The sequence below is a fragment of the Treponema sp. TIM-1 genome (genome assembly GCF_046533115.1).
Classification (GTDB): Bacteria; Spirochaetota; Spirochaetia; order Treponematales; family Breznakiellaceae; genus JAIRMO01.
In genome coordinates, this window is sequence record NZ_JAJQRC010000001.1 from 1 (window position 1) to 115343 (window position 115343).

Genomic DNA, 115343 nt, shown 5'->3' on the forward strand with positions numbered 1-115343 from the left:
CAAGAATAAAATGCAGGGCATTTTATTCTAATTGCTTACGCAATAAAGAAACAATATGACCATTCGGTCATGTTGTTTCTGCGCGGGTCCTAAGGGAGGCTGCTTCAAAACCAACCGGACGTGGAAGCAGCCTCCGGGGGCAAGATGGTTCCCTGGTCTTTACCGTAATTGACGGATATTCTCAAAGCGTCTATAGTTAAAACAATGGGAATTTTAAACAGCCAAAAAATAACCGAGTATTACGAACGGTATAAATCTATTGAAGTAACTTTTACTAAAGAAATTATCCAGGTTACAGGGCTGATTCCTCAGCAGGTATATCTTAAATGTATCGGTGATTTTTGGCCCTGTGTGGTGTTTTCGTCTTCTTTTCAGGGCGCCAAGGTAGTGGCGAATATCAAATCCGGCCTGATCGAAAAGCTCAGGCAGGCTAATAATTCGGCGAGCCTCCGCTTGTGTTTTAAAGATGCCGATTCCAATTCTCCGGTGACCTTTTTTGTATCCACCCGTTCGGTGGGATACGCTCCCTATGGCGGTTCCAAGGATGTGGCGGTATTTACCCTGCAATTTACCCAGCGTCCCCCCGATGACCTCATTGAAATCATGGGGCGGCTGCTGGATGCCAATGTCAATTCGACAAAACGCCGGGAGGAGCGGATTCCCATTACCTCCGATTCTATCCGTAAATTACGGCTCCTTTCTAAAGAGACCACCACCTTTATTCAGGGCGTACCCCGGCGTTGTATATTACGGGACCTTTCCTTCTCCGGGGCAAAACTCATCTTGATGGGGGTGGCTAAATTCCTGGTGGACAAGGAAGCGGCCCTGCGGATCGACTTTGATGACCCCCAGGAAAGCTATCTTCTCCGGGGAAAATTTATCCGGTCGGAACTCGTGGAGGGGAGGAAGGATCTGCTCGCCCCGGTTATGCTTTTTGATGAAGCCGCGATCCCCATGGGGTATAAGATACGGCTCAATGATTTCCTCAGTCAAATCCGGGCGGATAACCGGGGGGGAGATTCCCTGGGTTCCGAAACCCGACGAAATAAGGGCGCCCCGGAGACCAATACCCCGGCGCCTAGCCCTGAAGGTGTAACGAGTCAAGGTTCCCCCGAAAAGCAAACCGATCCGCCCACGGATACGGCGAAAGATAAGGTCCCTGAAAAAGTCGCTTTGGAGTAACATGAACAGACCCGCCGGTTCTAACCGTATCGTCTTTTTGTCGGTCCCCGAATCTCTCCGCGGACAGGTCGAGTCCCCGGGGGCTTTTTCCATTGATCCTTCCATACCCATTCCGGTGGAATTGGCCCCGGGGGAAACGGATCTGGACTTGGAACAGCTTTCCTGGGAGATGATCCTCGCGGGCATGATCCGGGTTATCGGGGAAGATCCCGATGATGAGGATGCCGATTATTACCGTGGTTTTGTCCTTACGGTTAAACCCGATATTTTACGGGAACTGTCCGAGGCGGCGATCCTCAAGGCCGGTAACGGTGATTACGATATGGCCCTGGAGATTCTGGATGCTTTAACCGGGCTTTTTCCCCATGCCCCGGAGGTACTCCTCAACCGGGCCCTGGTTCTGGAAAACCGGGCCGACTTCCTTGCCCGTTCCGGCAGGGAAAATGAGGCGGAAACGGAAAACACTGCGGCTCACCGGGCGTATCAGGAGCTTCTCGGCCTTAATCCGCCCTATCCCAACGGCCTTTTTAACGCGGGCTTTTTCTTTATGAAACTCAGGGATTTCTCCACGGCCCGGGACTGTTTTTCCGCCTATATTCCCCTGGCGGATAATCCGGAAAAAAAAGAAAAGGCCCAAGCCCTGGTCCGGGAAATTGAGAGCCGGGGGCTGGATGACGGGGAGTTCCGAGCAGCCTACGATCTTATCCGCCGGGGGGAAGAGGAAAAGGGCCTCCTCCGGATTCGGAGTTTCCTGGAGCGCCGTTACGATGTCTGGAACGGCTGGTTCCTTTTGGGCTGGGCCTTACGGCGGCTGGGCCGCTGGGCGGACGGAGCCGTGTCCTTTGGAAAGGCCCTGGAATTGGGGGGGGATAACAGCGATACCCGGAACGAACTGGCCATCTGCCTCATGGAACTGGGGGATTACCGGTCTGCCCGGAGGGAGCTGGAAACGGCTTTGCGGACGGATCCTGAAAATGTCAAGATCATCTCCAACCTGGGGGTGCTGGCCCTTAAAGCGGGGAATGACGACGAAGCCGCGGGCTTTTTCCGCACGGTCCTGGAACTGGCCCCTGACGACCCCCTGGCCAGGGAATACCTGGCCCGACGGGAAAGGTAGGGCCTTCAGCCCCTCGCCCGATTCTAGACCGTTCCCAAAGAAAAATCCCCGATGATCTTAAACCGTTTGCCATCCCGAACCACCTCAAGTTTCCGATCGGGAAAATATCGGGGGAGTCTTTTCCGGATCTGGCGGGCGGCTTCTTCCATAAAAGCCTCAAATAAGGCGGGTTGAACCGGTTCAAGGGTGGCGACCCGGATCGACACCAGGTACCCCCGGCCCTGTTTTGAGCCGATTCCCGGGGTAAAATCCGGGGCCAATTCAAAAAGCCCGTCTGTCTCCGGGTTTCCGGTTTCTCCCCGTCTGGGCCGGTTGGGATGCAGGGAAAAACGCGTTCCCCACTTTTCTTCCAGGGCCTCGTCGGCGTCATGGAACAGGGCTTCCAGGGTATCGGTAAAGGCGGTGAGTTTGGGATGGGTATACACGGCGTTCTTAATCGGGCAGGGCCAGGGCCAATACTTCCTCAAACCGTTCCACCGGGTGGAATTCGATGCCCTTTTTGACATGGTCGGGGATCTCGTCCAGGTCCCGCAGGTTCTGCTTGGGGATGATGATATGCCGGGCCTTATTACGCTGGGCGGCGATGGTTTTTTCCTTAAGCCCTCCTATGGGAAGTACCTGCCCGGTAAGGGAGAGTTCGCCGGTCATAACCATCCGGTCGGTAATGACCTTATTCCGCATCAGGGAAAGGAGGGCCGTCGCCATGGTAATCCCCGCCGAGGGGCCGTCCTTGGGGGTGGCCCCTTCGGGGATGTGGAGGTGGATGTGGTTCTTCTCGAACCAAACCGTATCGATGCCGTACCGTTCAGCCCCCAGTTTCCGCGCCAAGGTCATGGCAATAGTGGCGGATTCCTTCATGGTGTCTCCCATTTTACCCGTAAGGGTGAGCCCTTCCTTGCCGGCCACCGATATTGCCTCGATCACCAGGGTATCCCCCCCCATACTGGTCCAGGCCAGGCCCACGGACATCCCCGGCCGGTCGGCCTTTTTTAATATTTCTTCAGGGAAAAGGGGTTTGCCCAGATGTTTTTCGATGATTTTTTTATCGATGATAAATTTAGCCGGAACCTTCTGGGGATTGTCGGCGTCGGTCTTATCCGGCGCCGGTGAATTTTCCTTTAAATTCCCTTGAACTTGCGCCTTTCCGCTTTCCGCCGACAACTCTTCACTCTCCACGATCTGTTTTGCCAGTTTTCGGTGGATCTTGTCCAGATTTTTTTCAAAATTCCGGACCCCCGCCTCCCGGGCATATCCATTGGCGATATGGAGCAGGGATTGCTGGGAATATTTCACCTGATTTTTTTTCAGGCCGTTTTTTTCCAGGCTTTTAGGTATCAGGTAACGTTTGGCAATCTCAATTTTTTCCTTGTCGATATAGCCCGGAAGCTGGATAATCTCCATCCTATCCAGAAGGGGAGGGGGGATGGTATCCAGGGTATTGGCGGTAACGATAAAGAAAATATGGGATATATCAAAGGGAAGGTCCAGGTAGTGATCCCGGAAACTGTTGTTCTGTTCCGGATCCAGAACTTCCAGGAGGGCGCTGGCAGGGTCTCCCTGAAAACTCACCCCCATTTTGTCGATCTCGTCGATCATAAAAACCGGCGCCTTGGTTTTTACGATTTTAAGACCCTGGATGATCTTTCCGGGCATGGCGCCGATATAGGTACGCCGGTGCCCTTTTATTTCCGCCTCATCCCGCATACCTCCCACGGAGAACCGGAAAAACTGTTTCCCCAGGGCCCGGGCTATGGACTTGCCCACCGAGGTTTTGCCCACTCCGGGGGGGCCCACGAGGCATACGATGGAACCCCTCGTATCCTTCCGTAATTTCCGAACCGCCAGATATTCCACAATACGGTTTTTTACATCCTTAAGGCCGTAGTGATCGTTCTCCAGAATGTCCCGGGCGCCGGCAAGGTCAAAATTTTCCGGTTCCGGGTCGTTCCAGGGGAGGTTTACAATCACATCCAGGTAGTTCCGGGTCACGGTAAATTCCGCCGAATTCGGATCCATCAGGTTGAATTTTTCCAGTTCCTGTTCTACCGCCTCTTTAACCTCCCCTTCAAACTTAAAGGCGTCGAATTTTTCCTTAAAACGCTGGTATTCGGAACTTTTCGCGTCGGTGGTCATCCCCAATTCGGTTTTGATTGCCTTCAGTTCCTCTTTAAGAAAATAATCCCGCTGGGATTTTTCTATCTTTTCGTTGATTTCCTTTTGGATTTTTTTCTGAATCCGCAGTAATTCCTGTTCTTTTTTGATAAAAACCAGGACCTGCTCCATCCGCTTGCGTACATTGAGGACTTCCAGGATCTTTTGTTGTTCGGTTTTATCGATATTAAGGATACTGGCGATAAAATCGGCGATTTTGCCGGGATGATCGATATTGATCATATTAAGGCGCATTTCCTCGGAAAACAGGGGGTTATTTTCGGAGATCTGCTTCATTTCACTGATCAAGGCCCGGGTCAGGGCCTTAACCTCGCTGGTATTATCCTCCTCATCCTCCAAATAGGCAACCGCGGCCACAATGGGGTTCGAAGGGTTAAGGGCCTTTTTGATCCTGAACCGTTTGAGGGTAGAGATAAAAATGTTTACTCCCCCGTCGGGAAGGTTGATTTTTTTGACAATTTTTGCCGCCGTCCCCACCTTATAGAGGTCACCGATGGCCGGTGTTTCACTCTCATTCATCAACATCACCAGGCCGATAAGTCCGTCCCCAGCCACGGCGTCATCAATGACCTTCACATCCGGGGGATTCCCAATCATGATGGGGGTAAAGATCCCCGGAAATATAGGCCGGCCCATAAGCGCTACCAGGGGCAATTTTGGGGGAAGCATCTGATCTATCGGGACTACACTTTGTTCTGACATCTTTAAAGTATGGTTAATATCTTATAAAAAAGCAAAAATTGCTTTTTATTTGCGGCCGGTTCAAAACCCGGTTGGTTTTGAACCAGCTACTCTCATTACAAAATACTATTTTTTTTCAGCAAGGTCTATAGAATTTATAAAGAATATATTATGCTTCAAAACATCCCCCAGGGATGAGGTGCAACATGAAACATAAATCCGTATCCCAGATGGATCTGGTTCGGGAGGCTTTTCATTACCAGAGCCGCTTTGACGGTTCCACCATGGTGTTTAAGATCGATTTTCCGGTTACCGAAGACCCCCTTTTCCCCTATTTGATGAAGGATCTGGCTCTCCTGGCAAAAACGGGATTTCGGGTGGTGATAGTTCCCGGCGCCAAGGAATGGATCGATTCGGTGCTTGGGGAATACGGTATAAAGTCCCGTTATGCCGGGTCCACCCGGATTACCTCGGCGGAGGCCATCCCCTTTACGGCCATGGCGGCCTTCCATACGGCCGCCCGGTTTATGACCGGTCTTTCCGCCGGTGCGGTGGACGCGGTGATTGGGAACCTGGTCCGCGCCCGGGGCCTGGGGGTGGTGGAGGGGGTCGATATGGAGCATACCGGAAAGGTAGATAAGATCCTCACCGATTCCATCCGCCGGATCCTCGATCTGGGGATGGTCCCCATCCTGCCCTGTATCGGTTATAGCCCTTCGGGCAAGCCCTACAATGTACCCAGCGATGAAATAGCCCTGGAGGCTTCCGTCGCCCTGGGGGCGGTAAAACTCTTTGTCGTCTCCGTACACCAGGGGCTCAGGGGGGGGAGCTATAAGATACCGGAGAATATTGAGTTGGATAACCGGGGACGGATCATCCGCTTAACCCCCCAGGAGGCGGAGGCGGTCTTGGAATTAAATCCCCCCGGCCGGGAGCCGGACAAGCCCTTAACGGAACTTCGTCTGGCCCTGAGCGCCTCCCGGTCCGGAGTGGAACGGGTACACCTCATCGACGGCCGGGAAGAGGGCGCGGTTCTGCGGGAACTTTTTTCCAACCTGGGGGCGGGGACCATGGTATATGCCGATGAATATGAAGCCATCCGAAGCCTTAAAACCGAAGATATCCCGGATATCCTCAGGCTCATGGAGCCCTTGATGCAGCAGGGGATTTTGGTAAGGCGGGACGCCGAAGCCATACAGGAAAAAAAGGCCGATTATGTGGTCTTTGAAATAGACGGTTCCATCCATGCCTGCGCCGCCCTCCACGATCGGGGGGAAGGCCAGGGAGAAATCGCCGCCGTCGCCACGGATCCGGCCTATACCGACCGGGGCCTGGGCGGGCGTATGGTCCGCTTCCTCATCGATCGGGCCATAAAACAGGGATTTCATCGGGTTTTTGTCCTTACCATCCATACCCACGACTGGTTTGAGTCCCTGGGTTTTAAGGAGTGTTCCGTAGAGAGCCTTCCCCCATCCCGGCGTAAAAACTACGATCAGTGCCGGAACAGCAAGATTTTTGCCTTGGACCTCCGGTAGGTATGGCCCGGACCTTTACCTATTCCGCCCTGGTCCTCCGGGTCAGGGCCGCCGCTGGGGAGTCCAACCGGGAGGCCTGGTTCCTCACCGCCGAGGAGGGGATCCTCCGGGCCACCCTCTACGGGGGGCCGAAAAGCCGTCTCCGGGCCCATGTGGCCCCCTTTCACCGGGGAACCCTCTGGATTTACCATGATCCGGTCCGGGATACCCGGAAAGTAACCGACTTTGATGTTCTCTCCTGGAGGCCGGGCATACGGGAAACCTATAACCGGTCCATGGCCGCCTTTTCCCTGGCGGAGACTATTTTGGCTTCCCACGGGGGGGGCGGAGACTGGCCCGAAGCGCTGTCCCTGATCGACGAAACCCTGGATGCCCTGGAAACCGCCGATGAAGGGACCGGTTCCCGATTGGTTATTCACTTTTTATGGAACTGGGCGAAACTGCTGGGTATCGGTCCCCCCCTGGACCGTTGTGCTTCCTGCTCTTGTGAAGCCGGGGCGGATGAAGTATTATGGTATTCTCCCGGAAGCGGCGGCTTGCTCTGTGCTTCCTGTGGTGAAAACCAAGGGGGCCTTCTCAGCCTTAATCCCGGGGGCAGGCGTTGGCTCAGGACCGTCGAATCCCTCAAGCCCGCCCTTCTTTCCCGGTATATCCCGGATGGAGAATCCTTCCGGCAGGTCCGGGCCATGGTTTTAGGGATAGTGGCCGCCGCCCTGGGACGACGGCCTGATAGTTGGGACTATATTTAGGGAATTTCCTAAATTAAAAAATTTTGGGAATGCCTCAAAGGATAATGGATTAAGATGAATTGGGAAAAAAGGGACATTCCTCCGGAATTGGTGAAAGACCTCGCCGCAAAATACGGCTGTGATCAGCTTACCGCCTCGATCCTGGCCAGGCGGGACATTATTCGGGGGGAGGAAATCCGGTATTTTCTTGAGGATGATCTCCGGTATCTGCGAAACCCCTTCGAACTCCCGGGCATGGAAGACGCGGTGGACCGGATCCTCGCCGCCAAGGAAGAGGGGGAGAAGGTCCTGGTCTTCGGCGATCGGGATGTGGACGGCATCACCAGTACCACCCTCCTGTGGGGGTTTCTTTCCCGCCTGGGGATGGATGTAAGCTGGCGCCTGCCCCAGGGGGATGAACCCTATGGCCTTTCTATGACGGCCGTGGAAGAATTCGCCGCCGCCTACGGTACCCTGATTATCACCGTGGACTGCGGCGTTTCCAATGCCGCCGAAGTGGCGCGGGCCCGGGAACTGGGGGTAGACGTGGTCATCACCGACCACCATAACCTCCGGGACGAGCTGCCCGATGCCCTGGCCATAGTTAATCCAAAACTGGCCGTTTCCCCGCCCTATCCTTTCCGGGACCTGGCCGGCTGTGGGGTCACCTATAAACTGGTTTGGGCCCTGCGGTTTGCCTTAAAAAGTGAGACCTACGGTCAATCCCTCTGTCTTCTCAATATCCGGCCTTCAAACGATGCCTATAGTATCGAGATTGCCAAGCTGCGGAACCTGGTGGTCATAGACCGGCTGGTGGAAACGGTGATACCCGGCATGGTGGGTATTACCGATACCCGGCTTCCCCGGTTTCTTGAGGGGCAGCAGATCCTTACCTGGGATCTGCCTCTTCAGAAAAAGGCCCTGTTTAAAATTTTCGGCTCGGGGGTTGAGATACACATGCTTGAAATTGCCCCCGAGATCGGTAAAGAGATCCCCCAAACCCTGGGAAAGAGCCTCCTCAGGATCAAAGAACTTTCCCGGCTTGCCCGGTACTCCGACAAGCCCCAGGGAGAACTGGATGTATTCATCAATCTTTTTATCTCTTTTATTCAAAAACGGGAAAACCTCTTTACCGATGAAGACGGGGTGGATCTCCAGCTCGCAAGCCTGGGGACCGTGGCGGATATTATGCCCCTCAGGGATGAAAACCGTATCATCGTCCGCCAGGGCATTGAGGCCCTGCAGAGGACCCCCCGGCCGGCTTTGCAGTCCCTGTTCCTTAAGATAGGACTGGCCGGACGACGGATGAGCGCCGGGGAACTTTCCTGGAAGCTCTGTCCCGTCATTAACGCCGCGGGACGTATGGGCGATCCCGGCAAGGCGGTGAGCCTCTTAACCCAGGAGGAGGCCGGGGAGCGGGACCGTCTGGCCGATGATCTTATCGCCCTGAACGAGGAACGGAAAACCCTGGGAAACGATACCTGGACCAAGGAGGTGGAACCCCTGGCCGAGGAGAGTTTTAAGGATTTCGGGGGGACCCTGGTAATAGCCGCGGGGGAAAATATTCCCCGGGGGGTTACGGGGATCATGGCCACCCGCTTGGTTTCCCGGTTTAAGGTACCCGCGGTGGTGGTGGCCCTGGGGGAAGAAATCGCCGCCGGATCTTGCCGTTCCGTCCAGGGTTACGACCTCAGGCCCCTTTTGGAACAATGCGCGGACCTTTTTATCGATTGGGGCGGTCATGATTACGCGGCGGGGTTCAGTATCAAAAAATCGAATTGGGAACCCCTGCGGGAACGGCTTAAGATCGTAGCCCGGACCATAGAACTTGGGGAAGGGGAGGATGAAGAAACCCTTACCATCGATGCGGAACTGCCCCATGCCTACCTTGCCCCGGATATTCTTATCCCCTTACTGGACCGTTTTGAACCCTACGGAGAGGGGAATAAGCCCCTGAGTTTTTTGGCCCGGGGGCTTAGGATAAGTGATATCCTCCTCATGGGGAAACCCGAGCTAAAACATGTAAAACTCACCCTGGATGCGGGGAAATATAAATGGCCCGGGGTATATTGGCAGGCGGCTGAAAAAGTAAAAAAGGAATTTGACCAGGGCGATCAGGTAGATCTGGTTTTTGAGATTACCCGAAACTGGTTTAACCATACCGAAACCCCCCAGCTGGTGATCATTGATTTAAAACGCTCCGAGGAGAGCGGCCGGAGGGCAACCTGAGGGCTTTGATTTTTTTATCAGTGGAGGAAGCGGCGTATCACCATAAACGGTTTGGCCGGCGGATATTCCCCCTGGTTTTTGTCCTGATTTTATGCCTAAGCGCCGGCACGCTCCTCCATGCCCAAACCCGGCTTATCGCTCTGCCGGAAAATCCCCTGCCCGGGGAGCCGGTTACCCTGGGACTCGCCACCCGCCGGTCAGGCAGTTTCCGGGCGGTGTTGCTGAATTCCCGGGGACAGCGCTTGACCGGGGCGGTTTTTTTTGACCTGGCTTTGCAAGATAAAAATGGACAACCGGTTAAAGCGGCGCTCCTGGCGGTTCCCTCCACGGCCGCCGCCGGTTCCGCCCTGATCCGGGTGGAAGGGGATGGGGAAAGGATCGCCGAAATTCCCGTTACCATCGGCAGCAGGAAATTTGTCTTTGAAGAAATTGTCCTGGACCAGGAAAATACCGACCTACGGATCCTTTCGGACCCGAAGAAAACCGCGGAATCCGAAACCCTATGGGGGATCATCTCCCGAACCGGGACCGAGCTATTCGCCCCGGGGCCTTTTGTGCCCCCGGTAGCTTCCACCCGGAGGACCAGTTTTTTTGGGGATCGCCGGGTTTTCCGGTATGTGGACGGTTCCACCGAAACGTCGATCCATGCCGGGGTCGATTATGGGATTCCCCGGGGTACCCCGGTTACCGCCTGCGCCCCGGGCCGGGTTGTTTTGGCCCGTCCCCGGATAGTTACGGGGAATTCGGTGGTTATCGAACATCTCCCCGGGGTTTATTCCCTGTATTATCATCTGGATAAAATCAGCGTAGCCGAAGGGTCCATGGTAGACGCCCGGACCCCCCTGGGTGAATCGGGGTCTACCGGCCTTTCCACCGGACCCCACCTGCATTGGGAGATCCGGATAGCCGGGGAAAACGCCGATCCCGATGCCCTGATGGCCCGATCCGTCCTTGACAAAGCGCTTATTTTAGGTAAACTCAATCAATAGACTTGGTTTCAAAACTCCATCGGGGTTTAAACCCGGTTTTGGAGGTTTTATTTTGACCGTTGCAGGAAGGGAGGTGAGGTAATTGGCGCATATCATCGTAGATGATAATGAGATGCTGGAAAAGGCTATCAAACGGTTTAAACGTATGGTAGAAAAGGAGGGTATCATTCGGGAATTTAAAAAACGGGAATATTATGAAAAACCTTCCACTATCCTCAACCGGAAAAAGAAGGCTATTCAACGGAAGTTGCTTAAAAAATCCAGAAAAGGCAGAGCCGATTATTAATCAACAACCTCGCCGCAAGCGGACGAGGTATGTTGTTCTCGTAAGGTATTTGACTCAGGGTCCATACCCTGGTTCCGCCCCAAGGGGCCGGGGTATGGACCCTTCGCAACGAATCAAGGCAGTTTCAAAACCCACCGGAGTTTTGAAACTGGCCCCGGTAGTAAAAAGCCCCCGATTTTTTCACAGAATTAACCCGAGTTTTGGGATCGACCTGGGCATGAGGTATTCTTGTGCCGATTCCGCCAGGGTTTTATAGATCCGCCTCCGTTTTTCATCGTCGTATTCCAAAAGGGTAAAACGGAAGCCGGGTAAATCGCTGGCAAAACCGGAAAGGGGGACCACGCAGATCCCGGTGGATGCCAAAAGCCAATACACAAACCCCTTGTCGGGGGCCACCCCGGTGATTTTTTCTTTGATAAATTCCCCCAGGCTGGGGTCTGAAACCGGAAGATAACGGGTCTGCTCTTGTTTTTCGTCCCCCATGGTAAGGGGATCAAACACCGCGGTGGCGTAGAGGGCGCCCCGGGGTTTTACCAGACTGATACCGGATATGCCGGTAAAAGCGGCGGCGGCTTCTTCCGCCCGCCCTTCAAACACGGCGGCCCGCCGGGTTAAGTGGTCGGCGTAGCGGGGATCCCCCATTATGGCGGGAATACAGAGCTGGGGAAGGCTGGTGGAACAAACCTCCAGGCGTTTGGCGTCCAGGAGGCTGCGGATATACAGGTCGAAGCGGTGATCCACTTTACGGTTATACACCTCCACCCAGCCGCAGCGGGCCCCCGGCCAGGGCACCTCCTTGGAGAGGGACCGCAGGGCAAGGCCGGGTACGTCGGCGATTATTTGGGAGAGGGCCGCGGTTTTAGCCCCTCCATATATGACGTTGGCATAGGTTTCGTCACAGATAATAAATAGGCCGTAGGTCCGGGCGATCCGGACAAACTCCCCCAGTACCTCCGTGGGGTATACCGCGCCGGTGGGATTATCCGGATTGATAAGGAGGATCCCCGCAATGGAGTCGTTGTACTTTACCTTGAACTCCACATCCTCCAAGTCGGGCATCCAGTTCTTTTGGGGGTCCAGCCGGTAGGTAAGGTGTTCATACCCCGAATGGGCCGCTTCCGCGGAGGAAAGGGTAGAGTAGGCCGGGGAAGGTCCCAAAACCCGGGCTTCCCGGCGGAGGAATCCGAAAACTTTGGCCACCGCATCCCCCAGGCCGTTAAAAAAAAGGATGTCCTCGGGGCTTATGGTTACCGGATTGGGATATTCCTCCCGGTCCTTTCCGGGGAGGGAAATTTTTTTCCGCCGGTTAACCCGGTCCGCAAGGAATTCCCGGGCTTCCCGGGCGCCCTCGGTTTCCGAATAGGCATAGGAATTGTCTTCCCCGGCCTTTTCCCTGACGATATCCTTGATCCACCCGGCGACGGGCTCTCCCTTTTTTACCGGGTCCCCGATGTTTTCCCAGATTATCGGAATATGCCACTTTTCCAGTTCCCGGGCAAAGGCCACGATTTCCCGAATTTCATATTTCAGCTTTCCGGCTCCCGGGTGTACGATGTTTCTTCTCATGATGGTTTTCTTTATGATAGAAACCAGGGTTAATGTCAACTACAGATTGACCGGGGGCAGTTTATTAAGTATATTCTGGACTCATGGATAATAAACAAACCGAAACTTCAAAGGACCTTACTTTTACTTGTCCCCATTGTCAGACGGTTATCGGCAGGGAAGATTTTGAGGGGCACTATAAAGTCTGCGGGGTCTGCAATTACCATTCCCGGCTTACCTGGCAGGACCGGCTTAAGCTGACCGTGGATGAGGGCAGTTTTATTGAATTTGACCAAAACATGGATTCAAAAAACCCCATCGATTTTCCCGGTTATGTGGAGAAGATTGCCCAATTACAAAAAGAATGTGAAACCCGGGAGGCGGTGGTAACCGGTAAAGCCTCCATAGCGGGCCTGCCGGCGCTTATCGGCATCATGGACAGCCGTTTTATGATGGCAAGCATGGGCAGCGTGGTGGGAGAAAAAATAACCCGCCTCTTTGAATACGCTACCGGAAACCGGCTCCCGGTGGTTCTATTTACCGCCTCCGGAGGCGCCCGGATGCAGGAGGGGATCTTTTCCCTGATGCAGATGGCCAAGACCAGCGGGGCCGTGGCCCGGCACCACCAGGCGGGGGGGCTCTATATTACGGTACTGACCGATCCCACCACCGGCGGGGTCACCGCTTCCTTTGCCTCCCTGGGGGACATCATTATCGCCGAACCGGGGGTGCTGGTGGGTTTCGCGGGGAAACGGGTAATTCAGGATACCATCGGTCAGGTGTTACCGGAGAATTTTCAGTCCGCCGAATTCATCCATGAACACGGCTTTGCGGATATGATAGTCCCCCGCTCTGAACTGCGGGATGTTTTGTCCCGCTTGATCCGGCTGCATCGTTACCCCCGGGAGGCCTCCTGATGCCGGCATTAACCGTCACGGAGCGGCTGGAATTGCTCCGGAATATTGTACGCCGCCCTTCCATTAAAGATTATATGCCCCTTATTTTTAAGGATTTTATCGAATTCCACGGGGACCGGTACTTTGGAGACGATCCCGCTATAATGGGGGGAATTGCCCTGCTGGGGGATACCCCGGTAACGATCATCGCCCAGGTGAAAGGCCGGGATATTGAGGAACTTAAAAAAACCAATTTTTCCATGCCCCATCCCGAAGGGTACCGCAAGGCCCTGCGGCTGGCCCGGCAGGCGGAAAAATTCCGGCGGCCGGTGATCTGTTTTGTGGATACCCCCGGGGCCTTTTGCGGGGTGGATGCGGAAGAACGGGGTCAGGGAGAGGCCATTGCCCGGAACCTTATGGAGTTTATGACCCTGAAAACAGCGGTCATTACGATAGTTCTGGGGGAAGGGGGCAGCGGCGGGGCCCTGGCCCTGGGGGTATGCGACGAGCTGGCCATGCTGGAAAACGCCCTCTATTCGGTCATATCCCCCCGGGGGTTTGCGTCGATCCTCTGGAAAGATGGAAGCCGGGAAAAGGAAGCTGCGGTCCTCTTGAAGATAAGCGCCGAGGACCTTTTGGGGTTTGGAATCTGCGATAAGATAATCGCCGAACCCGAAGGGGGCGCCCACCACGATATACCTCGGACGGCTGCCAATATTTCCGCCTATATCCATGAGGCGGTGCGGCGGCTTTCCGCGCTGGAGAGCCGGAGTCTACCGGACCGGCGTTACGCCAAGTTCCGTAAAATAGGGAGTTTTACGGAATAGGCATCCGTCTTTGTCCGGGTCTTTAAAGGATTATCTCGACAAAGGTTTGATTTTTGTTTATCATAAATTTATGTTGGAATTTAAAGATTATATTGCTGATTGGCCGGATATGCCCTATCCGAATTTTATCGCCTGGTTAGAGGGTATTGAAACAAAGTGGACAGATCATACCGCCATTTATTATCGTTCGGGGAAGCAACGGGAATTTACCACCTGGACCTTTACCCGTCTTGCCCAAGAGGCCCGCAGAATAGGCCGGGGACTCCTGGCGGCGGGGCTTAAAAAAGGGGATCGGGTTGCCCTGTGGGCGGAAAACCGCCCGGAATGGATAGCGGTCTGGCTGGGAACCGCCATCACCGGTTGCATTATCGTCCCTATAGATTTTTTGGTTTCCGAAAATGAGTGTCTCAATATTTTAAAAATTACCAAGGCCAAGGCCTTTTTCCATTCCCTGCGAAAACAGGAATTTGCCGAATCCTGTTCTTCCAAGGGTATATCCTTTGCCGCCGCGGTATGCCTGAGCGAAGGGGGCAAGACCCCCTACGGATCCTTTGGGGCCGATGCCGTTTCCCAGGCCCTGCCCGGGGTGGAAGCCATCGGCGAACACGACCCGGTGTCCATTGTGTTTACCTCCGGTACCACCGGTTTTGCCAAGGGAGTTACCCTGCACCACCAGGGGATCATCGCCAATGCCAACGCGGCGGTCCGATCCCTGCGGGCCTATGACTGGGATGTGTTTATCAACGTATTACCCCTGCACCACACCTATCCCACCACCTGTTCCTTTGTCTCCCCCTTCTCGGTGGGGGCCGCCACCGTCATTGTGGAGAAACTGGTGGGTAAGGTGGTGATCGATGATATAGAGGACGTGGGGGGGACCTTCCTCATCGCCGTACCCCTCCTCTACGACAAGGTAAAAATCGCTATTGAGCAGGGTTTTATGAAACTCCCCGGTATCGTCCGCGCATTTTTAAACTGCCTGCGGGGGATAACCCTCTTCCTCTCCAAACGGGGTATGCCTGGTTTTGGCCGGGTGGTGCTCCGGGGCATCCGGAAAAAGACCCGTCTTGATTCGGTACGGATGATGGTGGGCGGGGGCGGTCCCCTCAACCCCAAAACCGCGGACTTCTTTGAATCCCTGGGATTCTGCGTGGTCCACGGCTATGGGATGAGTGAGAACAGCCCCCTGATCAGCGTGAATACCCCCTGGCATAAAAACAACGTTTCTGTGGGGCTGCCGGTAAAATATACGGACGTAAAGATCATCGATGTCTCCGGGGAGGGGATCGGGGAGATTGCGGTCAAGTCCCCCTCCCTGATGTTGGGGTACTATGAGAACCCCGAAGCCACCCGGGAGGTATTTACCGACGACGGGTATCTTAAGACCGGAGACTTAGGCTACCGGGACGAGAAGGGGTTCATCTTCATCAACGGCCGTAAAAAGAACCTCATCGTCAGTTCCGGCGGTAAAAACATATACCCCGAAGAGATCGAGGCCCATTTTGAGGGCTCCCGGGTTATCGGCGAGATCCTCATTCTGGGCCGCAAGGAAGCTGAGTTTGGGGGGGAGCAGATCTTCGCCGTGGTGGTTCCCCATACCGAGGCCCTGGCCGAGGATTACCCCGGCAAAGAACTGGACGACGCCTTTATTCACGGCCTGGTAAAAAAGGAAATTGAGCAGGTAAACCGAACCCTGGTGGGGTACAAAAAAATATCCGACTTTGTGATACGCCGGGAAGAATTTGAAAAAAACGCCCAGAAAAAGATCAAGCGGTATTTGTACAAGGGTTATGAAAAGGCCCCGGGGAATAGTTAGGATCGAGGAGTTAGGGAGTTAGAAGATTTGGGGTGAGGTGATTTTTCTTTGCGATCTCCAGGGCTGGGAGCCGGGTGAATTTCTCGTAACTTTATATCTAACAAGGAATTATACAAACCATTTTCTAGTTAAAAGCGGATATGGATTTCAGGGTTAAATTTCAGAAGGCCAGTTACACAAAAAAAATATGCCAGGCTCAGGTTCTAATCCGCTTCCTCTTTCTCGCGCCGATCCTCCAGTAGGTCTGCTTTTTTCATCAGTATTTTCCCGTCAATTTCGCCTTTTTGTATGACAAGTTTCCCTGTGTCCTCTATAACGATAATACAAGGCACTGCTTCCCGGGATGTACCGGTTTCACTATCTTTTGTATTGTCATCTTTCAGCGCATCGAAGTTCTCAACTATAGCCCCGCCGTTTATGGTTCCCAGACCGCTTATGGCAAAGGCGTTCCCCAGTTTGCCGGCACTGTTCTTGACCACGAGCCCTCCCTCCATAGTGAAACTGCCGTCCTCCATAACATGGACGGCGCCGCCCATACCGGCGGTATAGTTTTTCATCAGCAATCCGCCTTTCACTATAAAAACACCCTCCTTGCCGGCGACAAAAACGCCCCCTCCTCCAAGACGCGCAACGTTATTGGTGATCATAGCGTTTGACTGACAGGTAAAAGAGCCCTGGCTGTATACTCCGCCGCCCCAATTCATCACGCCGTTTTTCGTGATGAGTCCCTTTTCAAAGGTAAAGACGCCCCCGGCATCTACGAATACACCGCCTCCGGAACCGGCGTAATCCTCCCTTTCAACGGCAATGGCGCGGTTGTATTCTATTTTGCCGTCCTCCATGATAAAATGGGCATTTGAACAGACGAACACACTGCCTCCCTTCCCATAGGGGATGGATACGCCCCCAATCCGTATGAGCTTCTCACCGCCTGCTATATTATCTCCAATTAAACCGTCCCGCAGGACAAATTGGGCGCCTATCCCTACAAAAACCCCCGCGCCTGAAACAATGGCTTCATTATCGGAAATAGTGCCGCCAAGCATCGTAAATTTTCCGCCGTCATCCGGGAACACTCCGCCGCCGTTCATTTTGGTTTTGTTCCGCGCAATTAAGCCGCTCTCCATAATAAATTCGCTCTCTCCGCTCAAGTACACACCGCCGCCCATACCAAAACCGGCATCGTTATCCGATATTTCGGCGCCCCGCATAATCAAGGTTCCCCTGTCAACGGTAATACCCGCTCCGCCGCTGTCCTGAGTAACGCCTCCGCGGATAACGATATTTTTCCCGAGGTATACCTTATTACCGTCCGCGATATATATAACACGCTTGTCAAGCCCCTGGGCGTCGAGTGTCCCGGGATTTTCGCTGCCGCCGCCTTGCAGGTAAATTACGGGTAAATCCCCTCCCGTTATATCGATCATCGCGTTACGGGCAGCAACCTCGGTAACGGATCCTGTTATGATAAGGTACGCCGCCCCGTATAATTTTCCCCGGATCCTGTCCAGTGCCGCGGCTACGCTCCACAAGGGCTTCTCATTCGTTCCCTCATTCGAGTCGTCGCCGTCTTCGGAAATATAAAGAGTAATTTCTGTTTCATTCATCCCTTTACGGTAACATTGAAGGCGGAACAGCCGCAATACCCACAAGCCCGGGAAAGAATTTGAAAAACTGCCGAATATACAGGCTAATCATTTATCCCCTTCAACCGTTCCATCCTCCCCCGATAGAAGGCGGAACTGCCCTGACGGGCGTCTATTTCCCGCTGCATAATCTCCCGAACCCCCCGGGCGAATTCCCGAACCGAGTCCATGGATATCGCCCCGGTTTTGTTCCGCCGGATAAACCGGGAGGGGTATACCGGATCCAGGACTATCATTTTTTCCTTGGGGAGGGACCGGCCCCAAAAGGAAAAAGGTTTAAAGGCCCCTTCGGAAAAAACCGTAACCAGGGGGATCACCGGAATATCAAGTTCCGCGGCGATATAAAACGCCCCGGGTTTAAATTCATAGATTTTCTGATTGTAAAGGTAACATTCCCCTTCCGGATAAAAGTGGATAAACCGGCGGTGCCGAAAGGCGGTTTTGGCGGACGCCAAAACACGGTCCAATCCGCTCTTACCCGGGGGAAGGGGCATCCCTCCCAGGAGCCGGACAAAGGTCCCCAGGTAGGGGGTCACTACGGTTCCCTCCAGAAGGGTCTGCCAGGTACGACGGGGAAATACGGCGCCGCTCACCATAACCGGATCCAAAAAAGTGGTATGGTTCGATACCAGGATAGCCCGGGAGATACCCTTGAGTTTTCCGGTATTTTCATATCCGGTCGTATAGAGCAGGATATTTATCGTCTGAGCCAGGATCCAGACGGGATAAAAAACCATAGCCGTGGCAAGCCGAAAGGGGAGGGAAACGTCCAGGAGGGGACGGCCGCGTTTATAAGGCATGATTCAACGCACCACCCGGTCTTTCCAGAGAAAGCCCTTACCGCTTACGGTTCTGAACCAGGAAAAAATTCCCACATAAAGGTAATTCAAAAAAATAATCGGCCAGAGGAAAGCGTAATACCAGGGTATATCGCGGTCCAGGTATTGGATAACAAAGGCCAGGGTAAAGAGGCTATTGGCTAGTAAAACATGGATGAAAAAAGGACTTCGTATAAACAAAAGGATAAACAAAAGGGGAAAGGGCAGGAAAATAAAAACAACCACCAAAAGGGCGACTATAAAAAGGAGGACCGAATTTTTTCCGAAAAAAACAAAGATGTTTTTTCCTATCCCCTCCAGAGCCGCATGATACCCCGTATACATCCGGCAACGGATCTGCTCCTTTAGATCCAGGAATATGGTCTGGTATCCTTGACGTTTGAAAAGCCGGGCCAGGTACATGTCCTCCACCGGTTTATTCCGGATGGTGGTGTATCCCCCGACCTTTTCAAAGGCATCCCGGTTTACCGCGATGAACTGACCGATGGCGGCGGAAAAAAAGGTCCACCGGGTATAACGGTTTAAAAAAATGGGCACCACGATGGTGGTGAGAAAATACATCAAGGGTACGGTGATGGCCTCCCCAAAGGTGAGGAGTTTTTGTTTGGTATACCCGGAAATAAAATCCACCTTGGAATTTTGTAGATTGGATACGGTCCAGGAAATACAGGTGGGATTATGGACAGTATCGGCATCGGTAAAGACAAAAATATCCCCCTTCGCTTCCCCGGAGAGTTGCTGCATGGCATAGGGTTTTCCAAACCAATCGTCCGGCAGGGGTTTACCGGAAAAAACCCGGACCCGCTTATCCTCCCGGGCGATCTTCTGGATAATACTGAAGGTTTTATCGGTAGAATTATCGTCGATTACGAGGATCTCATAGTTCAAATAATCCTGATTCCGTAAGGAATTAAGACATCTTTCGATGTTTTGTTCCTCGTTTCGGGCGGGGATCAGCACGGAAACCAGCGGCCCTTCTTTAACGGTGGGGGGGACCGCGTGAAGCCGCATATCGATCATATTGATCGTTCCCAAAAGGCAAAAATAAATGCCCACACCGATAAGGATGGGGAAATACACACTCGGAATAAACGCAATCATCATTTCCATAAAAAGGTATCGTTCCTAAAAATTGATGCCGCCCGCAAGATTAACCTGCATCTTGGAACCGGCTCAATCAGGTAGGCAAAACTTAAGTTTTGCTCAACAGTTCTTGTACATATTGATTGGTAGGATAAACAGCCAGGGACCTTTGAAACCAGGTCTTGGCCTCTTGGTTTTTTTTCTGCTTTAAATAGGCATAACCTATGGCTGAATATACATTAAAACGATCGTCCTTCTGCAATCGTGTTTCAAAATTATTCAAAATATCTTCCATCATTTGTATTCCCCGTTTTAAATTATTAAACGGTGAGGGAGCGTACACCCACCGGGAAGCTATCAAAAATTGGGCCGCGGTGTTTCCCGGATCCAAGGCCAGGGCCTCTTTGGCATAACGCTCCACATTAGGGCCGTTCTGCATAACATAACCCACCGATTTGATGGTACAGGATTGGGAAAGGTTTTCCGCCAGCATCACCCACCCTTCGGGGGAGGCTGCCATATCCAGAGACCGCTGGGCCAGGGCTATCCCTTCCTCAAACCGGGCCAGGGCCTCATCTTTCCGGGTGTCGTAAAGATAAACCCGTCCCATCATATATTCACACCGGGACAACATAAGGTAAAGCTGCTGCCCGGAGAGACTTTCTTCGGCCCGGCGTTTTACCTCCCGGTAAAGGGGGGCCACTGCATCGGCTTTGAGATTTTGCTCATAGATGGCCTCCCGTAGGGGCAAAAACCAGTCGGGAAGGGACTCGGCATATACCATAAGACTAAAAAAACAAAAAACAGTGCCTAAAATATACTTTTTGTTTTTCATATTATTGTTATCATAACATAAATCGGCGGAATTTATCCAGATCCTTTACCAAATATCAGGTAAATTTGCTTTTTAATAGGGCAAAATATTTTTCCGCTTCTTTGGGATCTTCCACGGGTTTTTCCTCCTCCCGATAGGCGATAAGATGGGGGGGGATTTCCGCCAAAAACGGGGAGGGGACACAGTCGACGGTGTTTTGTAATCTCCGCCGCTTAAGGCAGCTTGAGATAAAGAGCTTATCCCTGGCCCGGGTGATGGCCACATAAAAAAGCCGCCGTTCTTCTTCGATGTTTCCCCCCCCCTCTTCCAGGCTCCGTTCGTGGGGAATGATGCCCTCTTCGGCGCCGGCGATAAAAACCACGGGGAATTCCAGGCCCTTAGCGGCGTGGATGGTCATCAGGTTCACCTTTCCCTTTCCGCCCGCCTCCCCATCCTCATCATTGCGGGTGATAAGACTTATCCGGTTGAGGTATGGGTAAAGGGTAGGGTCCGGGTTGTCTTCATCGGCTTCCCAGGTTTCTATGGAACTGATGAGGCTTTCAATATTGAGGAATTTCCACCGGGCCATTTTGTCATTTTTACGGTACTCCGTGATCAGGTAGGACCAGTAATCAATGGTTTCTATCAGGCGCCGTACTTTTTGGGAAAGCCTCCAGCCTTTTTGGGATGCCCCCCCCAGGATTTCGGCTTTAAAAGACTCGATCAGGGTCATAAAACCGTCTATTTCCGCCCGGCCCTTATCGATGCCCCCTCCGTAAGCGGATGGGCCATGTCCCCTTCGCAGCGGATCCAGGGCATCGGTTCCCGGCTCCTGAAAGAGGGGGGCCGGGACATGGCGGAGGCGGCCCATGGCATCCCACAGGGAAGATTGGTTTTTCCGGGCCAGATCGGTGACGGCGGTGATCAGGGCCTTACCCATACCCCGCCGGGGGGTATTGATTATCCTGAGAAGGTTTACGTCGTCATCGGGGTTGGCGATTACCCGGAGGTAACTCAGCACATCCTTGATCTCCTTCCGTTGAAAAAAACTCGTTCCCCCCGAAACCCGGTAGGGGATGTTTTCCGACAGAAAGGCCTCCTCAATACTCCGGGTCAGGGAATTGGTCCTGATGAGGACCCCGAAATCATCATAGGTGAATTTTTCCCGAAAGAGGAGTTCCCGTATCCGGGACGCGATAAATTCCCCTTCTTCGCTTTCATTTTGAGGATGGAAAAGCTCAATAGGTTTGCCTCCCCCATTTCCGGACCACAGGTTTTTTCCCTTGCGGTGGGTATTATGGGAGATTACCCCGTTAGCCGCCTCCAGGATGGTGGAGGTGGAACGGTAGTTTTGCTCCAGTTTGATCTCCTCCGTACCGGGAAAATCCCGTTCAAAATTGAGGATATTTTCGTAATTTGCCCCCCGCCAGGAGTAGATGGACTGATCATCGTCCCCCACCACGCAGACATTCCGGTCCGCCAGAAGGTTCATCAACCGGTATTGGGTAACGCTTGTATCCTGGAACTCATCCACCATGATATACCGGTAACGGCGGCGGTATTTTTCCAGAATTTCCGGGAAGGTTTCAAAAATTTCAATGGGCAGGACCAAAAGATCGTCAAAATCCAGGGCATTAAAGAGCTTTAAACCATGCTGATATTCCCGATAAACCGGCTCAAATCCCCCCCGGGCCATGGGGTCGTTTTTTTCGACCAAATCCTCCCACCGGAGGCGGCCGATCTTGATATTGGAAAAAAACTGTCCCAGGGCATAGAGATCCACCCCCTCCGGGGAAATCCGCACTTCCCGGAGGCTGTCCTTGATAAGCTGGAGCCGGTCGGTTTCGTCGTAGATTGAAAAATTTTTCCGGTACCCCAGGGTTTCTATTTCTTCCCGGAGGATCCGTACCCCAAAGGCATGGAAGGTACTCACCGTGAGGTTCTGCAGTTTCTTCCCGGTCAGCTCCTTGACCCGGCTTTCCATCTCCCGGGCCGCCTTATTGGTAAAGGTCAAGGCCAGAATGGCGGATTGGGGGATCCCCATTTCCAGCATATAGGCGATCCGGTAGGTGATAACCCGGGTCTTCCCCGAACCCGCCCCGGCGATGATCAATACCGGCCCGTCGATGGTTTTTACCGCGCGGATCTGCGGCTCATTGAGTTCCGCTTCAAAGTTGAGTTTTGTCATAGCCGCCTAAATTTTTTTAATAAAAAAATGGAGTCCCCGGATCCCCAGAAGGACCACGGCGGTCACGATGACTCCGGCGGTAAGGACCCCCAGGGTTACCGCGGCTATGGTCCGTCCCTTCCCCATGCCCAGTACCCAAGCTCCCAAGGTTCCGGTCCAGGCGCCGGTCACGGGCAGCGGTACGGCCACAAAAGCGGCGACCCCAAGCCAGCCCCATTTTTCCACCCCCGTTTTGAGTTTTACCCGGGTCCGTTCCACAAACCGGCCGAAAAGCCCCCGGTACCAGGCCATTTTCAGGAAAACCTTATGCAGGGTAGAAAGAAATATCCAACAGGCCGGAGCGACGAGGATATTGATCCCCACCGCAAAGGGGTAGGCCCAATACCAGGGAATACCCCGTGCCACGGCAAAGGGTATCCCTCCCCGGAGTTCTGAAATGGGCAAAAAAGACAAAAAAGCGGTCCACCCAAGGATCGTCAGGGTATTCATGCCCCCAGCTTACCAAAATAGGCCGGTAATGGCTAGGAGCCCATGGAATCGGGGAAATTTCGGCTCCTTTCTACCCCGCTAAAGGCAGCTCAGCCCTGACCGGCCCCGCCTTGCAGATCCGGCGGAGAGGTGGTATACCTATGGGGTAAAGAGACTAAAATAAATACGGAACCCTATGACGCTTTGGTTTGCCACCGGAAACCCCCATAAACGGGAAGAACTTGCGGCCATTCTGAAAGGCCACCGGATACACATACCCTCCCAGGGGGGCATCCCCTTTGAACCTGAAGAAACGGGGGTTACCTTCCTCGAAAACGCCCTGATCAAGGCCCGGGCCCTGTACCGGCGGGTTTTGGCCCCGGTCATTGCCGATGATTCGGGCCTCTGTGTGGATGCCCTGGGGGGAAGGCCGGGGATCTTTTCCGCCCGGTACGGCAGCGAAGGCGGTAAAAACCTCGACGCCGGGGAACGGAACGCCCTGCTCCTGCGGGAGTTGGAGTTTAGTTCCCGCAGGAGTGCCCGATTTGTATGCGCCATGGTATTGCTTTTACAGGAAGACCGGTTTTTTGTGGTCCAGGAAACTCTGGAGGGGGAAATTATCCGGAAAGGCCGGGGTTCCGGCGGTTTTGGCTATGATCCTATCCTCTACCTCCCCGACCGGGGGTGTACCGTGGCGGAACTAGGGGAGGAAGAAAAGAACCGGATAAGCCACCGGGGAAAGGCGGGACGGTTCATAGGGGAGATCCTCGCCGCCATACCGGAGGAACCATAAAAAAGATGAAAAATAAGATTGTCCCCTTGACCCCTAAAATGATACGTTTAAATTAGGAAAGGCCCATGAACAGCGAGGATAGCTTAAAACAAAAATTCGACGGTTTTCATTCCCGGACGGAAAAGTCCCGCCGCGTAAGGGGCCGGATCTGATGGCTTCTTCATTTTTTCAGGAAATACTGAGCCCCATGTTTAATCCCCGGGCGGTACTGGATATTTCCGGGGGGGGCAAGGTTCTGGTGGTTAGTGATTTTCACATGGGCAGCGGCCGGGGGGATGATCTGGCCCGTAACGGCGCCCTGGTTATGGAGATGCTGGAAGGCTACTACCTGGCCAATGGCTGGTACCTGGTATTAAACGGCGATATAGAGGAACTGCAGCGGTATTCCCTGGGGGCCATAGAAACCCGGTGGGCTCCGCTGTACCGCATCCTGGATCGGTTTGCCGCCGAGGGCAGGCTCTATAAAATCGTTGGTAACCATGATGAGGAGTTGATCTTTGAAAAAAATTATCCCTATCCCCTTTTTCAGGTGGTACGGATTGAATCGGGGATTATTCCCCTGTATGTATACCACGGGCATCAATCCTCCAAGGTTTATACGGACTATAATTACCTGATCCGGGCGGCGCTCCGGTATTTTTTTAAGCCCATCGGAATCCGGAATATTTCAACCGCCCGCAGCCCCCACCGTCGGTTTTATGTGGAAAAACAGGCCTATAATTTTTCCCTGGAAAACCATTGCATTTCCATTATAGGCCATACCCACCGTCCCCTTTTTGAATCCCTCGGCCGTTTTGATTATATTAAATTCGAGATAGAGCGGCTCTGCCGGGATTACCCTTCATCGGTCGGTACCAACCGGGAGCGGATCGCCGCCGAGGTAGATGCCCTCAGGGTTGAATTGGGTAAACTCCAGCGTTCGGAGCGGAGAAATGTACTCCGCCAGAGCCTTTACGGTGATCGATACCCGGTTCCCTGTCTTTTTAATTCCGGCTGCGCTATCGGTAAGGGGATCAACGCCATTGAACTGGACCGGGACCAGATCGCCTTGGTGTACTGGTTTACCGAAGGGGAGGGAAAGAAATTCATCAACCGGGGCTGGTATAAGGTCGAAAAACATAAGGAGACTAAATTCCGCCGTTCCATCCTTAACCAGGACCGGCTCGAATATGTTAAAGCCCGGATAGAACTTTTGGGGAAACACGAGACTGAAAGAAAAGAAGATACGGTTCCGGTGACCCTTTAAGATAAGGAGATGAAAAATGGCCGGATACGGACTACGTATTTTAGGCAGGGTAATCGTACTTTTGATTCTCATTACCGCGTTAGCCGGCGGCGGCCTGGTATGGTTCGACTACCTCAATGTCATTGATGCCAAGGCCGTGTTAGCCCCCTTCTACCGGCTCATCGGTCTGGAACCCCGCTCCCAGGATAGCGGGGGGGAGGATGAGCTGCTCTCCCTGGACGCGGAACGGCTGGCGGTTCGGCTTGAGGCCCAGGAACTGCGGAGCATGGAATTGGATCAACGGGAAATGGAAATTCTCACCCGCCAGGGGGAGATTCAGCAGATGGCCGAGGAACTGGAAGAACGACAGAAAGCGCTGGATGAACGGGAAAATTCCATCAATGCCCAGGCCCAAGACGCCGAAAATAAACAAAAGAACGTCGAGCAATATGCCCGGTATTTAACTGGCATGCCCCCGGAGCGAGCGGTGGGTATTATTACCGCCATGAATGATCAGGACGCTATCGACGTACTCCGGATGACCGAAAGTATAGCTCAGGCGGAGGGAACTACTTCTATTGTCGCTTACTGGCTTTCCCTTATGCCCCCGGAACGGGCGGCGGAACTCCAGCGGAAGATGACGGGGAGACCTTCCAGTCTTAACTGAGCAATCCCGGTCCGCGGCTTGCCCGTGGCTCCCAGAGCCTCCGGAATGTTTTTTATCAAGAGGAGGCCGGGCGGTGATGCAAATATCCCCCCAAATCAATTTAGAAAGTCCCCAGGAGGTTCGAGACCAAGGGTCTTTGGCCATATCCAAGGATAAGCTCGGGGTATTTTCCAAGCTCCTTGAGGGACTGCTCCGCAATTCCAACCATCCCCCGGGGGCCGAGCAAATCGCGGACCCGGAGGGCCATTCGCAAATCCCGGATGAATTTCCCCGGACAGCGGGGGAATCCGGTTCACTCAAAAAAACCGATCCCCGGGGGATAAAAGGATCCCTTCTTTCCCGGGGGGATAAAAAAATCCGGGGAAAGGAAACGCCGGACCTTTTTGCCCAGGAAGCTCTCCCCGGCAAAAAGGCCCGGGGGACCTCCCCGGATCAAACCGAAGAAGGCCGGGAGCTGACGGCGGAAGAAGCCGTTTTTTCGCAGTTTCCCGAAACGGCACCGGAAAAATTCTCCGCAGAAAAAACAAGTTTGGATCATTCCCCAGAGCCGGTCCCCGAAGAGTCCCTGGCGGAAAATCCGGTCCTTTCCGGAGAAATAACCCCGCCGGTTCCGCAAAACACGGTAAACCATGCCGGCCTTCAGGAAGAAGACCTGCCCCGGGTCAGGAAAACCGGTGAAGGCCGGACCCTCCGGGACCCGGCGGATGCCTCCCGGCAGCTCACCCGGGAAACGGAGTCCGCCGGGGTCCGTCTTGCCCAGGTTTCGGGGAAGACTCCCGGGGACCCGGAAAAAACCGGCCCTGCCAGTTCCCGGCGGAATGATTCCGGTTCCCGGGATAAACGCCGGGAACGGCTTGAAATGGAGGTCCGGGACCTCCGAACCGGGCAAGTCCCGGAGGTCTCCATAAACCGCGGTCCCGCCTTTATCCCCGAAGCTGCCGGAGGGATCCGGGAAGTGGAACTCCGGTTGGAACTCCCCGGGGGTAGCCGGAGTTCCGGGGAGGCCCTTTCCACCGGGACCGGCACCCCGGCCCGGGCCTTTGAGGAGATCCTCGCCGGAGAACTCCGGGGTGGGCTGGGGGACGACATTGTACGGCAGGCATCGATCATCCTCAAGGACGGGGGAGCGGGACTTATCCGGCTTACCCTTAAACCGGAATCCCTGGGAAATGTAAAGATACGCCTGGAAATGGCCGAAAACAAGATAGCGGGGCGGATTATCGTTGAAAGTAACGAGGCCCTGCGGGCGTTTGAGCGGGAAATGCAGTCCCTGGAACAGGCCTTTAAAGATTCGGGTTTTAATGGGGCCAGCATTGAGATGTCGGTCAGCTCCGATAACCGGGGGAACCAGGGAAACCGTCAAGGGAAGGGAGAGGATACAAGCCCCTTCTTTTCCGAACGCCTTCACCTGGCGGCATCCGGTTATGAGTCCATCGGGGATCTTTTGGTGTTGAGTGGGAATCCCGGGGATCCGGCGGCCTTACGGCCGGTAAATATGCTGGTATAACTTGCGGTTGAGGAGATAAGATATGGATGAGCTTCGATTTGAGATGAGTCCCCAGGAACGGACAGCCCGGGCCATGGAAGTGGATCGGTTCAATAAACAATTATTTAACGGTAAAACTCCGGTAAAGGATATGGGGAAGGATGAATTTTTAACCCTCCTCCTGGCGCAGCTTTCCCATCAGGATCCCACCGCTCCTATGGAGGACCGGGAATTTATTTCCCAGATGGCCCAGCTTAATACCCTTCAGCAAATGACCAGTATGGCCAATGATTTTAACCGCTTGGCGGAACTCTTTACCAACAGCGAAGCCGCCGCTTCCCTGGGAAAGTCGGTGGAACTCAACGAAGGGGATAGGGTAATCCAGGGTACGATTAAGGCGGTTAGCCGGGGTGGAAAACCTGAGATCTTGGTAAACGGAACCTATTACCAGTGGGATCAGGTAACCAAGGTATTTGAGGAATAAAAGGAGAATCTATTATGATGCGATCGTTGTTTTCAGGCGTTTCAGGACTGCAGAACCATCAAACCAGGATGGATGTGGTTGGTAATAATATCGCCAATGTCAATACCACCGGGTTTAAACGGAACCGGGTTAATTTTCAGGATATGATCTATCAGCAGTTGCAGGGCGCTTCCCGGCCCACCGAAGACCTGGGGGGGGTAAATCCCCGGGAAGTAGGTCTGGGGATGTCCGTCGCCTCTATTGATACCATCCATATCCAGGGCTCCCTCCAGACCACCGGGGTCCAGACCGACCTGGCTATCCAGGGAACAGGGTTTTTTGTCCTTAAAGAAGGGGATAAATCCTATTTTACCCGGGCAGGGAATTTCAGCCTGGATCAGGAAGGGCTTCTAGTAAATCCCGCCAATGGGATGCGGGTCCAGGGCTGGATGGCCCAAGATGTGGAGGGTATGCAGTTTCTTGACGTTTCCCGGGATGTGGAAAATCTGATCATCCCCATAGGAGCAAAGGACGCTGCCCGGGCGACCACCAATGTCAATTTTGCCTGTAACCTGGACAAACGGACCATTGAAATCCCCGAGAACCCCACCCAAATGCAGGTTCGGGAGGGAAGCTGGAGCGAACAGATCAAGGTTTTCGATACCTTTGGCGACGAGCATACCCTGCAGTTGCTATTTACCCGGGTTCCGGGGGTCAACAACAGTTGGAACGCCGTGGTAACGGTGGATCCCGAAAACCCGGTGGCTACCAATGCCGCCATAGGCCTGGGGGAAGAAGCCCCCCCCACGGGAGGACCCAATACCTTTACGGTTAACTTCTCCAACCTGGGAACCATCCTCAACGCCGTAGACGGGGAGGGAAACCTCTCGGGAACGGATTCGGGGACCCCGGTGATCATGAACGTGGCCTATGATGTCCAAAGCGCTACTCCCGGGGATGACGGCGCCCCGGTACGCCAGGAATTCACCCTGAACCTGGGAACCGTGGGGGGATTAACCAACTCTATTACCCAATATGCCGAGACCAGTTCTTCCAAAATGACCGAACAGGACGGAAATACCATGGGCTATCTTGACAATTTCAAGATCGACCAAAGCGGGGTCATTACGGGAATTTTCTCCAACGGTACCAGCCGGACCTTGGGTCAGGTTGCCTTGGCCAGTTTCTCCAACCAGGGAGGGCTGGAAAAAGCGGGGAGCAATAACTTTGTGGTGTCCAATAACTCCGGTACCGCCAATATCGGTCCTTCGGGGATCGCGGGAAAAGGTAAAATTATAGCCGGAGCCCTGGAAATGTCCAATGTGGACCTCTCCGAACAGTTTGTGGATATGATCGTGACCCAGCGGGGATTCCAGGCCAATTCCCGGACCATCCAGACCGCGGATCAGTTACTGCAGGAAGTGTTAACCCTGAAGAGATAGGAGGCGGCAGTGAGGGGCGGACGGTGAGCTAGGGAACTTCTTCCCCCCTGCTCCCTCCCCGCTCCTCATTCCTCACTAAAAAGATGATAAAAGTAACCCGGCTTGACGGAAAGGAATATTATATAAATCCCCATCAAATCGAATCAATTGAGGTCCATCCCGATACGACCCTGCTTATGTTGTCGGGTAAACATGTTATAGTACGTGAACAGGTTTCCGAGGTTCTTGAAAGCATTATCGCGTACCGCCGGCAAATCGGCGCTTTTAAGAACGAGGAGTAGTAAAAATGGATTTATCAACAATCATCGGTATAGTCGGTTGTTTCGGCATGGTGGCCCTGGGAATCATCACCGGGGGAACCGGCCTTTTAACCTTTGTGGATATTCCCTCGGTATTGATCGTTGTTTTGGGATCCTATTTCGGCCTTTTTACCTTCAGCAGTATCCCCAATGCCCTGGGTATTTTCGGTACCATAAACCTCACCTTTAAGGTTCCCAATTTTAACGAAAGGGGGCTTATTACCAAGCTCATGTCCATGTCGGAAAAGGCCCGCCGGGAGGGTCTTTTGGCCTTGGAAGAGGAACTGGAAGACCTGGACGATGATTTCATAAAAAAGGGAATGCGCCTGGTGGTGGACGGGGTGGATGCGGAAATTATCAGGGCCCTCATGGAGACGGAAGTTAACCAGATGCAGGAACGGCATGCGGCGAAGATCTCGTCGGTCAATATGTGGGGTACCTTGGCTCCGGGGCTTGGGATGCTGGGGACCGTTATCGGTCTTATCGGTATGTTAAAGAACCTGGAAGACAAAAGCGCCCTGGGCCCCAATATGGCCGTCGCCCTGATTACCACCCTCTACGGCTCTATGATGGCAAACCTCATGATGATCCCCTGGGGGGGTAAACTCAAATCCAACGACGCCCGGGAAGCCATGGTTAAGGAAATGGAGATCGAAGGGATCCTTTCCATTCAGGCTGGGGATAATCCCCGGATCCTGGCGATGAAACTCCTCTCCTACCTTACTCCCGCGGATCGTAAGGCGGTGGAAGCGGAAGTTCTTAAGGACTAGGTATGGCCAAAAAAAAGAAACCCGATGCCGGTGGCGCCGGTGGTGAATGGATCGTAACCTATTCGGACATGGTTACCCTTATGCTCTGCTTTTTTGTAGCCCTTTTTAACCCCGATGATATGGACCCCGCCCAATTAGCTGCGATGATTTCCTCCCTGAATAATATCGGAATGGGCGCTTCCACCGGGGGCAATACCCTGTCCCTGGGTAAAAGTGCCGATTTAGGGAACACCATCATGTCCCTCCCCGCCCAGGACCGGGGGCGTACCCTGGGAACGGCCCTCCGCCGGGCTACCAGCCTCTTTACGCCGGAGATCCGGTCAAACAAGGTCAAGGTTACCCAGGATGAGCGGGGATTGGTAATAAGCCTGGCTTCGGATGCTTTTTTTGGCCCCGCCAGCGCGGTGATTAACGTGGAAGAAACCCGGGATATCCTGCTCCGTCTGGGGACCCTCCTGGAGTCCAACGAGGTCCAGGGCAGAAAATTCAGAATTGAGGGACACACCGACTCGGAGGATACCGATCCAAACGGTCCCTGGCCGTCTAATTGGGAACTTTCCACCGCCCGGTCCCTTGCGGTGCTCCATTACCTTACCGATATCGGGGTCGATGAAAACCGTTTCCAGGTGGCGGGGTTCGCCGATACCATGCCCATAAGCCGGGACGATACCCCCGAAGGGATGGCCTATAACCGGCGGGTGGATGTGATCATCCTGGACGACGGACATTTATAAAAACAGCGCCGGTCAGCTTTCTTGCGTTTACTTGCGGTGTAACAGGGCTATGGCCAGATCCACCTCCGCCAGGGTGGTTCCCAGCCGGGACGCGATAAGCTCCGATGAAAGACCCGCCCCGGCGAGCTTTTCCACCTGTTCGGCAAAGGACGGGAGCTTGGGCTGAATGGCTATGGGGGACCGGATAAAGCGGGGCTCTCCCGGGGGGGTGCCTTTCCCGTCCCGTTCGTGTCTTGAAGAATCCGGGCTTATCCCCGGAATTTCCGGGGAAGGTCGGTTTAACGCGGTTTCGGTTTCTGGTTTTTCTGGGGAAAATGACGACTGTGTTCCGGAAGGCCGGGCTTCTCCGGTAGTTAAAACGGACCGTTTCAGTCCCAATTCGACATAGGCCGCTTCCTGTTTCTTTTCCCGGTTCACCTCCCGGTTATAGACGACTATCCGCCGGTCCACATCCTCCAGAAGGGTTCTTAGGGTTTTTATACGTTCCCCCACCAAAGCGGCGTCCCGGTCGGTGATGGCGTCAATCTCGGCGATGAGCTTATCCGCCTCTTCCCGGAATTCCCCCAGGATCCGTTCCGGTCCGGTTCTGCGCCGGAGATAGGCGCGAAAAAACACAAAAGAAAATCCGCAGAGGATCAAACTGATCGATGAAAAAACAAGGGATAAATACATGGATTCTCCGCTTTCATCCGCTTACGTCGATATTTCGTCCCAGATCCGGATCCCGAAATACCAAGGGCTCCCCCGGCCTTTCATCTTCGGAGTCTTCATCCTTTCCTTCCCGGCCCTGCTTTTCTTCGCCGCCGTTTTTCCGGGATGCTCTGTCCCTGATAGTCTCGGCACCTTCTCCGGTATCCTGGGACTCATTCACCGACTGAATTCGCTCGTCGGTTTTCCGCTGAATTTGATCCCCCTGCAGGGCCTGTTGTATTTGCAGACCCTCTTTTTGGGCGGCCTGACTTTTACCGACCTTGTCCACTTGGGTAAACAGGGTTTGCAGGTCAATCGGCTGGATAGCCATCGTCACCTCGGCTTATTTTTTCTTCCGATTCTTCATACTTGATTACCCGTATCAGGCCATTTTCAAGAATAAAGGTTACCGCCTTGTATTCATTCCGTACCTCTTCTTTGACATCCCGGATAATAATCTTGACCCCGGGATATACCTTGGAGGAAGCGGAAATCCGTCCCCGTTTTTTTATACCGCTAAGAATTTCCTGAACTTCACCGATATCCTCGTTGATTTTACGCAGATCCCCCATAAGCTCTTTCCGCTTATCCATCAATTCCCTCATAAAGCGCTCTTTATCTTCGGGCAGGGACTTACGCTGTTTTTTTATATTGATAAGGGTCTGCAGATTAAGCCGTATTTCCTCAAGCTGTTTTACCAGGGATTCCTTGTTTTCCGTAAATATCCCCAGTTTTTCTTTATGTTTGGGATCAAAACCTACTTCACAGACCGTCTCGGTACCGCTGGTAGGGCTTCCCAGGGTTTCCGCGATGATCTCGTCGGTAGCCCTGAGCCGTCCCCCCACAATATGGGCCCGTTTCCCCTGACAGGCGATCCGTCTATAGGCATCAACCTGGGAATTGATAATCCCGTCGGAGACGACTACCATATTCCCCGCTTCAACGCTGGTATTTTCAATAAACCGGGCCCAAAGGGATCGTCCCGTCCGCACGATGCCGGCGCCTTTACCGGTAATGCCCTGGTGAACAATGATATCCCCCTCCGCATCCAGTTCCGCCTTTTCCACCGTACCGTGGACCTCAATGTTCCCCGCCGCCTTAACGGAAAACCCGGCCTCCACATTACCGGTCACCACCACCGTCCCCAGGAAAATAATATTTCCGGTTTTAATGTCCACATTCCCCTTGACGGTGTATATGGGTTCCACATTTATTTTATTGTTTACCTCCACCACCTGACCGTTTATATCGGCGTAGATGGTGAGATCATCATCCCCTACATGAACGTTTTTTCCGAGGGGCATGGTCATGTCCCTGCCGTTGACTGCGGGGAGTACCTTGCCGTTAACGGTCATACCTGGGGATCCCAATTCCGGGGGTATTTTTTTTGCCAGGGGCTGCCCTTCCACCACATTCTGAATGATGTGGAGATCCTTAAAGTCCACCTGTCCATTGAACCCTTCCCGGAGGCGCACCTTGGTCTGATCCGTTTCAAAATTATGCTGAATAAAGGCATCCCGGCCGCTGCTTGGTTTAATCCCCTCCGCTACGAGAACATTTTCTTTATATATCGGCCGGTCCGCGAAATTCCGGATGAAATCTTCTTTAACTCCATATATAATGTGGTTGTTTCGCAGAAAGCTTAGGATAGTTTCCGCGGGAAGATCACAGCCCCCCGGACCGGCAGGAGTTACATTAATGTAGGCTTTCATTCCCATATCGGAAACCTCCACATTGAGGTAGGCGTCATTCAAGGGATTACTTTCAAAATTCCCTATCTTGACAAAGACTCCCGCGGCTTCTTTAATGGTGTCGGATAATAATGGTATATCAATATCCTTGACCATCCGGCTCTTCAGAATCTCCATGACCAAGGCTTCGGTGACCTTCTTCCCTTTTCCTATGGGGGGCACCACCTTGAGAAAGGCTCCTTCCGGATAAAGATGAACAAAGGCATCACCGTCTTTATCCGTAATAATCGGAACTTCATCTATGACTTCTGCTTCCTCTTCAACGCTCTGGTCCGGTTCTTTTTTAGCCAATACCCGTTCATAGGCCCGGATCTTCCAGTCTTTTTGCCCTTTACCCAGAATCCCCGGAAACCCCCGGTCAATAACTTCGTATTCTAAACGCCGTATGGGAAGATTGAGGAGAACCGCCGCTTCGGATACCGCCTTTTCCAAGGTAGAACCGGTAACGTCAATGGTTCGTATAACCCGATCCTGCTCCAGACTTTCCTTCATGATTTGCTGAAGCTGGACAAAATCGACCATAAATCCCCCCGGATAGGAAGCCTACATAATACCCTTACGGATATTGGTCAACTTGGCCCGAAGTCGGAGTATGGCCTTGGTATGCAGCTGGGATACCCGGGACTCGGTTACCTCCAATACCTGACCGATTTCTTTAAGGGTAAGTTCCTCATAATAATAAAGCACCAGGATCTTTTTTTCTTTGTCGGGCAATTCCTGAATGGCCTCCACGATAACCCGGCGGATCTCCTCTTTTTCTACGATTACATCCGGATTCATGCTGGAAGGCGATTCAATACTGTCCCCTATGGAGACTTTGTCATTTTCATCCCCGGAAAACCACACATCGTTCAGGGAAAGTATGGAAGTTCCGGATATTTTCATAATGGTTTTAATATATTCGGCTTCGCTCAGCCCCAGGGCCGCGGCTATTTCCTGATCCGTGGCGGTTCTTCCCAATTGAGCTTCCAGGGACCCAATGGTTTCCTCCACTTCCCTGGTTTTCTGACGCACCGACCGGGGAACCCAATCTATGGATCGCAGCTCATCAAAAATAGCCCCCCGAATCCGGGTTACCGCATAGGTCTTAAATTTAACATTTTTCTCGGGGTCAAATTTATCAATGGCATCCATAAGGCCAAAAGCACCGTAGCCCACGAGATCGTCAAATTCAACATTGGCAGGCATACCTATCGCGACTTTACCGGCGACATATTTTACTAATGGGGCATATTGCCGGATAAAAAGCTCCCGAATTGCCGGATCCCGGGTTTTTCGGTACACGACCCAAAGTTCTTCCTCTGTTTTTTGTTCAGGAGAACGATGGGCTGTATCGTTTCTGAGGACATTCCCCATATAATATCCTTTCTACTCCCTTTTTAATATGGTTTGTACCGCAGATGCCATATCATGGGCACTAAAATCACCATCCAGAACATCGGATGTATTACTTTCCGCCGTTTTTTTTTCCGCCAAACTATCGGGCGATATTATAAACTCCGATATTTCCTCGTCATCCCGCCGATTACCACCCGGTAAAAAAGCCGCGGATAGACTTTCCAAATCGGGAAGTTCGTCCGCCACACCGGGGGAATCCGCCGGCAGTGTCAGCTCCGTCCCCGAAGTTGACGTTGAGGGACTTTCATCCATACTCCCCTCATTAGTATATTCAATATTATCCTTTTGATCCAGCCCCGAGAGATTTTCCAATGGGGATACCTCGGAAGCCCCCGCGGCGCCCTCCGGGGTATATTCCCCTACATCCACCTTGGGCATCTCGTCTTCGGAATCATCTTCAAGGGAAATATCCACCATAGAACCGCTCTGCTGTATATCTTCGTTAGTTCCGGGAGCTTCCAGCAATTCCGGCAAAAAACGAAGGATAAGCCAATAGACTCCTCCGGATAAAAGAAAAAATGCCGCCGCAAAAATAAATGCCCGGGCCAGGGCAAAAATTCCCGCTCCCCTGATAAGGCCCAGGGATAACGATAAAACAAAGGCTATCCCCGCGGCAATACCGCTTGTTTTAAAATTCATCCTACCTCCCGCTCAAAATGCTGAAAAAGAGGCCCCCATGGGGGGTATCGTCAAGAACGGCCAAAAAACCGCTTTACCATGGTTCCGAAGCCCCCTCCTTCCCGAAGCTCACTTTTCTCCATCCTCCCCACAATATGCTGCACACATAAAGAGGCCCGGCATTTCGGATCAACCACCATAAAGGGCCGTTGGCGCAGTACCGCGTGGGAAACCGCCGGATCATCGTAAATAAACCCCAAATATTCTACCTTAAGGTTCAAAAACTGCCCCGCGATACTGGTCATCCGGTCGGCAACCTTTTTTGCCTCCGCCACGGATTTTACCCGGTTCACTACCAGTTTAAGCCCCATATTCAGGTTGTCAATTTCGGTGGCGATTATTTTAATAATACCATAGGCATCGGTAATAGCGGTAGGTTCCGGGGTCGTGATGATCACCGCGTCATCGGCGGCGGCGATAAAGTCCAATACATTACTGGAAACTCCGGCGCTGGTATCAATGATAATAATATCGGCGTTGGAGAGGCTGTCCAGCTCGTTGATAAAATTCTGCCGCTCGGTTTCGCTGAGATTGGCTATTTTAGAAAAACCCGACGCCCCGGCCACGATGGAAATACCGTATTCGGTTTCCAACAGGATTTCTTTCATGGTTTTTTGCTTGCGGATCACATGGTATAAGTTGAATTTAGGGACCATGTTCAACATCACATTGACATTGGCCAATCCCAAATCCGCATCCATAACCACCACTTTTTTCCCCAGCCGGGCATAGGCAAGGGCCATGTTTACCGACATATTGGTTTTTCCTACCCCCCCCTTACCGCTGGTAATAGTGATAATACGGGTCTTTTTGGCATCCTTGGCCTGGATCGGTTTTCCCTGGACACTGCTTCTGTTCCGCATCATTTCCCGCAAGCGTTCTGCCTGATCTTCCATCATTATCTCCATATAACCGGTAAAAACGGGTAAACCCCAATCAGACCGGCCCGCTTTTCCTCTCGATTTAAGGCTATTTGACAAGCAAAGCGTGTCTTTCAAAATCATGGTCCCTCCGGACAACAGAATTTTGAAACAGCCCCAAGCGCAATCTCATTCAATAGGGGAGAACCGTTTTTCAATTCGGTCCCGGTTTATCTTAAATTCTTCCAGATTGATCAAAAACGGAATCACCCCGGCTTTATGCATATCATCGGGGACATGCTGCCCGTCGGTAATATACGAAATGGATTTTCCTTTATCCGCCAGGGCGCTGATCACATTCCCCACCCGGATGGTTTCGTCCAATTTGGTGATGATCACCGACCGATAATTAAAGGGTTCAAACTGCTGAAAAATTTCCCGCATATCACTGTATTTTGTGGTAGCCGCCACGGTGAGGTGTGCTTCGGCGGTGGAACCGCAGCCTGAGAGCAGCCGCTTCATTTCGGCAATTTCCACCGAATCCCGGGGGTTTTTCCCGATGGTATCCACCAAAATCAAATCCACATCCTCCGAATAGAGGGCGATAGCTTTCCGTAGGTCCCCGTAATTATCCACACAAGAAACGGGGATATTCATGATATCTCCGTAGGTTTCAACCTGGCCTTTAGCGCCGATCCGGTAGTTGTCAATGGTGATCATCCGTACCGAAAGGGGGCGGCTTTCCTTATTCCCCGGTCCAAAAATGGCGGCCAATTTAGCGATGGTGGTGGTTTTGCCGACCCCGGTGGGACCTACCAGGATCATGATCCGGGGCAGTCTTTTGGGGGGCTCCGGGTTAAAGATGGTTAAACTTTCCCCGATCCAGTCCACCACCGTATCCTGTACCTGATCGTAATCATTTAAAATTTCCAGGGAAAATTCTTTTTTCAGCCGATCCAGGATATTTCTGCTGTAAGTCGGGGAAAAATCATTGAGATCAAGAATTTCCCCGATCCGGGTCAGGGTGGGGTGTTCTTCTCCCGGGGGGGCATGGATCTTTTTCTTTAAGTCCAATACCTCATTGAGGATCGTCTGCTGGATGAGTTCGGTTTTTTCCTGAGCCGGAGCAGCCTTATCCGGCCGGGACGCCACGGCCAGGACCTTTTCCTTCTCTTTTTGAAAATCCAAGGGCGGGGAGGAGCCCTGTCCGGTGGTATATGGAGGATATTCCCGGGGGATAATACCGGTCATTTCTACCCCGTCTTTGGTGAAAAGGCCAAAGAGCCCCCCAATACGGATGGATTTTTGCAGCACGACCCGGGCCCGATCCCCGTATTTCATCCGGATCTTTTGGCGGCATTCGTCCTCGGTCAATCCTTGTTCGGTAAAATAATTCATATTTATCTAATCCTCCAGCTTTATTTCCCCTACCACTTCGACGGTTATTTCCGAAGCGATTTCCGGCACCGAAAGAACCGCTAGGGTCGGCAATTCCCTATCCAATGAAGATTTTACCAGAAATCGGGCCGCTTCGGAACAGAGGATCACCGGCAGCCAGCCCCGTTCCTCCACCACGGCGATGGACCGGGTCAGGGCCTTTATCCAGGACCGTTGCAGCCCCGGATCCAGGGCGGACATTGCCCCCGAGGAGGTTTGAACCTGGCTGTCGATGATCTTTTTTTCCAGGGTCTGTTCTATGGTTAATACCCGGAGTTTCCGTTCATCATCGGCGTATTGGAGGCACAATTCCCGCCCCAGGGCCTGCCGGGCCTTTTCAATAAGGAACTGGATATCCTTGGTGACAGGCCCATAATCGGCCAGGGTTTCCAGGATGGCCACCATATTCCGGATGGATACCCGTTCCCGGAGCAATCCCTGGAGAACCTTCTGAATTCCCCCCAGGGAGAGGGATTTTTGAGCCTCCTCCACCACTGCGGGATAATCCTTTTTTAGGGTATCAAGAATAGATTGAACATCCTGGCGGCCCAGGATCTCCTGGGCATGGCGTTTGATGATCTCCGTTAAATGGGTGGCTATGATAGAAGAGGAATCCACCACCGTATACCCCGCCCGTTCCGCGTCGCTCCGTTTATCCTCGTTTACCCATAGGGCGGGCAGCCCAAAGGCGGGGTCGGTGGTTTTTTCGCCGGGCAATTCGTCCGTTACCCCCCCGGGGTTGATACAGAGGTAATACCCCATCCGGATCTTTCCCCGGCCCACATCGGCCCCCTTGATCTTAAAGCAATACTCCGAGGGTTCCAGGCGCATATTGTCGATGATCCTGATCCGGGGGATGACGAGCCCCAAATCCAGGGCCGACTCCCGGCGGATCCGCTGGATCCGCTCCAGAAGTTCCGCCCCCTTATCCCGGTCCACCAGAGGGATAAGACCATACCCCAATTCCAGGGACAGAGGATCCAGGGGTACCACCGGAGACATTTCCCCGGTTTCATCCTTGGGTTTTTTTGCTTCCAAATTTTTTTGATTGGCCGCCGCTTCTTCCCTGACCTTTTTCCGGCTCAGCCGGTAGGCGAGGAAGGCCAGGGCCAGGGCCAGCGGGACCAGGACATACCAGGGAAAACCCGGGAGCAGGGCAAAACCCCCAAGGACGAAAGCGCCGATCCAGTAAATCCGGCCGTCCCGGGAGAACTGGCTGGAGGCGTCCTCCCCAAAGGTACCGTCGGAGACGGAACGGGTAACGATGATGCCCGTGGCGGTGGAAACCAACAGGGCGGGAAACTGGGAAAGCAGGCCGTCGCCGATGGAAAAGGCCACATAGGTTCCTACCGCAACGGAAATAGGCTCCCCATGGAAAACCGAACCGATGATGATCCCCCCCAGGATATTCACCGCGGTGATTAGGATCCCCACCTTCACGTTACCGGATACGAATTTGCTGGAACCGTCCATGGCCCCGTAAAAATCCACCTCCCGCTGGAGATCGTTTTTTCGGATAATGGATTCTTCCTCGGTAATGGCCCCGGAGTTGTACTCCGCCTCAATGGCCATCTGCTTCCCCGGCATGGCATCCAGGGCAAACCGGGCGGCAACTTCGGCTATGCGGGTTGCGCCCTTGGTGATCACCACCGCCTGGACCGCGATGATCACGATAAAGATGATGAACCCCACCACCAGACCCTCGGTGCCCCCGGAACCCACCACGAAACTGGAGAAGGCCCGGATCATACGGCCGTCAAAGGCCGCCCCTTTGGTGAGGATCAGCCGGGTAGAAGAAACATTTAAGGCCAGGCCGAAGACGGTGATCACCAGAAGCAGGGTGGGAAAAACGCTAAAATCCGTGGCTTTTTTTGTGTAAAGCACGATGAGGAGAATGAGCAGGGAAAGGACCAGATTCATGGCCATGAGGGCGTCCAACAGTACCGTGGGCAGGGGGATAATGAGCATCATCACCACCGCCACCACCCCGATGGCTATGAACAGATCGGTCCTGTCCCTGAATAGGCTGCCCGCTATAATTCTTCCCGCATCCGACATCTTCTCTAACGCTCCTCTTATACTTACGCCCTGCGGGGGTTACCCCCTCACGCCCCCAGATCCTCGGCCCGGCGGCGTTCCTGGTTGATCCGCTGTACCCCCGCTAAAATAATAGAAACGGCTTCATAATACTGTACCGGGATAAAATCCCCGATTTCCACTTCCGCGTATAGGGCTCGGGCCAGGGGTTTATGTTCCACCAGGGGAACGGAGTTTTCTTTCGCGATCTCCCGAATCCGCAAGGCCACCTCATCGGCGCCCTTGGCGCTTACCTGGGGGGCCTCCCGTCCCGGGTGGTACTCCAGGGCAACCGCATAGTGGGTTGGGTTGGTGATTACCACGTCCGCCTTGGGTACGTTGATTAGCATATTCCGGGTCATGATCTCCCGCATCCGCTGACGGAGACGGCTTTTAATCTGGGGATCTCCTTCGTACATCTTCCGCTCTTCCTTGACCTCTTCTTTCGTCATCTTGAGGGACTCCCGGTATTGCCAGCGCTGAAACATAAAATCCGGAATGGACAACATCAAAAGGAGCAGGGCCGAAACAATCAGCATCCGCGCTGCCAGGGAAGCGATAAGCCGTATCGCCTGCCAGAGCTCCACGGTTTGTAAATTTGCCAAACCCCGTATTTCGGAACGGATAATAAAAAAGGCCACCAACCCGATAATCATCATTTTAATAATGGATTTGATAAAATTAAAAAGCCCTTCCATTGAAAAGAGGGTTCGCTGGAAATATCGGCCGAACCGGGGAACTATTTTTGAAAAATTGGGAACCAGGGGCTTGAGGGTAAAAAGCGGCCCGGTCTGCACCAAATTGGCAAAGATCGCCGCTACCATGGACACCACCACGATGGGCAGGGCCAGGCGCGTAAAATAGGAAAAAAAGGCCCTGGCGATGAGCCCGTCTTTGGTGGGGTCCAGTTCTGTCGCCCGGGAAAAGAAAAACCGGATCATCTCCACGCAGGTCCGAAGCATCAAGGGGGCAAGGAAAAGGATAGCCAGGGCGGGGAGGAGGAGGATCAAGGCTCCGGTAAGTTCCTGACTTTTGGCGACCCGGCCCTCTTCCCGGGCCTTACGGATCTTGTATTCCGAAGGCTCCTCGGTACGGCCCTCATCTTCCGCGGCAAACCACTGAAGGTCCATGGCCGCCGCCAGGGCCCGGGCGGCTTGCGGCTGCTCCTCAAACCGCGTCCATACCCATTCCTCCGGGCCGGAAAGCCGGCCTTTTCTCCGGTACATCCTCATGTTGTACCCCCTATGGGGACGCCGATCCGGGTGTAGAGGGTTTCTATTACCGCAAATCCCGATTCCACCACCCGGCTAAAGGCCTCCACCATAAAGGGCATGGTAACCAGGATCAGAATAAAGGCGATGGTGATGGATATGGGGAAGCCTTCGGTAAGGATATTGATCTGGGGGGCCGCCTTGGAGATAAGCCCCGTGGAAAGGGTGGTAAGGAAGAGGGTCCCCAGGATGGGTATGGATATGACCATGGCGTCTAAAAAAAGCCGGGAGAGTCCCGAGAGGAGCATTCCCAAAACCGCTTCCCGGCCCGCTACCAGGGCCATGATACTCACCGACTGGATGGATCGCCAAAACCCCCCGAGGAACAGTTCCCCAAATCCCCCCATGGAGAGGAACACCAGCATGGCCACCAGGTTAAGGTACTGGCCCATCAGGGGATTTTCTATTTGGGACAGGGGATCAAAGGTTTCCGAAGCGCCGAAACCCATCTGAAGGGAGAAAAACTGACCCGCGGTGGAAAAGGCGGAAAATATAATGGTTATGAAAAATCCGATAATAATACCGATAATCCCTTCCCCGATAACCAAAAAAACAAAACTCAGACCAAAGGGCGGTATCTCCCAGGCGCTCACCAGGGCCGTGGGAAAGGCCGCATAAGCGGCAAATCCCGCCAGGGAAATCCGGACAACCTGGGGGTTTACGTCGGAAGAGAGGAGGGGGGCGGTTTCGATCATCGCCAAAGCCCTGGCGGCGATTAAAAGAAAAGCCGGGGCCGTCTTTAAAATTTCATCAATTACCGTTCGTTCCATACCTTACCCTTCGTTACCGCGCCATGGACGGAATCATCCTGAAAAGCTGCACCGTATAATCCCCCAGGGATGAAAACATCCACCCCCCCAGGAACCCTAAAACCAGGAGGATAATCACCACCTTGGGGACAAAGGTCAGGGTCTGCTCCTGAATAGAGGTCGTGGCCTGCAGGATAGCCACCACCAGCCCCACCACCAGGGCGGATACCAGGAGGGGCGCCGCCAACAAAAGCACCTCGAAAATCCCCCGCTGCAGGAGGGTGGTAATATCCCCGATACTCATTCTTTATCCCTACACAAAGGAACGGACAAGCTGGTCCGTCAAAAGCCCCCAACCGTCTACCAAAATAAAGAGGATTAATTTGAAGGGCATGGAGATCATCACCGGGGGCAGCATGATCATCCCCATGGACATAAGGGCGCTGGCCACCACCATATCAATAACAATAAAGGGAATAAAGAGCAGGATCCCTATCTTAAAGGCCACGGTTAACTCATTGAGGATAAAGGCGGGGATTAGCACATAGGTGGGAACATCCGCCAGGGTGTTGGGCCGGTCCAGACCCCGCATGGCCATAAAAAGCCGGATATTATCGGGATTTCCCCGCATCTGCCGGTACATAAAGAGCCGCAAGGGTCCTTCCGCCTCCCGGTATGCCTCCTCCACCGAAATGGTCCCTTCCCCCAGGGGCCGGAAGGAATTATTGTAGATCGTATCAAGGGTGGGCCACATGATAAAAATGGTTAAAAAAAGGGATATTCCCAGGAGCACCTGATTGGGGGGGACCTGTTGGAGGGAAAGGGCCCGTTTGATAAAGTCCAGCACAATGGATATCCGGAGAAAACTGGTCATCAGAATGATGATACTCGGCGCCAGGGACAGGACGGTAATTAAGAGGAGGAGTTGGATGGAAAAGGCCACCTCCCGGCCCGATTCGGGATTCCTGATGGTCAAATCAATGAAAGGGATCACCGGATCCGCCGGCGGAGTGGGGATATCCATGGTCCCTTGGGTGGACATATCCGGAAAGGGTAACGTTTGGGCCTCGGTGGGGAGGGGGGTGAGGAGGAGCAGGAAAAACAATAGTCCCGCCGGGACAAAGAAACGGGCCATCTTCATAAGCCCCGCAGCCTTTCCCGCCGTTTCCGTACATTTTCCGGGGATGGACCGGGACTTTCCCCGGTTCCTCCGCCAAAGCGGCGCAGCAAGCTTCGAAAATCCGGGAATTTTCCCGTTTCGTTTGTTTTCTGGGAATCTTCCAGCAATAGGGTATCCACCGTTTCCTTATCCGCTATTTCGGCGATCAGGGAAACCCCCCCATCGCTGGCCCCCACAAGCCAGGCCTGTTTTGGACCTACGGAAATCACATACACAAAACGGTTGGAACCTAAATGGGCGGTGGCCAGTATTTTAAGATACGGGTTTACGGCTTCCTGGGGACGGGATATCCGCTTCAAAAAACCTCTGAGGAGAAAAACGGCGATATAGATAAACACCGCCACCAGGGCAAGAACCACCACCATCCGCAGGATAGTGGGAAAAGCCGATACTTCCCCCTCGGGGAGTATCGCCGGGGGGGCATCGTCGAGGGATAAGGATTCTTCCGCTATCGATGGAACCGGAACATCCCCGGCGTTCCCCAAAGATTGTTCCCCCGATACATCCGGAACTTGTGCGAATAATAATGGTACGACACCTATCCCGAAGATCAGGATCAGGGCGGCTATAAAAATACCTAAACGATTCAGTTTTTCCCCTCCCAAGTACAAACTGACCCTTAGAGTCTTAAATAACGATGTCAAGAGCCGGTGGTTTTAAAACCGGCTTGGAAAAAGCGGTTAATCCCCCAAATACAACCGGTCCGCTTTTCTTTATGGCTATATTAGATTAGCCCTATTTTTCTTCTAATTCTACCCCATTTCATTCATTCTTTCCATAGGGGAAACAATTTCCGTGACCCGGACTCCGAAATTTTCATCAATTACCACCACTTCGCCCTTGGCAATGAGTTTATGGTTTACCAATATATCCACCGGTTCACCGGCGAGTTTGTCCAGTTCTATGATGGTTCCTTCCCCCATGCCCAGGATTTCTTTGATAAGCTTCCTCGTACGGCCCAATTCTACGGTCATCTCCATGAAGACATCCATGATAAGACCGATATTCCCCTGCTCTTGACTGGTGGCCTGGGGTACCAAACTGGGAAACTGGACTTGTTGGACATTGGTGGGCGATCCCATCATTCCCCCCATATTAGGCATGGCTCCACCCATCGGCATACTTCCCCCCATCATGCCCATATTCGGCATATCCATACCACCGCCGAAGAGGCCCGCTCCCCCCGCATTGGGTATTGGCCCCGCCGGGGCGGCGCCGGCATTTAACGCCTTGACGATATCCCCGGAAACACCGGAACCGAAAATCTCCCAAATTTGGTGGTTTTTTCCATCCCCCAGACTAAGTTGATAGGCGGCGGCTATAAAATTATCCCCGGGAAGGGCGGCCGTCGCCTTGGGCACATTGGCCGCTTCCGGAGGGGTGGACGCGATGGATTTATTCCCGGTTTTTTGGGTAAGGGCGGTAATCTGGGTCCCCACCAGCTGGGAGATAACCTCTCCGATCACCGACATGGTCATCGCATCCAGGGTGATATTTTCTTCCTTATTCATGAGACTGGCGATGCTTTTAGCGGTATCCTCGGACAATAAAAACATATGTTCCCCGGGAAAACCGGAGGTAAAATCCGCTTTGACCGCCGTAACCATATCGGGAAGCTGCTGGAGAAAGCTGTCCCGGTTGGTGGATTCAATCTGGGGGTCCTTAAGGGAGACCTCCGAACCGGTCATCATGGAAAGATTGGAAGATTGGGCGTCTATGGTGGTGGTAAGAAAATTTTGCAGCGCCCGGCAATCCTCATCGGATACACCCGGCCTGGCGGCGGCCGTGGTACCGGAGGACCCAAGGCCGCCGCCGGAGGAATCTACCCCTGCCAACAGGGCATCTATTTCATCTTGTGAAAGAGCGCCGTCGCTCATAATATTTCCTCCCCTTCAGACGCAAGCTCTTCAAATTCTTCCTGTTCAAGCTCCGCTGTTTTCTTTAAAATCTGTACGGCCATTTTTTTGCCGATAACCCCGGGCCGGCAGAGGAATTTTTTCTTACTGCCGATATTAAGGGAAAAGGTATCCCCCACCCGGACATTGTAGAGCCGTATTACATCCCCCACCCTAAGGGAAAGCACATCCCGAACGGGGATCTGGATCTTTCCAATCTCCGCTACTACATTAACATCGACGGTTGCAAGCTTTTCCTTAAGCACATTGAGGTTTTCCGTGGTGGTCCCCCGGCGTACCGAAGAATACCAGAACTGGGCGGAGAGTTTTCCGATAATAGGTTCTATGGTTAGGTAGGGTATACAAAAGTTCATCATCCCCTCCACATCCCCCACCTTGGTCTCCAGGGTTACGAGGACTACCATTTCCGTAGGAGGTACAATCTGGGCAAACTGGGGATTCGTATCTATCTGGCCCAGCCGGGGCCGGAGGTCGATCACCGTGGCCCAGGCTTCCCGCATATTCCCCAGGATCCTGACGATGATCCCCTCCATAACCGACTGTTCTATGTCGGTAAGCTCATGCTGGGCCTTGGTACCCTCCCCGGTTCCGCCGAAAAGGCGGTCTATGATGGAAAAGGTCACCGCCGGATCGATTTCCAGAATGGCGTTTCCCTTTAAGGGATCCATATTGATAATTGCCAGGGTCGTTGGGGTAGGGATGGACCGGATAAACTCTTCATAGGTCAGCTGATCCACCGAAGCCACGTGAACATGGACCATGCTGCGGAGGTTGGCGGAAAGGCTGGTGGTGGTTAACCGGGCGAAGGTCTCGTGCATGATCGAGACCGTACGGATCTGTTCCTTGGAAAATTTATCGGGCCGCTTAAAATCGTAAATTTTGATTTTACGGGTATCCGCCGCGGGCCTAAAATCCTCAGGCTCCGTTTCTCCGGCGTTTATCGCGGTGAGTAGCTGATCAATTTCATCCTGGGACAGAACTTCTGTCATTTTCCTTCCCTGGAGCTTTCAATGAAAACTCCGAAGACAAAAATCGAAGATTTTCGTCCAAACTCCTCAGATGGAAAACCAACGGGTATCACATTTCCATCACATCCAACTGATTAAACAGAATCATTCGAGCTTTGGCCGTGTCAAGTACCCTGGTGTTCAAATACTCGATAATTTCCTGTTTTAACTGGGTTTCGTTTTCGGGCTGAAGTTCCACCGCGTATTTACTGCTGAAAAAACTCCGCACGAAATCCCGAAGTTCATAAAGCCGGCTGGTCAATTCCGTAGCCGCCGCATTATTATTCAAATCATAACCGATAACCATATCAATTACTACCGCATTGGGGGTCAGATCCCTGGTACGGGTTCGAACTACCCCTATGGCGGTAAACATGGTATATTCCGGCCGTTTTCCAATATAGGGGGAGGTCGGATCGGCGACTACCGTCTGGGATTTCCCCCCCCCGCCCAGAATATTAACGGTAATAACCACCACGGTTACGATAAAAATGAGCGCTCCCAACCCAATGGCTATGAATTTGAGTAAATTCGGCAATAAAGCGGCCAAACCGGAAGACTTTTTAGAGGAACTCTGCGTCCCGGCGGAATCATCACCGCCAAGATCAAGATCGTCACTATCCGACATGTCCTAGTACCTCCGATTTATCGGACTATATGGGTCCCTTATTCTAATAGTACACGAAAATTTCATTCTATGCAAATCCATTTTAAGAGTCTTTAATAGCTTCGGCGTATCCCGGGGACTTTTTTAGTCTTTCTTGTCCCAGGATCCCGGTTTGGACCTTGAAAAGATCGACATCGGCCCCGATACCATCGGCAAGGTAGGGTTTTTCATGGGGTCCTTCCAAAATCAACTGTTTCTTGAAACCGCCTTATTAGTATTCACCCGGGGGAACCTTTGAAACGGTTCTATTGACAGAAGTCGGTTTTGATCACAGAATTAAGGTAAGGAAGGTTTCTGAAATTATTTTAAGCAGCGGCAGTTTCAAAATGTCAGATTTTGAAACAATAATCTTAGATTTACGAAAAAAGCGGATTTTAGACCGCTTTTTCCAAAACCGGTTCCCAAAAAACGTAGGTTTGGAGACCGGTTTATTTAAGAATAGTTTGCTGGAGAAAAAATGAAGAAAAGTTTTGTTGTTTTGGTTTTGTTGTTTTGGTTTTTTACGTCCTGCGTTATGATGCCTACAAGAGTTCCCCAAAAGATTTCTTCGGGGTTTGCCACGTATAATATAGATGAACCCGGTTTACGAGCCGCCCATGCGGAGCTGGAATTTGATACCCGGGTACGGGTAACCAACTTGAACAATAACCAGGCCGTTATTGTTACCATTACCGAACGGATCCCCTTTGATCCCAACTGGATTATCCATATCGGCAGGATGGCGGGAGATAATATTGGGATGAGCAAGACCGATGTTACCCCCGTCAAGATCGAGGTTTTAGGCCGTCCCAAATACCCCCGGTATCAATCTAAGGTTTCTCCGCCGGAGGAGATCCCGGGTATTATCGAATTTACGGATCCGGTGGAGCCCCCTTTATAACAGAAAAATAACCCGGCCGGGTTCAAAACAACGGCCGGTTGTTTTTCGACGTTTCCTCCGCAGGCCCGGCTTAGCTGCACCCGGTGGTTCCTCCGCAGGTATCGCACTTCATACAGGTACCGTTCCTCACCAGGGTAAAGGATCCGCAGGCGGGACAGGGGTCTCCCTCGTAACCTTTGATCCGGGCTTGAGCTATCCTCGCGGCTTCGGTTTTGTCGGCTTCCCTCCGGGGGGAAGCTGTTTTTTCCAGGTCCACGAGTCCCGGTCCGCCCGGGTATCTCCCCTTATCCGCAGCGGCCTTTTGGGGGGTAAAGCCGGCACCGGTCTTTCGGTGCTTATGCTGGGTTCGGTCGTTTTCCAATTCCTCTCCATCCCCTTTGGTTCCGGTGGCCAGGAGATCCTCCGGCTGGACCTGGGCCAGATCCGTACGCTTCAGATAGCTGATGGCCAGGTCCCGGAAAATATAATCAATGACACTGGTGGCCATCTTCACATAGTCGTGTCCCTGGACCAGGCCGTTGGGCTCAAAACGGCTGAAGGTAAAGGCATCCACATACTCCTCCAGGGGAACCCCGTATTGGAGTCCCAGGGAAACGGCGATGGCGAAACTGTTGAGGAGGCTGCGGAAGGCGGCTCCTTCTTTATGCATATCCAGAAATATTTCCCCCAGTCGGCCCGAGTTATATTCCCCGGTCCTGATAAAAATGGAATGTCCTCCTATTTTTGCCTTCTGGGTATACCCGACCCGGCGATTCGGCAGGGATTTTCGCCCCTCCCGGGGATGCCCCCCTTCAAGGGTCCGTTCCGGGGAGGGCGGCACCTCCGGTTGCCCCAGGTCCCGTTGAATTGCCAGGACGGTATCCGCCAGGGGATCCGTACCCGGGGCAAAGGAGGAGAGGGGTTGGGACATCTTGGAGCCGTCCCGGTAAAGGGCCACCGCCTTGAGGCCGTTTTTCCAGGCCGTCATATAGGCCCCCTTAACGTCCTCGTAGTCCGCACCGTTGGGCATGTTGATGGTCTTGGAAATAGCCCCCGAAATAAAGGGCTGGACCGCGGCCATCATGCCGATATGGGCCTGCCAGGATATGGAACGGCGGCCGTTTTTTCCCGAGGGGGTAGCGGTATCAAAAACCGGGAGGTGTTCCTTTGATAGACCGGGGGCTCCCTCCAGACCCATGGTACCGCAGGCGTATTGTTCCGCCTCTTCAATATCCCTGCCGGAAAACCCCAGGTGTTTGAGGAGGCTGAATCCGGGGAGGGACCAGGTTGACTCCGGTATCTTGAGGGTTTTTTCCACAAAATCCCTGCCCAGGACCCAAGGGTTGAAGATCCCTTCCAGGTTTATGGCGGATTTGATTTCCTCCGCCACTTTGGCCAGGACCTCCGGCGTAAAACCTTGGGCCGCCAAGCTTTCCCGTTTTATTCCCGGGGCCCCTTCCAGGGTTTTCCATCCTGTGGCATAGGCGATAATTTCATCAATTTCCTTTGGGCCGTATCCCAGGGCCTCCAGGGCAGGGGGTACCGATTGGTTGATGATCTTAAAATATCCCCCCCCGGCGAGTTTTTTAAACTTGACCAGGGCAAAGTCCGGTTCCACCCCGGTGGTATCGCAATCCATGAGGAGTCCTATGGTTCCCGTGGGGGCGATGGCACTTACCTGGGCGTTTCTAAACCCATGGATAGTTCCCAATTCCAGGGCCTTGTCCCAGGAAAAACGGGCCGCTTCCAGAAGATCCGCCGGGCAAAAGGCGGGATCGATCCCCTGGGGCGGGGTGTGAAGGCTTTCGTATTCCCCCGGCGGGGTCTTATAGGCGGCCCGGCGATGGTTTCGAATCACCCGGAGCATGGTTTCCCGGTTTTCCCCATACCGGAGGAAGGGTCCTAAACTCGCGGCCATCCGGGCGGACTGGGCATAGGCCTCCCCGGTAAGGATCGCCGCGAGAGCCCCCGCCACGGCCCGGCCTGGGGGGGAATCATAGGCCAAGCCCATCAACATAAGAAGGCTCCCCAGGTTGGCGAAGCCCAGCCCCAGGGTTCGGTACTCGTAGGAAAGTTCGGCGATCCTTGGAGCGGGGAACTGAGCCATCACCACGGAGATCTCCAGAATGCTGGTCCAGATACCGATGGCATGGATAAAACCGGGGATATCAAAACATTTTTTCTTCCGGTCGTAAAAAACGGTGAGATTGATCGATGCCAGGTTACAGGCGGTATCATCCAGGAACATATATTCGGAACAGGGGTTGGAGGCACGAATCTCCCCTCCCGCGGGGCAGGTATGCCAGTCATTGATGGTGGTGTGGAATTGGAGCCCAGGGTCCGCACACTGCCAGGCTGACCGGGCCGTATCTTCCCAGAGTTTCCGGGCTTTAAGAACCTTGACCGTTTCCCCGGTAACCCGGGTCGTCAGGTTCCAGTCCCGGTCCTCCAGAACCGCCTTCATAAATTCATCGCTGACCCGGAGGCTGTTATTGGAGGATTGTCCTGAGACGGTATTGTAGGCTTCGTCATCCCAGGCGGTGGAAAAAAGGGCGGTTTCCACCGCCGCTTCCCCCTGTTCAAGCCGCCGGAGCAGCTGATAAAGATAGGCCGGAGGAATGGCGTCCCCCAGGGCATTCCGCAACGCCCCGGCGAGTTCCCGGTTTTTTTCTCCGTTAAAGCGATCCTTTTCCGGTCCCCGGAAACCGGCCAGGGCTCTTTTGACCCCCTCCAGATTTTTTTTGATAATTTCGGAACCGGTTACCATGGAAGCGACTTTGTGTTCCTCCTCGGCTTTCCAGGACAGGTACTTTTCCACATCCGGATGGTCCGCATCGAGGGTCACCATTTTGGCCGCCCGCCGGGTCGTTCCCCCGGACTTAATCGCCGAAGCGGACCGGTCCCCGATTTTAAGGAACGAGAGTAGTCCCGAGGAGATCCCCCCCCCGGAAAGATGCTCGTTCACGGCCCGGATCCGGGAAAAATTGGAACCGGTTCCGGAACCGTACTTAAAAAGCCGGGCTTCCCGGGTTACCAGGTCCATGATACCCCCCTCGTTTACCAGGTCATCCTCCACGGAAAGGATAAAACACGCGTGGGGCTGGGGCCGTTTATAGGCACTGTCCGATTTTTTGACCCGGCCGTCGGCGGGATCGAAGTAGTAGTGTCCCTGGGCAGGTCCGTCGATGCCGTATACCGCATAAAGCCCCGTATTGAACCACTGGGGGCTGTTGGGAGCCCCGATCTGATGGGCCAGCATATAGCAGGTTTCATCGTAAAAGGCCGCCGCATCGTCTTCGGTATCAAAATACCCGTTCTGCCGGCCCCAGTCCATCCAGGTATAGGCCAGACGGTGGAATACCTGGCGGGCGTCGTGTTCCGCCCCGTCCCGGGGCAGTTGTTCCCCGGGATCGGTCTGATTTGCCCCGTTTTTTTTATGGGGAACCGCCTGCTTTTTCCATTCGTAGATCTTATCCGCCGGGACACCTGCCTTGCGGAAGTATTTTTGGGCCAGAATATCCGCGGCAATCTGACTCCAAAAGGAGGGGACAATCACCGTCTCTTCAAAAAAGATGACCTTACCGTCGGGGTTGCGGATCTCGCTTTTCCGCTTTTCCCAGGTAATATCCTTATAGGGACCGGATTTTCCATCCGTAAATAACCGTTCAAATTTCATGGGACCTTCCTTTGCATTATATATAGTATTACATCATCTATATCTAGTGGCCAATATATAGCGTACTGTCACTATAATATTCTGAATATACACTATATACAGGGGTGATAACAAGAGCAGCGTCTAGCATTAGAAGTTAAAAGAGAAGCGGGAGGAATCGGGAGAAGAAAACCGAGCGGACCATAAGCAACTACTCACCCCTCCTTTTACTCTACCGTTCCAGTTTTCGGTACACATAACGGTGGGGGCGTTCTGCGGCGGCTCCCAGTTTTTGGCGGCGCCATTGGGTGTATTCGGACCAGTTACCGTCGTACCAGATCACCTCCCCGTCCTCAAAGGCCAGGATGTGGGTGGCGATCCGATCCAGAAACCAGCGGTCATGGCTAATCACCAGGCTTACCCCGGCAAAGGTGTCGATAGCCTCCTCCAGCGCCCGGAGGGTATTTACGTCCAAGTCGTTGGTAGGCTCGTCCAGGAGGAGGACGTTGGCCCCTTCCTTCAGCATCAGGGCCAGGTTCATCCGGTTCCGCTCCCCCCCGGAGAGGACCCCCACCTTTTTCTGCTGATCCGGCCCGGAAAAGTTGTACCAGGAGCAGTAGGCCCGGGAGTTTACCTCCTTGACCCCCCCGAGCTTTATCACATCCAGTCCGCCGGATAGCTGCTCCCAGACGGTCTTTTCCGGGTCCAGTCCCTGCCGCATCTGGTCCGCGCAGGCTAGCTTGACACTGTCCCCCAGCCGGATCTGTCCCCGGTCAGGGGCAACTTCCCCGGTGATGATCCTGAAAAGGGTGGATTTTCCCGCGCCGTTGGGACCGATGATCCCCACGCAGGCCCCGGGGGGAACGGTGAATTCCAGGTTTTCAAAGAGGAGTTTCTCCCCATAGGCCTTGGTGAGTCCCTGGGCCTCAATAACGAGTTGCCCCAGCCGGGGTCCCGCCGGGATGGTGATCCGGTTTTCCCGGATCTTTTCCCGTTCGTCGTCCTGAAAGAGCTTTTCGTATTGGGTAATCCGGGCCTTGCTTTTGGCGTGCCGGCCCTGGGGGCTCATACGGATCCATTCCAGTTCCCGCAACAGGGTCTTCCGCCGCTCGCTTTCGCCCTTTTCCTCCCGGGCCAGGCGGGCTTCCTTCTGTTCCAGCCAGCTCGAATAGTTCCCCTTCCAGGGGATCCCCTCCCCCCGGTCCAGTTCCAGGATCCACCCCGCCACATTGTCCAGGAAGTACCGGTCGTGGGTAACGGCGATGACCGTACCCGGATACTCCCGGAGGTGCCGTTCCAACCAGGCTACGGTCTCCGCGTCCAGATGGTTGGTGGGTTCGTCCAAAAGGAGGATGTCCGGCTTCTGTAAGAGGAGCCGGCAGAGGGCCACCCGCCGCCGTTCCCCCCCGGAAAGCTGATCTACCCCCTGGTCCCCCGGGGGACAACGCAGGGCATCCATGGCCAGTTCCAGCCGGCTGTCCAGGTTCCAGCCGTCGGCGGCTTCTATCTTCTCCTGGAGCGCGCCCTGGCGTTCCCCAAGCTTCTCAAAATCCGCGTCCGGGTCGCCGAAGGCCTCACTTACCTCGTCAAATTCCCGCAGAAGCTCCACCAGGTACCGGACCCCCTCGGCAACCACCTCCTTAACGGTCTTCCCCGCTTCCAGGAGAGGTTCCTGTTCCAGATACCCGATGGTAAAGCCCGGGCTTACCGATGTTTCCCCGGAAAATTCCCTATCCACCCCGGCCAATATTTTGAGCAGGCTTGATTTTCCCGATCCGTTAAGCCCTATCACCCCGATCTTGGCCCCATAAAAATAGGAAAGGCTGATATCCTTTAAAACCTGCTTGGGTCCGTGTTTTTTGGAAACCCGGTACATGGAATAGATTATTTTTTTATCGTCCGTCGTTGACATATCCCAACTTTAACAAAAATAACGGGAGCTTTCTAGGCGGAGGGGGGAGATTTCCCGGATAAAAGCCGATATCCCAGCCCTCATTGGGTGGGTCCGGCTGTTTCAAAATATCGGAGGTTAAAACAGGGTCAACTCATAAACCAAATAGCCCACCAGTGACAGGCCGCCCCGGCAAGGACAAAGACATGCCAGGTTACATGGGTACCCCGGCGGTAGGGTTTACGGTACCAGAGGGTTCCCAGGGTATATGCGGCGCCTCCGGCAATGAGGAGGATGAGGCTTATGAGGGAGAGGGAACGGAATAGGGTGGGACCGCCGGCTGCCATCGCCCAGCCCATCAGGAGATACACCCCAAGCTCCGCTTTTTTAAGGGGCTTGTAGTTCACCGTATGGAGGACTATCCCTGTTACCGCCAGCGCCCATTCAATACCAAAAAGGGTCCAGCCCCAGGGACCTCTGAAAGTGATGAGGCAGAAGGGAGTATAGGTACCCGCGATGAGGAGGTAGATGGCCGAATGATCCAGCATACGGAATACCCGTTTTGCCCCCTCGTGCTGGATTGCGTGGTACAGGGTGGATGCAAGGAACATACAAACCATGGTGGTGGTAAAAATCACATAGGAAATGACCGCCAGTTCCTTTCCCCCGGTCCCCCCAAAATAACCCTTTGCCCGTAGAATCAAAAGGACCAGTCCCGCGGTGGCTAAAAGCGCTCCCAGGCCATGGAGTATGGAATTGGCGATTTCTTCCCCCGGTGTTTGAAAGGGGAGGGGAGAAGGGATGATATAGGTGGTACTCCGCATATTCATAGGTATTATGACACCTTTTTTGGATCATGGTTGCAGCCGGGAAGGAAGTCACGTTTCCTGCCGGAGATCCCACCCGTACCCGTTCCCCGGATTCTTGCTTCCCCCCAGGAGGCGGCCCAGAAGGGGAAGGCTTTCTTCCAAGGCTTCCTTAAGGGACCAGGGAGGATTATAGATAATAAGGCCGCTTCCATAGAGTCCCCGGGTTTCTGAAACTCCCTGCCCCGTATACAATTCCGTCCGCAGACGATTTCCCCCATAGAGGGACCAGAGGAGTTCCGGCAGCCCCTTCTCCTGGGGGAATTCCCCTTTCCGTCCCAGCAGGGGGTACCAGATGATATAACATCCTGAGGAAAACCGTCCCAGGGCATCCGTTAAAATCTCCGGGAGGATCCGGTAATCCTCTTTTATTTCATAGGATGGATCGATAAAAATAAGGGCCCTTCGGGAAGGGGGAGGAAGCAGGGCTTTCAGGGCGGCAAGGCCGTCCTCCCGGCGGATCTGTAATCGGGGATCTCCCCGAAACCGTTTCTGCAACAGGGCAAAATCCGCCGGGTGGAGTTCAAAACAGACCCCCCGGTCCTGTTCCCGGAGCAGGGCCGCCGTAATGGCAGGAGAACCGGGATACCGCCATATATCGGCATTACGGTTCCCGGGGTTAAATTCACGGACCAAGGTAACTAAAGACCTTACCAAAGGCGGCAGGGTCCCCACGGTTTCTTTAAGCAGCGGGGTTATGCCCTGTTCCCACTCCCGGTTTTTGGCGGCATATCCTTCGGTAAGGTTATAATAACCAGCCCCTCCATGGGTATCGATACAAAGCAGGGGCTTTTCCTTTTTCCTGAGGTACTCAAGACAGTATAGTAATACCCCGTGTTTGAGTACATCCGGAGCATTGCCCGCGTGAAAGGCATGCCGATAACTCAGCACTCTTTGTCCTTGGGCTTATATTTTATTTTAGCCGCATGTAAGGTTGAGTCGACAGTACCCTTAGGGATCCCCAATACCTTCGCAATCTGGCGGTTTGTTGCATCAAACCGCATTATTGAAAGCCGTTTCCGCATAGATACCAACCGTATTCTGGCCCGGTTCAGCCGGTCCTGTATCTTTTTTTGAAATATCGAACCTTCGGGAGCCGCGAGCATCCGTCTTTCAAAGGAAATGCACCGGTAAAACTGGCAATGGATCCGTTCTTTGAGCCCCTGAATTTGCTCTTCCTTATCCAGCCGTAATATCCGTAATTCGTCCACCATACCCCGTAACTTCTCCGTTTCTATGCCGATGGCCGGGGCTGCCCGGGAAAGAAAATCGTCGGACATAAAGTGGTAGGATTTTAGTAATAATATCAAGATCTGCTGGGGATTGGGAACCGGTTTATATGCCGTTTTTGGCTCCGGATAATCAGGTTCGGTGTTTCGGACCGATAGTTCGGTTGCCTTTTCCTTCCACCAGGAATGTTCGGATATGGAATGATCCGTTTCCCGAAAACGGTATTCCCGGGAAGAGTAATATACCAATGAGCCTATGTACGCATCGAAAGAAGTCCCGATATCTTTGTATTTATCGATGGCCTTGCTGATTCGGGGATACAGCCAGCACAGATAATCAATACAATCATCCCTTTTCCATTGGAAAAGGTGGAACTGCTTATAATTATCCAGGACAAATTGAAAGATCTGTCCTTCCAGTTGTTTTTTGTCCAGAATCCCGGAACGGTATTTCTCGAACAGTGTGTTTAGTGGTAAATACCCTGGCATACAATATTCCTCCTACTATTGATGATCTATAGTGATCTAGATGATCTATCGGAATAATGTGGTTGAGTTTGCATTTTGCTTTAATTTAAGGCCAAATTTTATGACAAATGTCATAAAATTTGGCCGATTTTAGGGCTCAAGGGAGAAAATTTTTTCAAAGGCTTGAATAACTTGGGGCCGTATTTTTTCAATAACCCCGGGGGTGTTCGAACCGGCGGCATTTTTGTGTCCCCCCCCGCCGAATTGGAGGGCGATTTCAGCGACGTTTATCCGATCCCGGGAACGGAACCCGATGGTACAGTTTTTTGGGGTTTCCTGCCGGATGACCACGATGGCTTCCACCCCGGCGACGGATTGGAGCAGTTGGTAGAGATTATCCGAATCCCGGCCTTCCAACCCAAAACGCTGGGTTTCTTCGTAGGTTTCCTCGGAGAGGATAAGTCTTCCCCCAAAATAGGCGCTTGCCCGGGAAAGCACCCGTCCCAGAAGGATCCGGGAGTTGAGGCTTTTCCCGCCGTTTATGGCCTGGTACACCTTCTTGGGGCTTGCCCCGGCCGTTACCAGCCGGGCGGCGGCGATAAACGTCGCGGCCCCGTTGGAATCGATGTGACGGAAAAAACCCGTATCGGTACCGAGGCCGAAGAAAAGCAGCTCCGCTTCTTCCGGGGTAAGGGCCAGTTCCAGGGCTTCCAGCACGGCTTGGATCATGAAACACGTGGCCGGGGCCGCAGTGTCCAGAAATACCGGATTTTCCGCCGTACTTTGGGTGTTTTTGTTGGTGGCATGGTGATCGATAATTGCCGTAGGAAGCCCCTCCAAAAAGGGCTGCAGATCACCGGTACGGTCCAGGCCGGAACAATCCAACACCAAAACCCGGGCCCCCTCCCGTTCCTTTGTCCCTGGTTTCGGTATAAAAAGCCCCGCATAGGGCATGATTTCACTCCGTTTAAAGGGCCCCGCGGAACAGGGGATGACCTCCTTGCCGAGTCTTCTCAGGGCGGAAGTCAGGGCAAGCTGGCTTCCCACACAATCCCCGTCGGGTTCATGATGACCGGCAACGAGAAATTTATTTCCTTCCCGGATAAAGGCAAGTAATTCCGCGGGAACCGGCAGGGGTTTATACATGATTTTCCCTTAACAGGTCAGCAGGGTAAATTGACGGGGGCTTACCCCCCCGGAAACCACCGGTTTACCCCCCCGGATATAGACGTCAATTTCAGTTCGTAATCCAAAATCGGAAAAGTAAATTCCCGGTTCCAGAGAAAAACAGGATCCGTCCAGCAAAAACCGGGAATCGGGAAATTCCACCGAATCAATATTCACCCCTGATCCGTGACATTCGGTATCTATACCGTGGCCGGTACGGTGTTTTATCGCCCCACCATATCCCCGCTCGATAAGAAGTTCCCGGGCTTTTTGATCCGTCGCAGCCCCCGTAAGCTGCTTCCCGGCCTGTAACTCGGTTGTTATGAAATCCAGAACCCCTTCCCGGGCGCGGATGAGGTCCCCGAAGGCCTTTTCTACCGGGGCCGAAGCCTGGGGGGCGTAAACCCCTACCCAGGAGATGTCCCCATAAACAGAGCCTTCGACGGCTTCCTTGGCCCAAAGATCAAACTGGATCACGTCCCCCGCTTTAAAAACCGCGCCGGCGCCGGAAAAGTCATAGTGGGGGTTCCCGGAATTCACCCCCCCGGCGACTATGGGGGGATGGTCGGGGATAAGGCCCCGGTTTTTCATTTCGTCCAGCATAAGTTGGCGGATATCCCCCTCGTGGAGGGATTTTTTTTCCGCATAGGATTTTTTAACCCGTTCCCAGGCGATTTCCACGATCAGGTAAAGACCGGAAACGGCCCGTTCATGGGATTCGATACTTTTTTCATCCAGGAGTCCTTTAAAACGCTGGATCAAGGCCGCGGCGGAAACCAGCGTAAGGCCCGCCTTTTCCAGGGTTGCCGCGGTTCCCCGATCAAGATAAGAAATTGCGCAGAGGCTTTCGGAACTATGGACCCCCCAGCGTTTTCCCGCAAAAGGGGCCAGGGCGGTAAAGAATTCTTCCCCCCTGAGGTAAGAAACCTTGGGACCGGGCAGACTTTTAAGGATATCCGGTTCAATAAGATGAACTATCCCCAACGGCTCCCCTTGGGCCGGTACTCCATAAACCCAACGCCGGGAATTCGTTACCTGGGGATCGATCCGGAGGATCTCATCGGACAATTTATCCCGATGGTGAAAATTACAAAAAAGCCACCCGTCCAGGCCTTCGTCCCGGATGGCTTTCTGTATGTGCTGTAGTTCGAGGTCCCGCATTAAAACTCAAGCTTTAGATCATCTGCATTTTCAAAACGGTCGTCAATGTTTACACTGAGGGGGACATTCCCCCAGGTTGAATGTCCCCGATCCTTACGGACATAAAGACGGACATGGCTAAATTCACCGTTTTTATAATAGACGGCCAGATAAGGCCAAGAAGTTCCGGAATTCATGTAGATGAGTTCCCCCTTTCCTGCGGCCTCGGTAAACCATTCTACGGGAAGATAGGCCCTGGCCAACTGATTTACCCCTTTTCGGTAGGCGACCACATACCCCTTCCGGTAGGGGTATATTTTCTCCAGGGGAACATTAACATAATAATATTCCGATTCGTTGTTAGTCGTCTGGGTATTTTGCTGGGCAATTATAGGTGTAACACCCCCAAGAACCGCGACAAGGATAAGTATTACCAAGAATTTTTTCATTCCGGATCCCCCTTATGCATATAAATATAGTCAAATGAATCAATTTCTAATTATAAAATATAATCATTTATTGGTTCTTCCGCAAGGGGCTGTTCAGAACTTTCCCCCGTTGTTCGATGCCGGTGGGGTTCTCGAATAATTCCACGGTCTTTATCCCGGGTTTGGGATTTGAATCCCTTGCAAGGCCGGTTTAAGCGGGGTATGATGGAGTCATGTGCTGGTATTGCGGTTCCGCGATAAAAGATGAGGAACCCCTGGGAAGGGCCCGGCAATGTGCCGATTGCGGCAGGGACCTCCGGGTCTGCCGGAACTGCCGGTTTTATCTTCCCGGCGCCCGCGGGGACTGCGCTGAACCCAATGCGGAGGTCCCGTTGGACAAGGAACGGGGGAATTTTTGTGAGTGGTTCTCCCTGGACCCCCGGTTTCGTTCAAAAACCGCCGGAGAAAAGACCCTCCGAAATTCCACGGAAACGGCTAAATCGGCCTTTGAGGCTCTTTTTAAATGATCCCCTGCGACTCGATCGAATTATGGATAACAGACCGATATTTTTTTTAGATTTTGGAGCCGACATACTCCCCGCCGGTAATTATCTTCTCCCTGGTAAACCCCGGAGGGCGGACTAGGTGCGGGGGTTGGTAATCCGGGGTTCCCGAAATATCTTTTTTATTCGGCCCATGGGAACAGAGCTGAATTCTGAACTCCTCTCCTGCCGGATCAAGGGAAAGATCCTCAAAGGAGTGGAAGGTTATTATAATCCCCTGTCGCCGGGGGATTGGGTGAATTTTGAGCCTGATCCGGCTCATCCGGGGACCGGTCTCATCCGGGGAGTGGAGAAACGGCGGAACGGATTCACCCGGTTTAACCAAAAGGGTCAGGTCCCCCAGCTCCTGGCGGCCAATGTGGACTTGGTACTCTGCCTTACCAGCCCGGTTTCTCCCCCCTTCCGTCCCCGTTTTCTGGATCGTTCCCTCCTTCAGGCGGAGATCTCCGGCATCCCCGGGGTGATCATCTGTAATAAATACGATCTTTCCCCGGACGATCCTGATACGGAAGAACGGCTTGAAGATTATAGCCGTATCGGGTACCGGGTGCTGCGGGTATCCGCCCTAACCGGTCAAGGGATGGATGAGGTTCGTTCCCTTATCGACGGTAGCTCCGCGGTACTGGTGGGCCAGTCCGGGGTGGGGAAATCCACCCTGATCAATGCCCTGGCCCCGGAAACGTGCCAGCGGACCGCCCCCCTCAATGAAAAATACGACCGGGGAAACCATACCACTACCATGTCGGTGCTTTTTGAGGTCTCTCCGGGTAGGACCTTTTTGATAGATACCCCCGGCATCAGGCGTTTTCTCCCCGCAGGGGCCGCCGCGGATGAGATAATCTACTATATGCGGGAATTTGCCCCCCTGGCCGGCTGTTGTACCTATGGGCTCTCCTGTTCCCACCGGACCGAACCGGGGTGTAAAATAATGGAAGCGGTCGCCGCGGGCAGTATCCACGAAGATCGATACGAAAGTTTCCTGAGGATTCAGGATGAGTTATCGGGCGTTTCCTATGATTGAAATTTTTCTTCCAGAGAAAGATTATGCATGACAAGACCCTCAAACTCCTCGAATTTGATCTCATCAGAACCAGGGTTGCCGAATCCGCTCTAAGTGAGGAAGCCGCCCGTCGTTTGGAGGGGGAACTCCCCCTGACAGACCCCGGCGGTGTGGAGGAACTTAAAAAGCTGGTCGCCGAGTTTTTTGATAAGTTAAACTCCGGGGATGAGGAACCCCGGGGAAGTTTTCCCGATATCGGGTTCCTTATCCCAAAACTTGAGGTGGAGGGCATGGTCCTGGAACTTGATGAGGCTTATGCCCTGGGGGTATTTATCCAGGCGGCGGATGCATTTCAGCGATGGCTCCGCAGCTCCCATGGGGACAGAGCCCAGGGGGAATCGACCGGTTTTGGTGAGGGGCCTACCTCCTTACCGGTGCTGGTTTCGGAATTACCGGATTGTTCTCCCCTGACCAGGGAAATTTTCCGGGTATTGAATAAGGATGGCTCCCTTCGGGATCTCCCCGAATTCCGGGCGATAAAAGGACGGATCCGAAATCTTACCGGAGAATTGGAGGCCGTCGTCTCCCGGTATACCGGGACTGAAGAGACCCGGCGTATGCTTCAGTCCGCCCTGCCTTCCCAGCGGGACGGTCGTATGGTTCTGGCCGTTAAGGCGAATTTCCGGGGACGTATTAAGGGAATAGTCCACGAAGTTTCTTCCACCGGTCAGACGCTGTTTGTGGAACCGGAAGAGGTGGTGGAGAAAAATAACGAGATCCTCATTGAGACCCGGAGACTCGATGGGGAGATTCGTCGGGTTTTGCGGGAAATGACCAGCCATATCGCCGCCCAGCGCGGCCTTTTGGAAGAGCTTCATGAAAAGATAATCCACCTGGAAACCCTCAGGGCCCGGGCCCGCTACAGCCGTGAAATCCGAGGGCATTTTGCTCTGGACGGGGACAGGGCTCGGCAGGGAAACGAGGTTTTATCCCCCTTACCGGCGGCAGGCTTGGTGTTGACCCAGGCCCGTCACCCCCTTTTGGGGTCCAAGGCGGTTCCGGTAGATATTTTCATGAGGGGCAATACCCGGACGGTGATTATCACCGGTCCCAATACCGGAGGAAAAACCGTAACCCTCAAAATTGTGGGGCTTTTTGCTCTGATGAACCAGTTCGGGTTGGCCCTCCCGGTGGAAGAGGGAACCACCCTGCCCGTGTTTGACGGAATTTACGCCGATATCGGAGACGAGCAGTCCCTGAGCCAATCCCTCTCGACTTTTTCCGCCCACATGACCAATATCGCCGCCATTATCGGGTCGGCTACGGAAAGGTCCCTGGTACTATTGGATGAATTAGGTTCCGGAACAGACCCCGAGGAGGGAAGCGCCATTGCCATGGCGATTCTGGATTATCTTATCGAAAAAAAAGTCATGACCATCACCACTACCCATCATGGAGTATTAAAGAATTACGGCTATACCCGGGAGGGGGTGGAGAACGCCTCGGTGGAATTTGATGGCCGGACCCTTTCTCCCACCTACCGGATCATTATGGGTATCCCTGGGGAGAGCCGGGCGGTGGAGATCGCCGCCCGAAACGGACTGCCTGAGGGTATTGTTTCCATGGCCCGGACCTACCTTGATGAGGAACGGTCCGATGTTTCTGCCCTCATCGCCGGGCTTAAAAAGAAACACCAGGAGTTGGACGCCACCGCGGCGGCCAGTAAAGCCGAAATTTTTCGGCTCCGGGAAGAACGGCGGCAGGCGGATCTAAAAGAACTCAGGCTCCGGCAGAAGGAAATTGATCTGAAGGCGGGGGGCATGGGGAAGTTCAGGCTGCTCCTGTCGGAGAGCCGAAAAACCCTGGAAAATCTGGTCCGGGAATTAAAGGAGGGGGAACTCACCCGGGAAAAAACGGTCAAGGTAAAGGAATTTCTTGCCGGTCTTGAACGCTCTGTGGCTGCCGAGGACGAGGCCCTGGAGAGAGAGGGACAGAGCTTGGCGGAGGAACGGCGGCGCCTGGAAACAGGGGATGTCCCGGAGGAAGGCCGGCCTTCAGAAGGCAAGGTTTCCGGGGGTAAGGTCCCGGCGATCATAGGACCGGGGACAGAGGTCCTGGCCGGGGAATACCATCGCCGAGGAACCGTCCTCAGGGCGGACAAAAAGGGGGCCTGGATCGTGGAAATTGGTTCGCTCAGGATGAGTATTCCGGAAAAGGATCTTATTGCCCTCGCGCCTTCCGGGGAAAACAAGAAACCGCTTATCGCCGTGCCGGATCTGAGCCCGGAAAATCAAGCCCGGTTTGAGATAAACCTCCTGGGGATGCGTTTGGAAGAAGCTCTGGAGGTCCTTCGCCGTCAAATTGACGCCGCCGCCCTGTCGGGCCTCCGTGAATTTTCGGTGGTCCACGGTAAGGGGGATGGTATACTGCAGCGGGGGGTACATGAATTCCTTAAACAACAAGGGTTAGTGGCGGATTATTACTTTTCCCGGCCCGAAATGGGCGGTTTTGGACGGACCGAGGTGGTCCTGAAGGGCTAGCGGTTTTTAGGGGGTGCCCAATTCAACTAACGCTAAAGCCCTCGACGGATGCTAAAAGTCCTCCAGGGACGGGTCGTTATCCATCAGTTCCGGAAGGGTATACACGATGGTACCGGATTTTCGGACCCGGATTTCGGCGAATCCCTTAGACACCAGCGTCTCCAGATGTTTTTTTGCTTCTTCGATGGAGATATTCGCCTCCAGGGCTACTTCCGTGGGGGTAAGGATCCCCTTGTTCTGTTTGGCCAGTTTAAGGATAACCCGTTCGGGACTTTCTTTTTCATGTACCCTGCGAACTTGGGCGTCATCGGCATAACGAGGTGCTTGAGCGGAACGGCTGCCGTATAAGCGGTGGTATAGGGTATCTCTGATATTAGCTTCCCGGACCTGTGCCGAAAGGGTAAAAAAGTCATAGATAGCCCCGATCATCCCCAGCCCGCCGGTACACATCCACAGGATGCCGGTGGGAATTTTCCCCAAATAGAACCGGTGAAATCCCAACATACCGAAACCTGAAAAGAACCAGAGCAAATACGCAAGTCCTATACTATACACCGTAACCTCCCCAATAGCCTTACCAGGCCTATTCGCAACCCCTTCCGGCGGTTAATTTTATTGGAATGCAGGCATAATCCCCTCTGCATACTTCTCCATGCGAGCTTTTAGGATATGATAATTTAGTATAATCGAAGGTCCCTCTTTTTCCAAGGGCGTGGGTGGCTGTCTCCGGGGATTTAGCCGTTGATCCGGCCAATCATGGACAAGTGATTAAGGACCCGCGCAGAAACAACATGACCGAATGGTCATATTGTTTCTTTATTGCGTAAGCAATTAGAATAAAATGCTCTGCATTTTATTCTTGCGCGGGTCCTAACGTTTGGCCGGCCTGAAAAAACCAAAGAGGCTGCCGCAGAAACCTCCCACCACATGGGCAAATTCGGAAATATCATCGGCGTTAAAGGAATTAAGGAATTCCCGGCCTAGGTAGAGGACCAAAACCAAAATAAAGGTAAGGGGGATTTCTCCTTTGTTGAAGTTGGTGAAGGATGCCAGCAGGATCATCATAAAAACCACCCCGGAAGCCCCCAAAAGGGAACTGGAAAAGAGGAGAATATTCAGAATGCCCGTGATCAGGGCGGTGACGGCGATCATCAGGAGCAGGGACAAGGAGCCGTAGGATGTTTCCAGCATGGGCCCCAGGAGGAGGATAAAGGAAAAATTGGAAATCAGGTGGTTCCAGTTGGCATGGCCTATCGCATGGGTAAAAAGGGTGATCCAACTCCGAATATCGGCAGAATTAAAGCCCCCTTTTCCGCTTACCACAAACCAGGTCCCGGTAAGCCGGGGAAACAAGGTCTGGGTCAGGAGCAGTACCGCGGCGCTGATAAAGGCAAAGGTTAACACTGTGGGAGCGTTGTACTTAAGACGCATCTTTTCCTCCGTTATTTGATCGGAAGTTTTACCTCTATCTGGACCGGGCAATGATCCGAGCCGGTCACCTCGGGACGGATTATCGAGGATTTGATCCTGGACATAAAGGCTTGATCCACGCAATGGTAGTCGATCCTCCATCCCACATTCCGTTCCCGGGCGTTCATCCGGTAGGACCACCAGCTGTAATGCCCTCCCTCGCCGGTATGAAAATGACGGAAGGTATCCACATACCCCGCTCCGGTAAAAGTATCCATCCAAGCCCGTTCCTCCGGAAGATACCCGGCGTTACCCTCGTTTTCCTTCGGCCGGGCCAGATCAATAGGGGTATGGGCTATATTGTAATCCCCGCAGAGAACCAAGTGCCTGCCCCGGGATACCAGGGTATTACATAATTTCAATACGGCGTCGCAGAAGGCTAACTTGTACGCTAACCGGGCGCCGCCCTCCTGGGAATTGGGGAAATAGGCGTTGATCAGGGTAAAATCCTTAAATTCAGCCTGCAAAACCCGGCCCTCATCGTCAAATTCTGCCGCTCCCAGGGGTTTTACCTCCAGGGGTTTGATTTTACTGTAAATAGCTACCCCGGAATATCCGGCTTTTTTGGCACTGGCCCAATAGGACGTGTAAAATTTTCCCTTATTATCCTGGGGACTAATTAAATCCGGAACAAGTTGATCCGGCCTGGCCTTAGTCTCCTGAACACAAAGTACATCCGGGGATTCCTCCTTGATCCAGGAGACCAGGCCCCGCTTTTCCACGGCCCGGATCCCGTTAACATTCCATGATAAGATACGCATCCTTTTACCTATAACTGTATTCCGGATAAAAAACAAGCCTCAGGATGATCGGTGTCTTGCCCCGTCCCTTCTGGGTATGTTATGGTAATAAATAATGAGCCTTTTTTGTCTGTTATGGATTCCCTTGTTTTATCTTTTTTGGATTTCCCTTTCCCCGGAAGATGCCCCCCGACTCTATGATTTTTGGGCTCTTTTTTTGGGCAGTCTGACGGCTTTAGCCTCTTTTTTTCTCGGTCCCCTGATCGATCCCGGGGGATTTGGATTTTCCCGATGGTTAAGCGCCTATATTGATATAGTATGTTTTCCGGTTATTTTTCCCATCATTATCGGATTTTTGTTGTCCCTGACCCCCCTTTCCCCGGGGTGCGGGAATTCCGCGAAGTTTGTCCTGCTTTGGCTTATCCCCGGGGCCGTTATGCGGACCATAACCTGGGGGGTCCGGAAGGATCCCCTTCATTTGGTATTGGTTCCCCTGCTTTGGTCCGCCTTGGCGGCGGGAATTTTCTTTTTTCTTACGTTCCTGCGGAACCGGGGGAAGGTGTTTGTTTTTTCTCTCATAATCGGTTTTTTACTTTTACCCGCGGCCGTCGCCGCCAGCTATTGGGCCTTTTTTTCTCAAAAGTTGTATCTGGGTTTGCTTTTTTTGATCATCGCCCTGATCCCCCTGGGTATACGGGTAAGCTCTTTTTTTTCATCAAACCGCCGGCTTTAGGACCCGCGCAGAAACAATATGACCATTCGGTCATGTTGTTTCTGTGCAGGTCCTTAGTATCCAGGGCCGTTTTAAAACTGAAGTTTTGAAACGGCCTTAGGGGTATAAATTTATAATAAATAGCCCCGAATGTACCGGTCTATGCCTGTCCCGCGGAGCCCAGAACGTTTATGTTTTTATGGGCATACAGCTTTTTAAGTTCCTCCCGGGCGGGTCCCAGATACTTTCTGGGGTCGAATTCATCGGGTTTTTCCGCAAAAACCTTACGGATAATAGCGGTCATGACCAGGCGCCCGTCGGAATCGATGTTGATCTTGCATACCGCGCTTTTTGCCGCCTGACGAAGCTGTTCTTCCGGGATGCCCACCGAATCCTTAAGGCTTCCGCCGTATTGTTCGATGATTTTGACGTATTCAATCGGCACCGACGAAGAACCGTGGAGAACGATAGGGAATCCGGGGATCCGCTTTTCAATTTCCTTGAGGATGTCGAAGCGCAGCGGCGGAGGGATAAGGATGCCGTCGGCATTCCGGGTACACTGCTCCGGCTTGAATTTTGCCCGGCCGTGGCTGGTACCGATGGAAATAGCCAGGGAATCCACCCCGGTCTTTTTCACAAAGTCTTCCACCTCGGCAGGCTGGGTATAATGGGAATGTTCCGCGGATACGTCATCTTCAACCCCGGCCAGAACCCCCAATTCCCCCTCTACGGTAACGTAATCCTTCCGGGAATGGGCAAATTCACAGACTTTTTTGGTCAGGGCCACGTTTTCATCGTAGGGTAAGTGGGAACCGTCGATCATCACCGAAGAAAATCCCGTTTCGATACAGTCCTTGCAGAGTTCAAAGCTATCCCCGTGATCCAGGTGGAGAACTATGGGGATGTCGTATCCCAACTCATGGGCATATTCCACGGCGCCCCGGGCCATGTTTTTAAGGAGGTTCTGATTAGCGTACTTTCGGGCACCGGAAGAAACCTGTAGGATCACCGGAGATTTGGTTTCCACACAGGCTTGAATAATGGCCTGGAGCTGCTCCATATTGTTAAAATTATACGCCGGAAGCGCATAACCGCCGCTTACCGCTTTTTTGAATAATGCTACCGTATTAACTAGTCCTAGCTCGGTATAACTGGTCATATAAACTCCTTAATGCGGGACGTCCACCGCATCGCGGTTTTGGAAACATCCCGGTTGTTACCTTAATAGTATGGCAGGAACGCCGCTTGGTCAAGAACATCAGATCCCAATACCTCCCAATACCGGCGGAACAGGATCAATCATCAATGTCAATGTCCTGTCCCCGGTTTCATTGACAAACCGCCGGGTTAAAGGTACACTGATTACCATTAAGAGCTGAAGGAGAGTTATTATCAAACATCTGCTGTTGATTTTTTGTTTTTTTGTTATCCTGCCCGTTCTATACGGTCAGACCCCCGGGAGGGGTCTGGAGGAGTTAGACCATGGGGCTAAGGGCACTGCCCTTGATATAAGCAATCGAATCCCCGCCGGACCGGCCCAGAAAATCATTATTGGTCAGTGGCCCTACCGGAATGGGGTTCCATCCCTCGGTTTCTATTGGGCCGCCCAGCTTACCGAGGAATTAACGAATCTGCCGGGCCGGTCCTTTACCCTGCTTTCCGGCGCCTCCGCCGCTGATTTGATGATCTCCGGCGAAATCGTCGAGGTTGCCGGCGTCATTCGGGTTTATACCCGGATCTTCCGTATCGGGGACCGTGCGATGGTGGCCGGCCTGCATGCGGATTTTGCCCGTACTGAAAATCTGGTGCAGATGCTTTCGGAGGACAGGAACGGAAGCTCCGTCACGGTTCCTTGGGACTCCTATGAAACCGACAGCCGGGAAACCCCTCTTCCGGTAGAAATAGCCATCGGCGAGGATAGGCCCCTTATCAACCGCACGATTCACGACCGCGGCGATGTGGATTATTTTATCTTCCTGCCGGATCAAGACGGGGTTTTGAGGATGGAAACTACCGGGGATATGGATACGGTTATGGAATTCTTCGAGGCAGACTCGGAAAGACCCCTGGCGGAAAATGATGATGGGGGGACAAGTGAAAATGCCCGTATCCAGTACCAGGTGACGGCCGGGGGCCGTTATATTGTCCGGGTACGGGGGTATGGCGATGACACGGGAGCTTACGGTTTTCGCGCTTTTTTTACCGAGCAGCGTCCTGTTTCTCCCGATGAATACGAGATGGACGATGATTTTTCTTCCGCCAAAACGATAACCACGGGAATATCCCAGCAGCACAATTTTCATTCAGGCAGCGATGTGGATTGGGTTAAATTCGAGATACGGCAAGCCGGCCGCTATACCATCCGGGCCCGGGGAATTCATACTGACCAGCTTGATACTTACCTTGAGCTCTATGATGCAAACCAGGACTGGATCGATGAGGACGACGACGGCGGTGAATCCCTGGATTCCCTCCTTACCGTAAATCTTCAGCCGGGGACCTACTATTTAAAGGTGGAATGTCTTGACAACGAACTGGACGAGACGGCCTATATCATCGCCGTGCAGGGGGACCAGCCAAACTGACTGCCTTGATCGGCGGTTTTTATCCGTGTTGAGGGATAATACCCTGATCTTCGGGCGAGGTTGTTGATTGGTTCCGTTATGGGGTTTAGGAAATACAAGAAAAAAATAATTTTATGGGGTATAGTTGTTTTTATTCCACTCTTGGGAGCGGGGATTTTTTTTTCCCGTTCCCCGGTGCTTGTGGTAACGGATCCTTTTTTTAACGCCCTGTATGGCCGCTGGAGAACCTGGGAAAAACGGCTGGAACTCTCTTTCCGGTTTTTCCGGCCGGTAAAACCGGTTTCCATCGGAGAAAACGCCGATCAGGATGCGGTGCCCTTTGCCGTGGAAGCGGCCTCGGCCAGACCCTTTTGCGTATTGTTCCCCTTCCGGTACAGCGAGGGCGCCCGGCGGTATGTCCGCCAACATCCGGACATTACCGCGGTGGTTCTCGGAGGCCGGCTTGCCCCCCCCCAGGAGGAGGGGCTCCTCTTTTTCGGAACCGATACGGTCCTGGATATGTACCGGGCCGGTCTTTGTGTGGCGGCTTTTATTCAATCCGAGGAGGAGGTTTTTGTATTTCCGGATCCTTTTATTACCCGGGCGGATAGGGATGCCTTTTTGGAGGGGCTCCGGGCCGGGGAATATACGAAGGAACCCCTCTATATGAATGTTTATGCGGATTTAAGTTCCCGGACGGGTATTTCCGTGGTAATGACCGGAACCCCCCCATCTTTTTTGACGGGAGGGATAAAAATACCGGTGGTCCTTTTTTCATGGATGGATCCGGCGCTAAGTTCCCAGGATGTAAAGCTTGTTTTTGATGATTCCCCCTGGGCGTTGGCAAAGGAAGCGATCGACATCCTGGTCCAGGGAGGAAAGGAGGGGATAATCCCTTCAAAAATATCGGTTTTGGGCCGGAGAATTCAGGAAAAGACCCTGGCAACGGAACTAAAAAATTTGATCCGCCAAAAACAGGTAACTCCGTAAATGCCGTATCTTTCCTCAAAGTCGGTATTTTGGGAAAGGCCTTGGAAAAAACGGTTAAGCCCCCATGCGGGCGGTCCGCTTTTTCCTGCCAAGTCTCGGGCTGCTTCAAAATCATGGCTGGAATTTGAAATTGCCTTATTTTTTAAAAAATCAACTAAAAAAAAGCCCCCGATGGCCGATAATTAAAAGGGTATTGTTATTTTTTCATGGTAAAATGGGGTTAAGTATTTGACAAAGATCCCGTGAGGAAATATAATCGTAACAGACCTAATTCCCCAATGATTGGAAAAGGAGTATGGGATGAAACAAGGAAGTTACCGGACTGTATGCTTTATTTTTTTGGCATTTATCGCGGTAGTTTTGGCATTTGGCGATGAAGCCATCGTTAATCTTCAATCCAGGGATCTGGATCTTTTTGATGGTAGCAATGGGTATACCTGGAGGGTTGAGGCTAGTAAATTTGCCACCAAAACAGATGCGGACACCTTTCCCAAGATAACCCAAGTGGGTCTTGGACCGACGGCCATAAGGGTTGCGGACGAGGAACAAACAAGTCTTGGTATTTGGGGCCGTTTTGATCGGCAAGGGTATAATTGGATAGATGTGTACCCTGTGGCGGCCGACGGGGGAGATGACGCGGGCCCTGCGGAAATACCGATACCGGGCCGGGTTAAGGAACTGGATGTGTGGGTATGGGGCTCCAATCTTAATTATATGCTTGAAGTGTATGTCCGGGATTATACGGGGATAGTCCATGTCCTCAATATGGGTAGTCTGGCATATGAGGGGTGGAAGGATCTGCGGGTTGCCGTTCCCAGTTATATTCCTCAAATAAAGCGGGTGTTGCCCCGGTTAACCTCCTTAACGCTGGTAAAATTCCGTCTCTGGACCCCCCCCGCAGAGCAGGTGAATAATTTTTATGTTTATTTTAATCATTTGAAGGTATTAACCGATATCTTTGAGCATCGATATGATGGTGACGAATTAGCGGATCCTCAGCGGGTACAGGATCTTTGGGCTGCTAGTTCCAATAATTAATAAGGAGGCCGTTATGAAACGTATTTTTATCGCAGCTTTGGTTCTGTATAGTGCGGGGTTTCTCTTTGCCCAGCAAAATGAAATTGGCGCCCCCAATGCCGAACGGATCGGAGTTGACGCGGCCCAGCAGCAGTTAAAGGAAATATCGGTGGATAAATTTGAGCATGATGGGTATTGGCTCTCTTCCATGTCAACCGATGAGGGATACACGAGGACCCGGCTTTTTAGCGGGAGTCCCCAAAATAAGGTGCCGCTGGAGGAGGAGGAGGGACTTAATATCCCCGATCAGTATGTCCTGGGTACTAAAGTGGACTTTCTCCGCAGGGGTCATTCCAGTTTTACTATTTTCCCGATGCGGCCTATTCCGATTGAGGGGATTACCAAAACAATTTCCCTTTGGGTGGCGGGACGTAATTATAACCATGAGCTGAAGATCCTGCTTCAGGATTATTTCGGCCGTCCCTTTGAGCTTTATGTGGGTAAACTCAATTTTCAGGGCTGGAAAAAACTCACTGTGGCGGTTCCCCCCCAGGCGGCGGACGGTATAAACGGCATTGTTCAGCGGAATTATCATTACAACAATCAACTGGGCCTTAAGATCACCGGATTCCGGATTGACTGTGATCCGATGGAAACTTACGGAAGCTATTATGTTTATTTTGATGATCTTCGAGCGGTGACGGATCTTTTTGCCGAGAACAACCGGGATGCCGACGATATGGCGGATGCCTGGTAATTTGTTTCCCCGGCGCCTACGGTGTAGGCGCCGGATATTTTTCCCCCCGACGATAACTTGAGCCTTCCCATGAATAGTTAAATGGTCACTATTGATTCTCAGGGACCGGACGCCGCTATTGGTAGAGGTCCAGGCTCAAGATTTTCCATACCGGTTAAACGATAGACCCAGGCATGGCCTTTTTTTCCGATCCGGGTCGTGACGGAAAGCCGGGTAAGGACATAGAGGGTTTTTCCCGCCAGGGTAGGGGGAATCCCCGTTTTGTCCCCCAGGGAGCGGACCGTAAAGGTCTCGTCGCGCTGAAAGGGGACAAAATACCGGTAGTCCCCGGGGCTGCCCAGCGGGATAGAGCCATGGTGAACCAGGAGTTCCCGCCCGGCGATACTAACCCCCCGGCGCCGCCAGGAACCCCGGCCGTCCCGGACCCGCTGCTCGGATACCTCCACCAGGGCAAGCTCTATGGTTACCCCCGGAATTTCGGGAAGGTCCGGGGCGTAAACCAGGACATTGAAGAGGTCCCAGGGGGTTCCCTTTCGGGGGCTTTTTCTGCGGGAGAGCAGGGTTCCCTCCGTGTCAAAAAGCTCCAGGTATTTTGTGACCATAATAGGGTGGATGATACGGACCGGACCGGCTTCGGTTAGTTTTTCAACCTTGTCCCGAAGGGGTTTAAAACTACCGGTTTGAACTTCAATATATTCCCCCCCCTCGGTTACGCCATCACAAATATACCCCTTTAAGGGGATTTCGGTCCGCCCCCCTTCGCCGGCATAGCGGAATTTAAGGGCCCGGTGAAGACCGCTTTCACCCGCGGTCCCGATTCCTTTCATAGACGGTTTCCGGTATAGGCCAGGAGTTCTTGGGCGCTGAGGAGTTCCAAAAAATGGAGGGTTTCATTCCCTCCCCGGTTTTCGTTTACCTTGATCCGGCTGACCCTGAAGGCGATCATCCGGTTGGTCTTCAGGGGAAGGTCCAGGGGATTACCGTTTATATCCACTATCTCATTCAGGGAGAGCCGTCCCCGAATCTCCTGGACATCCCCTTCGGGAAAAACGATAAAATATTCATTCAGAAACATAAACTGATCATACCGGGCTGCTTCCTCCGATACAAGATAGGTCCGATCCGTTTGTATTCGGCCGTGGCCGGGTCAAAAACATCAAAGTCCTAAACGGCCGTGTAGTATCCTGCAAAAAAAAAGTTACTATTTATAATTTTTTCTGAAATAAAGGATTGACCTGCATAAATTTATGAATGTAATATAAGAAAGTGGGATAAATTAGGAAAAAATGGGAAAAGATAGGAAAAAGTGGAATGGATTTATTAATAGGGGAATTTAATAACACCTTAGATGATAAAGGCCGGGTGAGCCTCCCCTCACGGTTTCGTTCCATTTTACCGGGCAATAGGGTCTTCCTAACCCAGGGTGGAGAGGATTGTATATGGGTATGTCCTCCCGAATTCTGGGAAGATCTGTTGCAAAAGGTTTTGAATTCCACTTCCATTTTTAAGGCCAGTTCCCGGGTGGTCAGGCGGCGGATAATCGGTCCTGCCCAGGAAGTGGAAATTGACAAGGCCGGTCGTATCGCTATCCCCCAAAGCCTTAGGGATTTTGCGGGACTTTCCAAGGACTGTGTGATATTGGGGCAATTGGACTATATGGAAATATGGAACATCGACCGATACCGGAACTATAGGGGTTCCACCGAAACGGAATTCAGAATGAGTTTTGAAGAATTGGGTTCAAATGTCGGGGAAGCGGAGCATGCTTCTCCGGGGGGACTTGATCCCGAAGAAGGTAAAGAATAACTATGGAAATTATTCATACCCCGGTTTTGCTGGAAGAAACTATTTTTTACCTCGGGCCCCGTTCCGATGAAGAACTCATGGTGGATGCCACCTTGGGAGAAGGGGGACATAGTTATGCCTTTTTGTCCCGTTTCCCCAAGCTGCGGATAATAGGAATCGACGCGGATAGGGATATACAGAAGGTCGCCCGGGAACGGCTTAAGGAATTTGGAGTGCGGATACATTTTTACCCCGGATGGTCCCAGGAATTTTTCGCGGATATTCCCCGGGATATTAAACGGCCCGATACCATCCTCTTGGATCTGGGGGTAAGCCGGTATCACTATGAAAAATCCCATCGGGGTTTTAGTTTCAGCAAGGATGAGGTATTGGATATGCGGATCGATCCCAACCGGGGGATCCCGGCGGCGCAGATCCTGGCCCGGCTCTCGGAAAAGGAACTGGCGGATCTCATCTATAATTACGGGGAGGAGCGGTATTCCCGGCGTATCGCTCGCGCTATTATCGAAGCCCGCTCCCATGCGGCCATAACCAGTTCCGCGGTTTTGGCGGAAATCGTGGAACGGGCGGTTCCTGCCGCTTACCGGCGGGGGGCGACACACCCGGCTACCAGGACCTTCCAGGCCCTGCGGATAGCGGTAAACGGAGAATTATCCCAGCTGCCGGATCTTCTGGAGGCGGCGTTGGAAGCTCTGGAACCTGGGGGACGTTTGGGGGTTATCAGTTTTCATTCCCTGGAAGATCGGGTGGTGAAGAATTATTTTCGGGAGAAAAACAAGGACTGTACCTGTCCCCCGGAAGCGCCGATATGTAGATGTGGGGGACGTCGGATTATTAATCTTTTAACCCGCAAGGCGGTATCCCCCAGGGAAGACGAGGTAAAAAACAATCCCCCTTCCCGAAGTGCCAAATTACGGGTGGCAGAAAAAGTTCTTGACGAGGATGGCCGGTGATGAAACGACGGGTGGTTCTGTATCTTGTAACCCTTACGATTCCTTTGTTGTTGGGCCTTACGGTATGGCAGGCCACCAGGTATGCGGAATTGGAACAAGAGGTGAAGGATCTGGAAGCTATCCAGGAAGAATGGATAGAAAGCAATAAGCGGCTTATCATGGAAATTGCGGTATTGTCTTCCCCGGAACGGATAGCGTATATCGCCGAGTATGAATTGGGATTATCCAAAAAGCAGCCCGAAGAAGTACTGCAGGTTCGGATAAAGGGGACCACCCATACCGATGGATAGTTTGTTTGATGGGAGGGTTAGGTGTTTTTAAAATTTGTTTATCCCCTGGTTAAATATTTTAGTCCTCTCAATATTCTGCAGTACCTCACCTTTCGGGGGGCCTATGCGGCGTTAACAACCCTCGTTATCTGCTTTATGTTTGGTCCCCGGATTATCGAGTCCCTGCGAAAGCTAAAGGTTGGGCAGTCTGTCCGGGGGGACGGACCGGAGACCCATCTGATAAAAAACGGAACCCCCACCATGGGCGGGGTTTTCATTATCATCTCCATGACGGTGGCGGTGCTACTCTGGGAAGATATGAACAATGATAAAGTATGGCTTACCCTGGGGGCCCTTATTTGTTTCGGTGCCGTGGGCTTCTTGGATGATTATCTTAAAGTACGACGGCACAATTCCGAGGGACTTCCTGCATGGGCAAAATTGACTTTTCAGTTTTTGCTTGCCTTTACCATTGTGTTTATTCTTTATTTTTCCGGGGAAGAAGGGGTTACTTTTCTCTATTTGCCTTTTTTTAAGAATCCGGTGGTGGATATGGGGAGGCTCTGGATCCCCTTTGCGGTCCTCCTGGTGGTGGGAGAATCCAACGCGGTTAATCTCTCCGATGGTTTGGATGGTCTGGCCGCGGGTCTCCTGATTCTGGTTTTTATTGCCCTGGCTATCCTTACCTACCTTTCGGGCCGGGTGGATTATTCTTCGTATCTGGGGATCCCCTATATCAAAGGCGCCGGAGAATTAACCGTCTTTTGCCTTGGGGTGGTGGGAGCCTGTGTGGGCTTTCTTTGGTTTAACGCCCATCCGGCCGAAGTCTTTATGGGAGACGTGGGAAGTTTATCTTTGGGGGGTGTTATTGCCACCATTTCTCTTATAATTAAGAAGGAGGTCCTGATCCTTATCATCGGCGGCGTTTTTGTGTTGGAAGCCGCTTCGGTGATCCTGCAGGTTATGATGTATAAAATACGGAAAAAACGGGTCTTTAAAATGGCCCCCCTACATCATCATTTTGAATTATCCGGCTGGGCGGAAACCAAAGTGGTTATTCGTTTCTGGATCCTCGGAGGCTTGTTTGTGATTATAGCCCTTTCAACCTTAAAAATTCAATAGTGGGGACCGAGGCTTATGAACCAATTTGTTGTCGAACCGGCAGGTCACGGGAACCATTACGATCATCTTTTGATAGCCGTTATTATTCTTCTTACCGGCGTGGGTCTGGTTACCCTGTATTCCGCTTCCTATGCCTTTGGGGAGCGTTTTTTGGGGGATGGTTTGTATTTTTTTTCCCGGCAGCTTGTCTTTGGGGTGTTTGGGGTCCTGTTGTTTTTTCTAGCTCTGCGGATACCCCTGCGGATATTACGAAAGTGTATTGTCCCTCTGGTTTTAGGAACCATTTTGATGTGTCTTTTTACTTTTGTTCCCGGTATTGGGGTTATGAAAAACGGCGCGGCCCGGTGGATTCATATTGGTTCTAATACGTATCAACCTTCGGAATTGGTTAAATTGGTATTGCCCTTGTATTTGGCTCACCTGTTTACCAAAAAGGCGGATAAGATCCGGGTTTTTTCTTCGGGAATATTACCCCCTGCCATGGTGACTATGCTCTTTTTCTTTTTAATTTATTTACAGAATAACTTTTCCACCGCCTTGTTTATCGCGATAAACGCCCTCTTTGTTTTTTTCTTTGCCGGGGTACCGTTCCGTTATTTTATCGGCGCCGGGGCAATCCTGGGCCCCCTGTCGGCTCTCCTTGTTTTTACCAAGGAACACCGCCTCCGGCGGCTTATCAGTTTTATCTGGCCCGACTGGGAACCCCTGGGTGCGGGTTATCAGGTCCATTCCTCCATCCTAACCATAGAATCCGGAGGATTTTTGGGTAAGGGTATTGGCCAGGGGGTACGAAAAATATCCAGTGTGCCGGAGATACATTCGGATTTTATTTTTTCTTCCTATGCGGAAGAAACGGGTTTTATTGGGGTCCTGTTTTTCTTCCTCCTCCTCGGTATCTTTATGGTGAGGGGGTATCGGGTATCTTTGCGGACCGAAGACACCTTCGGGCGGCTCCTGAGCTTTGGACTGGTTACCACCATAAGTTCCCAGATGCTTTTGAATGTCGCGGTAGTTTCCGGGGTTCTGCCCGCTACGGGGATACCCCTGCCGTTTTTTTCCGCCGGCGGCTCCTCTCTGGCCACGACCCTTTTGATTGCCGGTTTGATAGTAAATGTTTCAGGACTTTCCCATGAATTTGAGCCGTCCCGAAATACCGGGATTTTTAGGGGCCCGGAGGTAAACTTTGGCTAATTATTATGTCTATACGGAAGATACTGCTTCCCATGACAAAAAAAATGTTTCTGCTTTGGATAGAAAACTTAAACGGATCGTTATTATCCTTGCGATGGTGGTGGGGGCGGAACTCTGCTGGTTTCTTTTTATCAGCCCCTGTATGCCCTTGGAGGCGGTGGAAGTGACGGGGATGCCGGATATTGAGCGGGACCTGGTTTTAAACCGGGCGGGAATCAATTCCCATTCTTCATATATGACGGTAAAAGCCGCGATGGTTGAAACCCAGTTGGAGGGGCTTCATCAGGTTGAATCCGCCACGGTTATAAAACATTTTCCCGATTCGGTGGTAATAGTGCTTGAACCCCGGAAAGCCCTTGCTTTTACCCTGGCAAGAATAGGGGGAAAAATTACCCCGGTGTTTTTTGACAAACAGGGGGTGATCTTTAAAATCGGAAACAGCCGGGGCGATGAACTTCTTTCTTCTTCCATACCCCTGATATCCGGGTTTGCCTTGGACGAGCCGGTATTGGGAATGCGGCTTCCCCCGACATTCGCCGGATTTCTCGCCAGTTTGGAACGGATCCATACTTCCGCCCCTGAACTGCTGACCGCTTTTTCCGAGATTGGGATCCGCCAAAAAACCTACAATGGATTTGACCTTATTCTCTATCCTAAGCACGACCCGGTGAGGATCCGCGCTGCGGCGGAATTGAATGAAGATATGCTTCGATATATGATGCTGGCAATTGATGTTATTGTTTCGCAGGGTACTCAGGTTGATGAAATTGATTTTAGAACCGGTACGGCATCCTATACCCTAAAGGAGGCATCCTCTGGCTAATGATGATTTAGTGGTGGGTCTCGATATCGGCACCACCAAGGTCTGCGCCGTAATTGGCGAGCGCAATGAAAATGGAACACTCGAAATAACCGGTGTGGGGAAAAGTGCCTCCACGGGCTTGCGAAAGGGGGTGGTGGTAAATATCGAAGCCACCCTCAAGTCGGTTGCCGCCGCTATTGAGGCGGCGGAGATGATGAGCGGCCGGGAGGTCCACTCTTGCTGGACCGGCATTGGGGGAAGTCATATCGACGGAATTAATTCCCGGGGGGTGGTGGCGGTTACCGGAAAAACCCGGGAAACCCGGGAGATTGGCCTTGAAGATATTAATCGGGTGTTAGAAGCGGCTCGGGCAGTGGTTATTCCTATGGACCGGCAGGTTCTGGAGGTAATCCCCCAGAGTTATATTGTGGACGACCAAAAGGGTATCCGGGATCCGCTGGATATGATCGGAGTTCGTCTTGAGGCCGAGGTTCATATCATAACCTGTTCCGTGACCAGCGCCCAAAACCTCATGAAATGCGTTAACCGGGCTGGTTTCAGGGTTAACGACATGATCCTTCAATCCCTTGCCGCGGGCCGTTCGGTCCTCACCGAAGAAGAAAAGGAACTGGGGGTAGCCCTGATAGACTTGGGGGGGGGGACGACTAATGTTATGGTGTATACCGGCGGAACCCCCTATTCGACCACCACCATTCCCGCGGGGGGTATCCAGGTTACCGGCGATATATCTATGCTCAAAAATATCGCCTTTGAAACCGCCGAGCGGATCAAGCTGGACGCGGGGTGCTGCTGGGATGAATTCCTTGAAGGGGACGATGATATCATCGTTCCCGGGGTTGGGGGACGGCCCCCCCTGCCCATACCCAGATCCCTGCTTCTGGCGATTATCCGCCCCCGGATGGAGGAGATCTTTACTATGGTGAAGGAAAAACTGGATAAGCTTTCCCTTTCCCGGCCCCTGGGGGGGGGAGTCGTCCTCTGTGGCGGGGGAGCCCAGCTCCTGGGCGCCGCCGAATTGGCCGCCCATGTTTTTAAATTACCCGTCAGGGTGGGGATACCCCTGCCGGTGGGGGGCTTAGTTGATGAGTACCGGAGTCCGGTATACGCCACCGCCGTGGGGCTGGTTTTGGAAGGGGCCCTGCGGGAAGAAAAGCAGGGAGGCGAGCGGGGAATTGATATTCGTTCCCACGAAAAGGGGCAGGCGCCGCTTATCAGTAAACTGGTAGAGTGGTTAAAAAAGGAATTTTTTTGAATTGGACCGGTTTCAAAATTCGATGGCCCTAAGGCCGTGATTTGGACCGTCACAATAGGGGCGGATGGGAACGCCCTAAAAATATCGGAAAAAAAATGATTTGGGAGGGGTTTTATGGACATTCAAGTATTGGACGAAAAAAGTGCCAATGAAAGACGGACGATTATCAAGGTTATCGGCGCAGGGGGGGGCGGTTGCAATGCGGTTAACCGCATGATTCAATGTGAAGTCCAGGGGGTGGAGTTTATCGCCGCCAATACGGATCGGCAGGCTTTGAACAGGTCGAAGGCGGAGTTTACCTTGTCCATTGGCTCAAAGCTTACCGCCGGGCTTGGAGCCGGCGGTAAACCTGAGATCGGGGAAAAGGCCGCCATGGAAGACCGGGAAATAATCGCCAATGCCATTAAAGGGGCGGACATGGTTTTTGTGACCGCCGGTATGGGGGGGGGTACGGGAACCGGGGCCGCGCCGGTTATTGCCCAAGTTGCCCGGGAATGCGGGGCCTTGACTGTGGGGGTGGTTACCAAGCCCTTCAGTTTCGAGGGCCGGTATAAGATGCGTTTGGCCGAAGAAGGGATCGCCAAGATGCGGGAAGCGGTGGATACCCTCATTGTTATCCCCAACCAGCGGCTCTTTAGTTCGGTGGAACGGAAAACCACGATCCCCGAAGCCTTCCTTATCGCCGATGACATACTCCGGCAAGGGGTACAGGGCATTTCGGATCTGATCACCGAGACGGGCCTGGTCAATATTGATTTTGCGGATATTAAGACCATTATGTATGGCCAGGGAGATGCCCTTATGGGGATCGGTATCGGAAGCGGGGAAAACCGCGCCGCCCTGGCCGCCAATAACGCCATTGATAACCCCCTCTTGGAAGACACCACCCTGGAGGGAGCCCAGCGGATCCTGATCAATATTGCCGGTGGGGAGAACCTCACCCTGATTGAACTGGAAGAGGTGGCCCAGATTGTTACCGAAAAAGCCGATCAGGACGCGCTGATCATCTACGGCACCTCGCTGGATTCCAATTTGGGGGATAAACTCCAAGTTACGGTGATCGCCACTGGTTTTCAACGGAAAACCATGATAAACTCCCAGATCCAAAATTCGGAAAAAGATAAAAAAGAGCAGAGCGATCTTTTTGGCCTTGATGAATGGGGGGCATTAACCGGCGGAGGATCTAAACAATCGGGGCTTACCATCAGAAACCACTACCGGGAAGACTACCTTGAGGTACCCACCATTATCCGGGACCATCAATTTTCCGGGGGAAAGGAACTGTCCGAAAAATCGGGAACAGATAATCGGGATATATAAGTGCTATGAATGGCCAAAGTCTGCTGGATAGGTACTATACGTGGCTCCTCGTTTTGGAACGCCGATCCCTCTTAACCGCGGAAACCTATAAGGTGGAAATCCGCCGTTTTCTGGAATGGCTGGAGATGGAACGGTTGCTGCCTGAGGAGGCGGATAGTTCCTCCCTCATGAAGTACCTTAATTTCCGCCGGGATAAGGGCTGCCTTGATTCCCGGTCTGTGGCTAAAGCAATTTCCTCCCTTAGGTCCTTTTTCCGGTATATGGCGGATGAAGGGCTGCGGGATGATAATCCCGCCCGGGTTCTGGAATCCCCTAAAAGGGGAATCCATTTACCTGAGGTTCTTCACCGGGATCGGGTGGACCGGATGCTTGCCTTGGTGCCGGTAGATAGCCCCATAGGACTACGGAACAGGGCTTTATTTGAGTTTATCTACTCCGCGGGCCTCCGGGTTTCCGAGGCCGTTTTTCTTAATATAAAGGACATTTATTTTACCGAAGGAATTGCCCGGGTTTTGGGGAAGGGAAACAAGGAACGGTTGATACCTTTTGGGGAAGAAGCCGCTTACTGGCTTAAACGGTATTTGGCCGACGCAAGGCCCTATTTGGCGGGTAAGGTCCGTTCCCCCGCCCTGTTTATTGGTAAAACGGGGAAACGCCTTTCCCGAAAGGGAATATGGAAAAACTATATGAAACTGGCCACGGTGGCGGGGGTTCCCTCGACCCTCCATACCCTGCGGCATAGTTATGCTACGGAGCTTCTCGCCGGTGGGGCGGATCTCCGGTCGGTACAGGAGCTTTTGGGACATGCGGATATTGCCACAACCCAGATCTATACCCATGTGGACGTTTCCCTCCTCAGGGAAAGCCACCGGCGGTATATGCCGAAATTGCGGCGGTATTTATCCCGGCCGTAACCTTACCGGGATTTGAATTAAAGGTGCAGGATGAAGATAAAGAAAGAGTTTTTTTTAGGTCTTATGGTACTGGTTATCGTGGTTTTACTGATAGGGGGTATCTATACCTTCCGGAAAATCAGGATCCGGGATTCCCTAATCGCCCAGATCAAAGAACTCAGTCCTCGGGATATTCCTCCCCGGACCATAGAAGATCTTCGGGAAGCTATCAGGCTGTATGAAGAACTGATTGAGCAGCATGTACGCGACGCTGCCCAGACCGGGGTGTATTGGAAACTCCTCGCTACCCGGCTGCAGGAACGCGGACTGCACCATGAAGCGTTAAATGCCCTGGAACGGGCGGTTTATTATATCCCCGAAGATGCCTATGTCCACTATCAACGGGGAATATCCGCAGGGATCGTGGCAAAGTCGTCCTTTAGTGCCGCGGAGGGGAATGCCGATGCCCAGGAATATTTTGCCCTTTCGGAAAAGTCTTACCTCCGGGCTATAGAATTGGATGAAGGATATAGCCGGCCTCGTTACGGCATCGGTATCCTCTATGTATTTGAGATGAACAAGCCCCGGGAGGCCATACCCCACCTGTTGCGGTACCTTGAAATTTCCCGGAACGATGTGGATGCCATGTTTGTGTTGGCTCGGGCCTATTACATGGTGAATAATTACCAGGATGCCTTGGATATATACGACCGGATCATCACTACTTCCCGGGATGCCGCCAAACGGATTGAGGCGGAAAACAACCGGCAGACCATATTGGATTCATTGTATGGATGAGCTTTTGTTGCGGGATCTGATCATCAGGCGCATTCCGGAGATAAATTCCCGGGAGCAGATCCTGCTTTATAAAGAATTTGACCGGAAGGAAGGATTATCCATACTTTCTAAGGGGGTTATTGAGGATATTCTTGGTCGGAAACTCCTCCGGGTTTACGGCGGTATAGAAGATCTCCGGGAACAGGCGGAGAGGGATATCAGGACTATGGGGATTCGGGGGATAGCTTGTGTATCCTTTATTTCATCCCAATATCCTCCCCTGCTCCGGGAACTGTACGATCCCCCGGCCCTGGTTTTTTACCGGGGTGTTTTACCGAATCCGGAGCGGCCCCTGGTAGCGGTGGTCGGAACCCGGCGGCCCACTGCCGCGGCGGGTTCCCAGGCGTATGATATCGGCAAAGCCCTGGCGGATGCGGGAATTCCCGTGGTCTCCGGCCTTGCCCTGGGTATCGACGCCATGGCCCACCGGGGGAACCTTGAGGGGGGCGCTCCCACGGTGGCGGTTCTCGGCTCAAGTCCCGATGAGGTTTACCCCGGGGCAAACCGGGTCCTTGCCCGGCGGATCATTGATCGGGGTGGGGCTATTTTAAGTGAATATCCCCCGGGAACCGGACCGCGGAAATGGAATTTTCCGGCCCGGAACCGGATTATTTCCGGCCTGGCCCGGGGGACCGTGATTGTGGAAGCTCCCGCTTTTTCCGGAGCCCTGATCACCGCCCGGTTTGCCCTGGAACAGGGCCGGGACCTCTGGGTTACTTCATCGGGGATGAATTCCACCCGGGGAGAAGGGACCAGGAAGCTTGCCGAGGAAGGGGCCGGGGTGATTTCCGGGGCGGCGGAGATCCTACGGGATTGGGGGATTGTTTTGGAGACCCCCCCGGAAGAAACTTTTCCCCGGGATCGGCCGTTGCAGGGAGCTATGCTGGCATCGTCCTTGGCCCGGAAACTGAATATTGATCTTTGAGGATGGGAATAAAATGGCGGTAAAAACCGAAAAAAAAGTTCAGCGAAATAAAACAGTCGAAAAAGATTCGATCGAAAAAAAGCGGTCTCCCAAAAAAACAAAGGATAAAAAGATCCTGGTGATCGTGGAATCCCCGGCCAAGGCTAAAACGATAGAAAAATACCTGGGTCCTTCCTACGTGGTAAAGGCATCCATGGGTCATCTCATAGATCTCCCCAAATCCAGGATGGCCATAGATGTGGATCATGATTTTGAACCTGAATATATCACCGTCCGGGGAAGGGCGAAAATCCTAAAGGAACTGCAGGGGGACGCGAAAAAGGCGGATACGGTACTCCTGGCCAGTGATAATGATAGGGAAGGGGAGGCCATTGCTTATCATCTGCGGAACGCCATTACCGCGAAAAACGAGCGGGTACCCATTCAACGGATCAGCTTTAACGAGATCACCCCCGTGGCGATTAAGGACGCCGTGGCTAACCCTTCAACCATCGACGAGTCCAAGGTCAACGCCCAAAAAGCCCGGCGGGTTCTGGATCGTTTGGTGGGGTATAACCTTTCACCCCTCCTGTGGAAGAAGGTTAAAAACGGCCTTTCCGCGGGACGGGTACAGTCGGTGGCCCTGAGGCTCATCTGTGAACGGGAAAAGGAGGTAGAGTCCTTTATTCCCGAAGAGTACTGGACCCTGGAGGCGGATTTTAAGGTAGGAAAATCCGCCTTTACCGCCCAGCTCGTGTCCTGGCAGGGGAATAAACCGGAACTCAAAAATGAAGATGCGGTTACGGTTATTATTGATAAGATAATCAACGCCGATTGTTTTGTTTCCGATATTCGGGAAACCGATAAAACCATTCGGCCAAAGCCGCCCTTTACCACTTCCCAGCTCCAGCAGACCGCGGCAAACCGGCTGGGTTTTACCAGTAAAAAAACCATGCAGGTAGCTCAACAGCTTTATGAAGGGGTAAACATCGGCAATTCCCGGGTGGGGCTTATCACCTATATGCGTACCGATTCGGTTCGGATCTCCCAGGTCGCGCTGGACGAGGTCCGGTCCTGGATTGGGGAACATTTTTCCCAGGACCTGCCGGAAAAGGCGGTGGAATATACCCTGGGGAAAAAAGCTCAGGACGCCCATGAGGCCATTCGGCCTACCTATATGGGTTATACCCCCGAGGAGGTAAAAGAATACCTTACGCGGGATCAGCTCCGGCTTTATACCATAATCTGGGAACGGTTTGTGTCAAGCCAGATGAACCCCGCGAAAACTAAGACCATAAGTATCGACATCCAGGCCGGCGAGGCGATTTTCCGTATCGCCGGGACCCGGATTATCAAAAAAGGTTTTTACCGGGTTATGAAACTTTTGGCGAATGAAAACAAGGGGAGCCCGGTTCCGTCTCTTAAAATCGGGGACAAGGTCAAGGTGGACAAATTCTACCCCGAACAGCATTTTACCCAGGGACCGGCCCGGTATACCGACGCGTCCATCGTTAAAACCCTGGAAGAAAAGGGTATCGGCCGCCCCTCAACTTATGCCCCTATAATATCGGTCCTTCTGGACCGGTACTATGTGACCCGGTCCAACAAGCAGTTGGTCCCCACCCTCCTGGGTAGGATGATCTGCGATATGCTGGTGGAATATTTTCCCCATGTAGTGGATGTAGGATTTACCGCGTCCATGGAAACCAAACTCGATGAAGTGGAAGAAAGTCAACTCCGCTGGCCCGACATGATCCGGAATTTTTATCACCCCTTTAAGGAGCAGGTTGACGAGGTAGGAAAAACCCTGGAATCCTTTAAGGGTACCTTAGACGAAGTGACCGATCATATCTGTGAAAAATGCGGGAAGCCCATGGTAAAAAAACTCGGCCGGTATGGTTTTTTTCTGGCCTGTTCGGGTTTTCCGGAATGTAGAAACACCAAGTCTGTCCCCCTGGCAAAATGTCCCCGCTGTGGCGGGGATATCGTGGCCCGCAAAACCCGGGGCCGGGGCAAGGAATTTTACGGATGTACCAATTATCCGGCATGTGATTTTATCACCCACTTTAAACCGATCAACCAAAATTGTCCCAAGTGCGGACAATTTATGGTGGAGAAATATGATAAAAAAAACGGATACCATAAGGCATGTATCAATCCTGACTGCGATTATCTGCATAGCAGCGAGGATTTTGATAAGGAGGAATCCGATGGAGGCAAATAATTTGGTTGAAGCCTATCTGGCCTATCTTCGTTCCGTGCGGGGAGTGTCGGATAGGACCATCCAGGCCTACGGTAAGGATCTGGCCAATTATTCAGCCTACTGTGAAAACCACGGGATGACTCCCGAAGGGGCAAGCGCCCATGGGGTGCAGGGTTTTATCGCGGACCTCAGCGCCGAAGGGATCGCCTCGGTGAGTGTTAATCGGGCCCTTTCTTCCATTCGGGGTTTTTATCGGTGGCTTCAGCGGTTTGATTTTAGATCCGATGATCCCTCCATGAATCTGCGTAACCTGAAAACGGCAAAACGGCTTCCGGCTTTTCTCTGGGAAGGGGAAATGGCGAGTTTTGCGGAACTCCCCGATAAGGCGGGTATTTTATGGCCCCTCCGGGATAAAGCCCTGATCCTCACCATGTATTCCGCGGGGCTGCGAATATCGGAACTGGTGGCTCTTACCCTGTCCTGTCTGGAGGGGGATCTTTCAGGTGCCCGGGTTATGGGAAAGGGGAACAAAGAACGGTATGTGTTTTTTTCCGATGAAGCCCGGGAAGCCCTGGGAGCCTATCTTCCCGGGCGGGCTTCCCGGGTTAAGGCGGCCCTACCCACGGATCGGCTTTTTGTTAACCGTAAGGGAGGGCCGATTTCCGTACCCGGGGTACGGTGGATAATAACCAAATATGCGGAACGGTCGGGACTGGAAAAAAACGTACATCCCCATGCGTTACGTCATAGCTTTGCTACCCATTTGGTTAATTCCGGCTGTGACGTGCGTTTGATTCAGGAACTTCTCGGTCACGCAAGCCTCTCCACCACCCAGCGGTACACCCATGTGGATATGGAACGGCTTAAGCGAACCTATCTTAAGGCCCATCCCCACGGCATGGGGAAAAGGAATAACCTATGAAAAAACTGAGAATGGAATTCCACGGTAACCAGATCCGTTCTACCACGGTTTTGGCGGTCCGCAGGAATGGACAGGTGGCCATGGCCGGGGATGGTCAGGTGACCATGGGCGAGACGGTGATGAAAAATAACGCCCGTAAGGTACGGCGCCTCAACGACGGCAAGGTGTTGTGTGGTTTTGCCGGGGCTACTGCGGATGCCTTTACCCTCTTTGACCGTTTTGAGGAAAAACTCAAGGAATACTCCGGGGATCTCGCCAGGGCGGCGGTGGAATTGGCCAAGGATTGGCGTACCGACCGTTCCCTTAGGCGGCTGGAAGCTCTGCTCCTGGTGGCGGATATCTCCAAGACCCTACTTATTTCCGGTACCGGGGATGTAATAGAGCCTGCGGAGCCTGCCCTGGCCATAGGTTCCGGGGGAAATTACGCCTATTCCGCGGCATTGGCCTATTTGGACGGCAGTACCCTTTCAGCCGCAGAGATCGCCCGGCGGAGTCTGCGGATTGCGGGGGATATATGTATCTATACCAATAGTCAAATTATCCTGGAGGAACTGGGTTCCGGGGAGGAGCATAAATAATGGCTGAAAATATTGAGAAGGGACCGGCGGAATTACCGGCAACCCCCGGAAAGGAATCAAAAAATCTATCCCTTCTCCGGAAGGAGCTTACCCCCCGGGAAATTGTCGCCGAGTTGGATAAATATATCATCGGCCAAAAAAAGGCCAAACGGGCGGTGGCGGTGGCCCTACGGAACCGAATCCGTCGGCTCAAACTGGAGCCGGAGGTCCGGGAAGACATAGCCCCAAAAAACATCCTCATGATAGGTCCCACCGGGGTGGGCAAGACCGAGATTGCCCGGCGTCTCGCGAAATTGGCGGGTTCCCCCTTTGTCAAGGTGGAGGCCACCAAATATACCGAAGTGGGATATGTGGGCAGGGATGTGGAATCCATGATTCGGGACCTCATGGCCGCGGGGGTCCAGATGGTAAAACAGGAAATGCAGGAAACGGTCGATGCCGAGGCCCGGAAGCGGGCGGAGGAAGCGTTGTTGGATCTTTTACTTCCGGGGACGGGGAAAAAAAGTACCGAGCATACCCCCCCTGAGGGGCCGGTAGTTAGACCGGTGGGAGCCTTTTCTATCAATCCGAACAATGGGGCCGGTCCGGGTTTGATGGGGGCGGCTATCCAGGTAGGGATCCCTGCCATGATGAACCGGGGATCGGATCACGGGACCGACGAGCCTGTGGTGGAACCATCCGTGGGTGAGGGAGAGGAAAGAAATGCCGCTTCGGCAAAGGCTTCTTCCACCAGGGAAAAATTCAGGGCCATGCTCCGGGAGGGTAAACTGGAAGACCGGATAGTGGAAATTACCATAAATCAAAATCCGCAATTTCCTGCCATCGAAATGATGGGGGGAGGGATAGAGGATTTAGAAACCAGCCTTTCGGGGATAGCGGGTTTTTTCGGGGGAGGAAAAAAGAAAAAGCTCCTCACCGTAAGCCGGGCCCGGGAGATCCTAACCAATGAAGAATCGGAAAAACTCATAGACCGGGACCGGGTAAGCGATGAGGCCCGGCAGCGGGTGGAAGAGATGGGGATAGTTTTTATTGACGAGATCGATAAGATCGCCGTCAAGGGGGATCGGGGAGGGGGCCCTGATGTGTCCCGGGAAGGGGTTCAGCGGGATATTCTGCCCATTGTGGAGGGGGCTACGGTAAATACCAAGTGGGGACCGGTAGATACAAGCCATATCCTTTTTGTGGCTGCCGGTGCCTTTAACATCAGTAAACCCTCGGACCTGATTCCGGAACTTCAGGGTCGTTTCCCCCTCCGGGTAGAGTTAGAATCCCTGGGGAAGGATGAATTCTTGCGGATCCTTACGGAACCAAAAAACGCTTTGACCAAACAGTATATTGATCTTCTGGGTACCGAGGAGGTGGAAATTGAGTTTACCCCGGAAGCCATAGAGCGGCTGGCGGTCCTGGCGGCGGATGTTAATTCCCGGCTGGAAAATATAGGTGCCCGCCGGCTGCATACCATCATGGAAGCCCTGTTGGAGGAGCTTTCCTTTGAAGCCCCCAACCTGGGCCCCACGAAGATACCCATCACCGAGGCCTATGTGAATGAGCGACTGGGGGATTTGGCGGTAGATCAGGATCTGGGGAGGTATATACTCTAGGGAGGGACAGGCAGGGGAAGGGAAATTTTTAAGTTTCTTCTTTCTAACTCCTTACCCCGCACCGATAATCCGCCGATAGTTTATATAGAAAAGTTTTACTTTTGGGAGAATATGATGAATATAGAAAATAATTTTACCAAAACCGTCGATATGATACACCGGGGCATGGATGTCAACCTCCTTAGGCGTAGTGTTATTGCCAATAACCTGGCCAACGCGGAGGTGCCTAATTTTAAACGGTCCGAGGTAAATTTTGAAAGTGAATTAAAACGGGCCCTGGAAACGGAAAAACTCAGACCCGCCCTGGAGTTGACCCTGACGGATCCCAAGCATATCCCCAACTGGCGGGAACGGGATTACCGGGACGTTCAACCCCGGCGGGTTTTGGATTACGTGAGTACCTCAAAAAACAACGGGAACAACGTGGACTCGGAACAGGAGATCATGGCGGCCTTGGAAAATCAGCTTTTGTATACCCTCATGGCTCAGGCGGAAACCTTTGAGTTTAGTCAAATCAATATGGTATTAAGGTAGGTTAGAATATGGGAATTTTCAGCTCCATCCAAATAGCTGCTACGGGGATGAGCGCCGAACGGCTCCGCTCCGATGTGATCGCCGATAATATTGCCAATGCTTCCACCACCCGGACCACCGAAGGGGGGCCCTATAAACGAAGCCGGGTGGTCCTCCGGCCCCGGGTTGAGGAGCCCTATTGGCGTTCCCCCTTCCTGCCGGAAATGCTGGATAACGGTCCCGGTCAGGGGGTACGGGTGGTAGAGATCCAGCGGGATACCAAAACCGAGTCTCGTTTTGTATATGATCCGACCCATCCGGACGCGATTCAAACCGGGCCCCGGGCAGGGTATGTGGAAATGCCCAATGTGGATATTGTTACCGAAATGGTGGATATGATCGCCGCATCCCGAGCCTACGAGGCAAACGCTTCGATTATAGACGGGTCCAAAAGTATGTTCCAGCGGGCCCTGGATATTGGAGGGAGATAATAGATGACTATATACCGGCCTGAATTAGTTACCGGGGATAAGGTACCCATGCGAGTAACCCATCCATACCATATGGTTTCCCGGCGGGAAAAATTTACCGCCGATGGTAAGGCCCTATCGGACCTGGGAAATAAGATCGGTGCCGAAGCGGTACTCCGTTCCGGTACTTTTGAGGATACTATGCTTAAAGCCCTGGACATGGTCAGCGCCCAACAGCAGACACCCGGCAATTTAATGCAGGTGGCCATGACCGATCCGGGAACCGTGGATGCCCACGATATAACCATCGCCCAGGCAAAGGCAAGTATGTCCTTGAATATCACCAGGACTGTTCTTAACCGCCTTGTTCAAGGTTGGAGGGATCTTATTAATACCCGCTAAGGCGGGATTATGGTGATCGGGGAATAAAATGCAGACCCCGGGTGGTTGAATAAAAAAAAGTTCTTCTGGGGAGGGGAATATGAAGGAATGGATAAAAAAATTTATCACCCAAATTAAAACTCTGTGGGGAAAATGGTCTTTGGTTCAAAGGATCGTCCTCATCGGGATCGCCCTGGCGGCGGTGGTAGGGGTGGTCGTATTGATATTGGTGTCTTCCTCGCCGACCATGGTGCCGGTTATCGACGTACCCATCCGGGATGAGGAAGCCCTGGATCGGATTGTTGCCCGGATCAACGATGAGGGGGTTAAAACCTCGGTTTCTCCCGCAGGGATCCTCCTGGTGCAGGATGAAAAAACCGCCCGGCGGCTCCGGTCTATTCTTATCCGGGAGGACCTTATTCCCTCGGGAACGGATCCCTGGTCGATCTTTGACCGGGAACGGTGGACCATCACCGATTTCGAGCGGAATGTGAACCTCCGGCGGGCCATCACCCAGATGATAATCGACCATATTAAAGCCCTGGACGATGTGGATAACGCCGATGTGGTGATCGTGCCCCCGGAGCGGGAACTCTTCCAGGCGGATCAAAACCCGGTGACCGCCAGTGTTATCATCACCCCCAAGCCGGGCAGTGATATTACCGAAAACCGCAAGAAAATAGAGGGAATCCAGAAGATCCTCAAATTTGCCGTCGAGGGCCTTAAAGATGAAAACATCGTTATCACCGATCAAAACGGTCTGGTACTTAACGACTTTGAAGGCATGGCCAACATAGACCGGCAAAATTTAATTGAACGGCAGCAGAAGTATATCCACCAATTGGAAGCCCATTACCGGGCGATTATTCTAAAATCCCTCCAGGAAACCTATACCACAGACCGGGTCCGGGATCTTAATATCAAGATCGATATGGATATGTCCCAGAAGGCCATCAATACCGATGAATTCTTTCCCATCACCATCCGCTCGGATAATCCCAATACCCCCTATGACGATTCCGAATTTGTCCGGTCCATCACCCGGTCCCAGAGTACCTCCTCCACCGAATGGGAAGGGACCGGCTTTAATCCCGAAGGCCCCCCGGGTACGGAGGGACAGACTACCCCGGCTTTTCGGGATATGTCCAACCTCTATGGGAAGGTTAGGCAAGAAACGCTGACCAACAATGAGGAAATAAACAAGCGCACCATCCAGGAAGAACGGAGTCCCACCATAGATCGGGTTACGGTTTCGGTAAATATCGACGGCCAATGGAAATGGAAATACGATGAAAAGAAAGATCCGGTAATCCTTTCCGACGGATCTATTGAACGGGAATATAATCCGGTTGCGCCGGAGGATCTGCGGGCTACCGAGGTGTTAATTCAAAACGCCATCGGTTATAATCAAGCCAGAGGGGATGCGGTTACGGTGGAAAACATCCGCTTTGACCGGACCCGGCAGTTTGCCGAAGAAGATGCGGCTTACTTCCGGGCAAAGCAGATCCAGACCACTATTCTGGTCTTTATGGCAGGGCTTGTCGTTATCCTTATCGCTTTTGTGGCCTTCCGGTTGATTTCCCGGGAGCTGGAGCGGCGCCGGCGTCTGCGGGAGGAGGAACTTTCCCGGCAGCATCAGATGATGCGGGAGAGTGCGTTACGGCAGGCGGAAGAAGAAGGGGTGGAAGTTTCCATGTCCGTGGAAGAACGGAAGCGGATGGAGCTTCAGGAGAACGCGGTCAATATGGCCAAGGAACATCCCGAAGATGCGGCTCAGCTCATCAGAACCTGGCTTTTGGAGGAATAGGAAATGGCAAAAACAACAACATCCGGTACCTCCGGCGGAGCGGCGGGAGGTAAAAAGAAGGGCGGAAAGGAATTTACCGGCCGACAGAAGGCAGCCATATTTCTGGTCAGTATGGGATCGGATATTTCTGCGGAAATTTTTAAGCACCTCCGGGAAGATGAAATTGAAACCCTTACGTTTGAAATTGCCCGGCTTGAAACCATAGAACCGGAACAGAAGGATGCCATCTTAACGGAGTTTACCGAACTCATGATGGCCAATGAGTTTATTACTACCGGGGGTATTGATTATGCCCGGGAACTCCTGGAGAAGTCCCTGGGAAGCCAGAAGGCTATCGATATCATTAACCGCCTTACCTCAAGCCTTCAGGTGCGGCCCTTTGATTTTATCCGGCGTACCGACCCGGCCCACCTTCTCAACTTTATCCAGCAGGAACACCCCCAGACCATCGCCCTGATCCTGGCGTACCTGGAGCCCAATAAGGCTTCGATCATATTACAAAACCTGCCCCATGAGGTACAAAGTGATGTGGCTAAACGGATAGCTACCATGGACCGGACCAGTCCGGAGGTACTCCGGGAAGTTGAACGGGTGTTGGAGAAAAAACTCTCCACCTTGTCTAACGAAGATTATACCGCCGCGGGAGGGGTAGAGAGTATCGTGGAGATCCTTAATCTGGTGGATCGTTCATCGGAGAAGCAGATCATTGAGGCGCTGGAAGATGAGGACCCTGAACTGGCGGAGGAGATCAAAAAACGGATGTTCGTCTTTGAGGATATTGTATTGCTTGCAGACCGGGATATTCAGAAGGTTCTGCGGGAAGTGGATTCCCAAGAATTAGCCAAGGCCTTAAAATCGGTGGATACCGAAGTTCAGGATAAGATTTTCCGGAATATGAGTAAGCGGGCCGCGGGGATGCTCAAGGAAGATATGGAATTTATGGGCCCGGTCCGGCTTAAGGACGTGGAAGAGTCTCAACAGAAGATCGTTTCCATCATCCGGCACCTGGAGGATACCGGTGACGTCGTGATCGCCCGTACCGGTGAAGACGAATTAGTGGTATAAATGGATATGGAAAGGAGTTAGTAAGGGGCAGCTATGACCAAGGCGGTATTCCGGCCCGGTGAGGTCGCGTTAAGTGATGAAAAGGTATTCCTCGAACCTCCCTATACCTTTGCCGAGCTTTCCCATCTCGCTCCTCCGGAGGAGAACTCTGAAGAGATCCAGCTTATGGAGGAGTATACCGGTCCCACCGCGGAGGAGCTGCGCCAGGCGGCGGAGGAGTTTAAAGCCCAATGGGACGCGGAACGGGAAAAAATGATCAAATCCGCCCAGGCGGCGGCGGACCAGATCATCAAAGATGCGGAGGAAAAGGCCCTTCGGGAGATAAACGAGAAAACCGAGGAAGCCCATAACCTGAAACAGGAAGCGGAGGCGGAGGCGGAACGGATCCTGGCCGAGGCCCGGGAAAAGGCCGCCGCCATTGAAGCCGATTCCCACAGCGCCATTGAAAACGAACGGAAGGAGGTGGAAAGCCAGAGCCGGGAAGCGGGGCGGGAAGCGGGCTTTGCCGAAGGGAAGGCCGAGGTTGAGCGGCTCATTGAAAGAACCCGGACCGTCCTTGAACGGGCCCAGGATAAACGGATGGAAATACTGGGGGAAACGGAACAGCAGATCATCGATCTGGTACTCCTTATTTCCCGGAAAGTGATCAAGATTATCTCTGAAAACCAGCGGAACGTGGTGATCTCCAATGTGGTCCAGGCGTTGCGGAAGGTCAAAGGCCGGGGTAATATTATTATCAGGGTAAATCTGGTGGATGTAAAATTAACCACCGAACATACTAAAAAATTCATACAACTTTTGGAAGGGACCCAGTCCGTTCAAGTGGTGGAGGATTCCTCGGTTGATCCCGGAGGGTGTATTATTGAAACCGATTTTGGCGAAGTGGATGCCCGGATTTCCAGTCAGCTTGCGGAACTGGAGTCTAAGATCCTGGAAATGTCCCCGATAAAAACCATGACCAAAAGCGGGTCCTCTTCGTTGGGGGCCTGAATATGGAAGCCACCATCATCGCTAAATATTTGGATATCGCCGAACGGATAGATCCCATAAAATGTGTGGGCCGGGTCATAAAAGTACAGGGACTTCTTATTGAAAGCCGCGGCCCCCAGGTTGTTATGGGGGAAGTCTGCCGTATCGAAGTCCCCAGGGGTAAGGGCCTTATCCAAGCGGAGGTGGTGGGTCTCCGGGAAGAAGTGGTACAGCTTATGGTCTTTGAAGAAACCGCCGGGCTTGAAGTGGGGAGCCGGGTGATCGCCTCCGGCAGCTGTTTGGAAGTAAAGGTCTCGGATAAATTACCGGGCAGAGTTTTGGATGCCCTGGGGAACCCTATCGATGGGAAGGGGGATATTGAGTCCCCCCTGCGGTATCCCGCTGCAGGGGCGCCCCCGGACCCGCTGAGACGAAGGCGGGTAACCCAGCGGATCGCCACGGGGGTACGGGCCATAGACGGCCTTTTGTCCGTAGGCCGGGGACAACGGATGGGTATTTTTTCCGGGTCCGGGGTGGGTAAGTCCACCCTTTTGGGAATGATCGCCCGGAATACCAATGCCGATGTGAATGTGGTCGCCCTCATAGGGGAACGGGGCCGGGAGGTAAACGATTTTATTGAAAACGATCTGGGTCCGGAAGGATTAGCCCGGACCGTGGTAGTGGTTTCCCCCTCAAATTCCCCCCCCCTGGCACGACTTCGGGGCGCCTATGTGGCCACTGCAGTGGCGGAATATTTCCGGGATCAGGGACAGGATGTGATGCTTCTCTTTGATTCGGTTACCCGTTTTGCCCGGGCCCAGCGGGAGATAGGCTTGGCCGTCGGAGAACCCCCCGCAACCCGGGGATATACCCCCAGTGTTTTTGACTCTATGCCCAAACTGCTTGAACGCTGCGGTACTTCGGACCGGGGTACCATCACCGGTTTTTATACTATCCTGGTGGACGCCGATGATATGGATGAGCCCATAGCGGATACCGTCCGGGGAATCCTGGACGGTCACATCGTACTTTCCCGGCGTCTCGCCCAGGCCTATCACTATCCCGCTCTGGATATCCTGGGCAGTGTTTCCCGGCTTGCTCCTGTGGTATCAGGTCCGGTTACCAATAAGGCGGTTGGGTATATACGGAGACTCATGGCGGTTTATGCTGAGGCCGAAGACCTCATCAATGTGGGGGCTTACCATGCCGGCTCTAATCCCGCCATTGATGAAGCGATAGCCCAAAAAAAAGCGATTGATGATTTTCTTATCCAAGAGGTTGATGAAAAATCTTCGGTAGTGGAGACCCTTGCGGCTTTGGCGAAAATATCCAATATAGCGATACCGGTGGAGGAAATGACGGTTTATAAAAAATCCCCTCCCGCCGCAGGGGAATAACCAAGGGTGAAAAGGTTTAGATTTAAACTTGAAAAAGCCTTAGATCTGCGGCTCCACCGGGAACGGGAAACGAAAATAGCGCTGGGTAAAGCGGTCGGGACCCTTTCCTTTATTGAACATAACCTGGAAGCATTAGCCCGGGAACGGCTCAACGCGGGGGAGGAACGGTTTTCGCCCGCCTACGGCACGGCGGACATTCTGGTCCATGATTTATATATCCGCCGGTTGGAAGAAACCCAAGATCGGCTTTTACAGGAAGCGACGGCGGCGGAACTCAAGGTTGAGGAAGCCCGGGACGAATATCTGGAAGCATCCCGGGATCGGAAGGTTCTGGATAAAATTAGAGAGAAGCGGTGGCAGGAATATAAAAAAGCCCGGGAGGATGAGGCGATAAAAAACCTGGACGATATTTCCGGGGGCGTTTCGGCCAGGAAGATGACCGCCCACGGAGACCTATAGGCAGGAATATCCTGCTACCGCAGGGTCCGCAGAAGGGTCCGTAATTCGGGGTCCGCCATGGGGGCGCCGGACTCGGCGTTTTCCGTTTTTTGGGTTTGCAGAATTATTTCGTCCCCCGGCGCCACCTGGTCAAAAAATCCGTTTCGACTTATAGTACCGGAGGATACCTCTTCGTCAATGTTGTTGATAGTCAGGGTACCTACCACATCCTCCGCCGTGTAATAGAGCCCTATCCCCTCATTGAGAATCAGCGGCCGGCCTTTTTTGACGATCTCGTAGACCGCATTTTCCGTGACCCCGTCCGCCTTCCCCTTATCCATAAGGCCCTGGGCGGCCCTGCGTTGTACCAGTTCCCCCCGGAAGGGCAGAGATACCCCCAGTTGTTCCACGATACTCCGGGAGGCATTCCGAAGCCGGTCCGTCCCGGTTCTGAAGGTCGAAAAGGTCCGCGCCGGGGAACCGGTACGGCCCACAAAAAGTTCCCCCCCCAGGGAAAGGTCCCGCTCGCTTTCGCCGGCGGTGATTATTAAAAAATAATCCGCCCCTCCCTCCCGGGCGGCCCGGAAAGCCTGGGAAAAGGAAGCCTGCCGTAATTCCAGATCCATGGGTTGTATGTTCCGGTCATGGATGAGCAGATCCTTGATATAGGCGGAAGCCACCGCCCCGGCATCGACATGAAAAAAAGCGGATTGGGAATTCACCGAAAAAACCGCCACCTTCCAGTGCCGGCGGGACAGTTCAATCGGATCCACGGACCAGCGTTTAAAGAGGGCATCGGCTAAGAGGGCATCGTAGGTTTCCACCGCGTCGTTAATCGTGGGATCCGCCATACCCCGGTCCTGCAAAAAACGCAGTTCCTCCAGATACCGGGCAGGATATCCCAGGATCCGCAGCAGCTCCGCATATTCCCGCCGGTCCTGGGCATACGGGTTCAGCCGTAAACCCCGGCGGTATTCAAAAAGGGCCTGATCCACCAGATTACGGGAACGGAAATCCCGGGCCCGGGAAAAATGCCAGGCAGCCCAACGGATACGACCGGGATCTTCCAGACCGGTACTGCCGATAAGGATTTCCTCCAAGGAGGAACGGATAAATTCATCATCCGGATCTATGACGGAAGCCGTGGAAAGGACCGAGATAGCCTCGGCATTCCGCCGCAGCCGTATATATGACATCCCCTTGAGATACCAGGCGCTGGTATCGTTTCGGTTCAGGGCAATGGCCTCATCGGCAAGCCGGGCGGCCTCTTCGTATTGACCCGATCGATACCGAAGGGATGCCAGGAGGGATCGGGCGGGGCCGTATCCGCTTTTGTAAAACAGGGCCTGTTCCACATACCGGATCGCCGTGGGGAACCGTTCCGCCTTGGCATTAAGATAGGCGGCATAATAGTAAATCCGGTAATCTCCGGGGTGGGCTTCCAGGGCCCGTTCAATATAGGAAAGAGCTCCCGTGGTATCCCCCAGGGAACCTAAGACCAAGGCCAGGGAGACAAGGACCCGCCGGTCATCGGAATAACGCCGGACCGCATCCCGGTAACGGGCAACCGCGTCTCCCGATCTGCCCCGGGCTATATCCAACTCAGCCTGGGCAAAGAGGGCTTCCTTGTTATAGGGCTCCCGGGCAAGAACCTCGGCGATAAGCGCCGAAGCCCTGTCCAGCTGGCCCAGGGCGACGAGGATAAAGGCCTCCAGGTTGGCCAGATCCAGGTTTCCCCGGGCCAGGGTCCGGGCCTTCCGTATCCAGCTTAGGGCCTGATCGAATTCCCCCAATTCATAGTAACACTCCGCCAGGGCGGCGGTCCCCTCGGCATGGGCCGGATTAAGCCGAAGGCATTCCAGGAAGGATTCGGCGGCGGAATACCAGTCCTCGCCGGTCATATAGGAACGGCCCTGTTCGTAATAAAAAGCGGCACCGGTCTGGGCATGGAGCAGGGGACTGCCCCCTAAAAAAAGGGCCGCCGGAAAAAGAACCAAAAGGAGGGCCCGGAGAACCGGGGAATACCGCATCATGGGTTATCCTCTTTTTTTTGGACTATTTTTACCGTATTGATCTTATGGCCTTCCATATCCTGAATGATAAAATCATATCCTCCGTATTCGGCCTTTTCATATTTTACCGGAATTTTACCGAAAAGGTCAAAAACAAACCCTCCCAGGGTATCAAAATCTTCAACCGGCAGTTCCACCCCAATTTCCTTGACGAGATCCTCCAGATTGACCCGGGTATCACAGAGGTAAACCCCTTCTCCTAATTTAAGCACATCCTCGGTCTCGTTGTCGAACTCATCCTGAATATCCCCGACTATCTCCTCAATGATATTTTCCATACAGATGATACCCGATACTCCCCCGTATTCATCCACCACCACGGCGATATGAACCCGTCGGCGCCGTAATTCCCTAAGGAGATCCCCGATCCGTTTTGATTCGGGGACGAAAAAGGGTTTCCGCAGGAGATTCCGGATAGTAACGGAACCATCATGGACCAGGCTTTTCAGAACATCCTTGACATAGAGGATCCCCACCACATTATCGATGGTTTCTTTATAAACCGGAAAGCGGGAATGTTCACTGTCGGCAATCCGCTGTAATAGTTCGTCCGACTCGGCATTTATTGAAAGAAATACCGTATCTATCCGGGGAACCATAATTTCTTTGACCGTGGTATCCGTTAACTCCATCACCCCCCGGATCATATCCCGCTGATCCGATGCCAGGGTCTGATAGATTTTAGGGTCTATTTTGGTATCATTTTTTTTAAAAAGTTTCATAAAAAAACCTGGACTCATAAAAGAATATACTCCCCGGCTAATTCCGCCAGGAGACGTTCCTGTAATTGAAGCATGGGTTCGGTCTGGTCATTGGTATCATGATCATACCCGTCCAGATGAAGGATACCATGAATTAAGAGACGACGTAACTCTTCATCCGGGGAAACGTGAAAATATGCCGAATTTTCCGCGAGGAATTCCAGGGATATGACCACATCCCCAGGTAAATACCGGCTTTTTCCCGTATCGTCGTCGGGTATGGCGGCCCCCAGGGTAAAGGAAAGGACATCGGTGGCCTCGTCCTTGTTTCTGAAGCGGGCATTAAGGGAACGAATATAGGCATTATTACAGAGGAGGACCGAAAGATCCCAGCCGTCCCGGTGTAAACAATCCAATACCCGGAGGGAATAAGCGTGGAGACGGTTTTCCCAGGATGGGAGGGGAACCTCCTCGGCTCGTACCGCGACCCGGTTCATGGGTAACCCCCCTCGGAATCTCCCCGGCCGCTGCCGGAAACCGGTATTTCCTTGGGGGACAACTTGGGGTATTCGATTCGGGAATGATAGTACCCCGCCAGGACCCGGACAAAGGCGTTTTTTATGGTTTCCAGGTCCCTAAAGGTCAATTCCGACTCTACCAGCTGTCCGTGTTCGACCTTGGCCATGATTAGTTCCTGAATGAATTTTTCCAATTTGGAAGCGGTAGGCTTTTTAAGGGTCCTGGTGGCGGCTTCCGTTACATCGGCGAGCATTACCACCGCCGATTCCCGGGAATGGGGGGGTCTGCCCGGATAGGTAAAATCTTCCATATTAACCTGGGATTCCCGCTTGAGGGCCTCGTGGTAAAACCAGCTTATTACCGAATTACCGTGATGTTCGGCGATGATATCCAGTACCTCTTGGGGCAGGCCGAGGCATCGGGCTTTTTCCACCCCCAGTTTTACATGACTGCGGATCACCGTGGCCGAAAGCCGGGGAGCGATATCATCGTGTTTATTATAGGCGGTCTGATTTTCCACAAAATAATCGGGCTGTTCCATCTTTCCAATATCGTGATAATAGGCGCCGACCCGGGCGAGGAGGGCATTTGCCCCAATTTCCTGACAGGCCGATTCGGCCAGGTTCGCTACCATTACCGAATGGCTGTAGGTTCCGGGCGCAACGGTAAAAAGCCGCTTCAGGATAGGGGAATTAAGGTCCGAAAGCTCTATCAGCCTGAAAATAGTCGCCGCATTGAGGAGATGCTCCATGAGGGGGAGGAATCCTAAAACCAACATACCGGAACCGATGCCATTAAAGGCTCCCGCAAATATAATGATCGGATATTCGGCGAGGGAGCTTTTTTGAAGGAGGAGGAGCACCACCACCGCGATACTATTGGCAACGGCTATTACAAACCCCGCCTTAACCAGGTCCATCCGCCGTTCCGCCCCCTGAAGGACAAAGGATGCGGTAACCGCGGAAGTGAGGGCAAAGATATATGAAAAACTATCGAAGGCCCCGGTTAAAAAAGCCCCCAAGGGCAGGACCATTGCCAAGGCAACCGCCATTCGGAAACCGAGCAATATGGAAGGCAGCATGACCATCAGGGCGGTGGGGATCAGGATAGCCACCGGAAAATCCCGGATTTCAAAGGTAATACCGCTTACCAGCGTCGCATAGGTAAAATAAACGAACACCAGGGCGGATAAAAAGTAAACTTCCCGGGGAGATAAGAGCCTGCCCACGGTACGGCAACTCCCTAAAAAAACAAATAAGCCGTAAAGCAAAAGGAGGATCAGGATATTTCCGATGATAATCCGGGGGTCCCTAGCGGAAAAGGACATATTCAGGGCCCGGAGCTTAATCATATCCTCGGAACTTATGATAAATCCCTTTCGTATTATTTGTTCCCCCCGTTGGATCTCTTTCTTAACCGGCTCAAGATTTGCCCGGACTTCCGCCAGGCGCTGTTCCGTATCTTCCCGTGAAAAAAAGACATTTTCTTTGATAAAGGGGGAAAGGAAATCCGGAAGAACCGAACCATAGGCGGCGGGGTAATCTGCCCCGGCAATAAACCGGGTCACTTCTTCCCGTACATTGGTTTTAGTGAGGAGTTGGTTAAAGGGTATCTTTTCCCGTTCGGTCCTGGAGCCTGAATTATGGAGCAGCTCCACCAAATCAGGATTGTACATTTCCAGGCCCGTTTGCGGCAGGGCAAAAATACCGATCTCAATCAGGTGTTCCAAAATGAATAAACTATGGATGCTAAAGGCATCCCGGTCAGGGGTATTAAAAAAAACATTCAGGGCCTCATTGAAAAAGGTTCCGGGAAATTCCGCGTGGACGGCGAATTGATAGGCCTCTAAAGAAACGTTCCTTTGAAAAAGCTCCTTCGAGAAGGTGATGAACTCTTCATAGGCGGTCCGCATCTCAGCGCTGGAAGTATGATTGTATTTAAACACCGCCGGAACCAACCGTTCTTGAGCCGCCAACCTGAGGGCGGTGGCCTCCTCGTCAATATACGAAACGGATATTTCCGCGGTTACGTCCCGCTCGGCTACCTTACCCGCTTCAAATTCCCGTAAATTCCGGTGGAAACCTCCGTCTTTTCGCATACCAGTGATTATCACCAGCGCGGAAAAGATAAACGCGATAACCGTGGCAAGGGCAGGCCCCAGTCTAAGCCGGGAAGGTCTTAAGGTTTTAAAAAAGATGCTGCCGCCCAGATCGGCATTATTTTTTTTCATTATCATAGGCTTGTATAATTTTCTTAATCAGGGGATTCCTGACCACATCGGCGGTATTAAGATAAGCCACATGGAGTCCTTCTATCCCGGATAAGATGGAAAGGGCATGTAAAAGCCCGGAATCGATCCGCTTTGGGAGATCTATTTGGGTGGTATCCCCGGTAATTACCGCCCGGGCCCCTTGTCCAATTCGGGTAAGGAACATTTTCATCTGTTCTTTGGTGGTATTTTGGGCTTCATCCAGAATTATCATACTGTCGTTGAGGCTCCTCCCCCGCATATAGGCCAGGGGAGCGATTTCTATGGACCTGGTTTCCTCCATCCGGCGTATAATTTCGTAGGGTATCAGGGATTCCATGGCGTCATAGAGGGGCCGCAGATAAGGGTTAATCTTTTGCGTCAGGTCCCCGGGCAAAAAACCAAGGTTTTCCCCGGCTTCCACTACCGGACGGGTCAATACCAATTTGCGTATTGTCTTTGATAATACCAGCCGTAGGGCTTCGGCGATGGCAAGATAGGTCTTTCCCGTCCCGGCGGGCCCCACACAGAAGGTTATATCGTGGGACCGGATACCCTGGATGTACAGAGCCTGATTCTTCGTCCGGGGAAAAACCCGGTTAAACCCATGGGGAATTTGAATGAGGGCTTCCCGCATAAGCTCCGGGCCGGCCTTAAGGGATAATTCCCCCTCCTTCAACTCTTGACCTTCCTCCGAAACGTCATCCTCCGGGGACCGTACCCTGTCCCCCGATCCAAAGGGGGGAAGTATCCCGACCAGAGCCTGGACATATTCCGGAGAAGGACTTTGTCCCTCCCGAACTGCGGCTATTAGGCTATCCATCATCGTTTGGAAACGCCGGGCCCTGGCTTCATCAACCCCTTCAAGCCGGATCTCGTTCCCCCTCGTAGCGATACGCCCCCCCAAGGATCCTTCGATAACCTTCAGGTTCCCGTCATTGGCGCCGCATACTCCGGACAGAACCTCCCGACTGTCCAAAACGATGGTAATACTATCCTCCAAATAAACCTCTATGAGGGCAGTTTAATCCCCCCCGGAAAGGAAGTCAATAGTTATGCCAAGGATCCGGTCTTTTAGCCCTTTATCCGGCTAAGACAGGAAGGATCGGAATTCCCTTCTTTTTCCGGGTTAGCGGCCCTGGTTTAAAATTCGATATTTTAAACCAGGGCCTTCAATTAATAGGAGGTAAAATACCGTCTTTTGTATTGTTAAACCCCTCTCAATATTGTAGATTGTAAATCATGGAGAAAGGAATTTGGCCCGGGAACAGATAGCCCCCACAAAAAGCAATCTTCTCAGGGTAAAGGAACGGCTTGCCACCGCCGAGGAAGGTTATGACCTGCTGGAACAGAAGCGGGAGATCCTGGTCATGGAACTCATGCAGAAGGTGGAGCAGGTAAAACTCCTGGAACGGGACTTAGACGCCCGGGTGGCCACCGCGTATCCCGCGTTAAAACGGATGCTCATCGTGGTGGGAAGGGAACGGGCGGATCGGCTTTCTCAGAATATCCGCTATCGTTTTGACCTGCGGGAAAAACGGATCCTTGTGGCGGGAATGAACCTCCCCAGTCTTGAAGTCCGCCTTCCCAATGCGGAATTAAAATATTCTCCGGCGAATTCATTTGCGGAATGTGACGAAACCGTGTTAGAATTCTTTGAGTTATTAAAGATCCTCACCGAATTGGCGGCGGTCAGAACCATTACCTGGCGGCTTGCCCGGGAGGTGCGTAAAACTCAGCGGAGGGTAAACGCCCTTGAAAAAATGGTGATCCCCACCGCCAGGGATACCAAACAGTATATTGAATCGGCGCTTGAAGAAAGGGACCGGGATGCCTTCTTCACCAGCAAATTATTAAAAAAGAAAGGAGTTGCCAGTGCAACCTTTAGGGGCAAAGCATGATTAAGCCATTATTTTCCAATATTGTTGTTGCGGTTTCGGGTTCCGACGCTTCCATCTTGGCCGCCAAGTATGCCATCGTCATGGCAAAGCTTTACCGCTGCCGCCTTTCCGCGGCCTATGTAGTGGATACCGCCACTATCCGTCAGCTTACCCTGAGTAAAATCTTTATTCAGGAAGAAAGTCTGGACTATGAAAAGAGTCTTGAGGCAAATGGGGAGCGGTATCTTTCTTTTGTGGAGGAATTAGCCCGGGCAAAGGGCGTAAAGATCGAGCGGGAAATGCGTCGGGGCGCGGTATATACGGAAATTCTCGGGGTGGCGGATGAAAAAAAGGCGGACCTCATCGTTTTGGGGGGATGGGAAAAAGACCGGAGCGCCCGGGATATTATCTCCCACGCCCACCGGGAAATCATGGTGAATGCCAAATGTTCGGTGTTTTTAGTAAAGGAGCCGTCTATTGATCAGATTTATAAACAGGCTTAAGGGGGGGCTTCTTTCGCAGCCCAAAGCCCAAGGATGTAGGGTATGAGGATAGCAATTATAAGCGCTCCGGCGGTGAGAAAAGCGGTTCCCGATTATGTGACCGCCCTGGCAAAGGGTATGGAATCCATGGGGCACCGGGTGGATGTATTGGATGCCTGGACCGGAGACGGCTTCAGGCTGCCGGGATATGAATATATCGTGGTTACCGCCGAGCCGGTATCGTTATTTGGGGGAAAACTTCCCGAGGTGATCCCCAAGGTATTGGCGGCGGCCGGCAGTTTGGGTGGCAAAAAAAGTGCCGCCTTTCTCAAAAAAACCACCCCCTTTACCGCAAAAGCTTTATCGAACCTCATGCGGGTCATGGAAAAGGAGGGAATGTTGGTGAATTGGAGCGATATTATTCTCTCCGCCGCCCAGGCGGAATTTTTAGGGAAACGGATAGGAGCATAGGGAGGGCGGAGGCTTGTTTCTCCCGTAATATTTTTACATGATGGATAATTATTATAGTCTCCTGGGGATAACACAAAACGCTTCCCCCCAGGATATTAAAAAAGCCTTTCGTGAACAGGCAAAGCGCTTACATCCCGACATTGCCGGGGCGCCGGCGGCGGAAGAGATGCGGAAGCTCCTTACCGCCTACGAGGTTCTCTCGGACCGGGAAAGGCGCTATGAATATGACCGGGCCTATGGCCGTTTTATCGATGCCTATCATTTTGATTACCGGAATTTCCTCCGGGAACGGTCCGATGATCCCGGGAGTCAGGCCAAGCTGGTATTTTTTAGCCTCCTCCACCTGGAAGAGGAGGAGGCCTTGGCTATTTGGCGGTCCCAGGGGGGCTTGGATTTCCCCATGGAAAAATACCTTGATCGGGAAGACTGGATGGATTGTACCTTTATTCTAGCGGAGGAACTGGAAAAACGGCAATGCTATTATGAGGCATTTATGCTTTTAACCGCCCTGGTTAGGGAGGAACGACGGCTGCCCTATTTCCGTCACTTTATGGGCGAGGTTGAAACCTTTCTCAAAGAAATTGTCCGGTTGAAGCTTAGACCATCGGTGGAGCCAGAAATCTATGTGGAGTGTATCGAAACCCTCCTGGAAATGGGTTTTTCTCCCAAGGACGAGGCCCGGTGGATGCGTTCCATGGCGGAAGTTTTGATCCATCTGGGGGAACTCCGGGGTGCGGAAGCCGTATTTCGGGAAGCCCTGAAGCGGGATCCTGGCCTTCCCAATACCATACGGCTCCGCAGAATGTTACAGGTATAAGCCATGATCCGTTTAAAAAACGAAAAACAGATCGAGGGTATCCGCCGGTCTTGCCATATGCTCAGCGCCATGTACCGGGAACTTATCCCCCTGGTTAAGCCGGGGATTGAAACCATAGAATTGGACAAATGGGCCCAGAACTGGATAAAGCAGCGGGGAGGGCGTCCCGCCTTTTTAGGATACGGGCCAAAGAACAACCCCTTTCCCGGGGCCCTGTGTATTTCCATCAACCAGGAGGTGATCCATGGAATTCCCTCCCGGCGAAAAATAGCCGAGGGGGACCTGGTTTCCCTGGATTGCGGCATTGATCTGGGAGGGTATATCAGCGATCAGGCGGTAACCGTGGAAGCGGGTAGGGTGGACGAGGTTTCCCGCCGGCTTAACGCGGTCACCCGGGAATGTCTTTACCGGGGAATCGCGGCGGCCAGAGCCGGTGACCGGCTTCTCCAAATTGCCCGGGCGGTATATGCCCATGCCCATTCCCAGGGCTATGGGGTGGTCCGGGACTTCTGTGGTCATGGGGTAGGGCTGGAGGTTCATGAGGACCCCCAGGTTCCTAATTATCCCCACGGTCCAAACCCGCGGATGACCGGCGGCCTGGTAATAGCCATTGAACCCATGATCAACCTAGGAACCGGGGATGTTAAGGTTATGAAAGACGGTTGGACCGTAGTTACCACCGATAATAAACCTTCCGCCCATTGGGAACATACCGTAGTCGTTTATAGGGATCGTACCGAAGTTTTAACCGATAGTATTGAAACCCTTCAAGGATAAAGCTGTAACTATTCGGATAATTTATTATTATTAATATATATGAGGCAGTTTCAAAATCGGGTTTTTTTGTTACCGCTTCTTATGATTTTTCAGCGGACCGGCTTAATTTAGGGCTTAACCCGCTTTTTGCAAGGTCGGTTTCAAAAAAATGAATTTTGAAACAGGCTCATTTTATAACATTTTTATCATTAGGAGAGAGCAGTATGAATATCATCCGGAAGTTGTCATCGAAAAACCTTTTGGTGTTTAATTTGGTACTCATTGGGGTAATTTTTGGTTTTTCATTGGCGTTCCTTTCCTTCTCGTGTTCCACCCCTTCTCAGGCGAAGACCGCCCGGGCCCAGGAAAACTCCGTGGTGATTCCCCAGGACGCCCTTTCGGTTGCGGAAAACCTCCAGGTCGCCTTTCGCTCGGTTTCGGAAAAGGTACTCCCCTCGGTGGTGGAGATTAAGACCGTTTCTATCCGTCGGCAGCAGGTTCCCAATTTTAACGGCATTCCCTGGGAATTCTTTTTCGGCCCCCGGGAAGGGACCCCTGATAACCGGGGCCAGGAACGGGAATACCGGTCCCAGGGACTGGGGTCGGGTATCATAGTCCGGCAGGAAAAGGATACCTACTATGTCCTTACCAATAACCATGTGGTAGGGGATGTGAGCGAAATTTCTGTGGCCACCAGCGACGGCAAGGAGTTTTCCGCAGAATTGGTGGGCAAGGACGAGCGTAAGGATCTGGCGATGGTCTCCTTTAAAACCACCGATAAATTTCCCCTGGCGGTATTGGGGGATTCGGACCTGGTCAAGGTTGGGGACTGGGCCATTGCCGTGGGAAATCCCCTGGGATTTATGTTTTCCGTAACCCAGGGTATTGTAAGCGCCGTGGGGCGGACCGGAGGACCGGCGAATAATATCAACGACTTTATCCAAACCGATACCTCCATCAACCAGGGGAATTCCGGAGGCGCCTTGGTTAATATTCGGGGAGAGGTTATCGGGATCAACACCTGGATAGCCAGTAATACCAACGGCGGTTCCGTAGGTCTGGGTTTTGCCATACCCATCAATAACGCGAAACGGTCCATCGATGAATTTATCAGCAAGGGTGAAATCAGTTACGGTTGGCTGGGGGTTTCCCTGATAGAGCCTGACCGGGAAACCCTGCAAGCCCTGGGGCTTGAGGGTAAACGGGGAGCCCTGGCTTCTATGGTGTTCCTGGATTCCCCCGCGGACAAGGGGGGAATCCAGCCCGGGGACTTTATCACCCATGTTAACGGCCGGGAAGTCCGGACCGTCAATCAGGTAACCATGATGGTGGGGGATATCAAACCCGGGGAACGGGCATCCTTTACCGTTATCCGGGATAAGGCTTCTCAAAACATTAATGTCCGTATTGAAGCCCGTACCGAAGCGGTATCCACGGATAACAAAAAATTGTGGCCCGGGGTTTATGTTGTCCCCCTTACCGAGGCGGTCCGGAACAGCCTGAATCTTGATAAAAATGCCACAGGGCTTTTGGTTGCCCAGGTGATCGCCGACAGTCCCGCGTCGATTGTGGGCCTTAAACAGGGGGATAGAATCTTGAAGATCAACGGGGAAACCGTTCCGGATCAGAGCGCCTTTTATCGGGTTTTACGGGAAAAGGCCGGAACCGAATTGTGGTTTGAAATCGCCCGGGGGGATGCGACCCTGGAGAGTTTGCGGTTTAAACGATAAGCTCGTGCCTTCTCAAGGCTGTTTAAAAAACCGGATGGGCCGGCAGCCGTAATTTTAAAGACAAATTTTGCTTGTCAAGCAGTCTTAGGTTCATGTGAAAAAAGCGGGCTTGCGCCCGCTTTTTTATGGGGAAGCTTTTAAACCCGGTTGATCCTGCGGCTTTGGAAGGCTTAGCTTATGCCGTCAACGAGCCAGTCAACAATGACATCCATTCTTTTTTTGATCATGTTCGATACTCGTTCAATTTTGGACATGACGATATCAGGAATCTCTGCACCGACAATACTATAAATTAAAACCCCTTCGGACAACGGCTCGATATAGAGTTGGGCAATAAATTTATCCTCTTTAATTATCGGAAATATGGCCATATAAATGCTTTTGAAGTTGGATAGGGTATAAAACAACTCATCCTGGGTTGCGATGAGTTCCGCCCTATAGTAGGAATTACCGAAATTCGTATCCTTTAGACGCATATATATGGTTTCGGTGGGGGGAATTTGTGTAGCCGGGAGAGGATCCGGCAGGGGATTGTTCCTTCGGGTGTTTTCAATACGGGTTGTTTCCTTAAAAACAGGATTGTCCTTCCCCGGTACATCGTTACGGTGTACCCGGCCGCTCAAACCTTGTACCCTGCTCAGGGCATTATACACGGTAATAAGACCGGAATACCGGTGGGTATAGGGACAAACCAAAAGGTTTTCCACAAAAAAGGAGGGCCTCCGGCTTAACACCGGGACGGAAATAGACATTCCCGATTTAGAAACGGGCAAGAGCTGCAAACCCGCGGATGCCAGGTTAAATTCCGAATAACCGGTGGATGAAAAAACTTGGTTTTTTTTCTCCTCATTTAAATGGGGAAAAATATCGGTAAAAGATCGGGAGGCGCCAAAGGTACTGGTGGTGATGATAAGCCAGAGACATATAAAGATTACATTCCTGCCCATAAAGGCACTCCTTCTTGCCCCGGCGGTCCCTAGGTCCTGTGACCATAAGGACTACCGCTTAATAAAAATGACCTACCCCAATAAATAATTCCCGGCCGCCGCTGGGAAAAAATCTACCGGTTCTTAAAAACTCTCTCAGATCCATACCAAGGCTCATCCGCAGATAGAAGCTGCGCATGGCCAGGGGAAAAACGATTGCTTCCACTCCCCCGGCGACGAGGGTGTCTTTAAATGAAAAGCTCCGGTTATGCACCGGATCCTCTGCCAGGGCTACATCAATAAAGGGTGATCCGTGGAGTTCAAAATCAAAGAAATGAAGTTTTGGGTTATTATACCATTCGGAAGGAACAAACCGGAAAAGCCGTACCGGAAAGTCCATGTTGATAGATAACATATAATTTACCGGCAACTGATTGTTTTTAATTCCCCGCAGGGCGTCTCCTCCATCGGAATACACACGGTAATATCCGTTTCCAAAAACCGCCGGTATGGCCTTTGAATCAAAAAACCATTGCCGGTACATAAACCGGCCGGAAATTCCAATATCCTCCGCCAAAGGAAGATGACCGATGGCGGAAATGGAAATACTATTGGTCCAACTGGTCCGGTATATGTTATAAGTATTGGAATTTTGCAGGGAAATTTCCAGTCCTTTTCGGTAGTTTCCTATCCAGTTTATTTCGCCGAATCCTATGGATTGACTGGGAGTAAGGGAAGGCCCCTCCCGGTATTCTCCCAACTCCCCGTTAGGGCGGTAATTTATGGTACTGGTTAATTTTGGGGTATAGGTTAAGGGACCAAACCTGCCCACGGTTATACCCAAGGGTATTTTCCATTGACTGTAAAGTTCACTGGACATATACCAGCGATCCTGAAAATAAGGACCATCATCAATAATGTCGGAGGTATTATTCTCTTCATTCACCAGGATTGATTGGTTGAAACCAAAGGTAAAGGAGGTCGTTTTAAAGGGAAGATCCATGGAAAGGCCGGTGGTATTTTTATAATAGAGGGGTTTTTCCTGGGTGTAATCAAATTCATGATCAAAATTCAGATTCCAATTAAATCCAAACGCCCGAAAAGGGATATCCGAATCAATTCCCAACAAAACACTGTGTTTGCCTTCTTCGTCATAGGAATACCCCAGATCGACCCGTAAAGGGGACATGGACCCCAGAAAATTATAATCCCGGGCTTTAAGGGTAAGTTCAAATCCGGAATTTGAATCGTATTTAGGTTCGGGGAGGACTATGATATTCAACGTATCGGTGGTATTGATGCGCAGATCCACCGGGATAAGACCGTTTTCATCGACAGCGGCCAGGGTATATTCAATCTGTACATTTTCAAGGACCCGCTGGTTAAGCAGGAGCTGGGTTTTCCGGGTTATATAATTTTCAAGGTTATTTTTTCCCGTAATGTTTTCCCCAAGGACAAATTCCCCTTTTTCCATCAAGGCGGATATCCTGGTTCTTCCCTGGACATCAAAGGTAACGGCTCTAATATAATATACTATTTGAGATTCATCTTGCGCTTCATCAATTTGTGATTCATCGATTCCGTTAAGCGGAATTTCGGGATTTAATTCCGCTGAACTTTCCGGAGTTTGGTCCGGGACTACCCCTTCGGCCTCTTGACCATAGAGGGTGAAGAATAAGCAACATACAAAAAAGATAAAAAAAAGTCGTTTCTTGAAAATCATAGGGCATATTCTCCGTTAATGAGGGGTGGTAAAAATCGATCTTCAATTAAATCATCCTGTATGATTTGGACACTCTGGGCCATGGGAATTACAAACCGCAATTTACCGGCCTTTTGTTTTTTATCACCCCAGAGGGCCTTCATAAAAATCGCTTTATCCCCCATCTTTGGATGGGGAGTCGTGATCTCATACCCAAATGAACGGACCAGATCGATGATATCCATGGCCCGTTCCTTGGGGGTAATACCTATATGATGACCTAATTCGCAGGAACGGACAAGTCCCCAGGCCACCGCCTCTCCGTGGGATATAGTTCCCAGCCCGGCGGACGATTCCAAGGCATGGGCAAAAGTATGACCCCAATTGAGCAGGGCCCGTTCCGTACCGGTCTCCTGGGGATCAGCCTCGACAATTCGGCCTTTAATTTTTACGGAAGCGGAAATAAGTTCAAAAAGCAATTCCTCATACTCCGGTAGAAGATCCCCCCGGCTAAACCCGGTCCCCAGGACCCTGAGGGCTTTCCCCATCTCCCCGTCGTCCAGCAGGGCGGTCTTAATAAGTTCCGCCATACCGGATTTCCATTCCTCCCGGGGAAGGGTAGTCAAGGTTTCCAGGGGCAGGTAAATATGCCTGGCGGGATAAAAGGTTCCCGCAAGATTTTTTATTCCAAACAGATCAAACCCTGTTTTTCCGCCCAGGGCGGCATCCACCATGCCCAACAAGGTGGTGGAAACGATACAGAGCTTGCAGCCCCGCATAAAAATAGAAGCCCCAAAGGCTGCAAGGTCGCTGACGACCCCTCCTCCTACGGCTATAAAAAGACCATCCCTGCCGAGTCCTCCTGTTTTTGCCGCGGCCAGGATCCGCTCCACCGCAGGCCACCCCTTAGCGGCTTCTCCCCCGGACAACACACAGAGGGGAATATCATGATTTTGCCTTATTCTAAGGGCGACGGCTTCGGTATGGGTATCACTTATCAGGATGGACCGGAAGGCCGGCTCATCCTGAAAGATATCATCCGCCTGGGGTAGTTGTTTTTGCAGGTGAACCTGGGATATAAATTTTCCAAAAGTAAAACGGTGTTCCCGAATCATGGTACTTTATTCGTTGAGGCTGTTTCCAAATCGATAGTCCGGAAGGGCCATGGTTTTGAAACAGCCACCTTAAATTTAAGAGGAAAAGCGGATTTTAGACCACTTTTCCCGGCCGATATCAAAAAACTTGAGTTTTGAAACCGGCTCGTTATTATATCATCCCAGGGGAGTAATTTCAACAAAAGGCTCCCGGAAAAAACCACCCTGTCATAAGGATTAGGATAAATCGGTAATGGTTGATTCAATAAAATTAAGGAGCTGGGCCTTTATCAGTTCCCCGCTTAGTTCAATCGCCGATAGGTAGGTTTTCCAGAGCTCCACATAGTTCAGGGTATCCTTTCGGTCCAAGGGGAGCCGCTTTCCGGCAAGAAAGCTTTCGCTGTTTTTATCCCGCAGGATGGCCCTTTCCGCAAAAACCATCCGGATATCGGTTAATATATTTTTTTGAACCCTTACCAGAAATACCGCAACTCCCCCCGATTCAATACCGACATAGGGGCCCTCAAATTTTTTATAAATTGAATAATCCCATTGTTCCAGGGGTATACGGATCCGGGTAAACAACTCCTGGGAATTAAAGACCAAAGGACTGGAAAAAGCAGAAAACCGGGACGCAGAAATCCACCGTGCCCCCTGGGCGGTCCGTAATTCATACCGGGCATCCAGCGCTATCATGGCGGCGGATGCATCCATATGCCGGGAAGTATGGCAGATATTACCGCCGATGGTGGCAATATTCCGTAATTGGGGACCGGCTATACCGTTTAGGGTCTGCCGCAACACCTCGGGAACGGTTTTGCCCAGGTTGATTATCTCGCTTATTTTTACCATGGCGCCTATTTCCAGATACCGTTCCGTCCGGGTTATGTGGTGGAGATCGGCTAATTTATCCAGGGATAGGATATTGATCGGCAAGGTGACCGTGGTTTTGCCCTGTCCCCAGAGTAGTTCGGTTCCCCCCGCAAAGGGAACCGCGTTGGGATAACGGGACCAGGCGGAGAACAGTTCCGGTAAATTTCCGGGAAAAAACACCTGGCTATGCGGAACGTCCATACAACCTCCGCTGCCGTATGTCGGCGGTGAGCAATACCCCTTCCACCAGCCGGGTAGGATCCGTACAGCGGCACCGTATGCCGTTAAAGGCCGCGGTTATATCGGTTTTAGAAGGCCGGGGGATCTTTTCCAACAGGGCTTCCACCGCCAGGATCTTTCCGGCGTCACAATACCCACAGTTTTCAACTCCCGCCTGGGAAAACCCCCTGAGTATGTCCTGATACTCATCGTTTTGGGAAAATCCCTCTATGGTTATAATCTCGCATCCCCGGATTCGAAAGGCCGGAATAAGACAGGAGGGTACGACATCTCCATTAAAGATCACCGAGCATGCCCCGCAAATTCCCGTGAGACACCCGCATTTAGCCCCAAACAGCTTAAAGGTATCCCGAAGTATATCCAGAAGGCGGATGTCCGCCTCGGTACGAACGGTTACGTCTTCACCGTTCAGGATAAATCCTATGGTCATAGCTGGGTCTCCTTCCCCTTGAGTTTTTTCGCTTCCCAAATATCCTTGGCGTCCAGGGGTATCTTTTCAAAATTGTGATCCAAAGCCTGGGAAACGGCTTGGACATAGGCCGCGGGCACACAGCTAAAGGGTATTTCTTCGATACCCTTGGGGGTAAGCACATCATTCCATATAAAATCTATATGTATTGAGGGAATATCCTGGAGTGTGGGAATATTATACCCGTGGATCTGTTCCCGGGGAATTACCCCTTCCTCATAGTTTATATGTTCCCGGGAGGCCCATCCCAGGGCTTGAATAACCGAATAAGTCAGGGATCTTCGGGCCCGTATTTCCGAGAGGATCCTCCCCCCGTCAACACCGAGCCATGCTCCCCGGACCTTGGGGGTATATTCTATGGGGTCTATTTCTACCTCTACCACCGCCGCTCCCCAGCCCAAATGGGAGAGGGAATTATGATCCAGGGGTTTTCCCTCCCAATTGGTAATATTTCCGGGATGATACGTACGGGTCACCGTAATCGGCAGGGGATCCCGAAACCGCTGTTTCCGTATGGCGGCGCAGGCCCGTTCTACCAGCCGGGTGATCACCGTGATATTCCGGGAGAGGGTGGCCGGTCCCGAATCAGGGCTGGCGGTGGTATTATCGGAAACCACCCGGACCGCGTCAGGTTCTACTGCCAGTATTTCTGTGGCGGTATTTTGCCAAAGAAGGGTATGTTCCTTGTTGGAAGAAACCATGCTGGTTTTTATTTCCAGGGACCCGTCCTTTTCCAGGGTTAATGTCACCGAACAAAAACCTTTGTCGATTCCGTTGTAGAGGAATCCACTTCCCTGATAGGCTGTGGCAATCCCTACACCCCGGAGGCGCTCGTTTTTGTCCACCTCGCCTTTTTCCCGGCGGTGAATACGAAGCAATTCATAGGAGGCCCATTTACGGTGATAGTCACTCATACCCGCGGCGGTATCTAAAAGTTCATTCAGGGGAACGTGTTCTTTTAGGGGTACCCCAATACCCAAAGAGGTGTTCCGGTAAAAAAAATGGGACTTCCGCCATTCCGTGGGATCCTGCCGTAGGGTATCGGCAATGTGAGAAACATGCCGTTCCATGGCAAAAAAACCCTGGGATAACCCGAACCCCGCGAAGGGACCCCCTGGGGGGATATTGGTCTTTACCGCGGTTCCTTCTATCCTAAGATTGGCGATTTTATAAGACCCCAGGGCCCCGAGACAGATCCGATCCAGGATTTCGTCAATAAAAACCCCCTGGGCCCCCAAACAGGCGGTTACGTTGATCTCCGTTCCCAGGATCTGCCCTTGTTCCCCCAGGGCGCTGCGGATACGGATTTCGCTGCCGTTTCTTTTGGGGGTATACTGAAAATCCTCTTCCCGGGTGAGGATAATTTTTACCGGCTTTTTGGTGATATAGGACCCCAGGGCTGCGTGACAGGCAACCAGGGAGGGATACCAAATTTTTCCGTCCAAATGGATGCCGATCCGGGAAGGATGGACCGTTATGTCATCCGGGGACAGGTTAAGTACCGAAACCACGGATCGTTTAACATGAAAAGGCCATTGGGTCGCGGTATGGATAATGATTTTTTCCTTTCCAACGGTCGTGGGTTTGTGATATTCCGCTACCGCGCCCTGGGGTTCCGCATACCAATGCTCCTGAATACCGGTACGGTATATCCCGTCTACCACGACTTTTGCTTCTCTAAAGGCCCTTTCCGGGTCTCCCCGGGTAATATCCCGCTTTGCCAAAATAAATTCGGGAGGAACCGAATAGGCGGAAAAAAACGGGGTATCCTCTTCTACCATCACCTTGCAGAGGCCGGCAAATTCCTCAAGTTTGATCCGATCCGGGCCGATAAGAAGCGCCACCGGTTCGCCGATATATGAAACCATTTCTGATGCCAGAACCGGGACAGAAAAACCGTCCAACTGATTTTTTCCCGGGATATCCTCCGCCCTGATAGGGGTATAGGCGGTGGGTAATCGGGGGAATTCTATCCCCCTAAGCCGGCCCCGGGCGGTCGGTGAGCGGATGATTATGCCGGAGAAGGAACCCTTTAAAAAAATGTCACTCATAAATAAGGATCTGTCCATATAACCCCGGGCCCGCTTTAGCCCCTAGCGGCCGTTTTTTTCACTGCCTTAATAACCCTTTCAACGTGGTTTTCTTCCATTCCCGGCCAAATGGGCAGGGAAATAACCCCCTTAAAACTCTTGAGGGATTCGGGGAAATCTTCCGCCTCCAGGGCATACCGCCGCCGGTAATAGGGCATGGTATGGAGGGGAATAAAATGTACCGAAACTCCGATCCCCTGCTCCTGGAGTTTTTCAATAAAGTCCTCCCGGGTAAGAGAAAGTTCTTCCAAGTTGAGCCGCAGCGGGTACAAATGCCGGGCATCCCCGGCGCCGGTGGGGGGAAGGAAAAAACGCCCATCCCCGCCAAAAGCTTCGTCATACCGGCGGGCAATGTCCTCCCGTTTTTTCAAGAGAAAAAGGGCCTTTTTGAGCTGCACCCGGCCCAGGGCCGCCAGCAGATCGGGAATATTGTATTTAAACCCCGCTTCAACCACTTCATAATACCAAGAAGCCTTTTTATCAGTATAACGATTCCAAACCGCTCGGTCTATTCCGTGGCTGCGCATTATGGAGATCCGCTTCGCCAGGGTTTGGTCCCGGCTGACCACCATCCCCCCTTCCCCGGTGGTAATGGTTTTGGTAGCGTAAAAAGAAAACACCCCCACATCCCCGATAGTTCCCGCAAAGGAATCTGTGCGGGAAGCGCCGGTTTCTGTAAGGGTATCGGGAGGGGTGGTTCCGGCTCCCCCCGGACTACCGGGGATTCGGGAGGGAAAGGAATGGGCCGCATCTTCAATGACCCGGAGCCCCCGGTGCCGGGCAATTTCCATGATCCCTTTCATATCGCAGGGAAGGCCGCCGTAATGGACCGGGATCACCGCCGCCGCTTTTCCTCGGGGACCGAATCCCCCCCGTTGGGGATAGGCGGGAAGCCCCGCGTCCAGGCGGGACAGGGTCCTTTCCAGGGCAGTGGGGTCCATATGAAAAGAACCGGGGCTCACATCCACAAAGACCGGTTCCGCCCCCAGATATCGGGCCGCTTCGGCGGTGGAAGTAAAGGTATAGGACGGCAGGAGAACCGGATCCCCCGGGCCTATACCGCAGGCTTCCAGGGCGAGGTGAAGGCCACTGGTAGCGGAATTTACCGCCAGGGCTTGCAGGGGGGGGGGCCCCGGGGCACGGACTGCATCGGAGGGTTTTACTTCCGGACCGTCCAGAAAAGCGGCAAATTCCTTCTCAAAGGTCAAGGCTTCCATACCGGTGGTAAGCCAGCCTGAACGGAGGACCCGGAGTACCGCTTCTTCCTCTTCTTTTCCCACATGCGGGCGGGCAAAAGGGATATATTCAAATTCCATGGCCGACCGGTATTTTCAGGGACGCCGCCTTCTTAAAGCTTGGAAAGGCTTCTCCCAATAGCTCAAAAAGGCTTTCGGTGTTTCGGTATTGATCCGGCTGCTTAGGATCAAAGTGACAGAGGGGTTTGAGCTTTTCTAAAAGCCCTTGAACATCCACAACGGAAGGTCTATTCCGCTCTACCTTGAGGATCCGCTTAAATTCGGTAGCCACCGGTGTTTCATCCGCACTCCAAAGGCGTTCATCCAGTCTTTCCCCGGGACGCAGTCCCACATATTCGATCTTGATATCCCGTTCCGGCTCAAACCCGTAAAACCGGATCATCTGTTCCGCCATTTCCCGAATCCATACCGGCTCCCCCATATCTAACAGGTAGAGATTCCCGGTTACCCCCACTCCGCCGGCTTTTAGAACCAGGGAACAGGCTTCGGGAATGGTCATAAACCAGCGCCGCATATCCCGATGGGTCACCGTAACCGGTCCACCCTTTTCGATTTGTTTTTGAAAGAGGGGCACGATGGATCCCCGGGAACCCAGGACATTTCCGAACCGGACCACCATAAAGTTAAGCTCCGAGGCGGCCGCTGCG

110 protein-coding genes (1 of these 110 running past the window's edge) are annotated in these 115343 nt (G+C 52.6%); 57 read left to right on the forward strand and 53 right to left on the reverse strand.

Annotated features, from left to right (window positions below; genetic code table 11):
* Window positions 1-204 precede the first annotated feature (204 nt).
* Both LQZ21_RS00005 and LQZ21_RS00010 read left to right on the forward strand, forming a co-directional pair.
* Complete coding sequence (locus LQZ21_RS00005) at window positions 205-1182, forward strand: PilZN3 domain-containing protein (RefSeq protein ID WP_411042037.1); 978 nt, start codon at window positions 205-207, stop codon at window positions 1180-1182.
* 1 nt (window position 1183) lies between these two features.
* Complete coding sequence (locus LQZ21_RS00010) at window positions 1184-2299, forward strand: tetratricopeptide repeat protein (RefSeq protein WP_411042038.1); 1116 nt, start codon at window positions 1184-1186, stop codon at window positions 2297-2299.
* A 23-nt stretch (window positions 2300-2322) separates the two neighbouring features.
* On the opposite strand, the gene LQZ21_RS00015 is transcribed toward LQZ21_RS00010, so the two are convergent.
* Window positions 2323-2766, reverse strand: a complete 444-nt coding sequence (locus tag LQZ21_RS00015) for a hypothetical protein (protein ID WP_411042039.1) — start codon at window positions 2764-2766, stop codon at window positions 2323-2325.
* Complete coding sequence (lon, locus tag LQZ21_RS00020) at window positions 2732-5173, reverse strand: endopeptidase La (RefSeq protein WP_411042040.1); 2442 nt, start codon at window positions 5171-5173, stop codon at window positions 2732-2734. The genes LQZ21_RS00015 and lon overlap by 35 nt, the downstream gene beginning before the upstream one ends.
* Before the next feature lie 185 nt (window positions 5174-5358).
* Between lon and argA the strand changes: the two genes are divergently transcribed.
* The 5 genes from argA to rpsU all read left to right on the forward strand — a co-directional run bounded on the left by argA (window position 5359) and on the right by rpsU (window position 10919).
* Window positions 5359-6687, forward strand: a complete 1329-nt coding sequence (gene argA, locus LQZ21_RS00025; protein ID WP_411042041.1) for an amino-acid N-acetyltransferase — start codon at window positions 5359-5361, stop codon at window positions 6685-6687.
* A gap of 2 nt (window positions 6688-6689) precedes the next feature.
* Window positions 6690-7436: a DNA repair protein RecO gene (recO, locus tag LQZ21_RS00030; protein WP_411042042.1), complete on the forward strand. Its 747-nt coding sequence runs from the start codon at window positions 6690-6692 to the stop codon at window positions 7434-7436.
* A 54-nt stretch (window positions 7437-7490) separates the two neighbouring features.
* Window positions 7491-9644 carry a single-stranded-DNA-specific exonuclease RecJ gene (recJ, locus tag LQZ21_RS00035; protein ID WP_411042043.1) on the forward strand — a complete coding sequence of 718 codons (2154 nt, stop codon included), beginning with the start codon at window positions 7491-7493 and terminating at the stop codon, window positions 9642-9644.
* A 5-nt stretch (window positions 9645-9649) separates the two neighbouring features.
* Window positions 9650-10633: a M23 family metallopeptidase gene (locus LQZ21_RS00040; RefSeq protein WP_411042044.1), complete on the forward strand. Its 984-nt coding sequence runs from the start codon at window positions 9650-9652 to the stop codon at window positions 10631-10633.
* A gap of 82 nt (window positions 10634-10715) precedes the next feature.
* A complete protein-coding gene (gene rpsU / locus LQZ21_RS00045) occupies window positions 10716-10919 on the forward strand; it encodes a 30S ribosomal protein S21 (RefSeq protein ID WP_411042045.1) in 204 nt (67 codons plus the stop codon).
* A gap of 180 nt (window positions 10920-11099) precedes the next feature.
* Here the strand turns inward: rpsU and LQZ21_RS00050 are convergent, their stop codons facing one another.
* Window positions 11100-12485 carry a pyridoxal phosphate-dependent aminotransferase gene (locus tag LQZ21_RS00050; protein WP_411042046.1) on the reverse strand — a complete coding sequence of 462 codons (1386 nt, stop codon included), beginning with the start codon at window positions 12483-12485 and terminating at the stop codon, window positions 11100-11102.
* An 83-nt stretch (window positions 12486-12568) separates the two neighbouring features.
* Here LQZ21_RS00050 and accD point away from each other — a divergent pair, with 83 nt between their 5' ends.
* The 3 genes from accD (at window position 12569) to LQZ21_RS00065 (ending at window position 16003) form a co-directional block, all read left to right on the forward strand.
* Window positions 12569-13381, forward strand: a complete 813-nt coding sequence (gene accD, locus LQZ21_RS00055; protein WP_411042047.1) for an acetyl-CoA carboxylase, carboxyltransferase subunit beta — start codon at window positions 12569-12571, stop codon at window positions 13379-13381.
* Complete coding sequence (locus LQZ21_RS00060; RefSeq protein ID WP_411042048.1) at window positions 13381-14187, forward strand: acetyl-CoA carboxylase carboxyltransferase subunit alpha; 807 nt, start codon at window positions 13381-13383, stop codon at window positions 14185-14187. Before accD ends, LQZ21_RS00060 begins: the two co-directional genes overlap by 1 nt.
* A 70-nt stretch (window positions 14188-14257) precedes the next feature.
* Window positions 14258-16003: an AMP-binding protein gene (locus LQZ21_RS00065; RefSeq protein ID WP_411042049.1), complete on the forward strand. Its 1746-nt coding sequence runs from the start codon at window positions 14258-14260 to the stop codon at window positions 16001-16003.
* Between the two features lie 203 nt (window positions 16004-16206).
* On the opposite strand, the gene LQZ21_RS00070 is transcribed toward LQZ21_RS00065, so the two are convergent.
* The 6 genes from LQZ21_RS00070 to LQZ21_RS00095 all read right to left on the reverse strand — a co-directional run bounded on the left by LQZ21_RS00070 (window position 16207) and on the right by LQZ21_RS00095 (window position 23062).
* Window positions 16207-17610 (reverse strand): hypothetical protein, encoded by a 1404-nt coding sequence (locus LQZ21_RS00070; protein WP_411042050.1) that lies wholly within the window; start codon window positions 17608-17610, stop codon window positions 16207-16209.
* A gap of 83 nt (window positions 17611-17693) precedes the next feature.
* Window positions 17694-18449: a lysophospholipid acyltransferase family protein gene (locus LQZ21_RS00075; RefSeq protein ID WP_411042051.1), complete on the reverse strand. Its 756-nt coding sequence runs from the start codon at window positions 18447-18449 to the stop codon at window positions 17694-17696.
* 3 nt (window positions 18450-18452) lie between these two features.
* Window positions 18453-19598, reverse strand: a complete 1146-nt coding sequence (locus LQZ21_RS00080; RefSeq protein WP_411042052.1) for a glycosyltransferase family 2 protein — start codon at window positions 19596-19598, stop codon at window positions 18453-18455.
* A gap of 82 nt (window positions 19599-19680) precedes the next feature.
* On the reverse strand, window positions 19681-20406 hold the full coding sequence (locus LQZ21_RS00085) for a tetratricopeptide repeat protein (RefSeq protein WP_411042053.1): 726 nt from the start codon (window positions 20404-20406) through the stop codon (window positions 19681-19683).
* 55 nt (window positions 20407-20461) lie between these two features.
* Window positions 20462-22573 (reverse strand): ATP-dependent helicase, encoded by a 2112-nt coding sequence (locus LQZ21_RS00090; RefSeq protein ID WP_411042054.1) that lies wholly within the window; start codon window positions 22571-22573, stop codon window positions 20462-20464.
* Window positions 22574-22579: 6 nt separating this feature from the next.
* On the reverse strand, window positions 22580-23062 hold the full coding sequence (locus tag LQZ21_RS00095; RefSeq protein WP_411042055.1) for a COG2426 family protein: 483 nt from the start codon (window positions 23060-23062) through the stop codon (window positions 22580-22582).
* Window positions 23063-23237: 175 nt separating this feature from the next.
* Between LQZ21_RS00095 and rdgB the strand changes: the two genes are divergently transcribed.
* The 9 genes from rdgB (at window position 23238) to motB (ending at window position 30920) form a co-directional block, all read left to right on the forward strand.
* The gene (gene rdgB / locus LQZ21_RS00100; RefSeq protein WP_411042056.1) at window positions 23238-23834 is read left to right on the forward strand and encodes an RdgB/HAM1 family non-canonical purine NTP pyrophosphatase; all 597 of its coding nucleotides are present in this window, start codon (window positions 23238-23240) and stop codon (window positions 23832-23834) included.
* Window positions 23835-23985: 151 nt separating this feature from the next.
* Window positions 23986-25080, forward strand: a complete 1095-nt coding sequence (locus tag LQZ21_RS00105; protein WP_411042057.1) for a metallophosphoesterase — start codon at window positions 23986-23988, stop codon at window positions 25078-25080.
* 16 nt (window positions 25081-25096) lie between these two features.
* A complete protein-coding gene (locus tag LQZ21_RS00110; RefSeq protein WP_411042058.1) occupies window positions 25097-25726 on the forward strand; it encodes a periplasmic-type flagellar collar protein FlbB in 630 nt (209 codons plus the stop codon).
* Between the two features lie 76 nt (window positions 25727-25802).
* Window positions 25803-27233: a flagellar hook-length control protein FliK gene (locus tag LQZ21_RS00115; RefSeq protein ID WP_411042364.1), complete on the forward strand. Its 1431-nt coding sequence runs from the start codon at window positions 25803-25805 to the stop codon at window positions 27231-27233.
* A gap of 22 nt (window positions 27234-27255) precedes the next feature.
* Window positions 27256-27696 carry a flagellar hook capping FlgD N-terminal domain-containing protein gene (locus tag LQZ21_RS00120; RefSeq protein ID WP_411042059.1) on the forward strand — a complete coding sequence of 147 codons (441 nt, stop codon included), beginning with the start codon at window positions 27256-27258 and terminating at the stop codon, window positions 27694-27696.
* A 14-nt stretch (window positions 27697-27710) separates the two neighbouring features.
* Window positions 27711-29117 carry a flagellar hook protein FlgE gene (gene flgE, locus LQZ21_RS00125; RefSeq protein ID WP_411042060.1) on the forward strand — a complete coding sequence of 469 codons (1407 nt, stop codon included), beginning with the start codon at window positions 27711-27713 and terminating at the stop codon, window positions 29115-29117.
* Between the two features lie 83 nt (window positions 29118-29200).
* Window positions 29201-29398: a flagellar FlbD family protein gene (locus LQZ21_RS00130; protein ID WP_411042061.1), complete on the forward strand. Its 198-nt coding sequence runs from the start codon at window positions 29201-29203 to the stop codon at window positions 29396-29398.
* A 5-nt stretch (window positions 29399-29403) separates the two neighbouring features.
* The gene (locus LQZ21_RS00135) at window positions 29404-30186 is read left to right on the forward strand and encodes a motility protein A (protein ID WP_411042062.1); all 783 of its coding nucleotides are present in this window, start codon (window positions 29404-29406) and stop codon (window positions 30184-30186) included.
* Window positions 30187-30188: 2 nt separating this feature from the next.
* Window positions 30189-30920: a flagellar motor protein MotB gene (motB, locus tag LQZ21_RS00140; protein ID WP_411042063.1), complete on the forward strand. Its 732-nt coding sequence runs from the start codon at window positions 30189-30191 to the stop codon at window positions 30918-30920.
* Between the two features lie 27 nt (window positions 30921-30947).
* Here the strand turns inward: motB and LQZ21_RS00145 are convergent, their stop codons facing one another.
* The 17 genes from LQZ21_RS00145 to LQZ21_RS00225 form a co-directional block, all read right to left on the reverse strand.
* Complete coding sequence (locus LQZ21_RS00145; RefSeq protein ID WP_411042064.1) at window positions 30948-31592, reverse strand: hypothetical protein; 645 nt, start codon at window positions 31590-31592, stop codon at window positions 30948-30950.
* A 13-nt stretch (window positions 31593-31605) separates the two neighbouring features.
* On the reverse strand, window positions 31606-31941 hold the full coding sequence (locus LQZ21_RS00150) for a hypothetical protein (RefSeq protein ID WP_411042065.1): 336 nt from the start codon (window positions 31939-31941) through the stop codon (window positions 31606-31608).
* A complete protein-coding gene (locus LQZ21_RS00155) occupies window positions 31922-33883 on the reverse strand; it encodes a FapA family protein (RefSeq protein WP_411042066.1) in 1962 nt (653 codons plus the stop codon). Before LQZ21_RS00155 ends, LQZ21_RS00150 begins: the two co-directional genes overlap by 20 nt.
* Window positions 33884-33904: 21 nt before the next feature.
* Window positions 33905-34717 (reverse strand): RNA polymerase sigma factor WhiG, encoded by an 813-nt coding sequence (gene whiG / locus LQZ21_RS00160; protein WP_411042067.1) that lies wholly within the window; start codon window positions 34715-34717, stop codon window positions 33905-33907.
* 12 nt (window positions 34718-34729) lie between these two features.
* Window positions 34730-35398 (reverse strand): hypothetical protein, encoded by a 669-nt coding sequence (locus LQZ21_RS00165; protein WP_411042068.1) that lies wholly within the window; start codon window positions 35396-35398, stop codon window positions 34730-34732.
* Between the two features lie 50 nt (window positions 35399-35448).
* Entirely contained in the window at window positions 35449-36333 is an 885-nt protein-coding gene (locus LQZ21_RS00170) for a MinD/ParA family protein (protein ID WP_411042365.1), read from the reverse strand.
* A 153-nt stretch (window positions 36334-36486) separates the two neighbouring features.
* Window positions 36487-37695 (reverse strand): flagellar biosynthesis protein FlhF, encoded by a 1209-nt coding sequence (locus LQZ21_RS00175; protein WP_411042069.1) that lies wholly within the window; start codon window positions 37693-37695, stop codon window positions 36487-36489.
* Between the two features lie 6 nt (window positions 37696-37701).
* On the reverse strand, window positions 37702-39792 hold the full coding sequence (flhA, locus tag LQZ21_RS00180) for a flagellar biosynthesis protein FlhA (RefSeq protein ID WP_411042070.1): 2091 nt from the start codon (window positions 39790-39792) through the stop codon (window positions 37702-37704).
* Between the two features lie 47 nt (window positions 39793-39839).
* Window positions 39840-40940, reverse strand: coding sequence for a flagellar biosynthesis protein FlhB (flhB, locus tag LQZ21_RS00185; RefSeq protein ID WP_411042366.1), 1101 nt, complete (start codon window positions 40938-40940; stop codon window positions 39840-39842).
* 98 nt (window positions 40941-41038) lie between these two features.
* Window positions 41039-41851 (reverse strand): flagellar biosynthetic protein FliR, encoded by an 813-nt coding sequence (fliR, locus tag LQZ21_RS00190; protein ID WP_411042071.1) that lies wholly within the window; start codon window positions 41849-41851, stop codon window positions 41039-41041.
* 13 nt (window positions 41852-41864) lie between these two features.
* Window positions 41865-42134 carry a flagellar biosynthesis protein FliQ gene (fliQ, locus tag LQZ21_RS00195; RefSeq protein WP_411042072.1) on the reverse strand — a complete coding sequence of 90 codons (270 nt, stop codon included), beginning with the start codon at window positions 42132-42134 and terminating at the stop codon, window positions 41865-41867.
* Window positions 42135-42143: 9 nt separating this feature from the next.
* Complete coding sequence (gene fliP / locus LQZ21_RS00200; protein WP_486401684.1) at window positions 42144-42965, reverse strand: flagellar type III secretion system pore protein FliP; 822 nt, start codon at window positions 42963-42965, stop codon at window positions 42144-42146.
* A 2-nt stretch (window positions 42966-42967) separates the two neighbouring features.
* Entirely contained in the window at window positions 42968-43621 is a 654-nt protein-coding gene (locus LQZ21_RS00205) for a flagellar biosynthetic protein FliO (RefSeq protein WP_411042074.1), read from the reverse strand.
* 141 nt (window positions 43622-43762) lie between these two features.
* Window positions 43763-44887 carry a flagellar motor switch protein FliN gene (fliN, locus tag LQZ21_RS00210; protein WP_411042075.1) on the reverse strand — a complete coding sequence of 375 codons (1125 nt, stop codon included), beginning with the start codon at window positions 44885-44887 and terminating at the stop codon, window positions 43763-43765.
* Window positions 44884-45915 (reverse strand): flagellar motor switch protein FliM, encoded by a 1032-nt coding sequence (gene fliM / locus LQZ21_RS00215; protein WP_411042076.1) that lies wholly within the window; start codon window positions 45913-45915, stop codon window positions 44884-44886. The genes fliN and fliM overlap by 4 nt, the downstream gene beginning before the upstream one ends.
* A gap of 88 nt (window positions 45916-46003) precedes the next feature.
* On the reverse strand, window positions 46004-46561 hold the full coding sequence (locus tag LQZ21_RS00220) for a flagellar basal body-associated FliL family protein (RefSeq protein WP_411042077.1): 558 nt from the start codon (window positions 46559-46561) through the stop codon (window positions 46004-46006).
* An 82-nt stretch (window positions 46562-46643) separates the two neighbouring features.
* Window positions 46644-46790 carry a hypothetical protein gene (locus LQZ21_RS00225; protein WP_411042078.1) on the reverse strand — a complete coding sequence of 49 codons (147 nt, stop codon included), beginning with the start codon at window positions 46788-46790 and terminating at the stop codon, window positions 46644-46646.
* 324 nt (window positions 46791-47114) lie between these two features.
* Between LQZ21_RS00225 and LQZ21_RS00230 the strand changes: the two genes are divergently transcribed.
* Window positions 47115-47480: an RlpA-like double-psi beta-barrel domain-containing protein gene (locus LQZ21_RS00230; RefSeq protein WP_411042079.1), complete on the forward strand. Its 366-nt coding sequence runs from the start codon at window positions 47115-47117 to the stop codon at window positions 47478-47480.
* A gap of 70 nt (window positions 47481-47550) precedes the next feature.
* Here the strand turns inward: LQZ21_RS00230 and LQZ21_RS00235 are convergent, their stop codons facing one another.
* The 8 genes from LQZ21_RS00235 to LQZ21_RS00270 all read right to left on the reverse strand — a co-directional run bounded on the left by LQZ21_RS00235 (window position 47551) and on the right by LQZ21_RS00270 (window position 58324).
* Entirely contained in the window at window positions 47551-51135 is a 3585-nt protein-coding gene (locus tag LQZ21_RS00235; RefSeq protein ID WP_411042080.1) for a vitamin B12-dependent ribonucleotide reductase, read from the reverse strand.
* Between the two features lie 211 nt (window positions 51136-51346).
* Window positions 51347-53026: an energy-dependent translational throttle protein EttA gene (gene ettA, locus LQZ21_RS00240; RefSeq protein ID WP_411042081.1), complete on the reverse strand. Its 1680-nt coding sequence runs from the start codon at window positions 53024-53026 to the stop codon at window positions 51347-51349.
* 128 nt (window positions 53027-53154) lie between these two features.
* Window positions 53155-53835 carry a PAQR family membrane homeostasis protein TrhA gene (gene trhA, locus LQZ21_RS00245; protein WP_411042082.1) on the reverse strand — a complete coding sequence of 227 codons (681 nt, stop codon included), beginning with the start codon at window positions 53833-53835 and terminating at the stop codon, window positions 53155-53157.
* A 48-nt stretch (window positions 53836-53883) separates the two neighbouring features.
* Window positions 53884-54762: a 23S rRNA (adenine(2030)-N(6))-methyltransferase RlmJ gene (locus LQZ21_RS00250; protein ID WP_411042083.1), complete on the reverse strand. Its 879-nt coding sequence runs from the start codon at window positions 54760-54762 to the stop codon at window positions 53884-53886.
* A complete protein-coding gene (locus LQZ21_RS00255; RefSeq protein WP_411042084.1) occupies window positions 54756-55589 on the reverse strand; it encodes a hypothetical protein in 834 nt (277 codons plus the stop codon). Before LQZ21_RS00255 ends, LQZ21_RS00250 begins: the two co-directional genes overlap by 7 nt.
* Before the next feature lie 129 nt (window positions 55590-55718).
* Window positions 55719-56714 (reverse strand): DHH family phosphoesterase, encoded by a 996-nt coding sequence (locus LQZ21_RS00260; protein WP_411042085.1) that lies wholly within the window; start codon window positions 56712-56714, stop codon window positions 55719-55721.
* 9 nt (window positions 56715-56723) lie between these two features.
* Complete coding sequence (locus LQZ21_RS00265) at window positions 56724-57896, reverse strand: M24 family metallopeptidase (RefSeq protein ID WP_411042086.1); 1173 nt, start codon at window positions 57894-57896, stop codon at window positions 56724-56726.
* Complete coding sequence (locus tag LQZ21_RS00270; protein ID WP_411042087.1) at window positions 57896-58324, reverse strand: hypothetical protein; 429 nt, start codon at window positions 58322-58324, stop codon at window positions 57896-57898. The genes LQZ21_RS00265 and LQZ21_RS00270 overlap by 1 nt, the downstream gene beginning before the upstream one ends.
* Before the next feature lie 212 nt (window positions 58325-58536).
* On the opposite strand from LQZ21_RS00270, the gene LQZ21_RS00275 reads away from it, so the two are divergent.
* The 3 genes from LQZ21_RS00275 to LQZ21_RS00285 all read left to right on the forward strand — a co-directional run bounded on the left by LQZ21_RS00275 (window position 58537) and on the right by LQZ21_RS00285 (window position 62406).
* Window positions 58537-58830 carry a hypothetical protein gene (locus tag LQZ21_RS00275; protein WP_411042088.1) on the forward strand — a complete coding sequence of 98 codons (294 nt, stop codon included), beginning with the start codon at window positions 58537-58539 and terminating at the stop codon, window positions 58828-58830.
* Window positions 58831-58999: 169 nt separating this feature from the next.
* Window positions 59000-59887, forward strand: a complete 888-nt coding sequence (rsgA, locus tag LQZ21_RS00280) for a ribosome small subunit-dependent GTPase A (RefSeq protein WP_411042089.1) — start codon at window positions 59000-59002, stop codon at window positions 59885-59887.
* A gap of 23 nt (window positions 59888-59910) precedes the next feature.
* Window positions 59911-62406 (forward strand): endonuclease MutS2, encoded by a 2496-nt coding sequence (locus tag LQZ21_RS00285; RefSeq protein WP_411042090.1) that lies wholly within the window; start codon window positions 59911-59913, stop codon window positions 62404-62406.
* Between the two features lie 51 nt (window positions 62407-62457).
* Here the strand turns inward: LQZ21_RS00285 and LQZ21_RS00290 are convergent, their stop codons facing one another.
* From LQZ21_RS00290 to LQZ21_RS00300, 3 genes are all read right to left on the reverse strand, one after another.
* Window positions 62458-62961, reverse strand: a complete 504-nt coding sequence (locus LQZ21_RS00290) for an NINE protein (RefSeq protein ID WP_411042091.1) — start codon at window positions 62959-62961, stop codon at window positions 62458-62460.
* 315 nt (window positions 62962-63276) lie between these two features.
* Window positions 63277-63837: a rhomboid family intramembrane serine protease gene (locus LQZ21_RS00295; protein WP_411042092.1), complete on the reverse strand. Its 561-nt coding sequence runs from the start codon at window positions 63835-63837 to the stop codon at window positions 63277-63279.
* Between the two features lie 11 nt (window positions 63838-63848).
* On the reverse strand, window positions 63849-64637 hold the full coding sequence (locus LQZ21_RS00300) for an exodeoxyribonuclease III (RefSeq protein WP_411042093.1): 789 nt from the start codon (window positions 64635-64637) through the stop codon (window positions 63849-63851).
* 94 nt (window positions 64638-64731) lie between these two features.
* On the opposite strand from LQZ21_RS00300, the gene LQZ21_RS00305 reads away from it, so the two are divergent.
* Window positions 64732-65349, forward strand: coding sequence for a hypothetical protein (locus LQZ21_RS00305; RefSeq protein ID WP_411042094.1), 618 nt, complete (start codon window positions 64732-64734; stop codon window positions 65347-65349).
* Window positions 65350-65488: 139 nt separating this feature from the next.
* On the opposite strand, the gene LQZ21_RS00310 is transcribed toward LQZ21_RS00305, so the two are convergent.
* Complete coding sequence (locus LQZ21_RS00310) at window positions 65489-66487, reverse strand: class II fructose-bisphosphate aldolase (RefSeq protein ID WP_411042095.1); 999 nt, start codon at window positions 66485-66487, stop codon at window positions 65489-65491.
* Between the two features lie 247 nt (window positions 66488-66734).
* Here LQZ21_RS00310 and LQZ21_RS00315 point away from each other — a divergent pair, with 247 nt between their 5' ends.
* The 4 genes from LQZ21_RS00315 (at window position 66735) to LQZ21_RS00330 (ending at window position 70656) form a co-directional block, all read left to right on the forward strand.
* Entirely contained in the window at window positions 66735-67913 is a 1179-nt protein-coding gene (locus tag LQZ21_RS00315) for a PPC domain-containing protein (RefSeq protein ID WP_411042096.1), read from the forward strand.
* 141 nt (window positions 67914-68054) lie between these two features.
* Entirely contained in the window at window positions 68055-68882 is an 828-nt protein-coding gene (locus tag LQZ21_RS00320) for a hypothetical protein (protein ID WP_411042097.1), read from the forward strand.
* A 300-nt stretch (window positions 68883-69182) separates the two neighbouring features.
* Complete coding sequence (locus LQZ21_RS00325) at window positions 69183-69920, forward strand: flagellar filament outer layer protein FlaA (protein WP_411042098.1); 738 nt, start codon at window positions 69183-69185, stop codon at window positions 69918-69920.
* Between the two features lie 13 nt (window positions 69921-69933).
* A complete protein-coding gene (locus LQZ21_RS00330; RefSeq protein WP_411042099.1) occupies window positions 69934-70656 on the forward strand; it encodes a flagellar filament outer layer protein FlaA in 723 nt (240 codons plus the stop codon).
* 98 nt (window positions 70657-70754) lie between these two features.
* Here the strand turns inward: LQZ21_RS00330 and LQZ21_RS00335 are convergent, their stop codons facing one another.
* Entirely contained in the window at window positions 70755-71483 is a 729-nt protein-coding gene (locus LQZ21_RS00335) for a DUF8091 domain-containing protein (protein WP_411042100.1), read from the reverse strand.
* Window positions 71480-71731, reverse strand: coding sequence for a hypothetical protein (locus LQZ21_RS00340; protein ID WP_411042101.1), 252 nt, complete (start codon window positions 71729-71731; stop codon window positions 71480-71482). The genes LQZ21_RS00335 and LQZ21_RS00340 overlap by 4 nt, the downstream gene beginning before the upstream one ends.
* A 236-nt stretch (window positions 71732-71967) precedes the next feature.
* On the opposite strand from LQZ21_RS00340, the gene mraZ reads away from it, so the two are divergent.
* From mraZ to fliJ, 23 genes are all read left to right on the forward strand, one after another.
* Window positions 71968-72462, forward strand: coding sequence for a division/cell wall cluster transcriptional repressor MraZ (gene mraZ / locus LQZ21_RS00345; RefSeq protein WP_411042102.1), 495 nt, complete (start codon window positions 71968-71970; stop codon window positions 72460-72462).
* Window positions 72463-72464: 2 nt separating this feature from the next.
* Window positions 72465-73415 (forward strand): 16S rRNA (cytosine(1402)-N(4))-methyltransferase RsmH, encoded by a 951-nt coding sequence (gene rsmH / locus LQZ21_RS00350; protein WP_411042103.1) that lies wholly within the window; start codon window positions 72465-72467, stop codon window positions 73413-73415.
* Window positions 73415-73705 carry an FtsB/FtsL family cell division protein gene (locus LQZ21_RS00355; protein WP_411042104.1) on the forward strand — a complete coding sequence of 97 codons (291 nt, stop codon included), beginning with the start codon at window positions 73415-73417 and terminating at the stop codon, window positions 73703-73705. The genes rsmH and LQZ21_RS00355 overlap by 1 nt, the downstream gene beginning before the upstream one ends.
* 21 nt (window positions 73706-73726) lie before the next feature.
* On the forward strand, window positions 73727-74806 hold the full coding sequence (gene mraY / locus LQZ21_RS00360) for a phospho-N-acetylmuramoyl-pentapeptide-transferase (RefSeq protein ID WP_411042105.1): 1080 nt from the start codon (window positions 73727-73729) through the stop codon (window positions 74804-74806).
* A gap of 15 nt (window positions 74807-74821) precedes the next feature.
* Window positions 74822-75997, forward strand: coding sequence for a putative lipid II flippase FtsW (gene ftsW / locus LQZ21_RS00365; RefSeq protein ID WP_411042106.1), 1176 nt, complete (start codon window positions 74822-74824; stop codon window positions 75995-75997).
* A complete protein-coding gene (locus LQZ21_RS00370; RefSeq protein ID WP_411042107.1) occupies window positions 75990-76820 on the forward strand; it encodes a cell division protein FtsQ/DivIB in 831 nt (276 codons plus the stop codon). The genes ftsW and LQZ21_RS00370 overlap by 8 nt, the downstream gene beginning before the upstream one ends.
* Window positions 76813-78072 carry a cell division protein FtsA gene (ftsA, locus tag LQZ21_RS00375; protein WP_411042367.1) on the forward strand — a complete coding sequence of 420 codons (1260 nt, stop codon included), beginning with the start codon at window positions 76813-76815 and terminating at the stop codon, window positions 78070-78072. Before LQZ21_RS00370 ends, ftsA begins: the two co-directional genes overlap by 8 nt.
* A gap of 114 nt (window positions 78073-78186) precedes the next feature.
* A complete protein-coding gene (gene ftsZ / locus LQZ21_RS00380) occupies window positions 78187-79392 on the forward strand; it encodes a cell division protein FtsZ (protein WP_411042108.1) in 1206 nt (401 codons plus the stop codon).
* Window positions 79393-79397: 5 nt separating this feature from the next.
* Window positions 79398-80306, forward strand: coding sequence for a tyrosine recombinase (locus LQZ21_RS00385; RefSeq protein ID WP_411042109.1), 909 nt, complete (start codon window positions 79398-79400; stop codon window positions 80304-80306).
* 30 nt (window positions 80307-80336) lie between these two features.
* Window positions 80337-81083, forward strand: coding sequence for a tetratricopeptide repeat protein (locus LQZ21_RS00390; protein WP_411042110.1), 747 nt, complete (start codon window positions 80337-80339; stop codon window positions 81081-81083).
* The gene (gene dprA, locus LQZ21_RS00395; RefSeq protein WP_411042111.1) at window positions 81076-82047 is read left to right on the forward strand and encodes a DNA-processing protein DprA; all 972 of its coding nucleotides are present in this window, start codon (window positions 81076-81078) and stop codon (window positions 82045-82047) included. The genes LQZ21_RS00390 and dprA overlap by 8 nt, the downstream gene beginning before the upstream one ends.
* Before the next feature lie 13 nt (window positions 82048-82060).
* A complete protein-coding gene (topA, locus tag LQZ21_RS00400) occupies window positions 82061-84250 on the forward strand; it encodes a type I DNA topoisomerase (protein ID WP_411042112.1) in 2190 nt (729 codons plus the stop codon).
* Window positions 84237-85151 (forward strand): tyrosine-type recombinase/integrase, encoded by a 915-nt coding sequence (locus tag LQZ21_RS00405; protein WP_411042113.1) that lies wholly within the window; start codon window positions 84237-84239, stop codon window positions 85149-85151. Before topA ends, LQZ21_RS00405 begins: the two co-directional genes overlap by 14 nt.
* Window positions 85148-85729 (forward strand): ATP-dependent protease subunit HslV, encoded by a 582-nt coding sequence (hslV, locus tag LQZ21_RS00410; RefSeq protein WP_411042114.1) that lies wholly within the window; start codon window positions 85148-85150, stop codon window positions 85727-85729. Before LQZ21_RS00405 ends, hslV begins: the two co-directional genes overlap by 4 nt.
* Window positions 85729-87330 carry an ATP-dependent protease ATPase subunit HslU gene (hslU, locus tag LQZ21_RS00415; protein WP_411042115.1) on the forward strand — a complete coding sequence of 534 codons (1602 nt, stop codon included), beginning with the start codon at window positions 85729-85731 and terminating at the stop codon, window positions 87328-87330. Before hslV ends, hslU begins: the two co-directional genes overlap by 1 nt.
* A gap of 114 nt (window positions 87331-87444) precedes the next feature.
* Window positions 87445-87864, forward strand: a complete 420-nt coding sequence (gene flgB, locus LQZ21_RS00420; RefSeq protein ID WP_411042368.1) for a flagellar basal body rod protein FlgB — start codon at window positions 87445-87447, stop codon at window positions 87862-87864.
* Window positions 87865-87872: 8 nt separating this feature from the next.
* Window positions 87873-88334, forward strand: coding sequence for a flagellar basal body rod protein FlgC (flgC, locus tag LQZ21_RS00425; RefSeq protein ID WP_411042116.1), 462 nt, complete (start codon window positions 87873-87875; stop codon window positions 88332-88334).
* 3 nt (window positions 88335-88337) lie between these two features.
* Window positions 88338-88715: a flagellar hook-basal body complex protein FliE gene (gene fliE, locus LQZ21_RS00430; RefSeq protein WP_411042117.1), complete on the forward strand. Its 378-nt coding sequence runs from the start codon at window positions 88338-88340 to the stop codon at window positions 88713-88715.
* A gap of 79 nt (window positions 88716-88794) precedes the next feature.
* Window positions 88795-90501 (forward strand): flagellar basal-body MS-ring/collar protein FliF, encoded by a 1707-nt coding sequence (gene fliF, locus LQZ21_RS00435; RefSeq protein ID WP_411042118.1) that lies wholly within the window; start codon window positions 88795-88797, stop codon window positions 90499-90501.
* 3 nt (window positions 90502-90504) lie between these two features.
* Window positions 90505-91566 (forward strand): flagellar motor switch protein FliG, encoded by a 1062-nt coding sequence (gene fliG, locus LQZ21_RS00440; RefSeq protein ID WP_411042119.1) that lies wholly within the window; start codon window positions 90505-90507, stop codon window positions 91564-91566.
* A gap of 33 nt (window positions 91567-91599) precedes the next feature.
* A complete protein-coding gene (gene fliH / locus LQZ21_RS00445) occupies window positions 91600-92556 on the forward strand; it encodes a flagellar assembly protein FliH (RefSeq protein ID WP_411042120.1) in 957 nt (318 codons plus the stop codon).
* Between the two features lie 2 nt (window positions 92557-92558).
* Entirely contained in the window at window positions 92559-93932 is a 1374-nt protein-coding gene (locus LQZ21_RS00450; RefSeq protein WP_411042121.1) for a FliI/YscN family ATPase, read from the forward strand.
* 6 nt (window positions 93933-93938) lie between these two features.
* Window positions 93939-94391, forward strand: a complete 453-nt coding sequence (gene fliJ, locus LQZ21_RS00455; protein ID WP_411042122.1) for a flagellar export protein FliJ — start codon at window positions 93939-93941, stop codon at window positions 94389-94391.
* 14 nt (window positions 94392-94405) lie between these two features.
* Here the strand turns inward: fliJ and LQZ21_RS00460 are convergent, their stop codons facing one another.
* The 5 genes from LQZ21_RS00460 to LQZ21_RS00480 are packed head-to-tail and all read right to left on the reverse strand — an operon-like array spanning window position 94406 to window position 100913.
* Window positions 94406-96403, reverse strand: a complete 1998-nt coding sequence (locus tag LQZ21_RS00460) for a tetratricopeptide repeat protein (RefSeq protein WP_411042123.1) — start codon at window positions 96401-96403, stop codon at window positions 94406-94408.
* Window positions 96400-97164 (reverse strand): hemolysin family protein, encoded by a 765-nt coding sequence (locus tag LQZ21_RS00465; protein ID WP_411042124.1) that lies wholly within the window; start codon window positions 97162-97164, stop codon window positions 96400-96402. The genes LQZ21_RS00460 and LQZ21_RS00465 overlap by 4 nt, the downstream gene beginning before the upstream one ends.
* Before the next feature lie 14 nt (window positions 97165-97178).
* Window positions 97179-97640, reverse strand: a complete 462-nt coding sequence (gene ybeY, locus LQZ21_RS00470) for an rRNA maturation RNase YbeY (protein WP_411042125.1) — start codon at window positions 97638-97640, stop codon at window positions 97179-97181.
* Entirely contained in the window at window positions 97637-99892 is a 2256-nt protein-coding gene (locus tag LQZ21_RS00475; RefSeq protein WP_411042126.1) for an HD family phosphohydrolase, read from the reverse strand. The genes ybeY and LQZ21_RS00475 overlap by 4 nt, the downstream gene beginning before the upstream one ends.
* Window positions 99879-100913 (reverse strand): PhoH family protein, encoded by a 1035-nt coding sequence (locus tag LQZ21_RS00480; protein WP_411042127.1) that lies wholly within the window; start codon window positions 100911-100913, stop codon window positions 99879-99881. Before LQZ21_RS00480 ends, LQZ21_RS00475 begins: the two co-directional genes overlap by 14 nt.
* 253 nt (window positions 100914-101166) lie before the next feature.
* Here LQZ21_RS00480 and LQZ21_RS00485 point away from each other — a divergent pair, with 253 nt between their 5' ends.
* From LQZ21_RS00485 to LQZ21_RS00510, 6 genes are all read left to right on the forward strand, one after another.
* On the forward strand, window positions 101167-101811 hold the full coding sequence (locus tag LQZ21_RS00485; RefSeq protein WP_411042128.1) for a V-type ATP synthase subunit D: 645 nt from the start codon (window positions 101167-101169) through the stop codon (window positions 101809-101811).
* A complete protein-coding gene (locus LQZ21_RS00490) occupies window positions 101808-102293 on the forward strand; it encodes a universal stress protein (protein WP_411042129.1) in 486 nt (161 codons plus the stop codon). Before LQZ21_RS00485 ends, LQZ21_RS00490 begins: the two co-directional genes overlap by 4 nt.
* Before the next feature lie 42 nt (window positions 102294-102335).
* Window positions 102336-102743, forward strand: a complete 408-nt coding sequence (locus LQZ21_RS00495) for a hypothetical protein (protein WP_411042130.1) — start codon at window positions 102336-102338, stop codon at window positions 102741-102743.
* Between the two features lie 37 nt (window positions 102744-102780).
* Window positions 102781-103560, forward strand: coding sequence for a DnaJ domain-containing protein (locus LQZ21_RS00500; protein ID WP_411042131.1), 780 nt, complete (start codon window positions 102781-102783; stop codon window positions 103558-103560).
* Between the two features lie 3 nt (window positions 103561-103563).
* Complete coding sequence (gene map, locus LQZ21_RS00505) at window positions 103564-104337, forward strand: type I methionyl aminopeptidase (RefSeq protein ID WP_411042132.1); 774 nt, start codon at window positions 103564-103566, stop codon at window positions 104335-104337.
* Between the two features lie 203 nt (window positions 104338-104540).
* Window positions 104541-106046, forward strand: a complete 1506-nt coding sequence (locus LQZ21_RS00510; protein WP_411042133.1) for a Do family serine endopeptidase — start codon at window positions 104541-104543, stop codon at window positions 106044-106046.
* 170 nt (window positions 106047-106216) lie between these two features.
* On the opposite strand, the gene LQZ21_RS00515 is transcribed toward LQZ21_RS00510, so the two are convergent.
* From LQZ21_RS00515 to LQZ21_RS00550, 8 genes are all read right to left on the reverse strand, one after another.
* A complete protein-coding gene (locus LQZ21_RS00515) occupies window positions 106217-106993 on the reverse strand; it encodes a DUF6675 family protein (RefSeq protein ID WP_411042134.1) in 777 nt (258 codons plus the stop codon).
* A gap of 58 nt (window positions 106994-107051) precedes the next feature.
* On the reverse strand, window positions 107052-108446 hold the full coding sequence (locus LQZ21_RS00520) for a hypothetical protein (protein ID WP_411042135.1): 1395 nt from the start codon (window positions 108444-108446) through the stop codon (window positions 107052-107054).
* A gap of 245 nt (window positions 108447-108691) precedes the next feature.
* Window positions 108692-109789: a 3-dehydroquinate synthase gene (locus LQZ21_RS00525; protein WP_411042136.1), complete on the reverse strand. Its 1098-nt coding sequence runs from the start codon at window positions 109787-109789 to the stop codon at window positions 108692-108694.
* Between the two features lie 216 nt (window positions 109790-110005).
* Complete coding sequence (locus LQZ21_RS00530) at window positions 110006-110842, reverse strand: FAD binding domain-containing protein (RefSeq protein WP_411042137.1); 837 nt, start codon at window positions 110840-110842, stop codon at window positions 110006-110008.
* Window positions 110826-111311, reverse strand: coding sequence for a (2Fe-2S)-binding protein (locus LQZ21_RS00535; RefSeq protein WP_411042138.1), 486 nt, complete (start codon window positions 111309-111311; stop codon window positions 110826-110828). The genes LQZ21_RS00530 and LQZ21_RS00535 overlap by 17 nt, the downstream gene beginning before the upstream one ends.
* Complete coding sequence (locus LQZ21_RS00540; RefSeq protein WP_411042139.1) at window positions 111308-113401, reverse strand: xanthine dehydrogenase family protein molybdopterin-binding subunit; 2094 nt, start codon at window positions 113399-113401, stop codon at window positions 111308-111310. The genes LQZ21_RS00535 and LQZ21_RS00540 overlap by 4 nt, the downstream gene beginning before the upstream one ends.
* Before the next feature lie 35 nt (window positions 113402-113436).
* Window positions 113437-114756, reverse strand: coding sequence for a DegT/DnrJ/EryC1/StrS family aminotransferase (locus LQZ21_RS00545; RefSeq protein WP_411042140.1), 1320 nt, complete (start codon window positions 114754-114756; stop codon window positions 113437-113439).
* Window positions 114746-115343, reverse strand: the end of a protein-coding gene (locus LQZ21_RS00550) for a polysaccharide biosynthesis protein (RefSeq protein ID WP_411042141.1). Its footprint extends 899 nt past the window's final position; 598 of the gene's 1497 nt are visible here — the last part of the coding sequence; the start codon falls outside the window, past its right edge — the gene reads right to left on this strand; the stop codon is at window positions 114746-114748. Before LQZ21_RS00550 ends, LQZ21_RS00545 begins: the two co-directional genes overlap by 11 nt.

Bases quoted from the DNA above. Each gene is read 5' to 3' on its own strand.
- rdgB (WP_411042056.1), top strand. From the start codon at position 23,238: ATGACGCTTTGGTTTGCCACCGGAAACCCCCATAAACGGGAAGAACTT.
- fliM (WP_411042076.1), bottom strand. From the start codon at position 45,915: ATGACAGAAGTTCTGTCCCAGGATGAAATTGATCAGCTACTCACCGCG.
- flhA (WP_411042070.1), bottom strand. From the start codon at position 39,792: ATGTCGGATGCGGGAAGAATTATAGCGGGCAGCCTATTCAGGGACAGG.
- LQZ21_RS00105 (WP_411042057.1), top strand. From the start codon at position 23,986: ATGGCTTCTTCATTTTTTCAGGAAATACTGAGCCCCATGTTTAATCCC.
- whiG (WP_411042067.1), bottom strand. From the start codon at position 34,717: ATGGGGAATGTCCTCAGAAACGATACAGCCCATCGTTCTCCTGAACAA.
- ettA (WP_411042081.1), bottom strand. From the start codon at position 53,026: ATGTCAACGACGGACGATAAAAAAATAATCTATTCCATGTACCGGGTT.
- LQZ21_RS00090 (WP_411042054.1), bottom strand. From the start codon at position 22,573: ATGACAAAACTCAACTTTGAAGCGGAACTCAATGAGCCGCAGATCCGC.
- flgC (WP_411042116.1), top strand. From the start codon at position 87,873: ATGGGAATTTTCAGCTCCATCCAAATAGCTGCTACGGGGATGAGCGCC.
- LQZ21_RS00535 (WP_411042138.1), bottom strand. From the start codon at position 111,311: ATGACCATAGGATTTATCCTGAACGGTGAAGACGTAACCGTTCGTACC.
- LQZ21_RS00530 (WP_411042137.1), bottom strand. From the start codon at position 110,842: ATGGACGTTCCGCATAGCCAGGTGTTTTTTCCCGGAAATTTACCGGAA.
- LQZ21_RS00065 (WP_411042049.1), top strand. From the start codon at position 14,258: ATGTTGGAATTTAAAGATTATATTGCTGATTGGCCGGATATGCCCTAT.
- LQZ21_RS00545 (WP_411042140.1), bottom strand. From the start codon at position 114,756: ATGGAATTTGAATATATCCCTTTTGCCCGCCCGCATGTGGGAAAAGAA.
- LQZ21_RS00130 (WP_411042061.1), top strand. From the start codon at position 29,201: ATGATAAAAGTAACCCGGCTTGACGGAAAGGAATATTATATAAATCCC.
- LQZ21_RS00010 (WP_411042038.1), top strand. From the start codon at position 1,184: ATGAACAGACCCGCCGGTTCTAACCGTATCGTCTTTTTGTCGGTCCCC.
- LQZ21_RS00170 (WP_411042365.1), bottom strand. From the start codon at position 36,333: ATGGAAGATCAGGCAGAACGCTTGCGGGAAATGATGCGGAACAGAAGC.
- LQZ21_RS00300 (WP_411042093.1), bottom strand. From the start codon at position 64,637: ATGCGTATCTTATCATGGAATGTTAACGGGATCCGGGCCGTGGAAAAG.
- LQZ21_RS00275 (WP_411042088.1), top strand. From the start codon at position 58,537: ATGTGCTGGTATTGCGGTTCCGCGATAAAAGATGAGGAACCCCTGGGA.
- fliE (WP_411042117.1), top strand. From the start codon at position 88,338: ATGACTATATACCGGCCTGAATTAGTTACCGGGGATAAGGTACCCATG.
- accD (WP_411042047.1), top strand. From the start codon at position 12,569: ATGGATAATAAACAAACCGAAACTTCAAAGGACCTTACTTTTACTTGT.
- LQZ21_RS00260 (WP_411042085.1), bottom strand. From the start codon at position 56,714: ATGTATAAACCCCTGCCGGTTCCCGCGGAATTACTTGCCTTTATCCGG.
- LQZ21_RS00070 (WP_411042050.1), bottom strand. From the start codon at position 17,610: ATGAATGAAACAGAAATTACTCTTTATATTTCCGAAGACGGCGACGAC.
- LQZ21_RS00540 (WP_411042139.1), bottom strand. From the start codon at position 113,401: ATGAGTGACATTTTTTTAAAGGGTTCCTTCTCCGGCATAATCATCCGC.
- LQZ21_RS00335 (WP_411042100.1), bottom strand. From the start codon at position 71,483: ATGAAAGGAATCGGGACCGCGGGTGAAAGCGGTCTTCACCGGGCCCTT.
- argA (WP_411042041.1), top strand. From the start codon at position 5,359: ATGAAACATAAATCCGTATCCCAGATGGATCTGGTTCGGGAGGCTTTT.
- LQZ21_RS00385 (WP_411042109.1), top strand. From the start codon at position 79,398: ATGAATGGCCAAAGTCTGCTGGATAGGTACTATACGTGGCTCCTCGTT.
- LQZ21_RS00405 (WP_411042113.1), top strand. From the start codon at position 84,237: ATGGAGGCAAATAATTTGGTTGAAGCCTATCTGGCCTATCTTCGTTCC.
- LQZ21_RS00085 (WP_411042053.1), bottom strand. From the start codon at position 20,406: ATGAAAAACAAAAAGTATATTTTAGGCACTGTTTTTTGTTTTTTTAGT.
- topA (WP_411042112.1), top strand. From the start codon at position 82,061: ATGGCGGTAAAAACCGAAAAAAAAGTTCAGCGAAATAAAACAGTCGAA.
- LQZ21_RS00050 (WP_411042046.1), bottom strand. From the start codon at position 12,485: ATGAGAAGAAACATCGTACACCCGGGAGCCGGAAAGCTGAAATATGAA.
- LQZ21_RS00340 (WP_411042101.1), bottom strand. From the start codon at position 71,731: ATGTTTCTGAATGAATATTTTATCGTTTTTCCCGAAGGGGATGTCCAG.
- LQZ21_RS00495 (WP_411042130.1), top strand. From the start codon at position 102,336: ATGAGGATAGCAATTATAAGCGCTCCGGCGGTGAGAAAAGCGGTTCCC.
- LQZ21_RS00325 (WP_411042098.1), top strand. From the start codon at position 69,183: ATGAAACAAGGAAGTTACCGGACTGTATGCTTTATTTTTTTGGCATTT.
- LQZ21_RS00305 (WP_411042094.1), top strand. From the start codon at position 64,732: ATGAGCCTTTTTTGTCTGTTATGGATTCCCTTGTTTTATCTTTTTTGG.
- ftsW (WP_411042106.1), top strand. From the start codon at position 74,822: ATGAACCAATTTGTTGTCGAACCGGCAGGTCACGGGAACCATTACGAT.
- LQZ21_RS00095 (WP_411042055.1), bottom strand. From the start codon at position 23,062: ATGAATACCCTGACGATCCTTGGGTGGACCGCTTTTTTGTCTTTTTTG.
- LQZ21_RS00525 (WP_411042136.1), bottom strand. From the start codon at position 109,789: ATGATTCGGGAACACCGTTTTACTTTTGGAAAATTTATATCCCAGGTT.
- fliR (WP_411042071.1), bottom strand. From the start codon at position 41,851: ATGGAACGAACGGTAATTGATGAAATTTTAAAGACGGCCCCGGCTTTT.
- LQZ21_RS00520 (WP_411042135.1), bottom strand. From the start codon at position 108,446: ATGGAAAAAGGGGAATTTGTCCTTGGGGAAAACATTACGGGAAAAAAT.
- LQZ21_RS00110 (WP_411042058.1), top strand. From the start codon at position 25,097: ATGGCCGGATACGGACTACGTATTTTAGGCAGGGTAATCGTACTTTTG.
- LQZ21_RS00310 (WP_411042095.1), bottom strand. From the start codon at position 66,487: ATGACCAGTTATACCGAGCTAGGACTAGTTAATACGGTAGCATTATTC.
- LQZ21_RS00265 (WP_411042086.1), bottom strand. From the start codon at position 57,896: ATGCGGGACCTCGAACTACAGCACATACAGAAAGCCATCCGGGACGAA.
- LQZ21_RS00330 (WP_411042099.1), top strand. From the start codon at position 69,934: ATGAAACGTATTTTTATCGCAGCTTTGGTTCTGTATAGTGCGGGGTTT.
- LQZ21_RS00465 (WP_411042124.1), bottom strand. From the start codon at position 97,164: ATGAAACTTTTTAAAAAAAATGATACCAAAATAGACCCTAAAATCTAT.
- LQZ21_RS00475 (WP_411042126.1), bottom strand. From the start codon at position 99,892: ATGAAAAAAAATAATGCCGATCTGGGCGGCAGCATCTTTTTTAAAACC.
- LQZ21_RS00510 (WP_411042133.1), top strand. From the start codon at position 104,541: ATGAATATCATCCGGAAGTTGTCATCGAAAAACCTTTTGGTGTTTAAT.
- rsmH (WP_411042103.1), top strand. From the start codon at position 72,465: ATGGAAATTATTCATACCCCGGTTTTGCTGGAAGAAACTATTTTTTAC.
- ftsZ (WP_411042108.1), top strand. From the start codon at position 78,187: ATGGACATTCAAGTATTGGACGAAAAAAGTGCCAATGAAAGACGGACG.
- LQZ21_RS00135 (WP_411042062.1), top strand. From the start codon at position 29,404: ATGGATTTATCAACAATCATCGGTATAGTCGGTTGTTTCGGCATGGTG.
- LQZ21_RS00080 (WP_411042052.1), bottom strand. From the start codon at position 19,598: ATGGAAATGATGATTGCGTTTATTCCGAGTGTGTATTTCCCCATCCTT.
- LQZ21_RS00500 (WP_411042131.1), top strand. From the start codon at position 102,781: ATGATGGATAATTATTATAGTCTCCTGGGGATAACACAAAACGCTTCC.
- LQZ21_RS00120 (WP_411042059.1), top strand. From the start codon at position 27,256: ATGGATGAGCTTCGATTTGAGATGAGTCCCCAGGAACGGACAGCCCGG.
- LQZ21_RS00155 (WP_411042066.1), bottom strand. From the start codon at position 33,883: ATGGTCGATTTTGTCCAGCTTCAGCAAATCATGAAGGAAAGTCTGGAG.
- recJ (WP_411042043.1), top strand. From the start codon at position 7,491: ATGAATTGGGAAAAAAGGGACATTCCTCCGGAATTGGTGAAAGACCTC.
- mraZ (WP_411042102.1), top strand. From the start codon at position 71,968: ATGGATTTATTAATAGGGGAATTTAATAACACCTTAGATGATAAAGGC.
- LQZ21_RS00490 (WP_411042129.1), top strand. From the start codon at position 101,808: ATGATTAAGCCATTATTTTCCAATATTGTTGTTGCGGTTTCGGGTTCC.
- fliG (WP_411042119.1), top strand. From the start codon at position 90,505: ATGGCAAAAACAACAACATCCGGTACCTCCGGCGGAGCGGCGGGAGGT.
- LQZ21_RS00115 (WP_411042364.1), top strand. From the start codon at position 25,803: ATGCAAATATCCCCCCAAATCAATTTAGAAAGTCCCCAGGAGGTTCGA.
- LQZ21_RS00450 (WP_411042121.1), top strand. From the start codon at position 92,559: ATGGAAGCCACCATCATCGCTAAATATTTGGATATCGCCGAACGGATA.
- fliH (WP_411042120.1), top strand. From the start codon at position 91,600: ATGACCAAGGCGGTATTCCGGCCCGGTGAGGTCGCGTTAAGTGATGAA.
- flgB (WP_411042368.1), top strand. From the start codon at position 87,445: ATGAATATAGAAAATAATTTTACCAAAACCGTCGATATGATACACCGG.
- motB (WP_411042063.1), top strand. From the start codon at position 30,189: ATGGCCAAAAAAAAGAAACCCGATGCCGGTGGCGCCGGTGGTGAATGG.
- LQZ21_RS00165 (WP_411042068.1), bottom strand. From the start codon at position 35,398: ATGAATTTTAAAACAAGCGGTATTGCCGCGGGGATAGCCTTTGTTTTA.
- fliF (WP_411042118.1), top strand. From the start codon at position 88,795: ATGAAGGAATGGATAAAAAAATTTATCACCCAAATTAAAACTCTGTGG.
- LQZ21_RS00285 (WP_411042090.1), top strand. From the start codon at position 59,911: ATGCATGACAAGACCCTCAAACTCCTCGAATTTGATCTCATCAGAACC.
- LQZ21_RS00075 (WP_411042051.1), bottom strand. From the start codon at position 18,449: ATGCCTTATAAACGCGGCCGTCCCCTCCTGGACGTTTCCCTCCCCTTT.
- LQZ21_RS00150 (WP_411042065.1), bottom strand. From the start codon at position 31,941: ATGGCTATCCAGCCGATTGACCTGCAAACCCTGTTTACCCAAGTGGAC.
- LQZ21_RS00515 (WP_411042134.1), bottom strand. From the start codon at position 106,993: ATGGGCAGGAATGTAATCTTTATATGTCTCTGGCTTATCATCACCACC.
- rsgA (WP_411042089.1), top strand. From the start codon at position 59,000: ATGGGAACAGAGCTGAATTCTGAACTCCTCTCCTGCCGGATCAAGGGA.
- hslV (WP_411042114.1), top strand. From the start codon at position 85,148: ATGAAAAAACTGAGAATGGAATTCCACGGTAACCAGATCCGTTCTACC.
- trhA (WP_411042082.1), bottom strand. From the start codon at position 53,835: ATGAATATGCGGAGTACCACCTATATCATCCCTTCTCCCCTCCCCTTT.
- LQZ21_RS00145 (WP_411042064.1), bottom strand. From the start codon at position 31,592: ATGTATTTATCCCTTGTTTTTTCATCGATCAGTTTGATCCTCTGCGGA.
- fliP (WP_486401684.1), bottom strand. From the start codon at position 42,965: ATGGCCCGTTTCTTTGTCCCGGCGGGACTATTGTTTTTCCTGCTCCTC.
- LQZ21_RS00060 (WP_411042048.1), top strand. From the start codon at position 13,381: ATGCCGGCATTAACCGTCACGGAGCGGCTGGAATTGCTCCGGAATATT.
- flhB (WP_411042366.1), bottom strand. From the start codon at position 40,940: ATGGACCTTCAGTGGTTTGCCGCGGAAGATGAGGGCCGTACCGAGGAG.
- LQZ21_RS00390 (WP_411042110.1), top strand. From the start codon at position 80,337: ATGAAGATAAAGAAAGAGTTTTTTTTAGGTCTTATGGTACTGGTTATC.
- LQZ21_RS00295 (WP_411042092.1), bottom strand. From the start codon at position 63,837: ATGCGTCTTAAGTACAACGCTCCCACAGTGTTAACCTTTGCCTTTATC.
- dprA (WP_411042111.1), top strand. From the start codon at position 81,076: ATGGATGAGCTTTTGTTGCGGGATCTGATCATCAGGCGCATTCCGGAG.
- hslU (WP_411042115.1), top strand. From the start codon at position 85,729: ATGGCTGAAAATATTGAGAAGGGACCGGCGGAATTACCGGCAACCCCC.
- fliQ (WP_411042072.1), bottom strand. From the start codon at position 42,134: ATGAGTATCGGGGATATTACCACCCTCCTGCAGCGGGGGATTTTCGAG.
- LQZ21_RS00220 (WP_411042077.1), bottom strand. From the start codon at position 46,561: ATGTCGGATAGTGACGATCTTGATCTTGGCGGTGATGATTCCGCCGGG.
- flgE (WP_411042060.1), top strand. From the start codon at position 27,711: ATGATGCGATCGTTGTTTTCAGGCGTTTCAGGACTGCAGAACCATCAA.
- LQZ21_RS00235 (WP_411042080.1), bottom strand. From the start codon at position 51,135: ATGAAATTTGAACGGTTATTTACGGATGGAAAATCCGGTCCCTATAAG.
- LQZ21_RS00460 (WP_411042123.1), bottom strand. From the start codon at position 96,403: ATGATGCGGTATTCCCCGGTTCTCCGGGCCCTCCTTTTGGTTCTTTTT.
- recO (WP_411042042.1), top strand. From the start codon at position 6,690: ATGGCCCGGACCTTTACCTATTCCGCCCTGGTCCTCCGGGTCAGGGCC.
- LQZ21_RS00270 (WP_411042087.1), bottom strand. From the start codon at position 58,324: ATGAAAAAATTCTTGGTAATACTTATCCTTGTCGCGGTTCTTGGGGGT.
- ybeY (WP_411042125.1), bottom strand. From the start codon at position 97,640: ATGAACCGGGTCGCGGTACGAGCCGAGGAGGTTCCCCTCCCATCCTGG.
- LQZ21_RS00175 (WP_411042069.1), bottom strand. From the start codon at position 37,695: ATGAATTATTTTACCGAACAAGGATTGACCGAGGACGAATGCCGCCAA.
- LQZ21_RS00230 (WP_411042079.1), top strand. From the start codon at position 47,115: ATGATGCCTACAAGAGTTCCCCAAAAGATTTCTTCGGGGTTTGCCACG.
- map (WP_411042132.1), top strand. From the start codon at position 103,564: ATGATCCGTTTAAAAAACGAAAAACAGATCGAGGGTATCCGCCGGTCT.
- LQZ21_RS00255 (WP_411042084.1), bottom strand. From the start codon at position 55,589: ATGCCAGGGTATTTACCACTAAACACACTGTTCGAGAAATACCGTTCC.
- lon (WP_411042040.1), bottom strand. From the start codon at position 5,173: ATGTCAGAACAAAGTGTAGTCCCGATAGATCAGATGCTTCCCCCAAAA.
- fliN (WP_411042075.1), bottom strand. From the start codon at position 44,887: ATGAGCGACGGCGCTCTTTCACAAGATGAAATAGATGCCCTGTTGGCA.
- LQZ21_RS00005 (WP_411042037.1), top strand. From the start codon at position 205: ATGGGAATTTTAAACAGCCAAAAAATAACCGAGTATTACGAACGGTAT.
- LQZ21_RS00355 (WP_411042104.1), top strand. From the start codon at position 73,415: ATGAAACGACGGGTGGTTCTGTATCTTGTAACCCTTACGATTCCTTTG.